This window comes from Nocardioides panzhihuensis, assembly GCF_013408335.1.
Classification (GTDB): Bacteria; Actinomycetota; Actinomycetes; order Propionibacteriales; family Nocardioidaceae; genus Nocardioides; species Nocardioides panzhihuensis.
The window spans coordinates 3,612,263-3,727,093 of the sequence record NZ_JACBZR010000001.1 but is presented as its reverse complement, the minus strand read 5'-3'; the positions used below and the strand labels follow the sequence as shown (position 1 = coordinate 3,727,093).

At 70.2% G+C, this 114,831-nt stretch carries 101 protein-coding genes, 1 pseudogene and 3 riboswitches (2 of these 105 only partly in view); of the genes and pseudogenes, 58 read left to right on the top strand and 44 right to left on the bottom strand.

Features of this window, described 5'->3' with window-relative positions; genetic code table 11:
• From glyA to BJ988_RS17615, 9 genes are all read left to right on the top strand, one after another.
• Positions 1-1,001, top strand: partial view of a serine hydroxymethyltransferase gene (glyA, locus tag BJ988_RS17655; protein WP_343051667.1) — the 3' portion only. Its footprint begins 298 nt before the window's first position; 1,001 of the gene's 1,299 nt are visible here — the last part of the coding sequence; the start codon falls outside the window, past its left edge; the stop codon is at positions 999-1,001.
• Positions 1,001-2,218, top strand: coding sequence for a sarcosine oxidase subunit beta family protein (locus tag BJ988_RS17650; protein WP_179659189.1), 1,218 nt, complete (start codon positions 1,001-1,003; stop codon positions 2,216-2,218). The genes glyA and BJ988_RS17650 overlap by 1 nt, the downstream gene beginning before the upstream one ends.
• Positions 2,219-2,230: 12 nt before the next feature.
• Positions 2,231-2,521: a sarcosine oxidase subunit delta gene (locus BJ988_RS17645; protein WP_179659188.1), complete on the top strand. Its 291-nt coding sequence runs from the start codon at positions 2,231-2,233 to the stop codon at positions 2,519-2,521.
• Positions 2,518-5,427: a 2Fe-2S iron-sulfur cluster-binding protein gene (locus BJ988_RS17640; RefSeq protein ID WP_179659187.1), complete on the top strand. Its 2,910-nt coding sequence runs from the start codon at positions 2,518-2,520 to the stop codon at positions 5,425-5,427. Before BJ988_RS17645 ends, BJ988_RS17640 begins: the two co-directional genes overlap by 4 nt.
• Positions 5,420-6,100: a sarcosine oxidase subunit gamma gene (locus BJ988_RS17635; RefSeq protein WP_179659186.1), complete on the top strand. Its 681-nt coding sequence runs from the start codon at positions 5,420-5,422 to the stop codon at positions 6,098-6,100. The genes BJ988_RS17640 and BJ988_RS17635 overlap by 8 nt, the downstream gene beginning before the upstream one ends.
• The gene (locus tag BJ988_RS17630) at positions 6,100-7,473 is read left to right on the top strand and encodes an L-serine ammonia-lyase (RefSeq protein WP_179659185.1); all 1,374 of its coding nucleotides are present in this window, start codon (positions 6,100-6,102) and stop codon (positions 7,471-7,473) included. Before BJ988_RS17635 ends, BJ988_RS17630 begins: the two co-directional genes overlap by 1 nt.
• Before the next feature lie 182 nt (positions 7,474-7,655).
• Positions 7,656-8,540 carry a bifunctional methylenetetrahydrofolate dehydrogenase/methenyltetrahydrofolate cyclohydrolase gene (locus BJ988_RS17625; protein WP_179659184.1) on the top strand — a complete coding sequence of 295 codons (885 nt, stop codon included), beginning with the start codon at positions 7,656-7,658 and terminating at the stop codon, positions 8,538-8,540.
• The gene (gene folP / locus BJ988_RS17620; protein ID WP_179659183.1) at positions 8,537-9,421 is read left to right on the top strand and encodes a dihydropteroate synthase; all 885 of its coding nucleotides are present in this window, start codon (positions 8,537-8,539) and stop codon (positions 9,419-9,421) included. Before BJ988_RS17625 ends, folP begins: the two co-directional genes overlap by 4 nt.
• The gene (locus tag BJ988_RS17615) at positions 9,418-10,770 is read left to right on the top strand and encodes a glutamate ligase domain-containing protein (protein ID WP_179659182.1); all 1,353 of its coding nucleotides are present in this window, start codon (positions 9,418-9,420) and stop codon (positions 10,768-10,770) included. Before folP ends, BJ988_RS17615 begins: the two co-directional genes overlap by 4 nt.
• A 104-nt stretch (positions 10,771-10,874) precedes the next feature.
• On the opposite strand, the gene fdhA is transcribed toward BJ988_RS17615, so the two are convergent.
• Complete coding sequence (gene fdhA / locus BJ988_RS17610) at positions 10,875-12,086, bottom strand: formaldehyde dehydrogenase, glutathione-independent (RefSeq protein ID WP_179659181.1); 1,212 nt, start codon at positions 12,084-12,086, stop codon at positions 10,875-10,877.
• 193 nt (positions 12,087-12,279) lie between these two features.
• Between fdhA and BJ988_RS17605 the strand changes: the two genes are divergently transcribed.
• The 3 genes from BJ988_RS17605 to BJ988_RS17595 all read left to right on the top strand — a co-directional run bounded on the left by BJ988_RS17605 (position 12,280) and on the right by BJ988_RS17595 (position 15,808).
• Positions 12,280-13,062, top strand: a complete 783-nt coding sequence (locus BJ988_RS17605) for an IclR family transcriptional regulator (RefSeq protein WP_179659180.1) — start codon at positions 12,280-12,282, stop codon at positions 13,060-13,062.
• Between the two features lie 284 nt (positions 13,063-13,346).
• Positions 13,347-14,597 (top strand): aromatic ring-hydroxylating oxygenase subunit alpha, encoded by a 1,251-nt coding sequence (locus tag BJ988_RS17600; RefSeq protein WP_179659179.1) that lies wholly within the window; start codon positions 13,347-13,349, stop codon positions 14,595-14,597.
• Between the two features lie 20 nt (positions 14,598-14,617).
• Complete coding sequence (locus BJ988_RS17595) at positions 14,618-15,808, top strand: FAD-binding oxidoreductase (RefSeq protein ID WP_179659178.1); 1,191 nt, start codon at positions 14,618-14,620, stop codon at positions 15,806-15,808.
• Here the strand turns inward: BJ988_RS17595 and BJ988_RS17590 are convergent, their stop codons facing one another.
• A complete protein-coding gene (locus BJ988_RS17590; RefSeq protein WP_179659177.1) occupies positions 15,809-16,483 on the bottom strand; it encodes a GntR family transcriptional regulator in 675 nt (224 codons plus the stop codon).
• A gap of 288 nt (positions 16,484-16,771) precedes the next feature.
• Here BJ988_RS17590 and BJ988_RS17585 point away from each other — a divergent pair, with 288 nt between their 5' ends.
• The 3 genes from BJ988_RS17585 (at position 16,772) to BJ988_RS17575 (ending at position 22,376) form a co-directional block, all read left to right on the top strand.
• A complete protein-coding gene (locus BJ988_RS17585) occupies positions 16,772-18,574 on the top strand; it encodes a BCCT family transporter (RefSeq protein ID WP_246321516.1) in 1,803 nt (600 codons plus the stop codon).
• Between the two features lie 27 nt (positions 18,575-18,601).
• Positions 18,602-20,893 carry an FdhF/YdeP family oxidoreductase gene (locus tag BJ988_RS17580; protein ID WP_179659175.1) on the top strand — a complete coding sequence of 764 codons (2,292 nt, stop codon included), beginning with the start codon at positions 18,602-18,604 and terminating at the stop codon, positions 20,891-20,893.
• 190 nt (positions 20,894-21,083) lie between these two features.
• Complete coding sequence (locus tag BJ988_RS17575; protein WP_179659174.1) at positions 21,084-22,376, top strand: hemolysin family protein; 1,293 nt, start codon at positions 21,084-21,086, stop codon at positions 22,374-22,376.
• 37 nt (positions 22,377-22,413) lie between these two features.
• Here BJ988_RS17575 and BJ988_RS17570 read toward each other — a convergent pair whose 3' ends face one another.
• From BJ988_RS17570 to BJ988_RS17495, 16 genes are all read right to left on the bottom strand, one after another.
• Positions 22,414-23,061: a response regulator transcription factor gene (locus BJ988_RS17570; RefSeq protein WP_179659173.1), complete on the bottom strand. Its 648-nt coding sequence runs from the start codon at positions 23,059-23,061 to the stop codon at positions 22,414-22,416.
• Entirely contained in the window at positions 23,058-24,257 is a 1,200-nt protein-coding gene (locus tag BJ988_RS17565; protein WP_218860940.1) for a sensor histidine kinase, read from the bottom strand. The genes BJ988_RS17570 and BJ988_RS17565 overlap by 4 nt, the downstream gene beginning before the upstream one ends.
• A gap of 5 nt (positions 24,258-24,262) precedes the next feature.
• Positions 24,263-24,853, bottom strand: coding sequence for a hypothetical protein (locus BJ988_RS17560; RefSeq protein WP_179659171.1), 591 nt, complete (start codon positions 24,851-24,853; stop codon positions 24,263-24,265).
• A 103-nt stretch (positions 24,854-24,956) separates the two neighbouring features.
• Positions 24,957-25,904, bottom strand: a complete 948-nt coding sequence (locus BJ988_RS17555; protein WP_179659170.1) for an NAD(P)-dependent oxidoreductase — start codon at positions 25,902-25,904, stop codon at positions 24,957-24,959.
• A 16-nt stretch (positions 25,905-25,920) separates the two neighbouring features.
• Positions 25,921-26,835, bottom strand: a complete 915-nt coding sequence (gene kdgD, locus BJ988_RS17550; protein ID WP_179659169.1) for a 5-dehydro-4-deoxyglucarate dehydratase — start codon at positions 26,833-26,835, stop codon at positions 25,921-25,923.
• A gap of 245 nt (positions 26,836-27,080) precedes the next feature.
• Positions 27,081-28,406, bottom strand: a complete 1,326-nt coding sequence (locus tag BJ988_RS17545; RefSeq protein WP_218860938.1) for an MFS transporter — start codon at positions 28,404-28,406, stop codon at positions 27,081-27,083.
• Between the two features lie 207 nt (positions 28,407-28,613).
• Entirely contained in the window at positions 28,614-29,066 is a 453-nt protein-coding gene (locus tag BJ988_RS17540; RefSeq protein WP_179659168.1) for a MaoC family dehydratase, read from the bottom strand.
• Positions 29,066-30,289 (bottom strand): acetyl-CoA C-acetyltransferase, encoded by a 1,224-nt coding sequence (locus BJ988_RS17535; RefSeq protein WP_179659167.1) that lies wholly within the window; start codon positions 30,287-30,289, stop codon positions 29,066-29,068. The genes BJ988_RS17540 and BJ988_RS17535 overlap by 1 nt, the downstream gene beginning before the upstream one ends.
• 13 nt (positions 30,290-30,302) lie before the next feature.
• Entirely contained in the window at positions 30,303-31,184 is an 882-nt protein-coding gene (locus tag BJ988_RS17530; protein ID WP_179659166.1) for an FAS1-like dehydratase domain-containing protein, read from the bottom strand.
• Positions 31,181-31,918: a 3-oxoacyl-ACP reductase FabG gene (gene fabG, locus BJ988_RS17525; RefSeq protein ID WP_179659165.1), complete on the bottom strand. Its 738-nt coding sequence runs from the start codon at positions 31,916-31,918 to the stop codon at positions 31,181-31,183. Before fabG ends, BJ988_RS17530 begins: the two co-directional genes overlap by 4 nt.
• Position 31,919: 1 nt before the next feature.
• A complete protein-coding gene (locus BJ988_RS17520; RefSeq protein WP_179659164.1) occupies positions 31,920-33,080 on the bottom strand; it encodes an acyl-CoA dehydrogenase family protein in 1,161 nt (386 codons plus the stop codon).
• Positions 33,077-33,919, bottom strand: a complete 843-nt coding sequence (locus tag BJ988_RS17515) for an HpcH/HpaI aldolase/citrate lyase family protein (protein ID WP_179659163.1) — start codon at positions 33,917-33,919, stop codon at positions 33,077-33,079. The genes BJ988_RS17520 and BJ988_RS17515 overlap by 4 nt, the downstream gene beginning before the upstream one ends.
• The gene (locus tag BJ988_RS17510; protein ID WP_179659162.1) at positions 33,916-35,163 is read right to left on the bottom strand and encodes a CoA transferase; all 1,248 of its coding nucleotides are present in this window, start codon (positions 35,161-35,163) and stop codon (positions 33,916-33,918) included. Before BJ988_RS17510 ends, BJ988_RS17515 begins: the two co-directional genes overlap by 4 nt.
• On the bottom strand, positions 35,150-36,526 hold the full coding sequence (locus BJ988_RS17505; RefSeq protein WP_179659161.1) for an MFS transporter: 1,377 nt from the start codon (positions 36,524-36,526) through the stop codon (positions 35,150-35,152). The genes BJ988_RS17510 and BJ988_RS17505 overlap by 14 nt, the downstream gene beginning before the upstream one ends.
• Positions 36,523-37,308: a CoA-transferase subunit beta gene (locus BJ988_RS17500; RefSeq protein WP_179659160.1), complete on the bottom strand. Its 786-nt coding sequence runs from the start codon at positions 37,306-37,308 to the stop codon at positions 36,523-36,525. The genes BJ988_RS17505 and BJ988_RS17500 overlap by 4 nt, the downstream gene beginning before the upstream one ends.
• The gene (locus BJ988_RS17495; protein WP_179659159.1) at positions 37,305-38,252 is read right to left on the bottom strand and encodes a CoA transferase subunit A; all 948 of its coding nucleotides are present in this window, start codon (positions 38,250-38,252) and stop codon (positions 37,305-37,307) included. Before BJ988_RS17495 ends, BJ988_RS17500 begins: the two co-directional genes overlap by 4 nt.
• Before the next feature lie 154 nt (positions 38,253-38,406).
• On the opposite strand from BJ988_RS17495, the gene BJ988_RS17490 reads away from it, so the two are divergent.
• Positions 38,407-39,324 carry an acyl-CoA thioesterase gene (locus BJ988_RS17490; RefSeq protein WP_179659158.1) on the top strand — a complete coding sequence of 306 codons (918 nt, stop codon included), beginning with the start codon at positions 38,407-38,409 and terminating at the stop codon, positions 39,322-39,324.
• A 7-nt stretch (positions 39,325-39,331) separates the two neighbouring features.
• On the opposite strand, the gene BJ988_RS17485 is transcribed toward BJ988_RS17490, so the two are convergent.
• Entirely contained in the window at positions 39,332-40,249 is a 918-nt protein-coding gene (locus BJ988_RS17485; RefSeq protein ID WP_179659157.1) for a LysR family transcriptional regulator, read from the bottom strand.
• A gap of 83 nt (positions 40,250-40,332) precedes the next feature.
• Between BJ988_RS17485 and BJ988_RS17480 the strand changes: the two genes are divergently transcribed.
• The 11 genes from BJ988_RS17480 to BJ988_RS17430 all read left to right on the top strand — a co-directional run bounded on the left by BJ988_RS17480 (position 40,333) and on the right by BJ988_RS17430 (position 52,643).
• Positions 40,333-41,553: a CaiB/BaiF CoA transferase family protein gene (locus BJ988_RS17480; RefSeq protein WP_179659156.1), complete on the top strand. Its 1,221-nt coding sequence runs from the start codon at positions 40,333-40,335 to the stop codon at positions 41,551-41,553.
• Between the two features lie 37 nt (positions 41,554-41,590).
• Positions 41,591-42,739: an acyl-CoA dehydrogenase family protein gene (locus tag BJ988_RS17475; RefSeq protein WP_179659155.1), complete on the top strand. Its 1,149-nt coding sequence runs from the start codon at positions 41,591-41,593 to the stop codon at positions 42,737-42,739.
• On the top strand, positions 42,736-43,515 hold the full coding sequence (locus BJ988_RS17470) for an enoyl-CoA hydratase/isomerase family protein (RefSeq protein WP_179659154.1): 780 nt from the start codon (positions 42,736-42,738) through the stop codon (positions 43,513-43,515). The genes BJ988_RS17475 and BJ988_RS17470 overlap by 4 nt, the downstream gene beginning before the upstream one ends.
• A 203-nt stretch (positions 43,516-43,718) precedes the next feature.
• A complete protein-coding gene (locus BJ988_RS17465) occupies positions 43,719-45,023 on the top strand; it encodes an MFS transporter (protein ID WP_179659153.1) in 1,305 nt (434 codons plus the stop codon).
• Positions 45,023-46,027, top strand: a complete 1,005-nt coding sequence (locus tag BJ988_RS17460) for an NAD(P)H-dependent flavin oxidoreductase (RefSeq protein ID WP_179659152.1) — start codon at positions 45,023-45,025, stop codon at positions 46,025-46,027. Before BJ988_RS17465 ends, BJ988_RS17460 begins: the two co-directional genes overlap by 1 nt.
• 13 nt (positions 46,028-46,040) lie before the next feature.
• Entirely contained in the window at positions 46,041-47,192 is a 1,152-nt protein-coding gene (locus tag BJ988_RS17455; protein ID WP_179659151.1) for an acyl-CoA dehydrogenase family protein, read from the top strand.
• A 19-nt stretch (positions 47,193-47,211) separates the two neighbouring features.
• Positions 47,212-48,000, top strand: coding sequence for a crotonase/enoyl-CoA hydratase family protein (locus BJ988_RS17450; RefSeq protein WP_179659150.1), 789 nt, complete (start codon positions 47,212-47,214; stop codon positions 47,998-48,000).
• Positions 47,997-49,721, top strand: a complete 1,725-nt coding sequence (locus BJ988_RS17445) for a class I adenylate-forming enzyme family protein (RefSeq protein WP_179659149.1) — start codon at positions 47,997-47,999, stop codon at positions 49,719-49,721. The genes BJ988_RS17450 and BJ988_RS17445 overlap by 4 nt, the downstream gene beginning before the upstream one ends.
• Complete coding sequence (locus tag BJ988_RS17440) at positions 49,714-50,844, top strand: thiolase family protein (RefSeq protein WP_179659148.1); 1,131 nt, start codon at positions 49,714-49,716, stop codon at positions 50,842-50,844. The genes BJ988_RS17445 and BJ988_RS17440 overlap by 8 nt, the downstream gene beginning before the upstream one ends.
• Before the next feature lie 22 nt (positions 50,845-50,866).
• Positions 50,867-51,631: an SDR family NAD(P)-dependent oxidoreductase gene (locus tag BJ988_RS17435; protein ID WP_179659147.1), complete on the top strand. Its 765-nt coding sequence runs from the start codon at positions 50,867-50,869 to the stop codon at positions 51,629-51,631.
• A 46-nt stretch (positions 51,632-51,677) separates the two neighbouring features.
• Positions 51,678-52,643 carry a LysR family transcriptional regulator gene (locus BJ988_RS17430; RefSeq protein WP_179659146.1) on the top strand — a complete coding sequence of 322 codons (966 nt, stop codon included), beginning with the start codon at positions 51,678-51,680 and terminating at the stop codon, positions 52,641-52,643.
• Here the strand turns inward: BJ988_RS17430 and BJ988_RS17425 are convergent.
• Entirely contained in the window at positions 52,574-53,455 is an 882-nt protein-coding gene (locus BJ988_RS17425) for a LysR substrate-binding domain-containing protein (RefSeq protein ID WP_179659145.1), read from the bottom strand. The genes BJ988_RS17430 and BJ988_RS17425 overlap by 70 nt on opposite strands.
• A 66-nt stretch (positions 53,456-53,521) precedes the next feature.
• On the opposite strand from BJ988_RS17425, the gene BJ988_RS17420 reads away from it, so the two are divergent.
• The 6 genes from BJ988_RS17420 to araA all read left to right on the top strand — a co-directional run bounded on the left by BJ988_RS17420 (position 53,522) and on the right by araA (position 60,297).
• Positions 53,522-54,838 (top strand): TIGR01777 family oxidoreductase, encoded by a 1,317-nt coding sequence (locus BJ988_RS17420; protein ID WP_179659144.1) that lies wholly within the window; start codon positions 53,522-53,524, stop codon positions 54,836-54,838.
• 126 nt (positions 54,839-54,964) lie between these two features.
• Positions 54,965-55,156, top strand: coding sequence for a hypothetical protein (locus BJ988_RS17415; RefSeq protein ID WP_218860936.1), 192 nt, complete (start codon positions 54,965-54,967; stop codon positions 55,154-55,156).
• Between the two features lie 43 nt (positions 55,157-55,199).
• Entirely contained in the window at positions 55,200-56,231 is a 1,032-nt protein-coding gene (locus BJ988_RS17410) for a LacI family DNA-binding transcriptional regulator (protein ID WP_179659143.1), read from the top strand.
• 164 nt (positions 56,232-56,395) lie between these two features.
• Complete coding sequence (locus BJ988_RS17405) at positions 56,396-58,039, top strand: xylulokinase (protein WP_179659142.1); 1,644 nt, start codon at positions 56,396-56,398, stop codon at positions 58,037-58,039.
• Positions 58,039-58,728: an L-ribulose-5-phosphate 4-epimerase gene (locus tag BJ988_RS17400; RefSeq protein ID WP_179659141.1), complete on the top strand. Its 690-nt coding sequence runs from the start codon at positions 58,039-58,041 to the stop codon at positions 58,726-58,728. The genes BJ988_RS17405 and BJ988_RS17400 overlap by 1 nt, the downstream gene beginning before the upstream one ends.
• Before the next feature lie 42 nt (positions 58,729-58,770).
• Positions 58,771-60,297, top strand: coding sequence for an L-arabinose isomerase (araA, locus tag BJ988_RS17395; RefSeq protein WP_179659140.1), 1,527 nt, complete (start codon positions 58,771-58,773; stop codon positions 60,295-60,297).
• A gap of 109 nt (positions 60,298-60,406) precedes the next feature.
• Here the strand turns inward: araA and BJ988_RS17390 are convergent, their stop codons facing one another.
• Complete coding sequence (locus BJ988_RS17390; RefSeq protein WP_218860934.1) at positions 60,407-62,656, bottom strand: MMPL family transporter; 2,250 nt, start codon at positions 62,654-62,656, stop codon at positions 60,407-60,409.
• A gap of 29 nt (positions 62,657-62,685) precedes the next feature.
• Between BJ988_RS17390 and BJ988_RS17385 the strand changes: the two genes are divergently transcribed.
• Positions 62,686-63,306 carry a TetR/AcrR family transcriptional regulator gene (locus tag BJ988_RS17385; protein WP_179659139.1) on the top strand — a complete coding sequence of 207 codons (621 nt, stop codon included), beginning with the start codon at positions 62,686-62,688 and terminating at the stop codon, positions 63,304-63,306.
• On the opposite strand, the gene BJ988_RS17380 is transcribed toward BJ988_RS17385, so the two are convergent.
• Positions 63,303-64,709, bottom strand: coding sequence for an FAD-binding oxidoreductase (locus BJ988_RS17380; protein WP_179659138.1), 1,407 nt, complete (start codon positions 64,707-64,709; stop codon positions 63,303-63,305). The genes BJ988_RS17385 and BJ988_RS17380 overlap by 4 nt on opposite strands.
• 32 nt (positions 64,710-64,741) lie before the next feature.
• A complete protein-coding gene (locus BJ988_RS17375; protein WP_343051665.1) occupies positions 64,742-65,947 on the bottom strand; it encodes an alpha-hydroxy acid oxidase in 1,206 nt (401 codons plus the stop codon).
• A gap of 104 nt (positions 65,948-66,051) precedes the next feature.
• Here BJ988_RS17375 and BJ988_RS17370 point away from each other — a divergent pair, with 104 nt between their 5' ends.
• The 3 genes from BJ988_RS17370 (at position 66,052) to BJ988_RS17360 (ending at position 69,786) form a co-directional block, all read left to right on the top strand.
• Positions 66,052-67,173: an L-talarate/galactarate dehydratase gene (locus tag BJ988_RS17370; RefSeq protein ID WP_179659136.1), complete on the top strand. Its 1,122-nt coding sequence runs from the start codon at positions 66,052-66,054 to the stop codon at positions 67,171-67,173.
• Positions 67,170-67,853 carry a FadR/GntR family transcriptional regulator gene (locus tag BJ988_RS17365; protein ID WP_179659135.1) on the top strand — a complete coding sequence of 228 codons (684 nt, stop codon included), beginning with the start codon at positions 67,170-67,172 and terminating at the stop codon, positions 67,851-67,853. The genes BJ988_RS17370 and BJ988_RS17365 overlap by 4 nt, the downstream gene beginning before the upstream one ends.
• A 103-nt stretch (positions 67,854-67,956) precedes the next feature.
• Positions 67,957-69,786: a pectate lyase gene (locus BJ988_RS17360; RefSeq protein WP_179659134.1), complete on the top strand. Its 1,830-nt coding sequence runs from the start codon at positions 67,957-67,959 to the stop codon at positions 69,784-69,786.
• A 78-nt stretch (positions 69,787-69,864) separates the two neighbouring features.
• On the opposite strand, the gene BJ988_RS17355 is transcribed toward BJ988_RS17360, so the two are convergent.
• From BJ988_RS17355 to BJ988_RS17310, 10 genes are all read right to left on the bottom strand, one after another.
• Positions 69,865-70,701 carry an NAD-dependent epimerase/dehydratase family protein gene (locus tag BJ988_RS17355; protein ID WP_179659133.1) on the bottom strand — a complete coding sequence of 279 codons (837 nt, stop codon included), beginning with the start codon at positions 70,699-70,701 and terminating at the stop codon, positions 69,865-69,867.
• 32 nt (positions 70,702-70,733) lie between these two features.
• Positions 70,734-71,786, bottom strand: a complete 1,053-nt coding sequence (locus tag BJ988_RS17350; protein ID WP_179659132.1) for a TRAP transporter substrate-binding protein — start codon at positions 71,784-71,786, stop codon at positions 70,734-70,736.
• 49 nt (positions 71,787-71,835) lie between these two features.
• Positions 71,836-73,131, bottom strand: a complete 1,296-nt coding sequence (locus BJ988_RS17345; protein ID WP_179659131.1) for a TRAP transporter large permease — start codon at positions 73,129-73,131, stop codon at positions 71,836-71,838.
• A gap of 17 nt (positions 73,132-73,148) precedes the next feature.
• Positions 73,149-73,664, bottom strand: a complete 516-nt coding sequence (locus BJ988_RS17340; protein ID WP_179659130.1) for a TRAP transporter small permease — start codon at positions 73,662-73,664, stop codon at positions 73,149-73,151.
• On the bottom strand, positions 73,661-74,869 hold the full coding sequence (locus BJ988_RS17335) for a hypothetical protein (protein WP_179659129.1): 1,209 nt from the start codon (positions 74,867-74,869) through the stop codon (positions 73,661-73,663). The genes BJ988_RS17340 and BJ988_RS17335 overlap by 4 nt, the downstream gene beginning before the upstream one ends.
• 138 nt (positions 74,870-75,007) lie before the next feature.
• Positions 75,008-76,267: a glucarate dehydratase family protein gene (locus BJ988_RS17330; protein WP_179659128.1), complete on the bottom strand. Its 1,260-nt coding sequence runs from the start codon at positions 76,265-76,267 to the stop codon at positions 75,008-75,010.
• Positions 76,264-76,659 carry a universal stress protein gene (locus BJ988_RS17325; protein ID WP_179659127.1) on the bottom strand — a complete coding sequence of 132 codons (396 nt, stop codon included), beginning with the start codon at positions 76,657-76,659 and terminating at the stop codon, positions 76,264-76,266. Before BJ988_RS17325 ends, BJ988_RS17330 begins: the two co-directional genes overlap by 4 nt.
• A 12-nt stretch (positions 76,660-76,671) precedes the next feature.
• Complete coding sequence (locus BJ988_RS17320) at positions 76,672-78,210, bottom strand: tripartite tricarboxylate transporter permease (protein ID WP_179659126.1); 1,539 nt, start codon at positions 78,208-78,210, stop codon at positions 76,672-76,674.
• 12 nt (positions 78,211-78,222) lie between these two features.
• On the bottom strand, positions 78,223-78,753 hold the full coding sequence (locus BJ988_RS17315) for a tripartite tricarboxylate transporter TctB family protein (protein ID WP_246321515.1): 531 nt from the start codon (positions 78,751-78,753) through the stop codon (positions 78,223-78,225).
• Between the two features lie 41 nt (positions 78,754-78,794).
• Positions 78,795-79,790 (bottom strand): tripartite tricarboxylate transporter substrate binding protein, encoded by a 996-nt coding sequence (locus BJ988_RS17310; RefSeq protein ID WP_179659124.1) that lies wholly within the window; start codon positions 79,788-79,790, stop codon positions 78,795-78,797.
• 154 nt (positions 79,791-79,944) lie between these two features.
• On the opposite strand from BJ988_RS17310, the gene BJ988_RS17305 reads away from it, so the two are divergent.
• Positions 79,945-80,856 (top strand): LysR family transcriptional regulator, encoded by a 912-nt coding sequence (locus tag BJ988_RS17305; RefSeq protein WP_179659123.1) that lies wholly within the window; start codon positions 79,945-79,947, stop codon positions 80,854-80,856.
• A gap of 432 nt (positions 80,857-81,288) precedes the next feature.
• On the opposite strand, the gene BJ988_RS17300 is transcribed toward BJ988_RS17305, so the two are convergent.
• Positions 81,289-82,551 (bottom strand): HNH endonuclease signature motif containing protein, encoded by a 1,263-nt coding sequence (locus BJ988_RS17300; RefSeq protein ID WP_179659122.1) that lies wholly within the window; start codon positions 82,549-82,551, stop codon positions 81,289-81,291.
• 563 nt (positions 82,552-83,114) lie between these two features.
• Between BJ988_RS17300 and kdgD (BJ988_RS17295) the strand changes: the two genes are divergently transcribed.
• The 4 genes from kdgD (BJ988_RS17295) to BJ988_RS17280 are packed head-to-tail and all read left to right on the top strand — an operon-like array spanning position 83,115 to position 87,739.
• Complete coding sequence (kdgD, locus tag BJ988_RS17295; RefSeq protein WP_179659121.1) at positions 83,115-84,029, top strand: 5-dehydro-4-deoxyglucarate dehydratase; 915 nt, start codon at positions 83,115-83,117, stop codon at positions 84,027-84,029.
• A gap of 38 nt (positions 84,030-84,067) precedes the next feature.
• Positions 84,068-85,561 carry an aldehyde dehydrogenase (NADP(+)) gene (locus tag BJ988_RS17290; RefSeq protein WP_179659120.1) on the top strand — a complete coding sequence of 498 codons (1,494 nt, stop codon included), beginning with the start codon at positions 84,068-84,070 and terminating at the stop codon, positions 85,559-85,561.
• Positions 85,558-86,898: an enolase C-terminal domain-like protein gene (locus tag BJ988_RS17285; RefSeq protein ID WP_179659119.1), complete on the top strand. Its 1,341-nt coding sequence runs from the start codon at positions 85,558-85,560 to the stop codon at positions 86,896-86,898. Before BJ988_RS17290 ends, BJ988_RS17285 begins: the two co-directional genes overlap by 4 nt.
• Positions 86,899-86,938: 40 nt before the next feature.
• Positions 86,939-87,739 (top strand): TSUP family transporter, encoded by an 801-nt coding sequence (locus tag BJ988_RS17280; protein WP_179659118.1) that lies wholly within the window; start codon positions 86,939-86,941, stop codon positions 87,737-87,739.
• A 39-nt stretch (positions 87,740-87,778) separates the two neighbouring features.
• On the opposite strand, the gene BJ988_RS17275 is transcribed toward BJ988_RS17280, so the two are convergent.
• Positions 87,779-88,945, bottom strand: coding sequence for an ABC transporter substrate-binding protein (locus BJ988_RS17275; RefSeq protein WP_179659117.1), 1,167 nt, complete (start codon positions 88,943-88,945; stop codon positions 87,779-87,781).
• Between the two features lie 104 nt (positions 88,946-89,049).
• A riboswitch (cobalamin riboswitch) is annotated at positions 89,050-89,251 on the top strand.
• A 56-nt stretch (positions 89,252-89,307) separates the two neighbouring features.
• Here BJ988_RS17275 and BJ988_RS30550 point away from each other — a divergent pair.
• The 6 genes and pseudogenes from BJ988_RS30550 to BJ988_RS17245 all read left to right on the top strand — a co-directional run.
• Positions 89,308-89,496 (top strand): annotated as a pseudogene (locus BJ988_RS30550) (nitrite reductase); the annotation flags it as partial.
• Positions 89,497-90,195: 699 nt separating this feature from the next.
• The gene (locus tag BJ988_RS17265) at positions 90,196-90,804 is read left to right on the top strand and encodes a precorrin-8X methylmutase (protein ID WP_425490921.1); all 609 of its coding nucleotides are present in this window, start codon (positions 90,196-90,198) and stop codon (positions 90,802-90,804) included.
• Positions 90,801-92,543, top strand: coding sequence for a precorrin-3B C(17)-methyltransferase (gene cobJ, locus BJ988_RS17260; protein ID WP_179659116.1), 1,743 nt, complete (start codon positions 90,801-90,803; stop codon positions 92,541-92,543). Before BJ988_RS17265 ends, cobJ begins: the two co-directional genes overlap by 4 nt.
• Complete coding sequence (gene cobM, locus BJ988_RS17255) at positions 92,540-93,289, top strand: precorrin-4 C(11)-methyltransferase (RefSeq protein ID WP_343051662.1); 750 nt, start codon at positions 92,540-92,542, stop codon at positions 93,287-93,289. Before cobJ ends, cobM begins: the two co-directional genes overlap by 4 nt.
• Positions 93,289-93,906, top strand: coding sequence for a 5,6-dimethylbenzimidazole synthase (gene bluB, locus BJ988_RS17250; protein WP_179659115.1), 618 nt, complete (start codon positions 93,289-93,291; stop codon positions 93,904-93,906). The genes cobM and bluB overlap by 1 nt, the downstream gene beginning before the upstream one ends.
• Before the next feature lie 143 nt (positions 93,907-94,049).
• Entirely contained in the window at positions 94,050-94,319 is a 270-nt protein-coding gene (locus tag BJ988_RS17245; RefSeq protein ID WP_246321514.1) for an HAD family hydrolase, read from the top strand.
• Between the two features lie 112 nt (positions 94,320-94,431).
• Here BJ988_RS17245 and BJ988_RS17240 read toward each other — a convergent pair whose 3' ends face one another.
• The 5 genes from BJ988_RS17240 to BJ988_RS17220 all read right to left on the bottom strand — a co-directional run bounded on the left by BJ988_RS17240 (position 94,432) and on the right by BJ988_RS17220 (position 98,835).
• Positions 94,432-95,052 carry a hypothetical protein gene (locus BJ988_RS17240; RefSeq protein ID WP_179659113.1) on the bottom strand — a complete coding sequence of 207 codons (621 nt, stop codon included), beginning with the start codon at positions 95,050-95,052 and terminating at the stop codon, positions 94,432-94,434.
• 292 nt (positions 95,053-95,344) lie between these two features.
• Entirely contained in the window at positions 95,345-96,565 is a 1,221-nt protein-coding gene (locus BJ988_RS17235; protein ID WP_179659112.1) for a hypothetical protein, read from the bottom strand.
• Between the two features lie 165 nt (positions 96,566-96,730).
• Positions 96,731-97,351 carry a hypothetical protein gene (locus BJ988_RS17230; RefSeq protein ID WP_179659111.1) on the bottom strand — a complete coding sequence of 207 codons (621 nt, stop codon included), beginning with the start codon at positions 97,349-97,351 and terminating at the stop codon, positions 96,731-96,733.
• A 108-nt stretch (positions 97,352-97,459) separates the two neighbouring features.
• Entirely contained in the window at positions 97,460-98,080 is a 621-nt protein-coding gene (locus tag BJ988_RS17225; RefSeq protein WP_179659110.1) for a hypothetical protein, read from the bottom strand.
• A gap of 41 nt (positions 98,081-98,121) precedes the next feature.
• Positions 98,122-98,835: a hypothetical protein gene (locus BJ988_RS17220; protein ID WP_179659109.1), complete on the bottom strand. Its 714-nt coding sequence runs from the start codon at positions 98,833-98,835 to the stop codon at positions 98,122-98,124.
• Positions 98,836-99,170: 335 nt separating this feature from the next.
• On the opposite strand from BJ988_RS17220, the gene BJ988_RS31395 reads away from it, so the two are divergent.
• Positions 99,171-100,412, top strand: coding sequence for a PucR-like N-terminal domain-containing protein (locus tag BJ988_RS31395; protein WP_179659108.1), 1,242 nt, complete (start codon positions 99,171-99,173; stop codon positions 100,410-100,412).
• Positions 100,413-100,414: 2 nt separating this feature from the next.
• On the opposite strand, the gene cbiE is transcribed toward BJ988_RS31395, so the two are convergent.
• A complete protein-coding gene (cbiE, locus tag BJ988_RS30540) occupies positions 100,415-101,779 on the bottom strand; it encodes a precorrin-6y C5,15-methyltransferase (decarboxylating) subunit CbiE (RefSeq protein WP_179659107.1) in 1,365 nt (454 codons plus the stop codon).
• 54 nt (positions 101,780-101,833) lie between these two features.
• A riboswitch (cobalamin riboswitch) is annotated at positions 101,834-101,967 on the top strand.
• 95 nt (positions 101,968-102,062) lie between these two features.
• Between cbiE and BJ988_RS17205 the strand changes: the two genes are divergently transcribed.
• From BJ988_RS17205 to BJ988_RS17165, 9 genes are all read left to right on the top strand, one after another.
• Positions 102,063-104,156 carry a VWA domain-containing protein gene (locus tag BJ988_RS17205; RefSeq protein ID WP_179659106.1) on the top strand — a complete coding sequence of 698 codons (2,094 nt, stop codon included), beginning with the start codon at positions 102,063-102,065 and terminating at the stop codon, positions 104,154-104,156.
• Positions 104,156-104,770, top strand: coding sequence for a cob(I)yrinic acid a,c-diamide adenosyltransferase (cobO, locus tag BJ988_RS17200; RefSeq protein ID WP_179659105.1), 615 nt, complete (start codon positions 104,156-104,158; stop codon positions 104,768-104,770). The genes BJ988_RS17205 and cobO overlap by 1 nt, the downstream gene beginning before the upstream one ends.
• Positions 104,764-107,469, top strand: a complete 2,706-nt coding sequence (gene cobBC, locus BJ988_RS17195) for a bifunctional hydrogenobyrinic acid a,c-diamide synthase/histidinol phosphate aminotransferase CobBC (protein WP_179659104.1) — start codon at positions 104,764-104,766, stop codon at positions 107,467-107,469. The genes cobO and cobBC overlap by 7 nt, the downstream gene beginning before the upstream one ends.
• Entirely contained in the window at positions 107,466-108,497 is a 1,032-nt protein-coding gene (locus BJ988_RS17190; RefSeq protein WP_179659103.1) for a cobalamin biosynthesis protein, read from the top strand. The genes cobBC and BJ988_RS17190 overlap by 4 nt, the downstream gene beginning before the upstream one ends.
• Complete coding sequence (locus tag BJ988_RS17185) at positions 108,494-109,543, top strand: FecCD family ABC transporter permease (protein WP_179659102.1); 1,050 nt, start codon at positions 108,494-108,496, stop codon at positions 109,541-109,543. Before BJ988_RS17190 ends, BJ988_RS17185 begins: the two co-directional genes overlap by 4 nt.
• Positions 109,540-110,385, top strand: coding sequence for an ABC transporter ATP-binding protein (locus BJ988_RS31025; protein WP_218860932.1), 846 nt, complete (start codon positions 109,540-109,542; stop codon positions 110,383-110,385). Before BJ988_RS17185 ends, BJ988_RS31025 begins: the two co-directional genes overlap by 4 nt.
• Positions 110,382-111,455: an ABC transporter substrate-binding protein gene (locus BJ988_RS17175; protein ID WP_179659101.1), complete on the top strand. Its 1,074-nt coding sequence runs from the start codon at positions 110,382-110,384 to the stop codon at positions 111,453-111,455. The genes BJ988_RS31025 and BJ988_RS17175 overlap by 4 nt, the downstream gene beginning before the upstream one ends.
• Positions 111,456-111,463: 8 nt before the next feature.
• Positions 111,464-111,606: riboswitch (adenosylcobalamin (AdoCbl) riboswitch) on the top strand.
• 1 nt (position 111,607) lies between these two features.
• Entirely contained in the window at positions 111,608-111,823 is a 216-nt protein-coding gene (locus BJ988_RS17170) for a CbtB domain-containing protein (protein WP_179659100.1), read from the top strand.
• Positions 111,823-112,608, top strand: coding sequence for a CbtA family protein (locus BJ988_RS17165; RefSeq protein ID WP_179659099.1), 786 nt, complete (start codon positions 111,823-111,825; stop codon positions 112,606-112,608). The genes BJ988_RS17170 and BJ988_RS17165 overlap by 1 nt, the downstream gene beginning before the upstream one ends.
• Before the next feature lie 40 nt (positions 112,609-112,648).
• Here the strand turns inward: BJ988_RS17165 and BJ988_RS17160 are convergent, their stop codons facing one another.
• The 3 genes in view from BJ988_RS17160 to BJ988_RS17150 are tightly spaced (each overlapping or abutting the next) and all read right to left on the bottom strand, a layout consistent with a single transcriptional unit that may run on beyond the window.
• Positions 112,649-113,326, bottom strand: a complete 678-nt coding sequence (locus BJ988_RS17160; protein WP_343051661.1) for a (2Fe-2S) ferredoxin domain-containing protein — start codon at positions 113,324-113,326, stop codon at positions 112,649-112,651.
• On the bottom strand, positions 113,323-114,048 hold the full coding sequence (locus BJ988_RS17155; protein ID WP_179659098.1) for a cobalt-precorrin-6A reductase: 726 nt from the start codon (positions 114,046-114,048) through the stop codon (positions 113,323-113,325). Before BJ988_RS17155 ends, BJ988_RS17160 begins: the two co-directional genes overlap by 4 nt.
• Positions 114,045-114,831, bottom strand: partial view of a cobyric acid synthase gene (locus tag BJ988_RS17150; protein ID WP_179659097.1) — the final stretch only. Its footprint extends 809 nt past the window's final position; 787 of the gene's 1,596 nt are visible here — the last part of the coding sequence; the start codon falls outside the window, past its right edge — the gene reads right to left on this strand; the stop codon is at positions 114,045-114,047. Before BJ988_RS17150 ends, BJ988_RS17155 begins: the two co-directional genes overlap by 4 nt.

The following is a 114,831-nucleotide window of genomic DNA, read 5'->3' as shown; positions in this document are numbered from 1 at the left end:
CCCAGGCCAACGCCGCGGCGATGTTCGCCCTCCTCGAGCCCGGCGACACCATCCTCGGCCTCTCGCTCGCCCACGGCGGTCACCTCACCCACGGCATGAAGATCAACTTCTCCGGACGCCTCTACCAGGTCGTTCCGTACGAGGTCAGCCGCGAGGACTTCATGATCGACATGGCCGAGGTCGAGCGCCTGGCTCTCGAGCACCGGCCAAAGCTGATCGTCGCGGGCTGGTCCGCCTACCCCCGCCAGCTCGACTTCGCGGAGTTCCGCCGGATCGCGGATCTGGTCGGCGCCCGCCTCATGGTCGACATGGCTCACTTCGCCGGCCTGGTCGCGACCGGCCTGCACCCGAACCCGGTGCCCTTCGCCGACGTCGTCACCTCGACGACGCACAAGACCCTCGGCGGCCCTCGCGGTGGCGTCATCCTGACCAACGACCCCGGGATCGCGAAGAAGATCAACTCCGCGGTCTTCCCCGGCCAGCAGGGCGGGCCGCTCGAGCACGTCATCGCCGGCAAGGCGGTCGCGTTCAAGGTCGCCGCGGAGCCCGAGTTCCGCGAGCGCCAGGAGCGTACGCTGCGGGGCGCCCGCATCATCGCCGAGCGTCTGCTCGCCGACGACGTCGCGGCCGCGGGAGTCTCGGTGGTCAGCGGCGGCACGGACGTACATCTCGTGCTGGTCGACCTGCGCGACTCCGAGCTCAACGGCCAAGACGGCGAGGACCGGCTCCACCGGATCGGCATCACCGTCAACCGCAACGCGGTCCCGTTCGACCCGCGCCCGCCGATGGTCTCCTCCGGCCTGCGGATCGGCACGCCGGCCCTGGCCACGCGCGGGTTCGGCGACACCGACTTCTCCGAGGTGGCCGACATCATCGCGGCAGCGTTGAAGGAGGACGACTTCACCGAGGAGACGGCCGACGCGCTGCGCAGCCGGGTCACGAACCTCGCCGAGAAGCACCCGCTCTACCCCCACCTCATCGAGTCGAACGGAGCCGTGTGATGGCGGACCTCCTGCCCGAGCACCCCGACTTCCTCTGGCGCAACCCGGAGCCCAAGTCCTCCTACGACGTCGTCATCATCGGCGGCGGCGGACACGGTCTCGCGACGGCGTACTACCTGGCGAAGAACCACGGCATCACGAACGTCGCCGTGCTCGAGCGTGGTTGGCTCGCGGGCGGCAACATGGCCCGGAACACGACGATCATCCGGTCCAACTACCTGTGGGACGAGTCCGCGGCGATCTACGAGCACTCCCTCAAGCAGTGGGAGGTGCTCCCCGACGAGCTCGACTACGACTTCCTCTTCAGCCAGCGCGGCGTGCTCAACCTCGCCCACACGCTGCAGGACGTCCGCGACTCGGTGCGTCGCTGCGAGGCCAACCGCCTCAACGGGGTCGACGCCGAGTGGCTCGACCCCGACCAGGTGAAGGAGGTCTGCCCGATCATCAACACCAGCGACAACATCCGCTACCCGGTCATGGGCGCGACCTACCAGCCGCGCGCGGGCATCGCCAAGCACGACCACGTCGCGTGGGCGTTCGCCCGGAAGGCCGACGAGCTCGGCGTCGACCTGATCCAGGACTGCGAGGTCACCGGCATCGTCAAGGACGGCAACCGGGTGACCGGGGTCCGGACGAGCCGCGGCACGATCGCGGCCGGCAAGGTCGCGCTGTGCGCCGCCGGACACTCCAGCGTGCTCGCCGAGATGGCCGGCTTCGACCTGCCGATCCAGTCGCACCCGCTCCAGGCGCTCGTCTCCGAGCTCCACCAGCCCGTCCACCCCACGGTGGTCATGTCGAACCACGTCCATGTCTACGTCTCCCAGGCCCACAAGGGCGAGCTGGTCATGGGCGCCGGCGTCGACTCCTACAACGGCTACGGCCAGCGTGGCGGGTTCCACGTGATCGAGGAACAGATGGCAGCGGCCGTCGAGCTGTTCCCGATCTTCGCCCGAGCCCACCTGCTGCGCACCTGGGGCGGCATCGTCGATGTCACCCCGGACGCCTCCCCAGTCGTGAGCAAGACGCCGATCGACCAGCTCTACGTGAACTGCGGCTGGGGGACCGGAGGCTTCAAGGGCACCCCAGGCGCCGGTTGGACGATGGCGCACACGATCGCCCACGACGAGCCGCACGAGTACAACGCACCGTTCGCGCTGGAGCGGTTCAGCACCGGTGCCCTCATCGACGAGCACGGCGCAGCCGCCGTGGCCCACTGAAAGGAGCTGACGATGATCCTCATCAGCTGCCCCAACTGCGGGTCCCGTGACGAGACCGAGTTCCACTACGGCGGACAGGCCCACGTCGCGTACCCGGAGGACCCGAACACGCTCAGCGACGAGGAGTGGGGTCGCTACCTGTTCTACCGCGAGAACACCAAGGGCATCTTCGCCGAGCGCTGGGTCCACAGCTCCGGATGCCGCAAGTGGTTCAACGTCCTTCGCGACACCGTCACCTACCGCATCGCCGCCGTCTACCGCACCGGCGAACCGCGCCCCACCCTGGATGGAGACCCGCAGTGAGCACGACGTCGCACCGCCTCCCAGATGGCGGCCGGATCGACCGATCCACCCGCCTCACCTTCAGCCTCGACGGCCAGGAGTACGCCGGCCACGCCGGTGACACCCTCGCCTCGGCGTTGATCGCCAACGGCGTGCTCGAGTGCGGGCCGTCGCTGTATCGGCAGCGCCCCCGCGGCGTCATCGCCGCCGGGGTCGAGGAGCCCAACGCGCTGGTCAAGCTGAGGCGTCCCGGTGACTCGGTCACCGAGTCGATGCTCCCCGCCACGACCGTCGAGCTCGTCGACGGGCTCGAGGCCCACTACCTCAGCGGCCTCGGCGAGCTCGACCCCGCCGACGACACCGCGATCTATGACAAGAAGTACGTCCACACCGATGTGCTCGTCATCGGTGCCGGCCTCACCGGGCTCGCCGCCGCGAGCACCGCCGCCGCCTCCGGTGCCCGCGTCATCCTCATCGACGACCAGCCCGAGCTCGGCGGCTCCCTGCTCTCCACCCGCGCCCTCAGCGTCGACGGCGTCGACAGCGACACCTGGCTGCGTGGCGTCACCGAGGAGCTCGCGGCCGCGCCCGAGGTCACGGTCCTCACCCGGACCAACGCCTTCGGCAGCTACGACTCCAACTACGTGATCGCGCTCGAGAGCCGGCTCGACCATCTCGAGGCCCCCGCCAAGGAGGAGCTCGCGGGTCTGTCGCGACAGCGCCTCTGGCACATCCGTGCCCAGCAGGTCATCGTCGCGACCGGCGCTCACGAGCGTCCCCTCGTCTTCGCCAACAACGACCGCCCCGGGGTCATGCTCGCCTCCGCCGTCCGCACCTACCTCAACAGGTACGGCGTCGCCGCAGGGGACAGGATCCTGCTCGCGACCACGAACGACAGCGCCTACGACGTCGCCGCAGACCTGACGGCCGCCGGAGTCTCCGTGGCGGCCGTCGTCGACTCCCGCGCCGAGCAGTCCGAAGCCGCCCAACGAGCCGGGGCCGCCGGTATCGAGGTCCTCCTCGGCTCCGCCGTCCTCGACACCGACGGCGACCCCCAGGTCACCACCGCGACGGTGTCGGCCATCGACGACAACGGCCTCGCGGTCGGCGAGCGGCGAGACATCGCCTGCGACGTGGTCGCAGTCGCCGGAGGCTGGAGCCCAGTGGTGCACCTGCACAGCCAGCGGCAGGGAAAGGTCCGCTGGGACGAGGACCTGGCTGGGTTCGTCCCCACAGGGGAGGTCGCCGGCCAGCAGATCGTGGGCTCGGCCCGCGGCAGCTACACCCTCGAGGCGTGCCTCGCCGAGGGCCGGCATTCGGCCTCGACGGCTCTGCTCGCCGCCGGATTCGTCGGTGAGCTCGAGGCTCCGATCGAGCCCCTTCCCGCAGCGACGGGCAGCGGTACGACCCGCAGCCTGTGGCTCGCGGCCGAGGACGGCGTCCCGCTCGATGACCTGGTCGACCACTTCGTCGACCTCCAGCGCGACCAGACGGTGCACGACGTGCTGCGTGCGACCGGCGCCGGCATGCGCAGCGTCGAGCACATCAAGCGCTACACCTCCATCAGCACCGCCAACGACCAGGGCAAGACCTCCGGCGTCAACGCGATCGGGGTCATCGCGGCCGCGCTCAACGACGGCCGCAGCCCAGGCGAGATCGGTACGACCACGTACCGGGCCCCGTACGCTCCGGTCCCGTTCGTCGCGCTCGCCGGCCGCGAGCGCGGAGATCTCTTCGACCCCGCCCGGCTGACGTCGATCCACCCCTGGCACGTGGTGCAGGGGGCGGAGATGGAGATCGTGGGGCAGTGGCTTCGGCCGTGGTACTACCCGCGGAACGGCGAGTCGCTGGACGAGGCCGTGCTCCGTGAGTGCGCCGCGGTCCGTGAGTCCGTCGGCATGATGGACGCGACCACCCTGGGCAAGATCGAGGTGTGGGGGAGCGACGCCGGTGAGTTCCTCAACCGGATCTACACCAACGGCTTCAAGAAGCTCGCCCCCGGCTCCGCGCGCTACGGCGTCATGTGCACGCCCGACGGGATGATCTTCGACGACGGCGTCACGCTCCGCCTCGACGAGGGCCGCTACTTCATGACCACGACCACCGGAGGTGCCGCCAAGGTCCTCGACTGGCTCGAGGAATGGCATCAGACCGAGTGGCCGGCCCTGGACGTCAGCTTCACCTCGGTGACCGAGCAGTGGGCCACCGTCGCCGTCGTCGGTCCGAAGTCGCGCGAGGTGATCGCCAAGATCGCGCCGGAGCTCGATGTCAGCAACGAGGCGTTCCCGTTCATGAGCTTCCGGGAGACGACGCTCGCCTCGGGCGTCCCGGCGCGGGTGTGCCGGATCTCGTTCTCCGGAGAGCTCGCCTTCGAGGTCAACGTCGAGACCTGGTTCGGTCAGCGGGTGTGGGAGGAGATCCACGCCGCCGGCCAGGAGTGGGCGATCACCCCGTACGGCACCGAGACCATGCACGTTCTCCGCGCGGAGAAGGGCTACCCGATCGTCGGCCAGGACACCGACGGCACGGTCACTCCGCAGGACGCAGGCATGGAGTGGATCGTCTCCAAGGTGAAGGACTTCGTCGGAAAGCGGTCCTACAGCCGCGACGACACCGCCCGCACCGACCGAAAACACCTCGTCTCGGTGCTGCCTGTCGACAAGACCTTCCGGCTGCCCGAGGGCACCCAGCTGGTCGCGGCCGGTACGCCGATCACTCCTGCCGACGGCCCGGTGCCGATGCTCGGGCACGTGACCTCGAGCTACCACAGCGCCGCGCTCGGGCGCTCGTTCGCCCTGGCGCTCATCAAGGATGGCCGCAACCGCATCGGCCAGACCCTCGTCGCGCCGGTCGGAGACCGAATGGTCGACGTCGTCGTCGCTGAAACCGTCCTCTACGACCCGGAAGGAAGCCGCCGCGATGGTTGAGACCACGATCGAGCCGCTCGACAAGACGATCAATGATCTACGTGTCAGCCCCGCCCAACACCTGCACGGCGACTTCATCGACGCCGGCGTCGCGGGAGCCCGGGGGGTGCGGGTGCGCGAGGAGCAGTTCCTCACCATGGTGGGTCTGCGCGTGCCGATCGGCTCGCCGGACCGGGATCGCCTGGCCCCGGTCCTCGGCACCGAGCTTCCAGCCCGTTGCGGGGAGGTCGCCATCGGCCACGACGTGGCCGTCCTGTGGCTCTCGCCCGACGAGTATCTGGTCATCTCCCAGAGCGTGGGCGGCTCCACCCTGGTGTCCTACCTGCGCGCGGGGGCAGCAGCCGGTGATTCCGCGGTCCTCGACCTCTCGGCCAACCGCACCACGATCCGGCTCGAGGGCCCGTCGGCTCGGGCGGTGCTCGAGAAGGGCTGCCCGCTCGACCTCCATCCTCGGGCCTTCTCGCCCGGAACCGCCGTCGCCACCAGCATCGGACGTGTCCCGGTGCTGCTCTGGAAGGTCGAGAACGAGTCCTATCGGATCCTTCCGCGCGCCTCGTACGCCGACTTCCTGGGCCGCTGGCTGATCGACGCCATGGCCGAGTTCAAGGTCATCTCGACAGGCTCGATACATCGCGTCTCGACAAGCTCGATGCATCGCTTGGGATCCGGCTGATGGCGCTGAGCGTGTTCGACATGTTCTCCGTCGGCATCGGGCCGTCGTCGTCCCATACGGTCGGCCCGATGCGTGCGGCGGTGCAGTTCACCGACGCCCTGAAGGAAGGCTCGCTGCTCGACGGCGTCGCCCGGGTCCAGGTGGAGCTGTTCGGGTCGCTCGGCGCCACCGGCCACGGCCACGGCTCCGACAAGGCCGTCGTCCTCGGTCTCGAGGGCAACCGCCCCGAGACCGTCGACACCGACAACGCCGACGCCCGCGTGGCCGAGGTGCGTGCCGCTCGTCACCTGCGGCTCGGGGGTGGGCGGGACATCGAGTTCGATGCCGACGATGTCGTCATGCATCGCACCAAGACCCTTCCCGCGCACCCGAACGGCATGATCTTCCGCGCGTTCGACGCCACCGGGGCGACGCTCCTGGAGCGCACCTACTACTCGGTCGGCGGCGGCTTCGTCGTGGACGAGGCCGCGGCCGGCGCCGATCGGATCGTCGCGGACGCGACCCCGATCCCGTACCCCTTCACCACCGGAGCGGAGCTGCTCGCGACCTGCGCCAGGTCAGGCAAGCGGATCAGCGACGTGATGATGGCCAACGAGATGGCGTGGCGCACCGAGGGCGAGGTGCGCGCCGAGCTGCTGCACATCTGGTCGGTGATGCAGGAGTGCGTGCACAACGGCTGCACCCGCACCGAGCCCACGCTGCCCGGCGGGCTGAAGGTCCCCCGACGCGCCCCGGGTCTCTACACCCACCTCCACGCCGTCACCGACGACACCGACCCGCTCAGGGCGATGGACTGGGTCAACCTCTTCGCCCTCGCCGTCAACGAGGAGAACGCGTCCGGCGGGCGGATCGTGACCGCGCCGACCAACGGCGCGGCGGGCATCGTCCCGGCGGTCCTTCACTACTACGAGAAGTTCGTGCCCAGCGCGGACGAGGACGGGATCGTGAGGTTCCTCCTCGCCGCCGCCGCGGTCGGGATCCTGTTCAAGATCAACGCATCCATCTCCGGTGCCGAGGTCGGCTGTCAGGGCGAGGTCGGCTCGGCTTGCGCGATGGCGGCCGGCGCTCTGTGCGAGGTGCTCGGCGGTACGCCGGAGCAGGTGGAGAACGCCGCCGAGATCGGGATCGAGCACAACCTCGGCCTCACCTGCGATCCCGTCGGCGGGCTGGTGCAGATCCCGTGCATCGAGCGCAACGCCATCGCCAGCAACAAAGCCATCAACGCCGCCCGCATCGCCGCCCGCGGCGACGGCAGCCACCGTGTCTCTCTCGACGCCGCGATCAAGACCATGCGCGAGACCGGGGCCGACATGAAGATCAAGTACAAGGAGACCTCCCGCGGAGGCCTCGCTGTCAACGTCATCGAATGCTGACGTCGGGCTCCGTGGTCATCGCCTCAATTTCGTCCCCGGTCCGCCGCCATGGCACGCACTGGGCGGCGTTGCCCCCGCTCGAAAGACCCCGGTATGCCTTCGCGGGGGCGCCTTGCCCAGCACGCACCCTGACGACGGACCAGGGACGAACTATCGGCTCAGACCACGATAAGGAGAAGCGCATGAGCATCGCAGCAAAGATCGACGGCAAGCGCGTCGCCGCTGATCTGAAGGCCGGCCTCGCCGAGCGGGTGAAGGCGCTGCACGAGGCCGGTATCGACCCCGGCCTCGGCACCATCCTCGTCGGGGACGACCCGGGCTCCCGGTCGTACGTCGCCGGCAAGCACCGCGACTGCGCCGAGGTGGGGATCGCCTCGATCCGGATCGAGCTTCCCGCCTCCGCATCGCAGGCGGAGATCGAGGCCGCGGTGCAACAGCTCAACGATGACCCGACCTGCACCGGCTTCATCGTCCAGCTGCCGCTGCCTCCGCACGTCGACACCTACCGGGTCCTGGAGCTCATCGACCCGGCCAAGGACGCCGACGGGCTCCACCCGACGAACCTCGGCAAGCTGGTGCTCGGGACCCCGGCGCCGCTGCCGTGCACGCCGCGCGGGATCATCGAGCTCCTGCGGCAGCACGACGTGCCGATCACCGGACAGCGGTTCTGCGTCATCGGCTGCGGCCTGACCGTCGGCAGGCCTCTCGGGCTCATGCTCACCCGCCCTACGGAGCACGCCACCGTGACCCTGTGCAACATCGAGACCCGCGACGTCGCCGCTCACGCCCGGGCCTCGGACGTCATCGTCGCCGCCGCGGGCGTCGCTCACCTGGTCAAGCCCGACTGGGTCAGCCCCGGCGCCACCGTCCTGTCTGTCGGCATCACCCGCACCATCGAGGGCATCCTGGGCGACGTCGACCCGAACGTGGACGTCGTCGCCGGCAAGATGACCGGTGCCACCGGCGGCGTCGGACCCATGACCCGCGCCATGCTGCTGACCAACATCGTCGAGATCGCCGAACAGCATCAGGCTGCCCGGGAGGCGATCGCCGGGGCATTGGCATGAGTGTCACACAGCTGGCGAGCGCGGCAGCCCAGCGCTGTCAGGTGATGGGCATCATCAACGTCACGCCCGACTCGTTCTCCGACGGCGGCAGGTTCCTCGACGTCGAGGCCGCCGTCAGCCGAGGCGCCGAGCTGATGCGAGACGGCGCCGACATCCTCGACGTCGGCGGCGAGTCCACCAGGCCCGGTGCCCGCCGCGTCAGCGAGAGCGAAGAGCTCGCCCGCGTGGTCCCGGTGGTCGAGGCCCTGGCCGGGGGCGGGTTCCCGGTCTCGGTCGACACCATGCGGGCATCGGTCGCCCGGCAGGCGGTCCGAGCCGGTGCCGTCATCGTGAACGACGTCTCCGGTGGCCTCGCCGACCCCGAGATGCTGCCGTTCCTCGCCGAGGCCGACGTCACCTGCGTACTCATGCACTGGCGGGCCCACTCCGTGCGGATGGACGACTTCTCCTACTACGACTCGGTCGTCGACGACGTGTGCGCCGAGCTTCGTGGCCGCCTCGACTCGGCTCTCTCCGCAGGCGTACGCGCCGAGCGCATCATCCTCGACCCCGGCCTCGGGTTCGCAAAGAACGCCGCCCAGTCCTGGGAGCTGCTCTCGGCCCTGCCTGTGCTGAGAGAGCTCGGCTGCCCCGTCCTCGTCGGAGCCTCCCGCAAACGGTTCCTCGCCGAGGTGGCGACGTACGGACGACGTGAATCCGACGTTCCTGCCGACCGTGACGAGGCCTCAGACGCCGTGGCTGCCATCGCCGCGTACGGAGGCGCCTGGGGAGTGCGCGTGCACTCGGTCTCGGGTGCCGCTGCCGCCTCCAGGGTCGCCGCGCGCCTGCATGGCCGCACCGTCGGAGCCGAGCTGGTCGGCGCCCGGGCAGGGGAGCGGTGAGTCGGCGGCCGGGCGCCGCGGCGGTTCCGGCCGCCGACCTCGACGTCACCGAGGTGGAACGCCAGCTCCTCGCCCGCTGGCCCGAGACCAGGATCGCGCCGTCCCTGGAGCGCATCCGGGCGGTGATGGACACGCTCGACCAGCCGCAACACAGCTTCCGGTCGATCCACATCACCGGTACGAACGGCAAGACGAGCACCGCGCGGATGGTCGAGGCGATCCTGCTCGAGCTGGGCACTACGGTCGGCAGGTTCACCAGTCCCCATCTCACCGACATCCGGGAACGGATCAGCCTCGGCGGCCGGCCGATCTCGCACGACGGGTTCGTCCAGGCCTATCGGAACGTCCTGCCCGCGGCCGAGGCACTCGACGGCGAGAGTCGCACTCCGCTGTCGTTCTTCGAGATGACGGTCGCCATGGCGTACCAGGCGTTCGCCAGCGCCGACATCGACGTCGCGGCGGTCGAGGTCGGCATGGGTGGCAGATGGGATGCGACCAACGTCATTGACGCCCCGGTCGCGGCGATCCTCCCCATCGGCCTCGACCATGTCGACTATCTGGGCCCGACCGTGCTCGACATCGCGGCGGAGAAGGCCGGGATCATCAAGCCTGGTGCGCTGGCTGTCTCAGCTCGGCAGACACCCGAGGTCGAGCAGCTCCTCCGGGCTCACGCCTACACGTCTCTCGCGAGACTCATGGTCGAGGGCCTCGACTTCCGTCTGAGCGGCCGACGAGCGCTCGGCGACGGCCAGATCATCTCGGTCGATGGCCTCGCGGGACACTATCCCGAGCTCCCGCTGTCGCTTCACGGGCGTCATCAGGCGCACAACGCCGTGCTCGCCATCGCGAGCGTCGAAGCTCTCCTCGGCGAGGTGATCCCCGTGGAGCCGCTGCGTCGGGCACTGGGCTCGGCCAGGTCGCCCGGACGGCTGGAGGTGCTGCCCGGAACCCCTGAGGTGATCCTCGACGCCGCCCACAATCCCGGCGGCGCCAGAGCCCTGGCAGCCGGCCTCTCCGACCTGGGCGGGCAGCCGACCGTCGCCGTGGTCGCCGCGATGGGCGACAAGGACCTCGCGGGCATGCTCGCCGAGCTCGAGCCCGTCGTGACGACGATGATCTGCACCCGGAACGGCAGTCCGAGGTCGCTGTCCGCTCGCGTCACCGCTGCCGCGGCTCGACGTCTCCTCGGCGCGGACCGGGTCGTGGAGATCGATGACCTCGGCGACGCGCTCCTCGAGGCGACCAGCGTCGCCTCGACTCTCTCCGCGGGCGACGGAGGTCCGGCTCGGGTTCTGGTCACGGGCTCTGTCGTCACCGTGGGAGAGGCGCGCCTCCTGTTGGGTCTGTGAAACCGTTGGGGCTGTGAAGTTGGAGCGGTGAGGTTGGGGCGGTGAAACGGTCCTGCCCCTGGCCGACGTGGCCAGGGGCAGGACCGTTGCGCTGTCCGCTGGGGTCAGCTCACCATGCCGTGCGGGTCGATCACGTACTTGGTGGCCGCGCCCTGGTCGAACGCGGCGTAGCTCTCCGGAGCCTCGTCGAGACTGATGGCCTTCGCGTTGACGGCGTCGGCGATGTGGGCCTTGTCGGCGAGGATCAGGTTCATCAGCTGGCGGTTGTACTGCTTGACCGGGCACTGACCCGTCACGAAGGTGTGGGACTTGGCCCAGCCCAGGCCGAGCCTGACGCCGATCTGCCCCTGCTTGGCGGCATCGTCGACGGCACCCGGGTCGCCGGTCACGTACAGGCCGGGGATGCCGAGCGAGGCGCCCGCGCGGGACACCTCCATGATGTCGTTGAGGACGGTGGCAGGCTGCTCGGCGGCGTCGCGGCCGTGACCGCGGGCCTCGAAGCCGACCGCGTCGACGGCCGCATCGACCACCGGCTCGCCGAGGATGTCCGCGATGATGTCCGCCAGGGCGTCACCGGAGGACAGGTCCGCGGTCGCGCAGCCGAAGCTGGCGGCCTGCTCGAGCCGGGCCGCGTTCATGTCGCCGACGATGACGGTCGCGGCCCCGAGCAGCTGCGCCGAGTACGCCGCGGCGAGCCCGACCGGGCCGGCGCCCGCCACGTACACGGTCGAACCGGTGGTGACACCGGCGGTATAGGCGCCGTGGTAGCCGGTCGGGAAGATGTCGGAGAGCATCGTCAGGTCGAGGATCTTCTCCAGGGCCTGGTCTCGGTCGGGGAACTTCAGCAGGTTGAAGTCGGCGAACGGGACCATGACGTACTCCGCCTGACCGCCGATCCAGCCGCCCATGTCCACGTAGCCGTACGCCGCGCCGGCCCGCGCCGGGTTGACGTTGAGGCAGATGCCGGTCTTGCCCTCGTTGCACATCCGACAGCGACCGCACGCGATGTTGAACGGGACCGAGCAGATGTCGCCCACCTCGTGGAAGAGGACGTCGTCCCCGATCTCGACGATCTCGCCGGTGATCTCGTGGCCGAGGGTCTGGCCCACAGGCGCCGTCGTCCGGCCACGCACCATGTGCTGGTCGCTGCCGCAGATGTTGCTGGTCACGAGCTTGAGGATCACTGCATGCGGCGCGGCGCGCTTGATGCCCAGGCCGCTGACGACGTCCTCGGGGAGCTCCAGCTTCGGGTACTCGATGGTCTCGACGGCCACCTCGCCCGGCCCCTTGTAGACGACGACTCTGTTGTCTGCCATGGCGTCTCTTCTTCCTGCCCCGGGATGGGGCGTCTGGCGTACTCAGGTTTCACGGTTGTTTCTTTCTGCGAAACAAGAGCGCTATGTGAAACAACCGTTGACCCAAACTAGACCGTTCGTCACGTGCACATCAAGACCCATCTCGTACGGGGGCCCCTGGGGTGGATCTGTCCAGAGTGCATACTGTTTCGCCATGAGCAACACGAGCGAAACGCGGAGTACGACCGTTCACTCAGTCGACCGAGCAATCTCGATCCTCCAGGTGCTCGCCAGGCGGGGGGCGGTCGGCGTCACGCCGATCTCGGAGGAGCTGGGGGTGCACAAGTCGACGATCTTCCGGTTGTTGGCGACGCTCGAGGCGAGGGGGCTGGTGGAACAGAACTCCAGCCGTGGGCAGTACCAGCTCGGTTACGGCGTCATCCAGCTGGCTGCCGGCGCGACCCGTAAGCACGACATCTCGGTCACCAGCCGACCGATCTCCATGGCGCTGGCCGACGAGGTCGGGGAGACCGTCAACATCGTCATCAACGACGGCGCGGAGACCATCACGATCGACCAGGTGATCGGGAGTGCCGAGGTCACCTCGGTGAACTGGGTCGGGCAGCGGAGCCCCTTGCACACCACCGCTTCCGGGAAGGTCTTCCTGGCGACCATGAGGCCGGAGGAGCGTCGGCACATCTTGGATCGTGGGCTCGAGCGCTACACCGAGGAGACCGTCGTCGACCCGGAGCAGCTCGAGGAGCAGCTCGCCGAGATCCGGGAGCTGGGATATGCCTACTCGGTCGATGAGCACGAGATCGGGCTCGCCGGAGTGGCGGCGCCGATCCGCTCCATCGGTGGCGGGGTGATCGCTGCCGTGGTGGTCTCCGGGCCGTCGTTCCGCATCACCGCCGAGAATGCGGCCGAGCTGGCCGAGCACGTTCTCGCGGCCGCTGCGTCCATCTCCGAGCGAAACGGCTTCCCCAAGGCCGAGTGATTGGCAGAGTGATCTGTGCCCTGCCGGGGGCGCTGAACCGGCACGCAAGAGCGGCCCGCATGCCCTGTGCATGCGGGCCGCGTCGCGTACATCGGCGGGCGCGCGTAAATCCTGTGACCGAATCGACATCGATCCGTTGACAGCGTCACATTTGGCGCGGCAGAATCGTTTCACGGTACGCAGTAGTTGTGCAGAGCGAAACAACTGTTCACTGACGGGCCGCTGTCATCTTGAACCCCGGTACCTGCCCGGATCTGAGCGTGGGAGACATGAGCGTGACGCGAATGAGCATCGAAACGACGCCTGCGGACCTGGCGTCCTTGGCGGACAGGCGAGCATCCGGCTACAGCCTGGAGGCGCCGTTCTACACAAGCTCGGAGATCTACGAGCAGGATCTCGACATCGTCTTCGGGCAGCACTGGATCTTCGCCGTGGCCGAGGCCGAGATCCCGGACCCCGGTGACTACGTCACCATCGATGTGGGCGCGCACTCCGTGATCGTCGTCCGCGATGACGACGAGAACGTCCGCGCCTTCCGGAACGTGTGCCGGCACCGCGGATCACGGCTGCTCGAGTCCGCATGTGGCTCGATCGGCAACATCGTGTGCCCCTATCACCAGTGGACCTACCGGGTCGACGGCAGCCTGATCTTCGCCGAGTCCCAGCAGGACTCGTTCGAGTACGACAAGTTCGGGCTCAAGCCGGTGAACGTCCGCGCCGTGGGCGGGCTGGTCTTCCTCTGCCTGGCCGAGGAGCCGCCGGCCGACTTCGACGAGGTCAGCGAGTTCCTGGAGCCCTACCTGAAGCCCTACTCGCTCGCCTCGGCCAAGGTCGCCCACCAGACCGACATCGTGGAGGAGGGCAACTGGAAGCTGGTGATGGAGAACAACCGTGAGTGCCACCACTGCGACGCCTCCCACCCCGAGCTGGTGACGGCCTACTTCCCGATCAGCCGGTACGAGGCCAAGGACGTGCCGCCGCGTATGCAGTCGACCTTCGAGCGCTACCAGGCGGCGCAGGCCGATCTGGAGAAGGCCTGCGCGGCCATCGGCTTTCCCATCGGCGAGCGCTGCGAGCTCGAGGGGCGCGCGACGGCGTTCCAGATCTCGCACCTCCCGCTCGACGGCGCGGGGGCCTCGTTCGGCCCCGACGGACAGCAGCTCTGCGCCAAGCTGATGGGGTCCATCGAGGACCCGAGGTTCGGAGATCTCTCGCTGCACATGCAGCCCAACTCGTGGTTCCACTTCCTCGGTGACCACGCCGTCGTCTTCTCGGTGATCCCGCTGGCGGTCGACCGGACGCTGGTTCGGACGACCTGGCTGGTGAACCCGGAGGCCGTCGAAGGGGTGGACTACTCGGTCGAGTCGCTCACCTCTGTCTGGCGGGCCACCAACGACCAGGACCGCGTCCTGGTGGAGGGCACGCAGCGAGGAGTCGCGGACCCGGGCTACGTACCCGGCCCGTACTCGATCGTCGAGGGCGAGGTCGACGCCTTCGTCACCTGGTACGTCCAACGCGTCCAAGCCAACGCCTAGCAGGATTCGGGAGCACACACATGAGCATCATGGAGACGGACATCCCCAAGGTGTCGGAGCCGAACTCGTTCGGCCTGCAGAACGGCCGCCCGGCGGTCGTCCGTAGCAAGCGGATGCTGGAGCCCTGCTGGGCCGAGAGCGACGTGATGGACCTGGTGTGCAGCCAGGTTCTGGCGGTCACCCATGATGTGAAGACCTTCGTCTTCACGACACCCGAGCGGCGCCCCTTCGACTTCGAGGCGGGCCAGTTCATCACGATGCGGGTCGAGATCGACGGCGAGATGATGACTCGCTGCTACACGATCGCCTCCCCGCCGACCCGGCCCGACCGCCTGGCGATCACGATCAAGCGGGTCCCCGGCGGCGTGGTGTCGAACTGGCTGCACGACAATCTCGAACCCGGCAACTGGATCTCGATGCACGCTCCGGCGGGCGCCTTCGTGCTGCCGGAGGAGGACGCGCCGAAGTATCTGTTCCTCTCGGCAGGGAGCGGCATCACGCCGGTGCTCTCGATGACACGGACCCTGTACGACCTCGGCTCCGAGGCGGACATCCTCTTCGTGCACAGCGCGCGCACGCCGGCCGACATCATCTACCGCGGCGAGCTCGAGGCGATGGCTCGCCTGATGCCCAACCTGCGAGTGGTGGAGATCTGCGAGGGCGATGCCCCCACCGAGCGCTGGATGGGGCTGCAGGGACGCATCTCCAAGCCGGTGCTCGAGATCCTGGCCCCCGACCTCAACGAGCGTGAGACGTTCATCTGCGGACCCGAGGGCTACATGGCGGCGGCGAAGTCGCTGCTCGAAGAGCTCGACTACGACATGTCGAAGTATCACGAGGAGAGCTTCGACCTCAGTGCGCCCGCGGCGCCTGTCCTGCCGGCCGGTCCACCGACCGAGCAGGAAGCCGAGCAGGACGCCGCGGATAAAGCCGCGGAGGAGGCCGCGATCGGGTTCTCGGTCGAGTTCGCGCGCAGCGGCCGCATGATCACCTGTGGTCCGGACGAGACGCTGCTGGAGGCGGCGGTGGCCGCCGGCATGCGGCCGTTGGCCGCCTGTGGTCAGGGCATGTGCGGGACCTGCAAGGTGTCGATGCTCTCCGGAGAGGTCGACATGCAGCACAACGGCGGGATCCGGCCGAAGGAGATCGCCAACCAGAAGGTGTTGATCTGCTGCTCCAAGCCGCTGGGAGACATCCAGCTGGACTGCTGATCAGAGGACCTGACGGATCTCTCGCTCGAAGCCGCCGATGTGCTCGAGGGTGAGCTTCTCGGCCTGGTCGCCGTCACCCGCGGCGACCACGCTGAGGAGCTGCGCCTGCTCGACGACGTGGTGGGCCAGGTCGGGAAGGCGGTCGATGACCATCCACCAGATCCGGATGGCGAGGTTGTCGTACCTGATCAGAATGTCCTCGAGGTGAGCGTTGCCGCTGGATTGGTAGATCAGGCCGTGGGCGGCCTTGTCGACCTGCATCAGCGCGGTGCGGTCGCCGTCGCCCAGCTTGCCCTTGCCGATCTGGGCAGCGAGGGCGCGCATCTGCTCGCGCTGCTGCTCGGTCGCGCGCTCTGCGGCGGCGCGGGACGCGTGCGGCGCCAGCTGGCGCCGGATCTCGGCGATCGCGCTGAGCTCGGTCGCGTCGATGGTCGTCGCGAACGTGCCGCGGCGGGGGAAGGAGTGAACCAGGTGGTCGGCCTCGAGGCGCTTGATCGCCTCCCGCACGGGGGTGCGGCCCATGCCGATGGCGGCGGCGATCTGAGCGTCGTTGATCGGCGCCCCCGGCCGGATGTCGAGCATCACCAGGCGGTCGCGGATGTAGAGGTAGGCCTGCTCGGCAAGCGAGGTGGCGGGGGGATTCGCCGTCGTTGCCAGGATCTCGTCAACCGTCATGAATCCATGCCCTACTCGTCCGTTCCTGCCTGTGCACTTTTAACCATCTTAGGCTGATACATCAGTCAGCGGGCAATGACGTGCCGAACGCCGCGCGCCCGCCGCGGCCGTCCCGAGTCGAACGGCTCGTCATCGCGATCCGGTCCTTGCTCGTGTGATGCATCACATATATGATAACTAGTATATCAGCATCTGCCCGGGATAGCGCCCCGCTGAAGTGCCGCGCCCGGAGCCTCGATGGCACCGACAGATGCTGCTCATCCCCAAAGCCCTCGATCGGAGCGCGTCATGAGTTCATCTGCAGGCAGCGGAGACATTTCCCCGGAGGCGTCACGCCCAGCCGCCGGCCAGAACGGGGCCCCGACCCATCCGGCCCTCGACTGTCCTCCCGAGGAGCCTGCGAAGGACACCGGGGGGCTCGACCGCGTCGTCTTCGGGGTGTCGGCAGTCATCGCGGTCGGCTTCCTGGTCTGGGGATTCGTCAGCACCGAGTCGCTGGCGTCGGTCTCGGGGCGCTCGCTGTCGTGGGTGATGGCCAACCTGGGCTGGCTCTTCGTCACTACGGCGTCGACCTTCGTCGGGTTCGTGCTGTGGCTGGCGTTCGGCAAGTTCGGGAACATCCCGCTCGGTAGGGACGGTGAGGAGCCCGAGTTCCGCACGGTCTCGTGGATCACGATGATGTTCAGCGCCGGCATGGGGATCGGCCTGATCTTCTACGGCGTCAGCGAGCCGATCAGCCACTACGTCTCGCCTCCGCCGGGCACAGCCGGCGACGGCCAGTCCGAGCAGATCCAGACCGCCATGGCCACGACTCTCTTCCACTGGGGGATCCACCCGTGGGCGATCTACGCCCTGGTCGGGCTCGCGATCGCGTACAGCGTCTTCCGCAAAGGGCGCGGTCTGCTCATCAGCTCGGTGTTCGAGCCCCTCCTCGGGCGCCACGCGCACGGTGCCGGCGGGAAGATCATCGACATGCTCGCGATCTTCGCGACGCTCTTCGGGTCGGCGGCGTCGCTGGGGCTGGGGGCGCTCCAGATCCGCAGCGGCCTCGAGATCGTCGGCGGGATCGGCTCGACGGGCAACGGCATCCTGGTCGTGATCATCGCGGTGCTCACGGTCGGGTTCGTCGTCTCGGCGGTCTCCGGTGTGGCCAAGGGGATCCAGTGGCTCTCGAACATCAACATGGTGCTCGCCGTCTCGCTCGCCCTGTTCGTCTTCCTGGCCGGGCCGACCGTCTTCATCCTCAGCCTGATCCCGACGACCGTAGGGAGCTACTTCCAGGAGGTGGCGATGATGTCGGCGCGTACGTCGGCAGAGGGTTCCGAGACCGCGACGTGGCTGTCGAGCTGGACGGTCTTCTACTGGGCGTGGTGGCTCTCGTGGACGCCGTTCGTCGGCATGTTCATCGCGCGGATCTCCCGCGGTCGGACGATTCGCCAGTTCGTGACCGGCGTGCTGCTCGTTCCCTCGCTGGTGAGCCTGGCCTGGTTCGCGATCTTCGGTGGCGCGGCGCTCAACCTGCAGCAGAACGGCGTGGACATCGCCGGCGCGGGTGGTGTGGAGACCCAGCTGTTCACGACCCTCGAGTCCTTCCCGCTCGCGACGGTGGCCAGCGTCGTCGTCATGATCCTGGTCGCGCTCTTCTTCGTCTCGGGGGCGGATGCGGCCTCGATCGTCATGGCTACCCTCTCCGAGCGCGGCTCCATCGAGCCGGGAAAGCCGACGGTGATCTTCTGGGGCGTCGCCACCGGTGCCGTCGCTGCGGTGATGCTCCTGGTCGGTGGTACCGACGCGCTGAGCGGCCTGCAGACGCTCACCATCGTCGCCGCCGTGCCGTTCGTGCTGGTCATGATCGCGTTGTGCGTGTCCCTGGTGAAGGACCTCCGGGCGGACCCGCTGGTGGTCCGCGCCGAGTACGCCTCCAGGGCCGTCGAGCAGGCCGTGGTCTACGGGGTCTCCGAACACGGCGACGACTTCGTCATCCGGGTCTCCCGCGACCCGGATGCGCCTGCTGAGGCGGTGGAACTGGTCGAGATGGCTGACGAGCCGGTGGTCGAGCTGGCCGACGAGCTGCCCAGGTCGGCCAGCTAGCACGAGTCGCGAGAAGGAGCGGTTGTGGTGAAGCGAGACGCGAACGGTGCGTACCCGGTGGGCGATCCGGTGGACGCGCTTGGTGTCAGCGAGCCGAAGACGTGGGCCGCCGGTGTCCCGGCGGTGCGCAAGGCGATCGAGTACTCGTTGAAGCAGACGTCGGTGCGGCGTACGGCCTTGACGTTGTTGAACCTCAACCAGGCCGACGGGATGGACTGTCCCGGATGTGCCTGGCCCGACCCGGGGCACCGGGCGAAGAACGAGTACTGCGAGAACGGCGCGAAGCACATCGCCGACGAGGCGACCTCGCGTCGGGTGACGCGCGAGTTCTTCGCCCGGCACTCGGTCGCGGAGCTCGACGGGAAGTCGGACTACTGGCTCAACCAGCAGGGCCGGCTGACCGAGCCGATGGTCAAGCGGCCAGGTGCGACCCACTACGAGCCGATCAGCTGGGAGGAGGCGTTCGAGACCATCGGCACAGAGCTCAACGGTCTCGACTCTCCCGACGAGGCGCTGTTCTACGTCTCGGGCAGGCTGAACAACGAGGCCGCGTTCCTGGTGCAGCTCTTCGCCCGGGCCTTCGGTACGAACAACCTGCCTGACTGCTCGAACATGTGCCACGAGTCCAGCGGCTCGGCGCTCAACGAGACACTTGGGATCGGCAAGGGCAGCGTCCAGCTCGAGGACATCTACAACGCGGACCTGGTGTTCGTCGTCGGCCAGAACCCGGGTACGAACCACCCGCGGATGCTGTCGGCGCTGGAGGAGACCAAGCAGCGCGGCGGCAAGGTGCTCGCGGTCAACACGCTGCCCGAGGCGGGACTGATGCGGTTCAAGAACCCGCAGAAGGCTCGTGGCGTGGTGGGCCGGGGCACCCAGATCGCGGACCAGTTCCTGCAGATCCGGCCCGGCGGCGATCTCGCCCTGTTCCAGATGCTCAACCGCCTTCTGCTCGAGGCCGACCGGGACGCAGGGGGAGGGGTGCTGGACTGGGAGTACATCGCGGAGTACACGACCGGGTTCTATGCCTTCGCCGAGCATGCCCGCGCGATCAGCTGGGAGTCCGCGCTCGAGGCCACCGGGCTGACGCGGGAGGAGATCGAGGCGGTCCACGAGCAGGTGCTGGCGAGCCGGTCGGTCATCGTCTGCTGGGCGATGGGGTTGACCCAGCACAAGCACGGTGTTCCGACGATCCGCGAGGTGGTCAACTTCCTCATGCTGCGGGGCAACATCGGCAAGCCTGGTGCGGGCGTGTGCCCGGTCCGGGGCCACTCCAACGTCCAGGGCGACCGGACGATGGGTATCTGGGAGAAGATGCCCGACTCCTTCCTGGACGCGCTCGGTGCCGAGTTCGGCTTCGACCCGCCACGCAAGCACGGATACGACTCTGTGGACGCGGTCCGGGCGATGCGGGACGGCAAGGCGAAGGTCTTCATGGGCGTCGCCGGCAACTTCGTCCGGGCGATCTCGGACAGCGACGTCGCCGAGGCGGCGCTGAGGAGATGCAGCCTGACGGTCCAGATCTCCACCAAGCTCAATCGCTCGCACACCGTTGTCGGGCAGACGGCGCTGATCCTGCCCACGCTGGGCCGCAGCGACATCGACGTCCAGGCGAGCGGCGAGCAGTTCGTGACCGTCGAAGACTCGATGAGCTCGGTGCACGCGACCCGCGGCAAGCTCGAGCCCGCCTCGAAGAGCCTGCTCAGCGAGGTCGCGATCGTCTCGCGCATCGCGCGAGCCACGATCGGTCGCCGCTACGGCATCGCGTGGGCGGACTTCGAGGCGGACTACAGCCGGATCCGCGGTCGCATCGCTCGGGTGGTGCCGGGGTTCGAGGACTTCAACGAGCGGATCAAGGAGCCCAACGGCTTCGTCCTCCCGAACCCGGTCAACTCCGGCGTCTACCGCACGCCGAGCGGCAAGGCCGTCTTCACGCGCAACGACCTGACCTGGCTGCAGGCGCCACCGGGCCACCTGATCCTGCAGACGCTGCGCTCGCACGACCAGTGGAACACCATCCCGTACGCGATGGACGACCGTTACCGCGGCATCCACCAGGCCCGCCGAGTGGTGATGGTCAACCCGGACGACATCGCCGAGCTTGGGCTCGCCGACGGCGACCGTGTCGACATCGTCGGGGTCTGGAAGGACGGTGTCGAGCGGCGGGCACCCGGATTCACCCTGGTCGCCTACCCGGCGAGCCGGGGCTCGGCGGCGGCGTACTATCCGGAGACGAACGTCCTCGTGCCGCTCGACAGCGTCGCCGAGGGCAGCAACACCCCGACCTCGAAGGGGGTCGTGGTTCGCTTGGAGGGCTGACGAGCGAGGTCGGGCGGTGAGCTTGCTCATCCGCTCGCGCCGAGCGAGGAAGTCCCGCCGCCGAAGGCGGCCGGTCGCCGCGCCGGAACCGGGCTGACGTGCATCGGAGCTGTAGATTCTTGTGCGTGAAGAAGAAGCCTCGAAGTTCCTACCGCTCACCTGGGATCGACACGACGGGTGAGCGGGCATGATGGACACGCAGACATTCCTCAGCCTCGGGCTGGTCCTGGTGTTCGTACTGGTCGGCGGTGTCTTCGCGGCGACCGAGCTGGCGCTGGTGTCGTTGCGGGAGAGCCAGCTGGCCGCTCTGGAGCGTCAGGGGCCTCGCGGGGCCCGAGTGGCGCAGGTCGCCCGTGATCCCAACCGATTCCTGGCCGCGGTGCAGATCGGCGTGACCGTCGCGGGCTTCCTCTCCGCGGCCTACGGTGGGTCGGCGATCGCTCCGGACGTCGCGCCCTACCTCGAGCGTCTCGGCATGGGTGAGGCGCTCGCCGAGACCACGGCGCTGATCGTGCTGACCCTGTTCATCGCCTATCTCTCCCTGGTGCTGGGCGAGCTGGTGCCCAAGCGGCTGGCGCTGCAGAAGTCCGCCGGCATCTCGCTCGCCGTCGCGCCCGTCCTGGACCGCTTCGCCAACGTGATGCGGCCGGTCATCTGGCTGCTCTCGATCTCGACCAACGCCGTGGTGCGTCTGCTCGGCGGCGATCCCAAGGCCGCGACCGAACAGGTCTCGGAGGAGGAGCTGCGGCAGATGGTCTCCACGAACCAGGATCTCGAGGAGGAGGAGCGCCGGATCCTCCGTGACGTGTTCGCCACCACCGAGACGACCTTGCGGGAGGTGATGCGCCCACGCGGCGACGTCACCTTCCTGCCCGCCTCGATGCCGCTTCCCGCGGCCGCCGAGAAGGTGCGCGACCTGCCCTACTCCCGCTACCCGGTGACCGGGAAGGGCTTCGACGACATCCTCGGGTTCCTGCACGTACGCGACCTGCTCGGTGTCACCGCGACCGATCAGCGCACGATCCGGGACGTGTGCCGTCCGGTGCTGGCGCTGCCGGGGACCAAGCGGGTCATCCCGTCGGTCGCCACGATGCGGGAGGGCGGCACCCATCTGGCGATGGTGGTGGACGAGTACGGCGGCACCGACGGCATCGTGACCCTCGAGGATCTCGTCGAGGAGATGATCGGCGACATCCGAGACGAGTACGACCACGGCGAGACCCGCATCCGCGACCACGGCGATCTGTCCCGGATCGACGGCGCGATGACGCTCGAGGACTTCGCGGACACCACCGGCATCGAGCTCGAGGACGGCGGCTACGAGACCGTCGCGGGCTACCTGATCTCCCGGCTGGGGCACATCCCGCAGGTCGGAGAGGTGCTGGCCGCCCCCGGCGGCACCCTGGAGGTGGCCGCCCGCAACGGCAACCGGATCACCGAGATCACGGTGCACCCCGAGGCGTCACCTCCGCCGGCGGAGTGAGAAACACGAGACGGCGGTGATGAGGTTCCGGGGCGCTCTACCGGCGCCCCGGACCGACGTACCCGGACTCGTAGGCGACGATCACCGCCTGGGTTCGGTCCCGTGCCCCGAGCTTGGCCAGCACTCCGGCCACGTGCGTCTTCACGGTCTCGATCGTGACCACGAGATCGGCGGCGATCTCGGCGTTGGACATCCCTCGCGCCATCAGCCGTAGGACCGTCCCCTCGCGCTCGGTCAGGCGCCGTACCGGTCCCGGATCGCTCGTCCCCGCGAACCGCTGGGCCAACGAGCGGATGGCGGCGGGGAAGAGCAACGACTCGCCGCCGGCGACGACATGCACGGCACGGATGATGTCTTCAGGAAGCGCACGCTTCAGCAGGAACCCACTCGCACCGGCGCGGAGCGCGTCGTAGACGTGCTCGTCGTTCTCGAAGGTCGTGATCACCAGGACCTTCGGTGCCCCCGGCTCGCTCAGGAGCAGCTTGGTGGCCGCGATCCCGTCGAGGCGGGGCATCCGCACATCCATCAGTACGACATCCGGCCGGCTCCGGCGAACTTCGGCGACCGCCTCCGACCCGTCACCCACGGAGCCGACGATCTGCAGGTCGGGCTCGGCGCCTAGGATCGCCTGCAGGCCACTGCGGACCAGCGGCTCGTCGTCGACGATCACCACCTTGGTGCTCATCGGGTCGATCCTTTCGGCACGGTCACTCGTACGGCCCAGCCGCCCTCGTGTCCAGGCCCTGCCCGGAGCTGACCGCCGAGGAGCTCGACCCGCTCGCGGACTCCTGCGAGCCCGTGGCCGCCTCGATCCGCGGATGCCACGGGTCCGGCTTGGCCCGCCTGGTTCTCCACCGACGCGGTCAGCTCGCTCGCTCCGATCTCGAGCCCGACCGTCGTCGGCACGGAGCCGGCGTGCCGGTGCACGTTCGTCAGACTCTCCTGGACGATGCGGAACACCTCGCGAGAGATCACCGCCGCCACGCACCGGACATCGCCGTCGACCCGCAAGGTGACCGGAAGGCCAGCCCTGCGGTGTTCGACCACGAGCTCGTCGAGGTCGGCCAGAGTGGGTTGCGGCGATCGGGGCGATGTCTCCTCGCGCAGCAGCCCGAGGAAGTCGTCGAGGTCGGCGACGGCCAGCCGGCCGGTCTGCTCGATGGCTGAGAGCGCTTCCTCGGCGAAGTCCGGGTCGGAGCGGACGAGCCGCCGCGCGGCAGTGGCCTGGAGGGTGGTCACGGTGAGCGCATGTCCGATCGAGTCGTGCAGCTCGCGCGCCAGCCGAGCGCGTTCGGTGAGCTCCCGGCTCCGCGCCTCGAGCTCGGCGAGCCGGGTCTCCGGGTCCGGCCCCAGCATTCGGGGCGCAGCCCACCCCATGAGGGAGGTCGCAGCCCACACCACCAGCAGCGTGCCTGCAATGAGGCCGACCGCGACCGGCGCCGCCCAGCCTCGGCCGAGGTCGAGCACCGAGCCGATCTCGCCCGCGATCGTTCCGTCGGTGACCGCGGCGAGGATCAGGCCGAGCGCGGCCGGCGGGGCGATGACCGAGAGCAGCGATGTCACCATGCCGAGCGTCAGGTGCAGGACGAACCACAGTGCGCCGAGCCAGCGGTCGCGACCTGTTCGAACCTCTGCGACGGTCAGCCCCGGTGAGACCAGGTGCGGGACGAGGGCGGCCTCGAGCGTACGGACGACGGGCAGGAAGGCTGTCGCCGCGAGCACGGTTCCCCCGGCCAGGGAGCCGAGCGCCACCGTCGGCGTGCCGGGGTTCGCGACGAGGCCGGGAAAGGCGAGCGGCACCGCGACGACGACGAGGAGCAGGTAGGGGGCGCAGAGCGCCCCTCCCAGCACGAGGTACACCCACCGTCGCACAAGGACCATGTCGGTCATCCTCCCAGAAGGACTGTTCGTCCGGCGGTGTCCCGAGCACGCCGACGCCGTACGAAGTCGGCGGTGACGATGAGTACCGTGGGACCCCAGAGAAGGAGCGGCGCGTAGCAGGCAGTCATCAGCCACGACCGTGCCGTCCAGTCGCCAAGGGTGCCCATCTCTGTGGTCCAGCCCCGTGCGACCAGCACCGCGAGGTAGGTGGCGGCCAGCCCACCGGAGATCCCGAGCGAGGCCGCGAACCAGGTGGGCACCCTCTGCCCGCCGACCAGTGGTATCCACCCGGGAAAGGTCTCGCCCCACCAGCGCACCAGGCCCAAGGTGAGGTACGCAAGGCCGTCGCTCAAGACACCCAGGCCGATCAGGTAGAGGGCCCGCAGCCACAACGGCACCCCCATGAGGTCGTCCATCATCGCTGGACTCAGTCCCATCGACACCCCGACGATCAGCGGGAGTCGCCACAGGGACGATGGCACCGGCGTCAGTGCGGAGAGGGCCGCCACTCGGCGCACCCACCGTGGGGCCTCGGGTGTGCCGGTCGGGGGTCGCTCGGTCGTCTGGGCTGCGCTGGTTGTCGTCTCGGGGTTCATGTCGACGACGCTAGAAGCCGGCGCGCTCGTCCACCTCCCGCCTGCGGACGAACCTGCTCCCTCGCAAGGGGGAATCGGCTAGCTGGTGGGCACCCTCCGCCGCTTACGACACCTCGGGGACGGGGGTCAGCACGGTTCCGTCGGCGAGCCAACGGTCGAGGTTGTCGAGGGCCAGCTGCTCCATGGCGGCGCGGGTCTCGACGGTGCCGCTGGCCAGGTGGGGGAGGAGCACGACGTTGTCGAGGGCCATCAGCTCCGCGGGGACCGTTGGCTCATCGGTGTAGACGTCGAGCCCGGCGCCGGCGATTCCGCCGGTGAGGAGCAGGTCGACCAGGGCGTCCTGGTCGACCACGGAGCCGCGCGCGATGTTGATCAGGTAGCCGTCGGGGCCGAGTGCCTCGAGCACCTGGCGGTCGACGAGGTGCTGCGTACCGCTGCCGCCGGAGGTGGCGAGAACCAGGATGTCGACGTCGGCGGCGAGGTCGGCGGGGGAGGCGGCGTAGGCGTAGGGGGAGCCGGGCACCTCGCGGCGGGAGTGGTAGGAGATCGGGCAGCCGAAAGCCTCGAAGCGGGTCGCGATCGCCTGGCCGATCCGGCCCAGGCCCACGATGCCGACCCGTTTGCCCGAGACCTTGCGGGTCAGGGGGTAGGAGGCCCCGGACCAGTCGCCGCGGCGTACGAACCGGTCGGCTGCGCTGAGCCGGCGCAGGGTGTCGATGGCGAGGCCGATCGCGGTGTCGGCCACGCAGTCGGTCAGGACGTCGGGGGTGTTGGAGATCAGCACCCCGCGTGCGGCGGCGGCCTCGACGTCGGTGGTGTCGTAGCCGACCCCGAAGTTGACGATGGCGCCGAGCGCGGGCAGCTGCGCCATCAGGTCAGCCGGTACGCCGGTGCGCCCGGTGGTCACCACGGCGCCGATCGAGGCGCCGTGCTCGGCGAGGAACGCGGCCCGGGTGTCGTCGTCGGGCAGCACGAGCGCGTCGTACCGCTCGGTGAGGGTGGCGGCCAGGGACGGTTTCAGCGGTCCCACCTGGAGGATGCGGCGGCTCACGGGCTTCTCCTGTCGGTCAGACGACGGTCTTGACGAGGGCGGTCAGCTCCGCCAGCTCCTGCTCGGTGAGGTCGGTCAGCGGGGGACGTACCGGACCGGCCGGGCGTCCGGCGGCGGTGAGGCCGGCCTTGACGATGGAGACACCGTAACCGGCCCCGCGGTCACGGATCGCGATGTAGGGGACGACGAAGTCGCGGAGCCGGGTGAGCACCTCGTCGCGGTCGTGATTTCGTACGGCCGTGTAGAACTCGACCGCCCATCGCGGGGCGAAGTTGAAGATCGCCGAGGAGTAGGTGCTGGCGCCCAGCTCCAGGTAGGGCAGCGCGTAGGTCTCGGCGGTGGGGAGGCCACCGATGTAGACCAGGCGGTCGCCGAGGCGGGCGTTCAGCGTGGCCATCAGGTCGATGTCGCAGATGCCGTCCTTGAAGCCGATGAGGTTCGGGAACTCCGCGGCGAGACCGAGGATCGTGTCGGCGTCGTAGCGGGCGTTGGCGCGGTGGTAGACGACCACGCCGAGCGAGGTGGCGGAGCAGACGCGGGCGACGTGCTCGTACAGGCCACGGCTCGACAGCTCGGTGAGGTAGGGCGGCAGCAGCAGGATGCCGTCGGCACCGTCCGCCTCGGCACGCTGCGCCATCGCGACGGCCTGGGAGGTCCCGTAGCCGGCCGCTCCGAGCACAGGGGTGCCGTCCTTGACCTCCTCGACGGTCGCCTTGAGGACCCTGGACACCTCGTCGTGCGTCAGCGAGAAGAACTCGCCGGTGCCGCCGGCCGCGAACAGGCCGGCGACGTCGAAGCCGTTGAGGTGCTGCAGGTGTGCGCGGTAGGCCTCCTCGTCGAAGGCGTAGTCGGCGGTCGCATGCGTCACCGGGAACGACAGCAGCCCGGTGCCGAGGGCGTCACGGAGCTCGGTGGGGGTATAGCGGCCCATGGGATCTCCTCAGGGGTTCGACGACGTCGGATCCTGAGGCTAGGGAGCGGAAGCGATACGCGTCCAACATCGCGACGGCATCGCGCGATGCCCTAAGGGCATTGCCTGACCTGCTGGGTCTGCCGTCGATCCGGCTCCTGCCCAGGCACGGTGCCCGGCGACGTCCATCCTGATCGACGTGAGTCGATGGATTGGGATGGACGTCGTCGGGCACGGGCCCTCATTGCCGCCGGCGGTCCAGGGGCTCAGCGCGTCGAGGAGACCGTCGCTGGCCCATCCGCGGCCTCCGTCTCGGCGGGGGTCCGGCCGAGCAACGCGCGGGAGCAGAACAGGGAGATCACCGTCGTCACGACGCCGAAGGCGACCGGCACCGCGATGCCGCCCGTGGTGTCGAGGAGCCACTGCAGGATCATCGGAGTGGTTCCGCAGAGAGCCCCGGAAAGGCCGTACGTGACCGAGATGCCCGTGTAACGGACCCGGGCAGGGAAGGCCTGGGCGAGCATGCCGGCCATGATCGCGTAGAACATCACGTCGGGGATCGTGGCGATCACCGCGCCGATCATCGCGAGCGTCCAGTTGCCGGTGCCGATCAGCACGAACATCAGCGCGAGCGCAGGCACCTCCAGGGCGAGTAGAACGGTGACAAGGGTGCGCGGGTTCCAGCGCGTGGCGAGCACCGCCCCGAACGGCTGCACGAAGAACTGCACGACGCTGGCGATCAAGATGATCGTGAGGAAGGAGTCCTTGGCGAAGCCGAGGTAGGTCGTTGCCCAGGAGAGCGCGAAGGTGTCGCGTGCGTAGACCACGACGAAGACGCACAGGATGCCGAAGACGCCGAGGGTCAGCTCCCGGGAGTTGTTGCGGAACAGCTCGATCACCGGAACACGGACGATCTGGTCGCTCTCCTGGAGGTCCTTCATCGCCGGGGACTCCTCGAGACTGAGCCTGATCACGAGCCCGACCACCACCAGCGCGGCGGAGGCCAGGAACGGCAGTCGCCAGGCCCACTCGAGAAGGGCTTCGTCGGGAAGCAGGCCGGTCACGGCGAGGAAGCTGAGGGTGGCCAGGATCCGGCCGGCAGGAGAGCCTTGCTGGGCGAACGCCCCGAACAGGAAGCCGCGGTCGGCTCTGGTGTGCTCGGTCGCGATCAGCACCGCGCCGCCCCACTCGCCACCGACAGCGAGACCCTGCAGCAGTCGAAATACGATCAGCAGAACCGGCGCGGCGGCGCCGATGGCCGCGTGCGTCGGGAGCAGACCGACACCTACCGTGGTGACGCCCATGAGAAGCAGAGTCAGGATCAGGGAGCGCTTGCGGCCGATCCGGTCACCGAGGTGACCGAAGACCACGCCGCCGAGGGGCCGGGTGAGGAACCCGACGGCGAAGGTCGCGAACGAGAGCAGGGTGGCGACGGCGGGCTCGGCGTTGCTGAAGAACAGCGGTCCGAAGACCAGGGCGGACGCGGTGCCGTAGATGTAGAAGTCGTACCACTCGATCGTGGTGCCGACGAAGGCGGCGATGCCCGCCTTGCGGGCCATCCGTTCGTCGGGGACGCGCGTTGACTGGGTCATGGGGACTGCTCCTCCGGGGATTGTGTGTCGTCACGCACCGGCATGCGGTGTGACCGCGTTCACACTAAGAACCCGGGCCATTGCACGTCCAACACCAAATGTTGATGGCATTGATATCGAAAATGAGCCAAATGAAGTCGCGGGCATGCCGAAGCCGCCGATCACCCGATGCAGGATCGGCGGCGGATCGGCGGCGTTCGTGAGGGATCAGGGAAGGATCAGCGTGATGGTCTCCGCGACACAGACCGGGCGCTCGGCGCCCTCGGCCTCGACCGTCCAGGCGACCAAGAGCTGGGTGCCGGCCTCGACCGTCCGGACTTCCTTGATCCGCGGCGTGGCCCGGATCTTCGAGCCGACCCTGAGCGGCGCGGGGAACCGCGCCTTCTCGAGGCCGTAGTTGAGCCGTGCGGAGCCGGTATCGATCGTGTAGAGCTCGGCGGCGAAGGCAGGGAGCATCGACAGGGTGAGATAGCCGTGGGCGATGGTCCCGCCGAAGGACGAGGCTGCGGCACGCTCGACGTCGACATGGATCCACTGGTGGTCGCCGGTGATCTCCGCGAAGCGGTCCACGCGATCCTGAGTGATCGGAACCCAGTCGGTGGTGCCGAGGTCCTCGCCGACAACGGCCTCGATCGCCGTGATCGAGGTGAACGTACGCATCAGACCACCCGCTCGAAGACCGCGGCGAGGCCCTGGCCGCCGCCGATGCACATGGTCTCGAGCCCGTAGCGGGCCTCTCGGCGGTGCAGCTCGCGGGCGAGCGTGCCGAGCATCCGTACGCCGGTGGCGCCGACCGGATGGCCGAGGGAGATGCCGGAGCCGTGGACGTTGATGCGCTCGAGGTCCTCGTCGGTGACCTTCCACTCGCGCATCACCGCGAGCGCCTGGGCGGCGAAGGCTTCGTTGAGCTCGATGACGTCGATGTCGGCCAGGGACAGGCCGGCCTTGGCGAGGGCGGCCTCAGTGGCAGGTACCGGGCCGATGCCCATCACGTCAGGACGTACGCCCGCGGCGGCCCAGGAAACGAGCCGGACCAACGGCCGAAGGCCGAGGCGTTCGGCCAGGTCGGCGGTGGTGACCAGGCACATGGCGGCGGCGTCGTTCTGGCCGCTGGCGTTGCCGGCCGTGACGGTCGCCTCGCGGTCGGAGGTGCCGAGGATCGGCCGGAGCTTCGCGAGCGACTCGAGCGTGGTGTCGGCGCGGGGATGCTCGTCGGTGTCGACCACGACATCGCCCTTCCGGGAGGGCACGGTGACCGGCACGATCTCCTCGGCGAAGACACCGCTCTGCTGGGCGGCGACGGCGCGCTGATGGGAGCTGACGGCGAGCCGATCCTGCTCCTCGCGGCCGATGGCGTACTCCCGGCGCAGGTTCTCGGCGGTCTCGAGCATGCCGCCGGGCACCGGGTGGAACCGACCGCCCGGGGTCTGCCGCCCGCGGGTGAGGCCGTCGTGGATCTGGACGCCGGAGCGCGCCCCTCCCCAGCGCATGTCGAGGGAGTAGAAGGCGACGTTGCTCATCGACTCCGCGCCGCCCGCCACCACGATCTCGCTGGCGCCGGACGCGACCTGCATCACGGCGTTGGCGACGGCCTGCAGCCCGGAGCCGCAGCGACGGTCGACCTGCTGTCCGCCGACGGTGACCGGGAGCCCGGCGTCGAGCCCGACCACCCGGCCGATCGCCGGTGCCTCGGCGTTGGGGTAGCAGTGGCCGAGGATGACGTCGTCGATCCTCTCCGGGTCGATGCCGGTGCGAGCGAGCAGGCCTTGGAGCGCGGTGACGCCGAGGTCGACCGGGCTCAGGTCCTTGAAGACGCCGCCGTAGCGGCCGATCGGGGTGCGGACGGGTTCGCAGATGACCACGTCGCGGGCGGTGTCACTCATGGTTGGGTGCCTTTCAGGGGTGGGTGGACAGCTCGGCCGTCAGGCCGGCCAGAGCGGTGCCGTCGGGGCGCCGCAGCGCGACCTCGGCAGTGTCATGGGCGGTGTCGGGAGCGGGGTGGTCGACGGCCACGTGGGCACGGTCTCCGCAGAACAGCGGCGCGGTGTTGCGGTGCCGCAGGCGGCGTACGACGCGATCGGGGTGGGCCAGGCGAAGGGCCTCGGCGAGCACCAGGGTCGAGAGCGGGCCGTGCACGACCAGCCCGGGATAGCCCTCGACCCGGGTGGCGTAGGGCCAGTCGTAGTGGATCCGGTGCGGGTTGGCGGTCGCCGCGCTGAACCGCATGAGCAGGGTCGGGTCGGTGACGAACCGCCAGCCGTCGTCCTCGGCCACGAGCGGCGGGCCTGTCGGTGCGGTCGCCGAGGCGGGCTCGGGGTCCGGGAACGATGCCGGCGTCGGCGCGGCATCGCGGTAGATCAGGTCCTGCCGCTCCATCACGAGCAGCTCGTCCCGGTCGGCGTCGACGAGCCGGGTGTGGACCGTCACGACCGCCAGCCGGCCGCTGCGGCCCTCCTTCTCCTCGACCGAGACCACCTCGGACTCGCGGACGACCTCGGTGCCGACCCGGAGGTCGCTGTGGAAGGTCACCTCACCACCGGCGAACATCCGCCGGGGCAGGTCGATAGGTGGCAGGAAGTCGCCGCGGCGCGGGTGGCCGTCGACGCCGACGACCGACGACACCGGCCAGCGCGGCAGCGCCACCCAGTGCCACAGCGGCGGGAGCACGTCCCCGGCAGCGGGCACCGGAGCGCCGCTGTCGAGGAGAGCGCCGAGCGCGGCGACCGGCCCCGCGTCGAGGGCCTCGACCGACGTCACCCGCCGCGGCCGCCAGGTCACATGAACCTTCCGCCGGTCACCTCGGCGACCGTCCCGGTCATGTACGAGGAGAGCGAGGAGGCGTAGAAGAGTGCGACGTTCGCGACCTCGGCCGGCTCACCGGCGCGACCCATCGGGATCTCGGCCAACTTCTCGTCCCAGATCCGCTGCGGCATCGCCTCGGTCATGGCGGAGCGGATCAGCCCGGGCTGGATCGCGTTGACCCGGACCCCGTGGTGGGCCATCTCCTTGGCCGCGGCCTTGGTGAGGCCGACGATGCCGGCCTTCGCAGCCGAGTAGTTGGTCTGCCCGACCATGCCGACCTTGCCGGAGATCGAGGAGATGTTCACGATCGCGCCGGACTTCTGCTCACGCATCCGGGCGGCGGCCAGCCGGGTGCCGTGCCAGCAGCCCTTGAGGTGCACGGCGATCACCTGGTCGAACTGGTCCTCGGTCATCTTCCGCATCGTCGCGTCACGGGTGATGCCGGCGTTGTTGACGACGATGTCGAGCGAGCCGTACGTCGCGACCGCGGTCTCCAGAGCGCGCTCGACGTCCTCGGCGCTGACCACGTCACAGGCCACGCCTGTGGCCATGTCCTGGCCCAGCTTCTTCGCCGCGGCCTCGGCTGCGGCGCCGTCGAGATCGGCGATCACGACCCGGGCACCCTCCGCCACGAAGCGCTCGGCGACGGCGAATCCGATGCCCTGCGCTCCACCGGTGATGACCGCGGTCCGGTTCTCGAGAAGTGCCATGTCAGTTCTTTCCCTTCTGGTCGCGCGCCACCAGCTGGGCGGCGATCACGTTGCGCTGGATCTCGTTGGTGCCCTCGCCGACGATCATCAGCGGGGCGTCGCGGAAGTAGCGCTCCACGTCGTACTCCTTCGAGTAGCCGTAGCCGCCGTGCACCCGCACCGCGTCGAGGGCGACCTGCATCGCCGCCTCCGAGGCGAAGAGCTTGGCCATCCCGGCCTCCATGTCGGCGCGGTCGCCGGCGTCGAGCCGCTCGGCCGCGTCGAGGGTCATCAGCCGGGCGGCGCGCATCTTGGTGCCCATGTCGGCGAGCAGGTTGCCGACCGACTGGTGCTTCCAGATCGGCTTGCCGAAGCTCTCCCGGGTCTGGGCGTAGGAGACCGCGTCATCGAGCGCGGCCTGGCCGACGCCGACGGCGCGAGCCGCCACCTGGATCCGGCCGACCTCGAGGCCGCGCATCATGTGGCCCCAGCCGAGGTGCGGTGTGCCGCCGAGCACCGCGGTCGCGGGCACCCGCATCTTGTCGAAGGTGAGCTCGCAGGCCTCGACGCCGCGGTAGCCGAGCTTGGGGATCTTGCCCGAGACGGTGAGCCCGTCGCCGGGCTCGACCAGTACCACGCTCATGCCCCGGTGCGCGGGCGAGGCGGAGCGGTCGGTGACGCAGAGCAGCCCGATCAGGCAGGCGTGCTGGGCGTTGGAGATCCAGGTCTTCGAGCCGGTGATGACCAGCTCGTCGCCATCGTTGTCCGCGAACGTACGCATGCCCTGCAGGTCGCTGCCGCCGGACGGCTCGGTCAGCGCCATCGTGGCGCGCAGGCTGCCGTCGGCCATCCGGGGCAGGTAGGACTCCTGCTGCTCCGGCGTCCCGAAGTGGCGGATCAGATAGCTGATCACGGAGTGTCCGCCGATCGCGCCGGCCAGGCTCATCCAGCCACGGGCGAGCTCCTCGGTCACCCGTGCGAAGCAGGCTGTGCTCACGTCGACGCCGCCGCGCTCGGCGGGCACCAGGAGACCGAAGAAGCCGAGCTTCTTCATCTCCTCGATGAGCTCCTCGGGGTAGATGTCGTCGGCCTCGAACTCGCGCACCCGGGGGCGTACGCGCTCGTCGACGAAGTCGGCCACGAGCCGGACCATGTCCTGCTCGTCGGGTGTCAGACTGGTCATCTGGGTGCTCCTGGAATGGGTCGGTTGAGGGAGATGATGCGGCGGGCGCGGGCGACGACGGGGGCGTCGACCATCCGGCCGTCGACGAGGGCGACGCCGTCCTCGGTCGCGGCGGCCAGGACGCGCTCGGCCCAGGCGACCTCGTCGGGGGTGGGGGCCAAGGCCACGGCGGCCGGAGCCACCTGGCCGGGGTGGATGCAGAGCTTGCCGGCGAACCCGAGAGCCGCGGCCGCGGTGACGTCTTCGGCCAGCCGCTCGTGATCGCGTACGTCGCCGGTGACGCCGTCGATCGGGCCGGCCAGCTCGCCGACGGCCGAGGCGAGCACCAGTTTCCCGCGCGCCGGCGCGAGGGCGGGTGCGTGGTCGGGATCGACGCCGAGCTCGGCGGCCAGGTCGAAGCTCCCAAAGGCGAGGCGTACGACTCCGGGGGAACGGGCCAGGTCGATGGCTCCCGCGACGCCGAGAGCGGTCTCGACCAGTGCGACGACGGCGGAGCCGTCGGGGAGGGCGGCCAGGACGGCCGCCACGGTCTCGGGGCTGTCGGCCTTCGGCAGCATCACCAGCGACGGTCCGTCGAGTGCGGCGAGCGCGGCGAGGTCGGCATCGTGCCAGATGGTGGCGGCGGCGTTGATCCGCACGGCGACGGTGACGTCTGCCTGCGGGAGCCAGTCGGTGACGTGGGCGCGGGCCGCGTCCTTGTGAGCCGGGGCGACGGCGTCCTCGAGGTCGAGGACCACCACGTCGGGGCCGGCGGCGGCAGCCTTGTCGAACCGCTCCGGCCGGTTCCCGGGAACGAACAGCCAGGTGCGCGCCGTCCCGGCGATCTCGGCGGTGCTCATCGCGTCGCCACCTCCCGGGCGCCGATGACACCGCGGGCGAGCAGGTCGTCCAGCCTCTCGGTGGCCAGCCCGAGCGCGCCGGCGAGCACCTCGCCGGTGTCCTGCCCGACGGCAGGCGCCGGCCGTGGTGCGCTCCGGTGGCCGTCGACGGTGATGGGCGCGCCCGGGGCGAGCAGGTCGCCGACGCCGGGCTGGGTGATCGTCGAGAACAACGGGTGCTCGCGCAGCATCCGGGCATCGTCGGCGGCGAGATCGCGGAAGCTGCGGTAGGGCGACCACAGGATCCGGGTCCGCGTCAGCGCCCGCGTCACGTACGCCGTGTCGTGCTGCTCGAACCAGGCGGCGATCAGACCGCCGAGCACGGTGCGGTGCCGGAACCGCGCGCCCTCGTCGGAGAAGTCGGCACCGAGCGCGCGAGCGAGCGCTGCCACCGCCTCGGCGAGGCCGGTCATGCCCAGCAGGTCCGACCACTGCCGTGGGGTGAGGGCCACCAGCATGAAACGGTCGCCGTCCGTGGTGACGAAGTCGCGACCGAACGTGCCATAGACGTGGTTTCCGGTCGAGCCCCGCTCGCTCGCCGGCCGCAGCTGCGCCTCGGCGAGGTAGCCGAGGTTGCCGGCGACGGCGAGGGCGACGTCCTCCAGGGCGACTCGCACCTCGGCGCCCTCGCCGGTGACCCCGCGCCGGCGCTCGGCGGCGAGCAGGCCGGTCGCGAGGTGGAGTCCCGCCGCGAGGTCCCACGCCGGCACCACGCCGTTCACCGGTGCAGCATGCTCCTCCGGGCCGGTCACGAGGGGGAAGCCGGTGCCGGCCTGCACGGTGTAGTCGACGGCCGTCCCGCCGTCGTGGCGTCCGGTGAGGAGCACGTGGATGACGTCGTCGCGGCGGGCGCGCAGCGCGGCGTACCCAAGGTCCGACCAGCGTTCGGTGTTCGTGACCACGATGCCGCCGGAGGGGCCGCCCGAGACCACGAGGTCCGAGACCAGCTGTCGGCCCTCCGGGTGGGTGCAGTCGACCGCGATGGCCTTCTTGCCGGGGTTGAGTCCGTTCCAGTACAGGCTGGCACCGTTGTCGCTGAGTGGCCAGCGAGATCGGTCCGGCGCACCCTCGAGCGGCTCGACGCGGATCACCTCCGCACCGAGCTGTGCCAAGGTCGTGCCGCACAGCGGCGTGGCGACGAAGCTGGACACCTCGACCACGCGCAGGCCGGCTAGTGGTCCGGAAGTGGGGTCAGCGGTGGTCATGGAGCACCCTTTCTGTGGCGAGGCGAGGGGTGGCGGAGGGTCCGGCCATCGCCCAGGTCAGGGCCACCGCGATGACGGGGACGCCGTAGACGAGGAAGAGGCTCCCGGTCGGGTAGGCGATCGCGACCCAGGAGTAGCCCACGGCGAGGCCGGTGAAGCGGAGCATGTTGTGGATCCCGAGCGCGACGCCGTCGGCTGCCGCCGGCGACGTCATCAGCCCGAGCGCCGAGGTCGCCTGCACGACCCCGATCGCCGAGCCGGTCAGTGCGAGCGCGGCCACGGTGAGCGCGACGACCGTGCCGGATCCGGAGACGGTCGCGGCCAAGGGAAGCGCGAGCAGGCCGAGCGCGAGCAGCACCAGCCCGCCGCGCAGGGTGCGCCGCGCGGTGAAGCGTTCGGTGGCCTTTGAGGAGAGCGGGGCCGCAAGCGTCATCGCGAGGGCCAGCGCGAGCATCGTGATGCCGATGTGTCCGGGCCCCAGCCCGAGGTCGCGGCCCAGGTGCAGGGGAGTCGCGACGATCGCCACTCCCAGACAGCCCATCACCGTCGCGGCGGCCGTGGTGCTCGCGACGAACCTCCGCTCGGTGAGGAGGCCGGGCGGGACGAACGGTCCAACGCTGGTGCGGCCGAGCTGGGTGTGGCCGATCAGGGCGAGCACGCCCACCGCCGCCATCGCCACCGCGACCGCGACCCCGCCGTGCTGTCCGAGCCAGCTCACCGCACCGACGAGCGCGCCGACCCCGATGAGGAGGGTCACCATGCCGCTGACGTGGAGCGGTGCGTCCGTGGCGGGCACAACGGGCACCACGGTCAGACACAGCACCAGCAGCACGGCGCTGAGCGAGGCGTGGGTGAGGAACACCCAGCGCCAGCCGAGCGTGTCGGCGACCAGGCCACCCAGTGGTGGACCGAGTGCCTGACCGACTCCGATCGCCGCTGCCCAGCCCGCCATCACCCGGGCTCGGTCGCCGGCCCAATGCTGGCCGAGCACCTGCTGGATCGCGGGCGGCACCGCCGAGCACGCGATCCCCTGCAGAGCACGCATCACGACCAGGAAGGCGAGCCCTTGGCTGAAGGCCGCACCAGCCTGCGCGGCCACCATCAGGAGCAGCGATCCGGCGAGCACCGGCCGGGAGCCGAACCGCTGGCACATCCAGCCCGAGACGGGTGCGAAGACGACCATCGCCAGGGTGAAGGCGCTGACCGCGAAGACGATCCCGCGCGGAGAGGCCCCTATCGCGTGGGCGATCACGTTGATCGGCGCACTGATGATCGTGCTCGACAAGGTGCCGAGAGTCGAGCACGCCAGCAGGGCGATGTACGCCGACCGGCGCGGTTCGTACGTGATGGTGGACGGGCTCATCGGAGGTAGAGCCGCACCGTGTCGATCTCGTCGCGGAGCAGCCGGACCTCCTCGACGGTGGGCCGGCCGGTCTCACGTACGTCATCGGCGACCCGGATGTCCCACCCGGTTGCGGCGCGGACCTGGTCGACGGTGAGGCCGGGGTGGACCTCGCTGATCTCGAGCTCGCCGAGCTTGTCGGGGCGACGCAGCACCGCCATCGGGGTGATCACGGTGGAGACCCCGTGGCCGCGAGGCACCATCCGGGGGTCCTCCTCGTGCGCGCGCACCGGGCTGGGCGAGGTGCAGAAGTCGAGCTGCGCCGGAAGGGCGCCGGGGTCGTGGCGGCGCAGCACGACGATGCACTCGCCCGCGTTCGGCATGATCTCCGCGGCGCCGCCGGCACCGGGGAGGCGTACGGCGGGCTTGTCCCAGGCGCCGATGAAGCTGGTGTTGAGGCTGCCCCAGCGGTCGATCTGGGCGGCGCCGAGGAACCCGACATCGACATGGCCGCGCTGCAGGACGTAGCCGAACAGCGCGGGCATGCTCAGCACCGCCGCGGCACCGGAGACCAGCACCGAGTCGGCGATGCCCTCCGCCAGGCCCTCCGGCTGTGCGCCGCAGACACCGGACTCGTAGACCAGCTCGACGTCGGGGTTCACGGTGCGGCGCGCCAGGTCGACGGCGAGCGTCGGCAGCCCGACGCCCGCGAAGACCCGGTGCTTGCCGACGAGCTGTCGGGCGGCGACCGCGGCGAGGAACTCGGTGCTGGACGGAGCCACATCCGAGAGCGGCGTACTCATGAGGCCACCTCCTGGGCGGCCACCCGGCGGCGGCCGAAGTCGACGGGCTGCGAGGGCCGAGGAGCGACACCGAGCCCGCGCCAGCGCTCCGCTCCGAGCTTGTCGAGGTACGCAGCGCGGTCGGGCACCTGGTGCACCCACTCCTCCAGCCAGCCCAGCACCGCCTCGCGGTCGCGGCTGATCGGCGTCCACTCGCGGTAGAAGGCGTTGTCCCGGTCGTAGTGGCCCTGCGTGTAGGACGGGTGCGCGCCGCCGGGGCACTCCACCACGGCGGTGACCGCGTGGGACGGCAGCACGGTGCGGTTCGGGTCGGAGCGGACGACGTCCTCCTCGACGATCTCCTCGACGGTCGCGATCACGGTCTCAGCCGCGTACGCCGCTTCCTGCTGGGCTCCGACGATGCCCCACATCTGGACGTTGCCGGAGCGGTCGGCGCGCTGGGCGTGGACGATCGTCACGTCCGGGCGCAGCGGCGGCACGACGTAGATGTCGGGTCCGCCGTAGGGATCGGAGACCTTGCGGATCAGCGGGTTGAGCTTCGGGAGGTCGCTGCCGGCGTACGAGCGGAGCGGGAAGAACGGCAGTCCGGCGGCGCCGGCCTGGTAGCGGCAGACCATGCCGTAGTGGCTGTACTCCTCGACCTCGAGCGGTTGCGGGTCGGCGTTCTCCACCCGCCGCCGGACCTCGTGCAGGGAGCCCGCCGAGCCGCTGGCGAAGAACGAGGCGACGAGCTTCGAGACGCAGCCGGCGGCGATCATCTGGTCGGCCAGCAGATCGGGGGTCATCCGGCAGAACGTCAGGTCCCGTCGGCCCTGGCGGATGATCTCGTGGCCCGCGGCGAACGGGATCAGATGGCCGAAGCCCTCGAGCGCGACCGTCATGCCGTCCCGTACGTGGGCGGCCACCGCCGAGCTGAGATCGGTGACCTTGTCGGGCGCGGCCATTGGGTGCTCCTCGGGGCGGGCAGGGGGTGGTCAGTGGTCCCAGCCTGCCGCCAGCCGCCTGCCGAACTCCAATACTTCTTCCGCCGATCACTGTTGACGGATGGGTATGAATAGTTCGAGACAGATATCGAAAGTGACGACAAACGACGGCACAATGAGCCGAGTGGACCCTGCCTCTCCTGCCGCTGACACCCGTGCTGCCGTGACCCTCGACGAGCTGCTCGACCTCCTCGACCTGACCTGTGTCGACGAGCCGACCGGCCGGGTCAGCCACTGGGTCGGGCAACCTCAGCAGCATCCCGCGGGCAGGCTCTTCGGTGGCCTCCTCCTGGCTCAGGCGCTGGTCGCCGCCGGGCGCGGGGTCGGGGCCGACCAGCGGATCATCAGCCTGCAGGCCGACTTCGTCGGCGGCGTGCCGACGGACCGGCCGCTGCACTGGGAGGTCACGGTCGTCTCGGACGCGCCGTCGCTGGCGACCCGGCGCAGCCGTCTGCTCGACGACGCGGGGGAGGAGCTCTTCGGAGCAGTCACCCGATGGGCGACGGTCCGTGCCGACCTGCCGTCCCACAGCTCGCTACGGCCGCGGCCCGCTCCTGACCCCGAGACGCTGCCGGACCTGGCCGACCGGTTCGGCTCAGACGAGCGGATCCCGCCTTGGTGGCGGTTGAACCGACCGGTCCACTTCCGCCATGCGGTGGCCCCGCCGTACTTCACCGTCGCCGATCCGAACGACCGACAGACCAGCTTCTTCCGGGCGACCGGCCCGCTGCCCGAGGAGCCGGTCCTGCGGTCGGCGGTGCTCGCCTACGTGAGCGACATGAGCATCCTCGAGGCGTCGTTCCTGGCGCTCGGGTCGGCTCGGCACAAACCCGGCGCCCGGATCCTCAGCCTGACCCATGCTCTGACTTTCCATGCCGCCTCCGACCTGACCGGCTGGCACCAGTTCGACTGCCGCGTGGAGGCGATCGCCCACGGGCGGGCCCACGGCGTCGGTGAGCTGTTCGACGAGACCGGTCGCCACGTCGCCACCGCGTCGCAGGTCGGCCTGGTGAAGGTCTCGACCGACCGCTGACCGGTGGTCAGGCGGGCGGCGCCGACGGCAGGTCCGGCGTCGGCAGGGCCTCCTCCGAGGCACGCAGCACCGCATGCAGCGCTGGGCTCCGGTCTTCCTGGCGCCAGGCGAGCTGCTGGAACGTGGGGCGGTCGCACTCGCTGATCCTGACCACCTCGATGCCGGTCTGCACGACGTTGGCGATCGCGGTGTCGAGCGTGAACGTCATGCCGACGCCGGCAGCGACCAGCGCGACCGCGGTCCAGCTGTCCGGTGCGGTCTGCACGATGTTGGGCACGAACCCGACCTGGGAGGACGTCTCGATGAAGGCGTCACGCACGCTGGAGCCGGGGTCCGCCGGCAGGGCCACGAACGGCTCGTCCCGGCACTCCGCCATGCTGACCTCCCCGCGGCCGGCGAGCCGGTGACCGGCGGGCACGGCGATCACGTAGTGCTCGACCGCGATCACGCGGTGCGCCAGGCCCTGCGGCTCGATCCGCCACCGCGCGATCGCCAGGTCGAGCTCGCCGTCCTGCAACGAGCGCAGCGCCTCGTAGTTGTACGTCGTGCTCTGCAGCATGAGCTCGATCCCGGGATGCTGCTCGCGGACGATCCGGCCGAGCTGGCCGACGAGCACGTGGGAGGAAGGCCCTGCGAACCCGATCCGGACCCGGCCGGTCTCTCCGCGGCCGGCGGAGCGGACCGCTCGGCGCGCGGTGCGCAGGCCCTCGAGCACCTCCTGGGCGGGCCGGACCAGTGCCTCGCCGGCCGACGTCAGTCGGACGCTCCGGGTGGTGCGGTCGAACAGCTGGGCGCCGAGGTCGCGCTCGAGCTGCTTGATGGTGCGACTCAGCGGAGGCTGGGCGATGTGCAGCCGCTCGGCCGCGCGGCCGAAGTGGAGCTCTTCGGCGACGGCCAGGAAGGCCTCGAGATGGTGCAGGTCCATACGTACAACTATTGCATCAGTGGGAACAATCCTCCAAGGATTAGGTATTGGACGCGCATAAGAAGTCGCGGGATGCTTGCTGCATGACCAACGACCTGCTGCCGCTGGAGGGCATCACCGTGGTCGCCCTCGAGCAGGCCGTCGCGGCCCCGCTCGCCACCCGTCACCTCGCGGACCTCGGTGCCCGCGTGATCAAGCTGGAGCGGGTGGGCGAGGGTGACTTCGCCCGCAACTACGACCATGCGGTGCACGGCCTCGCCTCGCACTTCGTCTGGCTCAACCGCGGCAAGGAGTCGGTGGCGCTCGACCTCAAGTCCGCCGACGGCGCCGAGCTCGCGCGCCGGCTGGTCGCCCGCGCCGACGTGTTCCTGCAGAACGCCGCGCCCGGCGCCGCCGAGCGGCTCGGGCTCGGCGCGGAGGAGCTCGCCGAACGGCACCCGGGGCTCGTCGTCGCCGGCATCTCCGGCTACGGCACCGGCGGCCCGCTGCGCGACCGCAAGGCGTACGACATGCTGATCCAGGCGGAATCCGGGCTGATCTCGGTCACCGGCACCCCGGAGACGGCGACCAAGACCGGCGTCCCCAGCTCCGACATCGCCGCGGGCCTCTACACGAGCCAGGCGATCGTCGCGGCCCTCTTCCGCCGTGAGCGCACCGGCAAGGGCGGCATCGTCGATGTGTCGATGTTCGACGCGACCGTCGAGTGGCTCGGGCACCCGATGTACATGCAGATGTACGGTGGCCGCCAGGTGCCCAGGATGGGGCTCAGCCACGCCTCGATCGCGCCGTATGACGCCTACCCGACCGCCGACGGGGAGATCCTGATCGGCGTCCAGAACGACCGCGGCTGGCGGGCGCTGGTGACCGACGTCTTCGATCGGCCCGATCTCGTCGACCATCCCCGGTTGGCCACCAACCCGTTGCGGGTCGCCCACCGAGAGGAGTGCGACGCGGTCGTCGCCGAGCACACCCGCGGCTTCGCCACCGCCGACCTCGATGCCCGGCTCGCCGCCGCCGGTGTTCCGGCTGCCCAGATCAACGACATGTCCGGCCTGGTCGAGCACCCGCAGCTCGCCGGCCGTGACCGGTGGCGCGCGGTCGACACTCCTGCCGGGCCGGTCCGCGGCGTACTGCCTCCGATGACGTTCCGTGACGTCGAGCTGCCGATGGGCGCGATCCCGGAGCTCGGCGCCCACACCGATGCCGTGCTCGCGGAGCTCGGCCTGGACGCCGGCGAGATCGACCGGCTGGCTGCCGGTGGCGTGGTCGGCCGGCCCACCGACGTACCCGTTCCCACGCTTTGACCCGGTCTTGATCGTCCCGCACGAAGGAGCAGCACCCATGGAGCCCGACGAGTTCGCCTCGATCCTCGACGCAGTCCGCGCGTTCGTCCGCAAGGAGGTCGTCTCAGCCGAGGACGAGATCGAGGAGACCGACCAGATCCCCGACCGGCTCCGGCAGCAGGCCGCGGCCATGGGGCTGTTCGGCTATGCCATCCCCGAGGAGTACGGCGGTCTCGGATTCACCATGTCGGAGGAGGTCCGGCTGGCGATGGAGCTCGGCTGGACCACGCCGTCGTTCCGCTCGGTGTTCGGCACCAACAACGGCATCGCCGGTCAGGTGCTGGTCAACTGCGGCACCGATCGGCAGAAGCAGCAGTATCTGCCCCGGCTGGCCAGTGGTGAGCTGGTGGCCTCGTTCGCGCTCACCGAGCCGGAGGCCGGCTCCGACCCGAGCGGCCTGCGCACCCGAGCCGTCCGCGAGGGCGACGAGTACGTCATCAACGGACAGAAGCGCTTCATCACCAACGCGAACTGGGCAGATCTGCTCATGGTGTTCGCCCGCACCGGCGACCTCAGTGAGGGCGCGAAGAACATCTCGGTGTTCGTGGTGCCGACCGACACCCCAGGCGTCACCGTCGGTCCGCGAGACCACAAGATGGGTCAGCGCGGCACCTCGACGTCCGAGATCTTCCTCGACGGCGTCCGGGTGCCCGCCGAGAACCTGGTCGGCGAGGTCGAGGGCGAGGGCTTCTCCGCGGCGATGCGATCGCTGGCCAAGGGCCGGCTGCACATCGCGGCGCTGACCGTCGGCCTGGCCGACCGCCTGATCGAGGAGAGCCTCCGTCACGCCACGACCAACGGCCAGGGCGGCCAGAAGCTGGCCGAGTTCCAGCTGATCCAGGCGATGCTCGCCGAGAGCCGGACCGAGGCGTACGCCGGTCGCGCGATGGTCCTCGAGGCGGCCCGCAGCTGGGACGACGGCAGCGACCGGCGTACGGCACCCTCGATGTGCAAGCTGTTCTGCACCGAGGCGGTCGACCGGATCGCCGACCGGGCGGTCCAGATCCACGGCGGCCTCGGCTACATGCGTGAGGTGCCGGTCGAGCGGTTCTACCGCGACGCGCGGCTGTTCCGGCTCTACGAGGGCACCAGCGAGATCCAGAAGCTGATCATCGCCAAGCAGATGGTCAAGGAGTTCCAGGGATGAGCGAGGAGCCGCGGACCAGGGCGGTCCGGGTCGAGGACCGTGGCCATGTCCGCATCCTCACCCTCGACCGCCCCGAGCGCCGCAACGCGCTCGACCTCGCCGACCGGCTGGACCTCCTCGCCGCACTCCGGACCGCCGACCAGGAGGCGCGTGCAGTCGTTCTGACCGGTGCGGGCTCGGTGTTCTCCGCGGGTGGCGACATCCGGTCGATGTCGCAGGACCAGGACGTCGCCCGGCAGCGGCTCGAGGTCGTCAACGCCGTCGTGCGCCAGCTGGTGACCGGGGCCCGGCCGGTCGTCGCCGCGGTCGAGGGCGGCGCGTACGGGCTCGGGCTCGCGCTGGCCGCCGCCTGCGACCTGGTGGTCGCCGGCCGCTCGGCGACCTTCTCGACGTCCTTCGGGAAGATCGCGCTCGGCCCCGACACCGGTCTCGCCTACACGCTCCCACGGCGCGTCGGGCAGGGCAGGGCACGTGAGCTGCTCCTGACCGTACGCACCTTCGACGCAGCCGAGGCCGAGCGGATCGGAGCGGTCGAGAGCGTCGTCGACGACGGCACGGCCCTCGACCAAGCGGTCGAGCTGGCCTCGCGCCTTGCCGAGCTCTCGGGGCCGATGGTGACCGGCACCCGACGCATCCTCACCCAACCCGACCAAAGTCTCGACGGCGTACTCGCGGCCGAGGCCGACCTCCAGGTCGAGCTGCTCGGCGGCCGACAGTTCGCCGAGGGCCGGGCGGCCTTCCTCGAGCGCCGACGGCCCGACTTCATCAGCGCCTGAGGGCCGCCGCCGGCGTCTTTCGCGCTTCGATGCAGCCGTAGAGAAGTGTGACGATCGTCATAGGAAGAGCCTATCGATCGGTTAGCCGAAGAGTCTTTGCGGTCCGGGGCCCGGCGCCACAACCATGGTGATGCCGCCCGATGACGTCCTGAGCACCGGTCAGCCGGGGCAGCGATCCCAGTGGTTCTGCGAAGGAGACAACCGTGTCCGCAACCAATCTCACTGCCCCGTCCGGGGCCGAGGCGCAAGCAGGTGAGTCACGCGCCAAGGCGTGGGGCTTCACCAGCCTGCTGGTCTCGCTCTACGTCGTGAACTGGGCCGACAAGGCCGTGTTCGGTCTCGCTGCCCAACCGCTCGCGAAGGAGCTCGGGCTGAGCGCCTCCCAGATCGGCCTGGTCGGGAGCGCGTTCTTCCTGGCCTTCACGGTCGGTGGCTTCTTCGCCGGCCCGCTGAACCGCTGGATGACGTTGAAGTCGGCGCTCGTGCTCCTCGCCATCGGCTGGTCCGTGGCGATGCTGCCGCTGGTGCTCTCCGCGACATTCACGGTGCTACTGCTCAGCAGGATGCTCCTCGGGTTCCTCGAGGGTCCGTCGAGCGCACTCGTGCACACCTCGGTGTTCTCCTGGCACCCGCGCGAGAAGCGCGGCCTGCCCGCCGCATGCATCACCGCCTCCGCGTCGATCGCCAAGATCGCGATCGCGCCGGCTCTCGCGATCTTGATGGCGACTCAGGGCTGGCGGGCCGCGTTCCTGGTCCTCGCCGTCGCCGGAGTGGTGTGGGCAGCGTTCTGGCTCCCGACGTGGAGGGTCGGCCCGTACGGCACCGACAAGGCGAGCGCTGCGGCGGATGAAGACGAGCCGGTCTCGCCGTGGCGGGCGGTGCTTACCACGCCGACCTTCGTCGGAGGCGCCCTCGCGGTGATGTCCATGTACGCGCTCGTCACCGTCGTCCTGACCTTCCTGCCGTCGTACTTCGAGCTCGGGCTGGGCTACAGCCAGGTCCAGGCGGGCACGATGTTCGCGTTCCCGAGCATCGCCAGCCTGGTGGTGATGCTCCTGCTCTCCGGCATCGGTGACCGGCTGCTCGCCAGGGGCGCGACCTCACGGATGCTCCGCGGCATCGTGCCCGCGATCGGTCTGCTCGTGTGTGGTCTCTCGATGACGGTGGTGCCCTACCTGGGCGCGCCCGTCGTGGCCGTGGTCGTCGTCTCGGTCGGCTACGCGTTCGGCGCCAGCGTCTTCCCGCTGTTCAACTCCGCGATCTCCGAGATCGTCCGGCCGCGCCAGATGGCCAACACGCTCGGGATCTTCCTCGCCCTGATGGCCATCGGTGGCCTGGTGGCGCCCTACGTCACCGGCGTGATCGTCGATGCCGCGGCCAGCCCGGCCGACGGGTTCGCCAGAGCGTTCCAGATCTTCGGAGCCTTCGCGATCGTCGGCGCGATCGCGGCCATGCTGATGGTGAACCCGGAGCGCGACAAGGCCCGGCTGCTGGAGGAGGCGCGCTGATGTCGAACACGACCACGGGATCGGTGCTCCGCACCCGCTTCACCGAGACGTTCGGTGTCGAGCACCCCATCGTCCAGGGCGGCATGCAGTGGGTCGGCCGCGCCGAGCTCGTCGCCGCCGTCGCCAACGCCGGCGCGCTGGGCTGCCTCACCATGCTCACCCAGCCGACTCCGGAGGCGCTGGTCAAGGAGATCGCCCGCACCCGGGACCTCACCGATCAGCCGTTCGGCGTGAACTTCACGATCCTGCCGAGCATCAGCCCGCCACCGTACGCCGAGTACCGCGACGCGATCATCGAGTCCGGCATCACGATCGTGGAGACCGCCGGGAACGCGCCGACCGAGCACGTCGAGGTGTTCAAGCCTGCCGGGGTCAAGATCATCCACAAGTGCACGTCGGTGCGGCACGCGATCAAGGCCCAGACGCTCGGAGTCGACGCGGTGAGCATCGACGGCTTCGAGTGCGCCGGCCACCCCGGCGAGGACGATGTCACCGGGCTGGTGCTGATCCCGCTCACCACCGAGCGGCTCGACATCCCGGTCATCGCCTCCGGTGGCATCGCCGACGCCCGTGGCCTCGTCGCCGCGCTCGCCCTCGGCGCGGACGCGGTCAACATGGGCACCCGGTTCCTGTGCACGGTTGAGTCGCCGGTGCACCAGCAGGTCAAGGAGGCAATCGTCGCCGCCAGCGAGCTCGACACCGAGCTGATCTTCCGGCCGCTGCGCAACACCACCCGGGTCGCCAGCAACGCGGTCAGCCGCGAGGTGGTCGCTCGGCTCGAGGAGGGCGCAGTCTTCGAGGACGTACGTCATCTCGTGGCCGGCACCCGCGGCAAGCAGGTCTACGACGTCGGCGACACCGAGCTCGGCATCTGGAGCGTCGGCCAGTCCCAGGGACTGGTCCACGACATCCCCACCGTCGGCGAACTCGTCGACCGGATCGTCGGTGAGGCCGGCGACATCATCTCCGGCCGGCTGGCCGCCATGACACGTACGTCTCTCTGACCCAGGAGCAACCATGCAGCGAACGATCTTCGGCGAGGACCACGAGGCCTTCCGGGGCACGGTCCGACAGTTCTTCGAGAAGCAGGTCGCCCCCGGGTTCTCCGCCTGGGAGCGGGCGGGCCACCCACCGCGGGACTTCTACCGTCAGGCTGCCGAGCTCGGGATCGTCGGGATCCAGGTGCCGGAGGAGTACGGCGGCGCCGGGGTGGCGTCGTACAAGTTCAACGCGATCGTCACCGAGGAGTCGGTGCGGTCCGACATCAACCTCGGACCGCTCCGCGTGCACATGGACCTGGTGCTGCCCTACCTTCTCTCGTACGCCACCGAGGAGCAGAAGCAGCGATGGCTGCCAGGGTTCGCGGCCGGTGAGCTGATGACCGCGATCGCGATGACCGAACCCGGCACCGGCTCCGACCTCGCCGGGATCCGCACCACCGCCCGTCTTGACGGCGACTGCTACGTCCTGAACGGGGCGAAGACGTTCATCACCGGCGGCTACAACGCCGACCGGGTGTTGGTGGTCGCCCGGACCTCCGCGCCCGACCCCACCAACCGGCGCACCGGGCTCAGCATCCTGGTCGTCGACACCAAGAGCCCGGGCTACGAGGTCGGCCGGATGCTCGACAAGTTGGGGCTGAAGGCGCAGGACACCTGCGAGCTGTCCTTCGACGACGTACGGGTGCCGTTCGAGGATCTGCTAGGCGAGGAGGGTCAGGCGTTCGCCTATCTCAGCAACAATCTGCCGCAGGAGCGGCTCACGATCGCGGTCGGCGCGTGGTCGGCCGCCGCTCACGCCGTTGACCTGGCGCGTGACTACACGGGTGAGAGGCAGGTGTTCGGCAAGGCGGTCGCCGAGTTCCAGAACACCAAGTTCGTGCTCGCCGAGTGCGCCGTCGACGTCGCGGCCGGCCAGGCGTTCCTCGACCAGGCGCTCGAGGCGCACGACCGCGGCGAGCTCTCGGGCCCCGACGCGGCTGCCGTCAAGCTCTGGATGACGGAGATGCAGGCGCGGGTCGTCGACAAGTGCCTGCAGCTGCACGGCGGCTACGGCTACATGAACGAGTACCCGATCGCGCGGCTCTACGCCGATGCCCGGGTCAGCCGCATCTACGGCGGCACCAGCGAGGTCATGAAGACCATCGTCGCCAAGTCGCTCGGTCTGTGACCCCGAGGAGGAGGATCCGATGAGCACCGAAGTCAGTCCTGAGACCGCCAGAGCGGTCCGCGTCGAGGAACGCCCCGGCGTCCTCGTCATCACCCTCGACCGCCCCGAGGCCAGGAACGCCGTCGACCGCGCGGTCTCCGAAGCCGTCGCCGCGGCGCTCGACACGCTCGACGCCCGGCCCGACCTGTCCGTCGGCGTCATCACCGGAGCGGGCGGAACGTTCTGCGCGGGGATGGACCTGAAGGCCTTCCTGCGCGGCGAGCGCCCGAGCGTCCCGGGCCGCGGCTTCGCGGGCATCACCGAGACCCCACCGGCCAAGCCGATCATCGCCGCCGTCGAGGGGTACGCGCTCGCCGGAGGCTGCGAGATCGTGCTCGCGTGCGACATGGTCGTCGCCGCACGCGGCGCCCGGTTCGGCGTCCCCGAGGTCAAACGCGGCCTGGTCGCGGCGGGCGGCGGCCTGCTCCGGCTGCCCGAGCGGATCCCGCCCGCGGTCGCGATGGAGCTTGTGCTCACCGGGGACTTCCTGGAGGCTCAGCGGGCCTACGACGTCGGCCTGGTCAATCAGATCGTCGACGACGGGTCCGCGCTCGAAGCCGCGCTCGCCCTCGCCGACCGGATCGCGGCAAACGGCCCGCTCGCGGTCGCGGCGAGCAAGCGCGTGATGGTCCAGTCGCGCGGCTGGCCGGTCGAGGAGCGCTACCACCGGCAGCGGGAGATCGTCGAGGGGGTCTTCGCCTCCGCGGACGCCGAGGAGGGCGCCCGCGCCTTCGCCGAGAAGCGCACGCCCGTCTGGGAAGGACGATGACCACCGTGACCGAGTCCACGACGCCCGTTGTCGAGCAGGGCTACTGGCCGCACCAGCTGCCGCGCCATCTCGAGTACCCCGCGCTGACCGTCGGCGACCTCAACGAGTACGCCGCCCGCGCCTACTCCGACCGGGTCGGCGTCCGGGATGGCGACGCGACCTTGACCTTCGCCGAGATCCACGCGCACGCCTGCCAGGTGGCGCACGGCCTCCGCTCTGCCGGGGTGCGCGAGCGCGACGTCGTCGTGCTGCACCAGCCGAACTCGCTGTGGTTCCTGCCCTGCTACTACGGGATCCTGCTGGCCGGTGCGACCGTGGCCCCGACGAACCCCCTTCACCCGGTGGCGGGGTTGCGAGCCCAGATCGAGGAGACCGGCGCCGTGGCGGCGTTGTCACATCCCCAGCACCTGGCGCTCCTCGAGGAGGCCCGGCAGGGCACCGCGCTGCGGACCCTGGTCGTCGCGCCCGGGACGGATGTGGCTCCGGCCTCCGAGGACCTGCCCGCGGACGCGGTGACGCTGGCGGGTCTGATGGCGGGTCAGCCGACGACCCGGCCGGAGACCACCACCGGGCCTGACGACCTCGCCCACCTCGCGTACACGGGCGGGACCACCGGCGTCCCGAAGGCGGTCCGGGTACTGCACCGCAACGTCGTGTCGAACGTCGCCCAGATGGCGGGCTGGCGGGCTGGCCACATCCTTGGCCAGGACGACCACGGGGCCACCCTGCGCCCCCTCCCGGACGCCGCCGAGGCCGGAGTGGTGCCTGGGGACTCGGTGACGGTCGTCGTCTCGCCGATGTTCCATGCGCACGCGCTGATCAATGCGAGCTTCCTCCACCTGTGCGGCACACGGCAGGTGCTGTCGGGCCGTTTCGACCCACAGCGGATGCTGGGACTGATCGAGCGTGAGCGGGCGACCTACATCACGGGTAGCCCGACCATGTGGCACGCCTTGGTCGGCGCCGGCGAGAACGCCGGAGCCCGCGAGTTCACCTCGCTGCGGGTCGTGTCGTCCGGTGCTGCGCCGATCGACCTGCCGACGATGGAGGCGCTGCAGGAGCTCTTCCCGTCCACAGTGATCCTCGAGGGGTACGGCCTCACCGAGGGGACCTGCCTGGTGTCCGTCGGTCCGATCTTCCGTGACGGACGGACCAAGCCCGGTGCGGTCGGTGTACCGATCTTCGACACCGAGGTCGAGATCCGGGCGGGTCTCACCGGTGAACCGCTCGGCCCGGGGGAGCGCGGTGAGCTGTGGGTGCGTGGCCCGCAGGTGACCGACGGCTACTTCGAGCGTCCCGAGGCCACCGCGCAGCAGTTCGTCGACGGCTGGCTCGACACCGGCGACATCGCCTACGTCGACGAGGACGGCTTCCTCTTCATCTGCGACCGGGCCAAGGACATGCTCATCTACAAGGGCTACAACGTCTACCCGCGCGAGCTCGAGGACCTGCTCGTCACCCACCCCGACGTCGACGGCGCCGCGGTCGTCGGCCGCGACCTCACCGCGGTCGGCCAGGAGCCGGTGGCCTTCGTGGTTCCCGCTGCAGGCGGCCAGGTCGACGCGGCCGAGCTGATGGCGTACGTCGCGGAGCGGGTGCTGCCCTACAAGAAGGTCCGGGCCGTGCACTTCGTCGACAGGCTGCCCAGCAACCCCGCCGGAAAGATCCTCAAGACCGAGCTCAGGGCCATCGCCAACGAACCAGGAGACACCCATGCGTGATGCAGTGATCGTCGACGCCGTCCGCACCCCGATCGGCAAGCGCAACGGCGCGTACGCCGGTATCCACCCGGGGAATCTGAGCGCGCACGTGCTCACTGCGCTGGCGGCACGCAACGACCTCGACCCGGCTACCGTCGACGACGTCGTCTGGGGCTGCGTGAGCCAGGTCGGTGACCAGTCCGGCAGCATCGGACGGGTCGGCGTGCTCGCGGCCGGGTGGCCCGAGTCGGTGCCGAGCACCGTGGTCGACCGCCGCTGTGGCTCGAGCCAGCAGGCTGTCAGCTTCGCCGCCGCCGGCGTGATCGCGGGCCACTACGACATCGCCGTGGCCGGCGGCGTCGAGTCGATGACCCGGGTGCCGATGGGCAGCGCCGCGGCCGGCGGTGCGCCGTATCCGCTGTCCGTCCTCGCGCGTTATGGCGTCGACGGGTTCAACCAGGGCATCGGCGCCGAGATGGTCGCCGACAAGTGGGGGTTGTCCCGGACGCGGCTCGATGAGTACTCCGCGAGGTCGCACGAGCGCACCGCGGCGGCCACCGATGCCGGTGCCTTCGCCGGCCAGTTGGCACCGCTCGCCGGCCTCGAGGTGGACGAGGGGCTGCGCCGTGGCACCTCGGTGGAGTCGCTCGCCGGGCTGCGTACCGTGTTCCGGGAGGACGGAGTGGTCACCGCGGGCAACTCCTCGCAGATCTCCGACGGTGCCGCGGCGCTGCTGGTGACGTCGAGCGAGACCGCTGCGGCCCGGGGGTGGCGGCCGATCGCGCGGGTGCACACCTCGGCCCTCGCGGGCGATGACCCGGTGATGATGTTGACCGCCCCTCTCGCCGCTACCGCCAAGGCGCTGCGGCGTGCCGGGCTCGGCATCGACGACATCGGCACCTACGAGGTCAACGAGGCGTTCGCGCCGGTGCCGTTGGCCTGGCAGGCGGAGACCGGAGGCCTCGACGAGCGGCTCAACCCACTCGGGGGCGCGATCTCCGTTGGCCACCCGCTGGGCGGCTCCGGCGCGATCCTGATGACCCGGCTGGTCCATCACATGCGCGACAACGGCATCCGCTACGGCCTGCAGACGATGTGCGAGGCGGGCGGCCTCGCGAACGCCACGATCCTCGAGCTCCTCTGACACTTCTCTGAAAGGACCACCCATGCGCCTCGAAGGCCTCACCACCGCCGTCACCGGAGGAGCCTCCGGTCTCGGCCTTGCCGCCGCGCGCCGACTGCTGAAGGAGGGCGGCCGGGTCACCCTGATCGACCTGCCGGAATCCGACGGCGAGCGGGTCGCGGCCGACCTCGGGGTGAACGCCACGTTCGTCCCGGCGGACGTCACCGACGCCGACCAGTTCGCCGCCGCTCTCGACATCGCCGACGCCCAGGGCGGGCTACGCGGGCTGGTGCACTGCGCCGGTGCCGGTCGCCGGATGCGGATCCTCGACAAGGACGGCACCCCGGGGTCGCTGGAGGACTTCGAGTTCGTGATCCGGCTGAACCTGATCGGCTCGTTCAACGCCTTGCGGCTCGGCGCGGAGCGGATGGCGCGGCTCGACGTCGTCGACGGCGAGCGCGGCGCCATCGTGCTCACCGCATCGGTCGCGGCGTACGAAGGGCAGATCGGGCAGATCAACTACACCGCGTCGAAGGCCGGCGTCGTCGGGATGACCCTGACCGCCGCGCGCGACCTGGCGAGCCGTCACATCCGTGTCTGCACCATCGCGCCGGGCATCATGGACACTCCGCTGCTCGCCCGGCTGCGCGACGACGTACGCGCCTCGTTGGAGGCCACCGTCCCCAACCCGGCCCGGCTCGGTCACGTCGACGAGTTCGCCCACCTTGCGGGCACCATCCTCGAGAACGGCTATCTCAACGGCGAGACGATCCGGCTGGACGGCGCGATCCGGATGACGCCGCGCTGAGCCGACTGTTCCGGGCACGGCACGGCGTACGGCCTAGGTTGGGACCATGGACGTGCACCACCTGCGCTACTTCCTAGCCGTCGTCGACCACGACAGCGTTCACGCGGCCGCGACGGCGCTCGGCGTCGCGCAGCCGACGGTCTCGCAGGCGCTCCGCTCGCTCGAACGTGAGCTCGGCACCGCCCTCTTCCACCGGATCGGGCGGGGGATGGTGCCGACCTCCGCGGGGCTGACCATGGTCGGCTCGGCTCGGCGGATTCTGCGCGGCGTCGCTGCGGCCGAAGGTGCCGTACGCGACCGGGAAGGTCAGCTCCACGGCCGTCTCGACCTCTCCACGATCCCCGCGTTGGGTACGGGGCTGGTGCCTGCGCTCGTCGCAGAGTACCGCCGCCGCTATCCGAAGGTGCTGATCAGCATCGGCAAGCAGAGCGATGACGACCCGGCCGTCGCTTTGCGCAGCGGTCGTTGCGAGATCGTGGTGACCCATCTTCCCTACGCCGACGGCGCGCGACCGACGTCCAGAGAGCAGCAGCTCGATGTGCTCGAGCTCGGCACGCAGGAGTTCTGGATCGCGTTCCCCGGGGGGAGCGACATCCCTGCGCACGACCCGATCCGGTGGGAGGAGCTGCCTGAGATCCCGCTCGTCATCGTGCCGCCAGGAGGGTCGCACGCCGAGGAGATCGTACGCACCATGGCGGCCGCTGGACGGCTGCGGCCGCCGGCCGCCGTGCTCCAGAACCGCGAGGCTCGGTTGTCCTTCGCCTTGGCGGGCGTCGGCGGCACCTTCATCGAGCGCTCGCTGGCCGGCTTCGCCCGGGCACGTGGTGCCGAGGTCCGTTCGTTCACGCCGGCTCTGAGCCGACGCTACGGGCTGGTGTTCGAGCCGGCGCGGCTTTCACCGGCGGCCGAGGCATTCGTCGAGCTGGCCCGGGAGCACGCAGCTCAGGACGATGCAGACCCCGCCGTCTCCCGAGTCAGGTCGACGAAGGCGCGGGCGGCCGGCGAGAGCTGATCGGCTCGGTAGACGACCCCCACCCGCCGGCGTACCTCCGGCTCGATCGCGCGCAGCACGACCTTGCGCAGGACGCGCTCGGCCAGCCGCTCCGGCAGGAACGTCGCCCCGGCTCCCATCGCCACCAGCTCCCAGATCGCCTGTCGGTGGGCGCAGCGGACCGCCACCTGCCCGATCGCGTCGCGCAGCTCCGGGTCCGCGATGACGCTGCTGAGCCGGTCATCGACCTCCAGCACCAGCGGGATCTCCCGGACGAGCTCCAACGGCACCGGGTCGGGCAGATCGGCCGCGAGCTCCGGCGCCATGGCCAGCATCACCCGCTCGGTCCACAGCTCGTCGACGGCGAGGGTGTCGGGTCGGGCGGAGAACTGGGTCAACCCCACCTCGGCCCGCCCCTGCCGCACCGCGGCGACCACGCCGGCAGGACTGCCCGGATCGTCGACGTGCACCTGGATCCCCGGATACCGGCTGCGCAGCTCGCTCACGAGCTCGGAGAGCGGCGTGATCGTGAGGTTCGCCAGCGCGGCGACAGTGAGCCGGCCTCCTCGAAGGTCCCGGACCGCGCCGACCTTGCGCCGGGCCTCCTGCGCCTCACGGAGCACCCGCCGCGCCGGCTCGACGAAGGCCGCTCCGGCCGCGTTGAGCTCGAGGGTGCGGTTGCTGCGGTCGAAGAGCGGGGCGCCGACCTCCCGCTCGAGGTTGCGGATCGCCTGCGACAGGGACGGCTGCGAGATGTAGAGCGTGTTGGCGGCCTTGGTCACGCCGCCATGGTCGACCACAGCCACGAAGTACTCCAGCAGCCGCAGGTCCACAGCCCGACCTTACGCCTGGCCGACCCGGTGGTTGTCCGCCCGGCGGATCCGCGCGAGGCTACTGGTATGACGTCACCGCTGGTCCGGGTCCATTCGCTGACGACGCGCATCGACGCGCCGGTCGAGGAGGTCTTCGAGTGGCATCGGCGCCCCGGGGCGATCCACCGGTTGATGCCGCCGTGGATGCCGGGTGAGGCGCGGGTGGAGGCGACCGACCTGGCCGACGGCACCGCGGTGATCTCGCTCGGTCGCGGCGTGGACTGGGTGGCCCGCCACGACCCAGCCGCCTACGAGGCGCCGCACCTGTTCACCGACCGGCTCGCCTCGCTGCGGCCGCTGTCGTGGACCCACCGGCACGAGTTCGCCGCCGACGGCGCCGCGACGCTGGTCACCGACCGGATCGAGACGAACGTGCTCGGGCGGATGGTGGACCGGATGATCGCCTACCGCCATGCTCAGCTGGGCGCCGACCTCGCAGCCCACCACAGGACGTACGCCGCGGGCAGGTCCCTCACCATCGCGGTCACCGGATCGAGCGGGACCGTCGGTCAGGCGCTGGTGCCGTTTCTGACCACGGGTGGCCATCGGGTGATCAGGCTGGTCAGAGGCGCCCCGGAGGGCGCGGACCAGCGCCGCTGGGATCCATCGGCGCCGGCGCCGGACCTCCTCGACGGTGTCGACGCGGTCGTCCATCTCGCCGGGGCGTCCATCGCCGGCCGCTTCACCGCGGCGCACAAGGCGGCGATCCGCGACTCCAGGATCGAGCCGACCCGGCGGCTCGCGGAGGCGGCGGCACGCAGCGGCGTACACACGTTCGTCGGCGCCTCCGCTATCGGGATCTACGGTGCGAACAGGAGAAACGAGGTGCTCACCGAGTCCTCGGCGCCGGGCACCGGCTTCCTCGCCGACGTGGTCGCCGACTGGGAGGCGGCCGGCCGGGTGGACGGGCCGCGGAACGTCGCGGTGAGGACCGGCATCGTCCAGACGCCGGCCGGGGGAGCGTTGCGGCTTCAGCGGCCGCTCTTCGCTGCCGGACTGGGTGGCCGGCTCGGCAGCGGCGAGCAGTGGCTGAGCTGGATCGGCATCGACGACCTCGTCGACGTCTACCACCGGGTGATCCTCGACGAGTCGCTGACCGGCCCGGTCAACGCGGTCGCGCCCGAACCGGTCACCAGCCGGGACTACGCGCAGACGCTCGCGCACGTTCTCCACAGGCCCGCGCTGCTGCCCACGCCGGCCCTCGGCCCTCGGCTCCTGCTCGGCAAGGAGGGCGCCGAGGAGGTGGCGCTGGCGAGCCAGCGGGTCGAGCCGGTCGCGCTCGCAGACCACGAGTTCCGCCACCCCACGCTGGGGGCGGCACTGCGCCACGTACTGGGCCGATGAGAAGGCATCGTTGGGAGAGTCTCGGACCGAGTAGGTCTCGGGCGAACGAAAATTCGTTCGCGCATCCGAATCTGAGTCCAGCGGCGGCGGCTCGAGGTCGGCGACGAACGAATTTTCGTTCGCTCAGTGAAGCTCAGCCCTCGCCCGCCCAACAACAGCTCCGCCACCGCGGTCAGGATGCCGGGGAGCGCGCGTGACCTCGGTCTGCCCGAGGACCCGGACGAGCTCGCCTCGTTGGCACCCGGTGGACGCTGTGCCCCGCTCGCCGCAGCCCTCACCAGAGCGCGTCACGGGCTTCCCGGTCTCGAGGAGAGCTGAGGCTCTTCCCTCCGCGCGGAGGGAACCCGCTTAGGATCACCGCATGGTCAACGGGGAGTCGAAGAACGCGCCGAGCATGGCAGATGTCGCGGCGCTGGCCGGGGTCTCCCACCAGACCGTGTCCCGGGTGGTCAACGGCTCCGATGCCGTCCGCGGTGACACCCGTGAGCGGGTGCAGGCCGCCATCGACGAGCTGGGCTACCGGCGCAACAAGTCGGCGCGAGCGTTGGTGACGCGGCGGTCGGGTCGGTTGGGCCTGCTCTACTCGCAGCCGCACCTCTACGGGCCGAGCACGCTGGCCGCCTCGGTGCACCAAGCCGGACAGCGGGCCGGCTACGACATCATCCTCAGTCCGGTCCCTCATCTGGAGGCGACCTCGACGGAGCGTGCGATCGAGGCTCTGCTCGACGACGCGGTCGAGGCCGTGCTCCTCGGCGTCTCGCACCAGTCCTTCGAGGACCTCGTCGCCCAGCTCGCCACCACCGTCGAGGTGGTGATGATCCACAGCGACCCGCCCGAGGGAGTGCGCTCGGTGGGGATCGACCAGCACGCCGGCGCAGTGCTGGCGACCCAGTACCTGCTGGACCTCGGCCATCGCAACATCGCCCATGTGGCCGGTCCGGTCGGCTGGATCGACGCCAGGCAGCGCCGGGAGGGGTGGCTCGCCGCGCTCCGGGACGGCGGCGCGCAACCGGGGCCCGAGATCTTCGGCGACTGGTCGAGCAGGAGCGGGTACGAGGCCGGCGCCGTGATCGCCCGGGACGCCTCGGTCACCGCCGTCTTCGCGGCCAACGACTCGATGGCGCTCGGCGTGATCCGGGCGCTGCACGAGGCGGGCCGCCGGGTTCCTCAGGACGTGAGCGTCGTGGGCTTCGACGACGTCCCGGACGCCGCGTACCTGTGGCCGCCCCTGACCACCGTCCGGCAGGACTTCGCATCGCTGGGCGAGCTCGCGGTCGAGGTGGCCACGAAGGCCATCGCCGAGGGATCCGTCGAGGTGCCCCCGCTGATCGCTCCGGAGCTGGTCGTCCGAGACTCGGCAGCCCCGCTGACCCCCGGTCGAGACGTCAGTTAGGTCGGTCGAGACGTCAGGTACGTCGGTCGAGTGGGCACAACGTTGCCCACTCGGCCGACCGGGGTGACGCTTCGACCGACCGGGGTGACGCTTCGACCGGTTCATGTTAGCGTTCACATCGCCTCGAACCCCATCCCGAGCCGTCGGGCAGAAACGGAGCCGTGATGACGCAGCGAGCAGGCGTGCTGCCTGACCTCGAAGAGACCTCGCTCGGCATCGAGCTGGGCTCCACCAACATCAAGGCGTGCCTGATCGGGCCCGACCACGCGCCCCTCGCCACCGGCTCCCACCTGTGGGAGAACGAGCTCGTCGACGGGCTGTGGACCTACTCGCTCGAGGCGGTCTGGGCAGGCGTGCAGGGCGCCGTCGCCGCCCTCGGCGACGAGGTCGAGCGCCGCTACGGCACCCGGCCGATGACCTTCGGGTCGATCGGGGTCTCGGCGATGATGCACGGCTACCTCGCCTTCGACGACGCCGGCGAGCTGCTGGTGCCCTTCCGCACCTGGCGCAACACCAACACCGCCGTCGCCGCCGCCGAGCTGTCGGAGATCCTCGGCACCAACATCCCGCTGCGTTGGTCGGTCGCCCACCTCTACCAGGCGATCCTCGACGACGAGCCCCACCTGCCTCGGATCGCCTCGCTGACCACCCTCGCGGGCTACGTCCATCGAGCGCTGACCGGTGAGCACGTGCTCGGCGTCGGCGACGCCTCCGGAGTGTTCCCCATCGACCCCGCCACCGGGAGCTACGACCAGCGGATGCTGGAGCAGCTCGGTCACCTGGCCGCCGCCAAGCGCCCCGGCCTGCGGGTCGAAGGGCTGCTCCCGCAGGTCCTCCCGGCAGGCGCCGACGCCGGCCGGCTCACCCCCGCGGGCGCCGCGCTGCTCGATCCCACCGGACTCCTCCGGCCCGGCATCCCGCTGTGCCCGCCCGAGGGCGACGCCGGCACCGGGATGGTCGCCACCAACTCGGTCGCCAAGCGCACCGGAAACGTCAGCGCCGGCACCTCGATCTTCGCGATGGTCGTGCTCGAGGCACCGTTGGCCACCGTCCACCACGCCATCGACATCGTCACCACTCCGGCCGGCGACCCGGTCGCGATGGTGCACTGCAACAACGGTGCCAGCGAGCTCGACGCGTGGGCCGGGGTCTTCGGCGAGTTCGCTGCCGCGCTCGGTCACCCCTGCGAACCCGACGCGGTCTTCAGCGCCCTGCTCACCGCAGCACTGAAGGGCTCGCCCGACGGTGGCGGGCTGGTGGCCTACAACTACCTGGCCGGCGAGCCGATCGCCGGCCTCGACGAGGGCCGCCCGCTCTTCGTACGCACCCCCGGCAGCCGCCTCGACCTCGCCGGGTTCGCGCGCGCCCAGGTCTACGGCGTCTTCGGCACCCTCGCCCTCGGCATGCGTGTGCTCGCCGACCAGGGTGTCGAGATCGACGCGATGTTCGCCCACGGCGGCCTGTTCCGCACCGCGGGCGTCGCCCAGCGGCTGCTCGCCGCGGCGATCGGCGCCCCGGTCGCCGTCGGCCGCACCGCCGGCGAAGGCGGCGCTTGGGGGATCGCGGTGCTGGCCGCGTACGCCCGGGCGGCCGCGGCCGAGCGCGACCTGACGCTGAGCGACTATCTCGCCGAGCGCGTCTTCGGTGACATCGATCTCGAGGTCGTCGAGCCGGACGCCGCCGACCTCGCCGGGTTCCGGACCTACCTCGAGCGCTACGAGGCCGGCCTGCAGATCGAGCGCGCTGCCGTGGCCTCCCTCGTCTCCGGCGCCGACAACCCGAAGAACGCAGCAGAAGGAGACCAGTGATGACGGGCGTACCTGCCACTCTTCGCGCCGCCGTCGACGCCGCCAAGGAGCGCGTCGCCGCGCTGCACGCCGAGCTGCCCCGCTGGGAGCTGGTCGTGTGGACCGCCGGGAACGTCTCCGAGCGGGTCAGCAACCCCGACGGCGAGGACCTGCTGGTCATCAAGCCCTCCGGCGTCGCCTACGAGGACATCACCGCCGAGGCGATGGTCGTGTGCGACCTCGCCGGCAACCTCGTCGAGGGAGAGCGGTCGCCGTCCTCGGACACCGCCGCCCATGCCTACGTCTACGCCAACATGCCCGAGGTCGGGGGAGTGGTGCACACCCACTCCACGTACGCCACGGCCTGGGCCGCCCGCGGGGAGGAGATCCCCTGCGTGCTCACCATGATGGCCGACGAGTTCGGCGGCCCGGTCCCGGTCGGGCCGTTCGCGATCATCGGTGACGACTCCATCGGTCGCGGCATCGTGGAGACGCTGCGGGAGTCACGCAGCCCGGCGGTGCTGATGCAGAACCACGGGCCGTTCACCATCGGCAAGGACGGCCGCTCCGCGGTCAAGGCCGCCGTGATGTGCGAAGAGGTCGCCCGCACCGTGCACATCGCGCGCCAGCTCGGCCAGCCGCTGCCGATCGACCCCCACCACATCGACTCGCTCTACGACCGCTACCAGAACGTCTACGGCCAGCACTGAGCTGCGCCGCGAACAACAACGTCAGCTTTGGAAGGACCCCACATGAGCAAGCCCACAGCGCCGAAGCCCTATGGCGACCGCGAGGTCTGGTTCTTCACCGGCAGCCAGGACCTCTACGGCGAGGAGACCCTGCGTCAGGTGGCCGAGCAGTCCCAGGAGGTCGCCCGCGCGCTCGACGCCTCCTCCGACGTCCCGGCGAAGGTCGTGTGGAAGCCCGTCCTGAAGGACTCCGCGTCCATCCGCCGCGCGATGCTCGAGGCGAGCTCCGACGACAACGTCCTCGGCGTGATCACCTGGATGCACACCTTCAGCCCGGCCAAGATGTGGATCGCCGGCCTGGACGCACTCCAGAAGCCGCTCCTGCACCTGCACACCCAGGCCAACGTCGAGCTCCCCTGGTCGGAGATCGACATGGACTTCATGAACCTCAACCAGGCCGCCCACGGCGATCGTGAGTACGCCTACATCGCCACCCGCCTCGGCGTCGCCCGCACCACCGTCGTCGGTCACGTCTCCAACCCCGCGGTCACTCGCCGCGTCGGCACCTGGATCCGCGGCGCTGCCGGCTGGGCTGCGACCCACGGGCTCAACCTGGTCCGCTTCGGCGACAACATGCGCAACGTCGCGGTCACCGAGGGCGACAAGACCGAGGCCGAGCTGCGCTTCGGCGTCTCGGTCAACACCTGGGGCGTCAACGACCTGGTCGCGGCCGTCGAGGCCGTCGACGAGGCCGCCGTGGACGCGCTCGTCACCGAGTACGAGGACCTCTACGACGTGACCCCCGAGCTCCGCAAGGGCGGCGAGCGCCACGAGTCGCTGCGCTACGCCGCCCGCCAGGAGATCGCCATGGAGGCGTTCCTGGTCGAGCGCGACGCGATGGCGTTCACCACCAACTTCGAGGACCTCGGCGGCCTGCGCCAGCTCCCCGGCATCGCGGTGCAGCGGCTGATGAGCAAGGGCTACGGCTTCGGCGCCGAGGGCGATTGGAAGACCGCGGTCCTGGTCCGCGCCGCGAAGGTGATGGGGGAGGGGCTGCCCGGCGGTGCCTCCCTGATGGAGGACTACACCTACGACCTGACCCCTGGCGCGGTGGTGATCCTCGGCGCCCACATGCTCGAGGTCTGCCCCTCGCTGACCACGTCGAAGCCGAAGGTCGAGATCCACCCGCTCGGGATCGGCGGCCGCGAGGACCCGGTCCGGATGGTCTTCGACGCCGACGCTCGCGAGGGTGCCGTCGTCGTCTCGCTCGCCGACATGCGTGACCGCTTCCGGATGACCGCCAACGTGGTCGACGTGGTCCCGCCGGCCCAGGCGCTGCCGAAGCTGCCGGTCGCCCGGGCCGTCTGGGCCCCGCGTCCCGACTTCACCACCTCGGCCGAGGCCTGGCTGACCGCCGGCGGCGCGCACCACACGGTGATGTCGACCGCCGCCGGGATCGAGGCCTTCGAGGTCTTCGCCGACATCGCCCGCACCGAGCTGCTGGTCATCGACGAGTCCACCACCCGGCGCGGCTTCGCCGACCAGGTGCGCTGGAACCAGGTGTTCTACCGCGTCGCCCAGGGGCTGTGAACCGGGGCGCGCTCAACCACTGATCACTGACCCTAGGAGTGCCAGTCACCGATGACGTGACTCGCACTCCTAGGGTCCGGCTCAGCCCGGCACCGATCGTGCCGCCGGCCTATTCGGCTTCGCGGATGCGGAGTCTCCCGAAGGCCCGCTGCAGCGGGCCCGGGAGCCACCAGTTCGCGTCGCCGGCCAGCTGCATGAACGCCGGGACCAGGATCCCGCGGATCACGGTGGCGTCGAGGAGGATGGCGACGGCGGTGCCGATCCCGACCATCTGCAGATACATCACCTCGCCGGTGGCGTAGACACCGAACGAGACCGCAAGCGTGAACGCGGCAGCGGTGATCAGCGGGGCGCTGCGCTGCAGACCTGTGAGCACCGCTGCCTGGTTGTCGCCGGTCTGGTCGTAGGCCTCGCGGATGCGGGAGATCATGAACACCTCGTAGTCCATCGAGAGCCCGTAGACGACGCAGAACATGAGCAGCGGGAACGCCGGGTCCAACGTGCCGACCGGGGTGAACCCGAGCACATCGGCGAAGAGCCCGTTCTGGAAGATGATGATGAGCACTCCGAACATCACCCCGACCGAGAGCAGGTTCAGCAGCGTGGCCTTCAGCGGGATGAGCAGGCTGCCGCTGCACAGGAACAGCAGGACGAAGGTCACCACCAGCAACAGCGCCCCGATGAGCGGCAGCGGTTCGACCAGAGCCACTCGGAGGTCGACCAGCTGGGCCGGGTAGCCCCCGACCAGATGTTCCCCGAAGGGCGAGGGGAGGGACCGTACGTCGCCGGTGAGATCGTCGGCGACGCGGTCCTGCAGCGCGGCATGGGTCGGCACCGCCTCGATCCGCTGCTCGCCCGATGCGGAGGTCAGACGCGGATCTGCCGGTCCGATCCGAGAGCCGTCGGCGAAGGTCCCCGCCGGCGAGCCGACCTGGGCGATGCCGTCGACGAGCGAGAGGTCCGCGGCGTACGTGGCCAGCTCGTCAGGGTCGGCGGTGGTGCCGGCCTCGGCCGGCACGATCTGCAGCGCGTCCTGTGGCTCGGCCGCGAAGTCGGCGCGAAGCTGGTCGTAGGCGTCGCGCACGGAGTGACCGGGCGGCAGCACGCGGTCGTCGGGTACGCCGATCCGCACTCCAGCCACGGGCGCGGCCAGCGCGATCAGGACGATCAGGGCGATCCCGCCCCAGGCGAGAGGCCGTCGCATGACCTGCGAGCCGAGCCGATACCAACGGCCCTGCTCCACCGGGCGCTGCGCCGGGACGGTGATGCCACGGCGAGCCCAGCGCTCGCCGAGGACGGCGAGGGCAGCGGGCAGGATGACGAGCGCACCGATGCCCGCGGTGATGACCGTGAGGATGCCCGCCCAGGCGAAGGAACGCAGGAAGTCGAAGGGGAGGATGAGCAGCACCGCCATCGCGGCCGCGACAGTGGCACCGCTGAACAGGACCGTACGTCCCGAGGTACGCAGCGTCTCCCGCAACGCCTCCTCGACGCCTGCGCCGCGGCCGAGGGCCTCGCGGAAACGGGAGATGACGAACAGGCTGTAGTCGACGCCGAGACCGATGCCCATCACCAGCGTGATGTTGGCGGCGAAGCTCGCGATCTCGACCATGCCGGTGAGCGCCCGGAGCCCGGCGAGGGTGGCGAGGACCGAGAAGAGTCCGACGCCGAGGGTCAGCAGCGCGGACGAGAGGCGACGGTAGATCACGATCAGCAGGATCAGCATCAGCGGGATGATGACCATCTCGGCGCGGACGAAGTCGGCGGTGGCCTGCTCGCCGATCTGGGTCGAGGCGGCTTCGGAGCCGGCGATGCGCACCTCGATCGGCCCCGCGGACCCGTCCCGGGTGTAGTCGGGGAGGTAGCCGCGGATCGCCTCTCGGGCGCTGGTCGCGTCACCGGTGACGTGCGCGAGGATCACTCCGGAGGAGCGGTCCTCGCTGCGCATGGTGGCGTCGGGCGCCGGACCGGACCAGTAGGACCAGACCTCGGCGACCGCCTCCTCGTCGGCGAGCTCGTCGCCGAGCTGCTCTGCGGCACGGGCCACCGTCGGGTCGTCGACCGACCCGCTGGTCGCGGTCACGACGAGGATGAGGTTGGCGTTGCCGGTCCCGAACCGGTCGGCGAGCTCGTCCTGGGCACGCACGGACTCGGTCCCGGCCGCCTCCCAACGGCTCAGCACGAACGTCGACATCGCCCCTGCGGCAACGACCAGCAGGCCGAGGGACACCACGATCGCGGCGATGATGACAACGAGGCGGCGGCGGTAGACGAGACCGGCGAGCGCTTCCAGGCGAGAGGAGCGCCGGGTGGTTTCAGGCGGAGTAGGGGCGGGGTATGTTTGCGAGTGAATGCTCACAATTCGAAAATACGAGAGGTGACTCGTAAATGCAAGAGGGGACGGCTCGGCCGGTCCGAAAGCGGCAGGCCAGGGGCGAGCGGCGGATTCAGCAGATCCTGCATGCCGCGGCGGCGGTGATCGCCGAGAAGGGCTACGACGCGGCCTCGACGAACGCGATCGCGACCGAGGCAGGCATCTCCCCGGGCTCGCTCTACCAGTTCTTCGGCAACAAGGAGGAGATCGCCAGAGCGCTGGCGGAGTACTACGCCGGTGAGCTCACCCGGCTGCGTACGCAGACCATCGACCCGGCCGCGCAGGCCGACGTCGGTCTCGACGAGCTCGTCGAGACGGTTCTCGCCTCGCTGCTGGAGTTCAACCTCGCCCACCCCGGGTTCAAGGCTCTCTTCGCTCGCACGGACATGCCGCCGGCGCTGCGTGAGGCCGTGGCGCCGGCCCATCAGGTCGTCCATGCCGGGATCGCCGACCTGGTCGCCTCCCGTTTCCCCGACCGTGGCCGCGACGAGGTCGACCTGATGAGCACCGTCGCCATCCAGATCGTCCGCGGCATGACGCCGCTCCTCGTCGACGCGCCCGACGAGGCGACCCGCTCCGCGCTGTCGGAGCAGCTACGCGTGGCGCTGCTCGCCTATCTGCGCACATACGCCTAGCCGGGGACCACTTTTCGGGGGTTCATGACCCCGTCGGGGTCGATCGCCTGCTTGACGGCTCGCAGGAGGTCGACCTCGACCCCCGTCTTGTACGCCGCAGCGGCATCCCGCTTGAGCGCACCGATCCCGTGCTCGGCGGAGATGCTGCCGCCGAGCGCGGTGACGGCGTCGTAGACGATCCGGGTCAGGGCGGGCGCCTCCCGCTTCAGCGCCGCATCGTCGCCGACCGGCGCGGAGATGTTGTAGTGCAGGTTGCCGTCCCCGATGTGGCCGTACGTCACCAGCCGCAGCCCCGGCAGCGCTGTCAGCAGCCTTGGCCCGACCTCGGCGACGAACCGGGACAGGGCGGTGATCGGCAGGGTGACGTCGTGCTTGAGGGTCGCGCCCTCGCTCTTCTGTGCCTCGGAGACCCCTTCGCGCAGAGCCCACAGCGACTCGCGCTGAGCGGGGCTGCCGGCGAGGACCGCGTCGACGAGCAGGCCCTGCTCGGAGGCGTCCGCGAGGGCCTCCTCGAGCCGCTCGTCGACGTCGGCGGAGGTGCCGGCGAGCTCGACGAGTCCGTACCACGCGTGCCGTTCCGGGAACGGGTCACGGGCGCCAGGCAGGTGGGCGAGGACGAGGTCGACGGCCTGGCGCCCGAGCAGCTCCCAGGTGGTCAGCTGTCCGCCGCCGTGCTCGCGGAGCAGCGGGAGGAGCGCGGTCGCCGCCTCGACCGACTCGAGCGCCACGAACGCCGTCGCCCGGCGCGGTGTCGCCGGCAGCAGCCGCAGCACCGCAGCGGTGACCACGCCGAGCGTGCCCTCCGACCCGATGAACAGCTGCTTGAGGTCGTAGCCGGTGTTGTCCTTGCGCAGCGGCCGCAGCCCGTCCCAGACCCGGCCGTCGGGGAGGACGACCTCGAGGCCCAGCACCAGCTCGCGCATCATCCCGTAGCGCAGCACCGCGGTGCCGCCGGCGTTGGTCGCGATCGTGCCGCCGATGGTGCACGAGCCCTCCGAGCCGAGCGAGAGCGGGAACAGCCGACCGGCGGCCGCGGCGGCCTCCTGGACGGTCGCGAGCGGTGTGCCGGCCTCGACGGTGAGGGTGTCGGCGACCGGGTCGACCTCCCGGACGCGGCGCATCCGGCCGAGCGAGATCACGATCTGGTCGCCACCGGAGTCGGGCACGCCGCCGCCGACCAGACCGGTGTTGCCGCCCTGGGGGACGACCCCGACGCCGGCGGCCGCACACAGCCTCACCGCGGTGGCGACCTCGGCGGTCGAGGCCGGGCGCACCACCGCGAGGGCGGTGCCGGTGAAGCTGCCGGTCCAGTCGGTGACGTATGCCGCCATGTCGGCAGGATCGGTCACCACGGCGCTCTCGCCGAGAGCGGTACGCAGGTCGTGGACGAGGTTGGCGGTCATGGTTCTCCTTCGGGTGGGGGTGCTGCTCGCGGTCACGCCGAGCGCAGCCGGACGTGCTCGGGGCCGATCGCGGCGATGTCGGGGGTGCCGAGCAGGCACATCGCCCGCCGCAGCTCCTCGACCAGCAGGGTCAGGCCGGCGTCGACCCCCTGCCGGCCGGCGACCATGAGGCCGTAGAGGTAGGGCCGCCCGATCATCACGCCGCGAGCGCCGAGACCGAGGGCGGCCGCGATGTCGCCACCGGAGCGCACGCCGGAGTCGAGGTACACCTCGGCCCGGTCGCCCACCGCGTCGACCACCGCCGACAGCAGCTCCAGCGGGACCGGTGCGCGGTCGAGCTGGCGGCCACCGTGGTTGGAGAGCACCAGCGCGTCGGCCCCGGCCTCGACGGCGGCCGCCGCATCGGCGACCGAGAGCACGCCCTTGACCACCACCGGGCCGTTCCAGTGCTCCTTGAGCCAGCCGATGTCCGCGGGCCGGATCGCCTGCTCGCGCAGCTCGTTGGACATGCCCCAGCGGCCGTAGTGCGACCCCTCGGGGAACGTCGCGAACCGCAGCGGCTCGGTGGTCAGGATGTTGGCGACCCAGCCGGGGTGGCGCGCCATGTCCGCGAACGTACGCAGGCTGAGCTGAGGCGGGATCGCGAAGCCGTTGAGCTTGTCCTTGCGTTTCATGCCGGTCACGGTCGTGTCGATGGTCAGCATCAGCGCCTCATAGCCCTGCGAGGCCGCCTCGGCGATGTGGTCGAGGGTCACCGCCCGGTCCTTCATCAGGTAGACCTGGAACCAGTTTCGCCCCTGCGGGGCCGCGCGGGCCGCGTCGGTGATCGAGGTGGTCGCGTAGGTCGAGAGCGTGTAGGGCAGCCCGGCCGCGGCGGCCGCCGCGGCGACCGCCCGCTCGCCGGTGTGGTGACTGAGCCGGGTGTAGCCGGTCGGAGCCAGCACGACGGGTGCTGCTGCGGGCTGCCCGAGGATCGTCGTACGCACGTCGGGCTCGCCCACCTGACCGAAGGCCGTGGGCCGCAGCTCGACACGGTCGAAGGCCTCCCGGTTCCGGCGCATCGCGTGCTCGCCGTCCGAGCCGCCGTAGACGTAGTCCCAGACCGCGGTCGGGACCCGCCGCCGAGCGGCGTGCTCCAGGTCGTCGACGCTGAGGCAGCGGGCCAGCCGGCGGTCGGCGGCTCGCCAGTGGAACGGGCGCGGCTGCAGGAACGGCGCGAGATCGCGCCATCGGGGCACTTGTCTGACGGTCGGGGAATACTGCACGCTCTGGACTCCTCGTCACTCATCGGATAAGTTCTGAACTTGTAATACAACTTAGCCCATCGAGGAGCACCCCCGCCATGGCCGCCGACCGCATCAAGTCACTGAACCTCTCCCACGTCGTCCTCCCTCTCGACAACCCGGTCAGCGACGCCAAGGTGCTCACCGGGCGGCAGAAGCCGCTCACCGAGACCGTGCTGCTCTTCGTCGAGGTGACCACCGAGCAGGGCTTCGAGGGGATGGGCTTCAGCTACTCGAAGCGCGCCGGTGGTCCGGCGCAGTTCGCTCACCTCAAGGAGATCGCCCAGGTCGCGATCGGCCAGGACCCCTCCGACATCGCGAAGATCTACGAGTCGCTGATGTGGGCCGGCGCCTCCGTCGGCCGCAGCGGAGTGGCGACCCAGGCCGTGGCCGCCCTCGACGTGGCGCTCTACGACCTCAAGGCCCGCCGTGCCGGCCTGCCTCTGGCCAAGCTGCTCGGTGCCCACCGCGACTCCTGCCGCGTCTACAACACCTCCGGCGGCTTCCTCCAAGCGGGCGTGGAGGAGATCAAGGAGAAGGCGACCGCTTCGCTCGAGGCCGGCATCGGCGGCATCAAGATCAAGGTCGGCCAGCCCGACTGGGCCGAGGACCTGCGCCGGGTCGCCGCGATCCGCGAGCACCTCGGTGACACGCCGCTCATGGTCGACGCCAACCAGCAGTGGGACCGTGCCCGTGCCCGCCGGATGTGCCGCGAGCTCGAGCAGTTCGACCTGATCTGGATCGAGGAGCCGCTCGACGCCTGGGACGCGGTCGGCCACGCCGATCTCTCGCGCGTCTTCGACACCCCGATCGCGACCGGCGAGATGCTGACCTCGGTGCCCGAGCACATGGCGCTGATCGACGCGGGCTACCGCGGCATCGTGCAGCCGGACGCGCCTCGCATCGGTGGCATCACCCCGTTCCTGAAGTTCGCCACCCTCGCCGCCCACGCCGGTCTCGCGCTCGCGCCGCACTACGCGATGGAGATCCACCTGCACCTGGCCGCGGCCTACCCGACCGAGCCGTGGGTCGAGCACTTCGAGTGGCTCAACCCGCTCTTCGAGGAGCGCATCGACATCCACGACGGCCGGATGTGGGTGCCGGACCGTCCGGGTCTCGGCTTCACGCTCAGCGACCAGATGCGCAAGCTCACCGTGGAGACGGCTAAGTTCTCGGTATGACTGTTAGTGCGGGGCTCGCCGACCGCGTCGTCTCCGGGATCAAGGACCAGATCCTGGCCGGAGACCTCCCTCCGGGGGCGAAGCTGCCCTCGGAGTCCGACCTGGTCGCGGCGTACGGGGTGTCGCGGACGGTGGCGCGCGAGGCGGTCACCCGCCTGCGCGCGGAGGGCCTGGTCGAGACCTTCCAGGGGCGCGGGTCCTTCGTGCTGGCGGTGCCGGCGCCGTCGCCGTTCGCGCTGGAGTCCTCTGCGATCCGTACGCAGCACGACGTGCTCGACATGGTCGACTTCCGGCTCGGGGTGGAGTGCGAGGCGGCCGCCCTGGCAGCCGCCCACCACGACGAGCAGAGCGCGCGCTCGATCGAGGAGGCGCTCTCCGCCCTGGCGACCGCGGGACCCGACGGGGCGGTGGAGGCCGACTTCGCCTTCCACCGCGCGGTCGCCGCCGCGACCGGCAACCGCTTCTACCTCGACCTGATGGACTCGCTGGGTCCGATGATGATCATGCTGCCGCGCACCCGCCTCGGTGACGCCTACTCGCCCAGCGACACAGTCCACGTCGAGCGGGTGCAGCGCGAGCACGACAACATCGCCACGGCGATCCTCACCGGTGACGCCGACACGGCCCGGGCCGCGATGCGGGTGCATCTGGGCAGCACCCGCCGGCGCCTGCGTCAGTGAGCCGGCGCCGTTGATTCAGCGGCGGTAGACGTTGCCCTGGTGGGCATCGCGTGAGTCGGCATCGGTATTGGCCGTGGACTGTGACTGTCGTCACGATGGAGGGATGAACTCACCTGCGAAGAAGTCCCCACCGAGCTCGACGCTGAGCCGTCGTCGGCTCGTTCAAGCAGCAACGGCCGCACCGCTCGTCGGTGCCGCGAGCGGTCTCACCACCGCCGGCCTCACCTCGTCCGCCGCGGCCGCGACGGCGACCTCCGCGGAGGGTGTCCGCGACGCGATGCTCCGCGCGGCCACGTACATGGACGAGACGGTCTCCTACGAGGGTGCCTACGTCTGGAGCTACCGCCCCGACATGTCGCTGACCTGGGGTGAGATGGAGGCTCGGCGCACCATGTGCTGGGTCCAGCCCCCAGGCACGCCGACCGTCGGTCACGCCCTGCTCGACGCGTACGCATCGACGGGGGAGAAGCGGTTCCTGGACGCCGCCCGCCGCACCGGCCGGGCTCTCGTCCGCGCCCAGCGTCCCGAAGGCGGCTGGAACTACATCCACGACTTCGCCGGCCCGAAGTCGCTGAAGCGCTGGTACGAGTCGATCGGGATCAACGGCTGGCGCCTGGAGGAGTTCCAGCACCTCTACGACAACTCCACCTTCGACGACGCGGCCACCTCGACCGCCGGTCAGCTGATCCTGCGTCTCCACCTGCTCGACCCGCGCGACCGGGGCTTCAAGCGGTCGCTGAACAAGGTGATCGCCTTCATCACCGACGCCCAGATCCGCGGGGGCGTCGGCGACGGCGGCTGGCCGCAGCGCTGGCCGGTCGACCCGAAGGCGACGACCGAGATGCCGTGGCCGAAGAAGCGGCCGTCCTGGCTCTCTGCCGACGCCAAGCCCGGGATGGTCGACGGTGACTACACCCAGCACGTCACGTTCAACGACAACGTCCTCGGCGAGAACATCAAGCTCATGCTGATGTGCGTCGTCTCGCTCGGCCGTGACGACCTGGTCGAGCCCGTGCGCCGGGCCATGGAGTGCGTACGCCGCATGCAGCAGCCCGCGCCCCAGGCCGGCTGGGGTCTCCAGCACCTCGCCGAGGACCTGGACGGGCGACCGGCCGGCGCGGTCGCCGCAGGCCGCTCCTACGAGCCGCGTGCGCTGGCCACCCACACCACGCAGACCAACGTCGAGCAGCTGTTCACCTACTTCCAGCTCACCGGTGACCGCTCCTTCCTCGACGGCGTCCCGGCTGCGCTGGACTGGCTGGCGGGCTGCCGGCTGACCGAGCAGCAGCGCGCGGAGAACCCGCTGATCGCCAGCCGCACCCACCCGACGTTCGTCGAGCCCGGGACCAACCGGGCGCTGTTCGTGCACCGGTTCGGCTCCAACATCGTCAACGGCGCCTACTACTACGACTACGACCACCGCGACACGCTCAGCCACTACTCCGGCGGTCGCTCGGTGCCGGAGGCGCGGCTGCGTGCCGAGTACGACCGGCTGCGGGCGCTGTCCGATGCCGAGGTCGCCGACCTGGTGGCCCGCTCGCCGCTCACTCCGGGGGACTCCTACGAGCTGCCGCCGTTCTTCTCGCTGCACGACCTGGGTCTGCTCGAGCTCCTGCGCGGCACGTCCCACGAGGTCTCCCGGCCGGGCGATGCCGAGGTCGCGCGAGTCGTCACCGATCTCGGTGAGAAGGGCTACTGGCTCTCCGCGGCGGATGCGATCACCAACCCGTTCCGGGGTCCGGGGAGCAAGCATCCCTATGACGGGAAGGCCTACATGAGCAAGCACGTCGGTGACACCTTCGACACCTCGCCCTACCCGGCGAACAACCCGCCGGCGGTGCCGCCGTACCAGCCGGCCGAGCCGCCCCAGCTGATCAACACCTCGACGTTCGTCGAGAACCTCGGCACGCTGATCCGCGCGTCCGCTTCCTGACACCGCTGAGCAAAGAGAACGGGTGGCCCGGCGATCGCCGGGCCACCCGTTCCCCATGGGGCCTGTTGTCTCTTACTGCTACTTCTGCTGGTGCTCCCCGAGCGGCGTGAAGCAGAACTTGCCGCCCGCCAGCCGCTCCTCGGGCCCCTGCGGGCCGTCGTCGATCGCGTCACCGAGCAGCTCCGCGGCGAAGACCTCGGAGTCGTCCTGCGGGTGGTAGCCGATCGCCTTGCCGGCCTCCAGCGACCACCAGTTGCGGGTGTTGCGGGAGATGCCCCACACCACCCGGTAGCCGGGCTCGGGAGTGGACAGGCACGCCTCGAGGAGGCGGGCGCCGTCGTCGGGGGACATCCAGGTCCACAGCGAGCGGCGGTCCCACGGCTTCTCGAAGCAGGAGCCGATCCGCAGCGCGGTCACGTCGATGCCGTAGCGGTCGTGGAAGAGGCTCCCGAGGGCCTCGATCGCGACCTTGCTGACCCCGTAGTAGGTGTCGGGCCGGGGGAAGACATCTGCCGGGAGCCCACCCTCCGGCCCCTCCGACTGCACGGTTTCGAGGTCGTAGAAGCCGGTCGCATGGTTGCTCGAGGCCAGGACCACGCGACGGACCCCGGCGTCCCGGGCGGCCTCGAGGACCACCCGGGTGCCGTCGATGTTGGCCGCGAGGATGTCGGCCCAGGGGGCCTCGACGCTGATGCCACCCAGGTGGATGATCGCGTCCGCGCCCTCGCAAGCGGCGCGCATCGCCGCTTCGTCGGTCACCGACGCCTCGATGACCTCGACGGCCTCGCCCTCAGCGGCGGGCTCGGGACGTACGATGTCGAGGAGGCGAAGCACCCGGCCCTCGCGGGCGAGGCGCGGGCGCATGAGCCGCCCGACGACGCCGTTGGCGCCGGTGATGAGTACGGTCTCGGACATGGTTCCTTCCGGTTGGGTGGGGAGATGCGGGATCAGGCGGTGCGGAGCTCTTCGACGGCGTCGAGGTACTCGCCGAGCTTGGCACCGTGCTTGTCGATGACCGACTTGGTCGCCTCGCGCCAGGGGGCGAGGTCGCTGATCTCGTTGATCGTGACCCCTTCGCCGCGCAGCTTCTCGAGGTCGGTCTCGACCTGGGCATCCCACTTCTCGCGCTGGAACGGGGCGGCCTCGTCGGCAGCCTTCTGCAGGGCCTCCTGGTCCTTGGTGTCGAGCCCGGCCCAGGTGTCCTTGTTGATGAGCAGCACCTCGGCGACGCGCATGTGCCGGTCGAGGGTGTAGTTCTTCGCGACCTCGTAGTGGGAGGCGGAGAGGTAGGACGGCTCGTTGTTCTCGGCACCGTCCAGCAGCCCGCTCTGCAGCGAGCTGTAGACCTCGCCGTAGTCCATCGGGGTGGGGGAGCCGCCGAGCGCCTTGATGAAGTCGATCTGCACCTGCGACTCCTGGACCCGGATCTTGAGCCCCTTGACGTCCGTCGGTGCCTTGATGGGCTTCTTGGAGGTGTAGAAGCTGCGGGCACCGGGGTCGAAGTAGCCCAGACCCTTGAAGCCGGCACCGTCGACCTCGCCGAGCAGCTTCTTGCCGCTCTCGCTCTCCAGGAAGCGCCACAGGTGGTCGGCGTCGTCGAAGAGGTACGGCAGGCTGAAGAGCCCCATCGCGGGCACGAACTCGCCCATCGGGGCCGAGCTGATCCGGGTCATCTCGATCGAGCCCATCTGCACCTGCTCGATGGCGTCGGACTCCTCGCCGAGCTGGGCGTTGGGGTAGACCTGGATCTTGATCCGGCCGTCGCTGTACTTCTCGGCCAGCTCGGCGAACTTCTTGTCGCCCAGGGTGGTCGGGTAGTCGTCGGGGTGGGTCTCGGCGAGCTTGAACGTCTTCGACTCTCCGCCGCCACCGCCGCTGCCGGCGAGAGACCCGCCGCCACACGCGCTGAGGGCGAGACCGCCGGCGACGGCCGCGGCGCCGAAGGCCCCGGCTTTGAACAGGGAGCGCCGGGCGACCGGTCTGGGGGATGCGGTGTTCATGGTTGGTTCCTTTCGATGGTGACTACTTGACCGAGCTCATTGACCCGACTCATTGACCGAGTGCATCGGGAAGGGCGAGGGAGAAGAACGGGACGTACGTGATCAGCATCAGGACGATGAGCATCGGGATCAGGAAGAGGCAGACCGTCTTGATGACGTTCTCGATGGTCGTCCGTCCGATCGCGCAGCCGACGAAGAGGACGTTGCCGACCGGCGGTGTGATCAGGCCGATGGCCAGGTTGAGGACCAGCATGATCCCGAACTGGACCGGGTCCATGCCGAGCCCGGTGGCGACCGGCAGCAGGATCGGCGTCATGATCACGATCAGTGGCGCCATGTCCATGATCGCGCCGAGCGCGAGCAGGAGCAGGTTGATCAGCAGCAGCACCACGACGACGTTGTCGGAGACGCCGAGCAGTGCGTCGGTGGCCAGCGCCGGCACCTGCAGGAAGGCCAGGAAGTAGCCGAAGGCGCCCGCCGCCGCGATGATGAACAGCACCACGCCGAGGGTGCGCAGGGCGCTCTGCAGGATCGGGACCATCGCCTTGAGCGGAATGTCGCGGTAGACGAAGAAGGTCAGGATGAAGGCGTACAGGCAGGCGATCGCCGCCGACTCGGTTGCGGTGAAGAGGCCGCTGAGGATGCCGCCCAGGATGATCACCGGCATCAGCAGGCTGAGCAGCCCGTCGCTGACGATCTTGGGGATGTCCTTGAGCGGGACCAGTTCCTCCTTCGGGTAGCCCCGCTTGACCGCCAGGATGTACGCCAGGGTCATCAGCGATGCGCCTAGGAGGATGCCCGGGATGATGCCGGCGGTGAACAGGGCGCCGATGGAGACGCCGCCCGCGGCCATGGAGTAGATGATCAGGTTGTGGCTCGGCGGGATCATGACCGCCTGGGTGGCGCCCGAGACGGTGACCGCGACCGCGTAGTCGGTGTCGTAGCCGCGCTTCTTCATCATCGGGATGGTCACCGAGCCGATCGCGGAGACGTCCGCGACCGAGGAGCCGGACAGGGCCCCGAAGAAGGTGCTGGCGCCGATGTTGACCATCCCGAGACCGCCGCGCACCCAGCCGACGAGCAGGCCGGCCAGTGCGATCAGGCGGCGGGAGATGCCGCCGGCGCCCATGATCTCGCCGCCGAGGATGAAGAACGGGATGGCGAGCAGCGCGAAGGTGTCGAGGCCGGCGACCATCCGCTGGCCCACGATGGTCAGCGGCAGGCCGATGTAGAGGGCTTCGAAGATGGCGGCGAGGGCGAGGGCGAGGGCCACCGGGATGCGGAGCAGGATCAGGACGGCGAAGCTGCCCAGAAGGATCGTGATGGCAAGCGGGTCGATAGGCATTGTGAGGGACTCCCGGCTCAGTCGATCTCGGCGGACTCGGCGTACCGCTGGGTGCTGATGCCGAAGGCCTGGAGGACGGTGTAGAGGATGAGCATGGCGCCGGCGACCGGCATCATGATGTAGAGGACGCTGCGGGGGAGGCCGGTGCCGGGCAGGGTCGCCGCCTGGGCGTCGACGACGAACTGGCTGCCCTGGACGATCAGGAAGAGCCCGAACGCCAGCAGCAGCCCCTGCACGACACGGTCGATCACCGCCTGGAGCGTCGCCGGGAACCTGTCCACCAGGAAGGTCACCGCGATGTGGGCGCCCTCGCGGAAGCCGATCGTGGCGCCGAGGAAGCCGATCCAGACCAGCAGGATGCGGGCGCTCTCCTCGCTCCAGCTGGGGGAGTTGCTCAGCAGTTCTCGGCTGAACACCTGCCAGAGCACGATCAGCAGCGTGGCGATCAGGCACAGGATGCTGAAGATCTCGAAGACCGTGTCGACAGCGCGCCAGGTGCGCCTGAAGGTTCCGTTCTCGTTGTGTGCGTTCATTCCGAAAGTCCGTCCTCGTCGCGGCGGTGGTGGGGGACCTCGGTCGCCTCGGCGAGCAGGTGCTGCCTGTCCGCGCCTGCCAGACCGAGGTGGTAGAGGTGGATCTGGTCGATCCCGGCATCGACCAGTGCCCGCACATGTCCACCGAAGGTGTCCTCGGTGGTGGGCGGGAGAACGGTGACGTACGCAGCGGCGACCGCCTTACCGTCGACGGCCTCGGCCAGCCGGCGCGCGGTCTGCACCGAGGCCTCGGTGGTCGGCCAGCAGGCGGCGATGACGACGTCGACGTCGTCGGCGGCGGTCGGGGTCAGGCCCGGGTTGGCGCCGGTGGCCCAGGGGTCGGGCTGGGCGTGCAGGGCGACCTCGACGACATCGGGGGCGGCTTCGCGTACGGCCGCGATGACGCGGTGGCGGAGCTCGTCGGCAGCGGCGTGGCGGGAGGCGAGGATCGTGTCCAGGGCCTCGGCGTCCACTGTCGCGTCGGCGGCGTCCGCGCCGGTCGCGGCACGCAGCGCCGCGACGGTCGCGTCGGCGTCCAGCCCACGGCCTGCCCAGTCCTCACGGCAGCCGGCGCAACAGCAGATCGAGAGCAGCTGCTGGGTCGCGGCGTCGTAGGCACCGTCGGTCTTCTCGTGGTGTCCGCCGTGGCCGAAGCCGAGCTGACCGCACGCCTCCAGGATGACCGTGGAGGTGGGAGTGTCCCGGACTGCCTCGGCGGCCAGGGTCTCCGCGTAGCGGCGGACGTCCTCGTGGCGGGCGCACAGGGCGTAGGGGTAGGGCTCGCCCCAGCAGTTGACGACCGCGAGGTCGGGGTTGGCCTCGCCGAGGCGGCTGGAGTGGGTCAGCACGATCCAGGCGGCGACCTCGAACCCGGCGTCGGTCAGGATGGCGGTCGCCTCGCCGTAGGGGTCCTCCGTGGCGACCCAGGTCGCCGCGGGCGGCACCAGCCGGGCGCCGTCCCACGCCTCGGCGCGCACCGGGCGGTAGAGCGCCGCGCTGCGGGCCTCGACGATCCGGTGCTCGGGGTGGAGCGGGGTCGCGGCGCGGGTGGTGTGGTAGGCGGCGGCGAGGGCGACCCTGGAGACGCCGAGGGCCCGGGCGCGAGCTGCGAAGGTGGGATCGCCGACTACGTCCCAGGGATAGGCGTAACCGACGACCGGAACCGGCGGTATCGCCTCGGTCTCGCCTGCATCGATCTGTGTCACCGGTGGTTGCTCCTGGCTCGTCGTTCTGTGACCGGGCCCACTTGTGGCCCTGGTCACAGGAGACTGTCAGGATTGGCGATTCATGTCCAAGCCACATATCGCATTAGACGATACTGTGAAGGTATCGTCACCCGGGGGTCACCAGCGTGACGTGTTCGGGGTGAATCCTGGCTCGATGGAACGCATGTAGACGGTGTCCTCCCGGCGGCGTACGCCGCAGCCGAGGTACTGCTCGTGCAGCTCGCCGAGCAGGTCACGGTCCAGCTCCACACCCAGCCCCGGGCCGGTCGGCACCGTGATCGCGCCGTCGTCGAAGTCAAGCACGCCGGAGCGTACGACGTCCTGGGTCTTCCATGGGTAGTGGGTGTCGCAGGCGTAGGTCAGGTTGGGGGTCGCGGCGGCCAGCTGGACCATCGCGGCCAGCGAGACGCCGAGATGGGAGTTGCTGTGCATCGACAGGCCCATCCCGAAGGTGTCGGTGATGCCGCCCAGCAACGCCGAGCGGCGTAGCCCACCCCACAGATGGTGGTCGGAGAGCACGATCTGGACCGCGTCGGCCGCGATCGCCGGTCTGAGGTGCTCGAAGGCGATCACGCACATGTTGGTGGCCAGGGGTACGTCGGTGCGGGCCGCGACCTGTGCCATGCCCTCGATGCCGGGGGTGGGGTCCTCGAGATACTCCACGACGCCCGCCAGCCGCTCAGCGACCCTCACCGACGTCTCCGGGGTCCAGGCGCCGTTGGGATCCAGGCGCAGCGGGAGGTTCGGGAAGGCGTCGCGCAGCGCCTCGATCGCGGCGCACTCCTGGTCGGGATCGAAAACCCCACCCTTGAGCTTGAGCGAGCCGAAGCCCCAGCCGTCGACCATCCGTCGTGCCTGGGCGACGATCTGGTCGGGACTCAGGGCCTCGCCCCACTCGTCGTCGGGCTCGCCGGGGTGGCCGGCCCACTTGTAGAAGAGGTAGCCGCTGAACGGCACGCGGTCGCGCACCGCGCCGCCGAGCAGATCGCTCACCGGGCGACCGGCCTCGCGGGCGACCAGGTCGAGGCAGGCGACCTCGAAGGGGGAGTAGACGGTGTCGACCGCGGAGGAGACGTCGAGCATGCCTCCGAAGGAGGCACCGGCGCCGCCGGTCTCCTTGCCGAGCACGTCGACGACGAGCCGACGCAGGGCGTTGGTGTCGTAGGGATCGGAGCCGGGGAGCGCCTGGGCGACGGCGTCGAGCCGGGCGAGGTGGGTCTCGTCGGCGTACGTCTCCCCGAGACCGAGCAGGCCGGTGTCGGTGTGGAGCTCGACGATCGCGCGCAGCGCCCACGGCTGGTGGACGCCGACCACGTTGAGCAGCGGCGGGTCGGCGAACGCGACCGGCGTGATGACGACCTTGGAGATACGACTCATGCGGTGGGCTTGACCGCGAGGACCGGTACGCCGGCGTCGAGCAGGATGCGCTGGGCGTCGCTGCCCATCAGGGCCTTGCCGACCGGGGAGCGGCGGCGCAGGCCGATCACGATCAGCCGGGCGCCGGTCGAGGCGACCAGCGCGTCGAAGGTCTCCACGATGTCGGCGCCGTGCGTGGTGTGGTCGACGCGGGCGCTCACCCCGGCCTCGGCGGCGCGGGCGACGAGCTCCGCATCAGCGTCGTCGTCGACGAGACGGGCATCGACGGGGGCGCCGCGGCGCGGGCTGTTGACGATCACGACGTCGTCGCCGCGTGCGGCCGCCTCGGCCAGGCCGGCCTCGAGTGCTGCCTCACCTACCGGGGTGGGTACGTAGCCGATCAGGATGGTCATGGTGTGCCTCTCTCAGCGGGTCGGGGTGTCGACGTCGTCCCGCTCGGACGGAGCCGGGGCGGCGGTGGCGGCCTTGCGCCGGGTCAGGATCGCCTTCGCGACCGGCCAGAGCGCGACCAGGACGAAGGCCGCCAGGATGGTGCCCGAGATCGGCCGGGTGAAGAAGCCGGTCGGGTCGCCGTCGAAGATCAGCATCGAGCGGCGGAAGCCGTCCTCCACGATCGAGCCGAGGACGAAGGCGAGCACCATCGGGCCGGGCTCGAAGCCGACCTTCTTCATCAGGTAGCCGATCAGGCCGAAGACGATCATCACGAAGATGTCGAAGGTGGAGTTGTTGATCGTGTAGACGCCCAGGATCGTGATGAGCGCGGTGATCGGGGCCAGGATCGCCGGGCGCACCCGCAGGATGCGGACGAAGATGCCCACCAGCGGGATGCTCAGGATCAGCAGGATCAGGTTGCCGATGTACATCGAGTTGATGACGCCCCAGAACAGGTCCGGGCGCTCCTCGACCAGCTGCGGACCGGGCGAGATGCCGAGGATCAGCAGGGCACCGAAGAGCATCGCCATCGAGGCGTTGGCCGGGATGCCGAGGGTCAGCAGCGGGATGAACGAGGAGGTCGCGGCAGCATTGTTGGCGGTCTCGGGGGCCGCGACGCCCTCGATGGCGCCACGGCCGAAGCGCTCGGGGTGCTTGGAGATGCGCTTCTCCGTGGCGTACGCGGCAAGGGAGGACATCACGGCGCCGCCACCGGGCAGCACGCCCAGGACGAAGCCGATCAGCGAGCCGCGGCCGATGGCGCCGGAGGACTGCTTGATGTCCTTGCGGGAGGGCCAGATGTTGGTGACGACGGCGGGGACGTGGGGCTTCCCGTGCCGCTCCTCGAGGTTGTAGAGGATCTCGCCGACACCGAAGAGACCCATCGCGACGACCACGAAGTCGATGCCCTCGGTCAGCTGCAGGCTGCCGAAGGTGAAACGCTCGGCGCCGCTGAAGCTGTCGCGGCCGACAGTGGCCAGCAGCAGGCCGAGCGCGGCGGCGATCATCGCCTTGAGCTTGTTGCCGTTGCCGATGGTGGCGACCAGCAGGACGCCCAGCAGGGCAAGTGCGGCGTACTCCGGGTCACCGAAGTTGAGCGCCCAGCCGGCGATCAGCGGAGCCACCAGGGTCAGGCCGAGGATCGAGACGGTCGCGCCGACGAAGGAGCCGATCGCGGCGATGCCGAGGGCCGTCCCGGCCTTGCCCTGCTTGGCGAGGGCGAAGCCGTCGAAGACGGTGACGACCGACGAGGCCTCGCCCGGCAGCCGGAGCAGGACCGAGGTGATCGTGCCGCCGTACTGGGCGCCGTAGTAGATGCCGGCCAGCATGATGATCGCGGAGACCGGGTCGATGCTGTACGTGATCGGCAGCAGGATGGCGATCGTGGCCGCCGGCCCGAGGCCGGGGAGTACGCCGATGAGCATGCCGATGAGCACGCCGACCAGGCAGTAGAGCAGGTTCTGCGGTTCGGTGACGAGCGCGAAGCCGTCGAGGAATGCATTGACGTCCACTGGGGGCTCCGCTCAGAACAGGTGGGGCAGCGGGATGCGCAGCCCATAGAGGAACAGGAAGTAGAACGCGGCGACCGTGAGGACCGAGGTGATGATCGTGCTGCGCCAGGTCTCGCCGCCGAGGAACCTCAGCCAGACGACGCACAGCAGCAGCGACGGGATCTCGAAGCCGATCACGGGCATCAGCATGGCCAGCACGATGAAGGTGACCAGGCCGACCGCGGGAAGCACGCTGGAGCGGGTGAACTTCTCGCTGTCGCTCAGCCCGCGGCCGACGACGAGCAGCGCCGCCGCCATCAGGGCGATCGCGATGCTGACCACGAACGGCCACATGCCGGGGCCTGGCTGGCGCAGCGATCCCATGCCGTAGCCGTAGGAGAGGACCGCGCCGCCGATGCCGACGACGAGAGCGACGAGCGCACCGATCACCTGGTAGGCCGGTCCGCCCGCAGGAGGTCGCTCCTCCTCCAGGTCGTGGGCCACCTCGGCCTGGATCTCGGCCAGGATGTCCTGGTCAGGAGCTGGGGTACGTTCGTCGCTCATTCTCATGCCTTCGTCGTGTTTTCCGCCGTGCCGGGTGCTGCTCAGCCCTGGCCGAGGTCGAGACCGTACTGCTCGACCAGGTCGGCGAACCGCTTCTTGTCCTCCTCGAGCTGGGTCACCACCTCGTCGCCGGAGATCTCCATCGGGGTGAGGCTGTTCTGCTTGTTGAAGGCCTGGTACTCCTCGGTCTTGAACGTCGCCTGCATCGCCTCGGCGATGGCGTCCTTGACGTTGTCCGGGGTGCCCTTCGGGACGGTCATGAAGCGGTACTGCGCGACCTCGACGTCGAGGCCCTGCTCCTTGGCGGTCGGGACCTCAGGAAGGTACTCGACCCGCTCGGGGCCGAAGACGCTGAGCGGGGTCAGCTTGCCGGACTCGATGTTCTCGATCGCCTCGCCGACCTGGATGCAGGCGGTGTCGACCTGGTTGCCGAGCACCGCGGTCAGTGCCGGGGCGCCACCGTCGAAGGGCACGGCCTCGGCCTCGACGTCGGCGGAGGCGTAGGTCAGGCCGCAGGAGAGCTGCGCGCCGGTGCCGACACCGGTGGTGCCGTAGGTGACCTTCTTTTTCGCGGCCTTGATGTCGTCGAGCGTCTTGAAGCCGCTCTTCGGGCCGGTGACCATGACGTAGTCGTCGCGGGAGACGCCCTGGACCACGTCGAAGTCGGCGAGATCCGTGGCCTCGTCCTCGCTGACCGCCAGCGGCGTGATGGCGAAGAGGGAGGCGTTCTGGATGGCGATGGTCTGACCGTCGGCCTTGGCCTTCGCCACCTTGTTGGCGGCGAGCGCGCCGTTGGCGCCTTCCTGGTTGATCACCGGGAAGGAGGCACCGAGCTCGTCGGAGAGGCCCTTGGAGACGGCCCGGCTGATCAGGTCGCTGGACCCACCGGCCGACGCACCGACGTACATCTCGACGTTGCCGGCGGGATACTCCTCGCCGTCACCGCTACCACCGGTCGTGTTCGAGACACCACAGGCGGAGAGGGCCAGGGCCGCGACGCCGGCAGTCGCGGCGAGAAGGTGGTTGGTCGTGCGCATCGTTGCTCCTAGATCCAGGTGGTCGGGCGGGTTTGTGGCAATGGGGTGGCCCGACGTCGTGTGATCACCGACACTAAGAGTCTCAGCGATACCGGTCCAAGCCCGTTTCGGCATTGAGTGTTCCACCTGACGCATCGTGGTCTACCCTGGCGAAATGATCACCCTCGACCAGGTGCGTTCTTTCGTCGCGGTCGCCGAGGAACTCCACTTCGGTAGGGCGGCCGAGCGGCTCCGGATGACCCAGCCACCGCTGTCGCGACAGATCCAGAAGCTGGAGAAGGCGGTCGGCGCGCAGCTGCTCGAGCGCGACAACCGCCGGGTCGCCCTGACCGGCGCCGGAGCCGCCTTCCTCGACGAGGCCTACCGGATGCTCAACCTGGTCGAGAGCGCCGGTGACCTGGCCCGTCGGGTCGACGCGGGCGCCGCCGGTGTGGTCCGGCTCGGTTTCACCGCGGTCTCGGCCATCTCGATCCTGGGCCCCCTGCTGCGCCGCCTCACCGTGGAGGTCCCGGATGTCGAGGTGCGACTCTCCGAGCGGGTCACGCTCGCCCAGGTAGACGGCATCCGCCACGGCGAGATCGACATCGGCCTGGCCCGCCCGCCCTTCGACACCGAGCTGCTCTCCTCGCGAGTCATCTCCCGCGAGCCCCTGATGGCCGTGCTGCCGCAGGGACACCGGCTCGCCGAGCTGGACCGGCCGCTGACCCCGCAGGACTTCGAGGGCGAGCCCGTCATCGGCTACCACCCCCAGCAGTCGCGCTACTTCCACGAGCTCTCCGTACGCTTCCTCGCCAACGCCCACCCCCGCATCGAGCAGCGAGTCCACCAGGTCCTCACCGCCATGCTCCTGGTCTCCGCCGATCGTGGCGTCGGCTTCGTCCCGGTCTCGGCCAGCTCGCTGCACGTCGAAGGCGTCGTCTTCCGTCCCATCGAGCACGGTGGCGGGGACACCCGCCTGGACAAGGACCCCGAGCGGCCGGTCGAGCTGCATGCGATCTGGGCGCGGGGGTCTGTGAGTCCGGTTGTACGGCGGGTGCTTGATGCGATCATCGAGATGAATCGGTAGGGGCTGTGGGCCCTCTGTGAGGGCTTCGTGTGCTGGCCGTCTTCGTTGGGTTGGGCCGCCGACCCGTTGTGGATGGTGTTCTCGCCGTATCCCGGAGTCAAGGACGGCCTTCGGCCGCCGGCTTCGCCGGCCGCTGTCGCGGTCCTTGACACCGTGATCCGGCGAGAAATTTGGCTGGCTATCGGGTCGGCGGCGGGGTGTGGCGCAGCGGATTTCGGGTTGGGTACGGGATTGGGATCGGGGGCCGGCCGGTTCTGCCAGGGGAGGTTTGCGGGGCGCTGTACTAGACGATGACACCTTGTGAATCGTTCGCAAGGGGGCGCTCCCGTGTCTTGCTGGAGGTCGCCGGGTCGTCGGCTAGGACAGAGGGCCCGACCTTGTGAATGTTTCACAAGGTCGGACCGGCAGACAGGGGCAGGCCCGGGCGCGCGCTCAGACGCGACGACTGAACCGGATCCGCCCATCCGGGAGGCGTTCATAGTCGTAGTTGGGGTCGTGGATCCGGCGATGATCGCTCGGACACAACAACACCATGTTCGCGAGATCGGTTCCGCCGCCTTGAGACCACGGTTTCAGATGATGGGCCTCGGTCCAGGCCGCTGGTGCATCACAGTCCTCAGCCTGGCAGCACTTGTCCCGTAGCCGGAGTGCTCGGTGTTGGACCGGGGGCGCCAGGCGGGTGGTGCGACCGAAGTCGAGGATCTCGGAGTCTGTGCCGAGGACGACGGGGATGAGGTCGGCGTTGCAGGCCATCCGGCGGGCCTCGGCGGCGGTGATCTTGTCGCCGTCGAACCCGAACGCAGCGGTGCCGAGATCCTTGCGGAGGTCCTCGACGTCCATGGTGATGAACACCGTGGTCGCGTGGCCACCATGGCGGGGGAGCTGGTCGACGTCGTAGGTCTCAACGATCCGAGCGAAGGCCTGGCCCAGCAGCCGGTCATACGGTGCTTTGCGGCCCCGGTCCTCGGCAGAGAGCTTCCTCGGCTGAGCCAGGGAGTCCAGGACGGTGCGCAGCCTCATCCCGACCGCGTAGGAGACCCGGGCGTGGATATCGACGGTGCCGTCGCCGTTGGCGCGGGATTGAAAGAAGGTGCGCCGTTGGGCGTGTTCTTCCTCCCGGTGGAGGGCTTTGGCTTCGGCGGCCTCGAACCGTTCGGGGTCGACCTCGACCAGGATCCGTTTCCCGATGTTCTTGAGGTCGTCGGCGGTCAGCTCGGTGGCGTAGTCGACCAACAGCTTCTCCGCGTAGGCCAGGTCATCAGCAGTGGCGGTCGGGTCTGCTTCGACCGCCTCGAGGGCCTTGGTGATCACCCGGGCCTTGTCCTGGGACACGACACCCTCGGCGAGGCTGGCAGCGACGAGCTCGTACTTCGCGACACCGGCAGCCAGTTTCACCTCAGCGCGGCCGATCTTCTTGTCGACGAGGAGCTCGGTCAGCATCCACCCCGAGGCATCTTTCGCGCCGGTCTCTTCGGCGATATCACCGGCAGTAGCGAGGATCCGGAGCTTCAGCGCGGCCTGCTTGGCCTGGATGATCTCCAGGCGCTTCAGCCGGTTCTTCTTTTCGCCGGTGCGCCAGTAGGCGGGGTCCCTAGCGAGCAGGTTGTCGAGGGAGGATTCGAGGGCAGCGAGCTCTGCGTCGATGGGGTCCACGGGGTTGGTGCCCCAGTGGTTGATCTCGTGCTCGAGACTCATCGCCGCCCTCCTCTCCCGTGTGTTCAGAGGCGTGTCGTGGTGGGTCTGATTCTACTCCTTTCGACCGCTCGATTCTACTTATATCCGCAGGTCAACCGCTGTTTTCGCGGTGAGCGAACGGCCTCGGTCCTGTGGATGGTAAGTGGCCCGGAGGACCACCCTCCCACCCCACGAACAGCACCGTTCCGAAGCGAGACTTCGCTGCGCCACACCCGGGTCGGCGGCCCTGTCCGGCCTTCGGGTGGGACGTTCCGGCAGGGAACTGTGTTGGTCTCGACACGCCTCCGCCTAGCGGCTCCGGCGGCTCGACCAGCGGGGCGAGAGAGATCTCGACAAGCTCGACCAGCGGGGCGAGGGGGTCTCGACCAGCTCGACCACCGGGGCGAGGGGGTCTCGACAAGCTCGACCACCGGGCCGTGCTGTCTCAACGAACTCACGCCTAGACCCCCCGCGATGCCCCACACGCATCACGAGATTCAAATTCGGGCTTGGACAGGCATCGCCGAACGTTCATAACGTGATGGGCACCACTTCTGCCTCACAACACCTGAAGGACGTGACTCGTGACCGAGTACAGCCCGACCGACCTGGCCGCCCAGCTCAAGAGCGGGCTTCTCTCGTTCCCGGTCACTCACTTCACCGATGACCTGCAGTTCGACGAAGCGAACTATCGCAAGCACTTGAGCTGGCTGGCCGAGTACCCCGTCGCAGGCCTCTTCGCGGCCGGCGGGACAGGCGAGGGCTTCTCGCTGACCTTGGAGGAGACCGACCGGGTCGTGCGCGCGGCCGTCGACGAGGTGGCCGGCGCGGTTCCCGTCCTGGCGCCGGCGACGGGCAGCACCTCCAACGCCATCGCACAGGCGAAGGCGGCGGAGGCCGCCGGTGCCGATGGTCTGCTGCTGATGCCGCCCTACCTCACCGAGGCGGGTCAGGACGGCCTGGTCGAGCATGCCAGCCGCGTCTGTGAGGCCACCGGTCTCGGCGTGATCGTCTACAGCCGCGCCAACGCGGTCCTGCACGACAAGGCCGTCGCGCAGCTCGCCGACCGCAACCCCACGCTGATCGGCTTCAAGGACGGCGTCGGCAACATCGAGCAGATGACCCGCACCTACGCCCGCGTCGGCGACCGGCTCACCTACATCGGCGGTCTGCCGACGGCCGAGACCTTCGCGCTGCCGCTGCTCCAGCTCGGCGTGAGCACCTACTCCTCGGCGCTGTTCAACTTCGCGCCGAAGTGGGCGATCGAGTTCTACGATGCCGTGCGGGCCCAGGACCGCGACGAGGTCTACCGTCGTCTCAACGAGTTCGTGATCCCGTACCTCGACATCCGTGACCGCACGTCAGGCTATGCCGTGTCGATCGTCAAGGGTGGGCTGGCCGCGACCGGTCGACCGGCCGGCCCGGTCCGACCGCCGCTGACCGACCTGCGCGAGGACGAGGTCGCCGAGCTGCGCGACCTCGTCGCCCGAATCTCCTGACGCCGACCTCCCTAGAACCAACCCGATAGGAAGGGACCATGAGCTACCGCTCGATCATCGCCGGAGCCGACTCCGAGCAGCCCGACGTCACCACCGCCACCACCGCCGCAGCCGAGGCGTTCGCCGGCTACCGCGCGACGACCCCCGAGGCACGCGCTGACTTCCTCGAAGCCGTCGCCGACGAGATCGAGGCGTCCCGTCCCGAGATCGTCGAGGCAGCCGTCGCCGAGTCACACCTGCCCGAGGGCCGGATCAGCGGCGAGGTCGGCCGCACCACCGGCCAGCTCCGGATGTTCGCCGGCGTCGTGCGACGCGGTGACCACCTCGGCGTACGCATCGACCCGGCGCTTCCCGACCGGACCCCGCTCCCGCGGGCCGACATCCGTCAGCGCCAGATCCCGCTGGGCCCGGTGGCGGTCTTCGGCGCCAGCAACTTCCCGCTCGCCTTCTCGACCGCCGGCGGCGACACCGCCTCGGCGCTCGCCGCGGGCTGCCCGGTGGTCGTGAAGGGCCACCCGGCGCACCCGCTCACCGGCTACCTGGTCGCCCAGGCCGTCACCCGCGCCGTCCAGAATGCCGGGCTGCCCGTCGGCACCTTCTCCTACCTCCTCTCCACCGACTTCAAGGCCGGCATCGAGCTCGGCCAGACCCTGGTCGTCGACCCGCGGATCAAGGCCGTCGGCTTCACCGGCTCCCGTGGTGGCGGGCTCGCGATCGCCGCGGCCGCCGCTGCCCGGCCCGAGCCGATCCCGGTCTACGCCGAGATGTCCTCGATCAACCCGGTCGTCGTCCTCTCGGGCGCTCTTGACGGTGACGTCGACGCGCTCGCCACGGCGTACGTCGGCTCGCTCACCCTCGGCGCCGGCCAGTTCTGCACCAACCCCGGCCTGCTCTTCCTCCCGAAGAGCGAGGCCGGCGATGCCTTCTTGGCCGCAGCCGGCCGCGCCACCGCCGAGGCCGTCGGCGGGACCATGCTGACCTCCGGCATCGCCAGCGCCTACGAGAAGGGCATCGCGACGCTCCGCGCCACCGACGGCGTCACCGTCGTCGGCGAGGGCAAGGCAGGCACTGAGGACGCCCCCGCACCCCAGATCGTCGAGGCCGCCCGCCTCGACGGCGTGACCGACGAGATCTTCGGCGCCTCCGGCGTCGTGATCCGCTACGACTCCGTCGAGGAGCTGCTGCCCAGCCTGAGCTCCCTCGAGGGCCAGCTGACCGCGACGGTCCACGCCACCGACGCCGACGACGAGGCCGCCGCTCAGGTCGTCTCCGCGCTCGAGCTGAAGGTCGGCCGGATCCTCTTCAACGGCTGGCCCACCGGCGTCGAGGTCGGCCACGCGATGGTCCACGGCGGCCCGTTCCCGGCCACCTCAGACTCCCGCACCACCTCGGTCGGCAGCCTCGCGATCGAGCGCTTCCAGCGTCCGGTCGCCTACCAGGACGTCCCCACGGCGCTCCTCCCGGAGGCCGTACGCGACGACAACCCGTGGCACCTCGCCCGCCGGATCGACGGCGAGCTCCAGCTGCCATGACCGCCAGCACCACCACTGTGCCCACCATTGGCAAGATCGAGGTCGTCCCCGTCGCGGGCCACGACTCGATGCTGCTCAACCTCAGCGGCGCCCACGCGCCGTTCTTCACCCGCAACATCGCGATCCTCACCGACTCCGAGGGCCGCGAGGGCGTCGGCGAGGTCCCCGGCGGCGAGCCGATCCGACGCACCATCGAGGAGGCCGCCGAGCTGCTCGTCGGCCAGCCCGTCACCCGCTACCGCAGCCTGCTTCGGCAGGTGGCGGAGCGGTTCGCCGACCGCGACGCCGGCGGCCGCGGAGCCCAGACGTTCGACCTGCGTACGACCGTCCACGCCGTCACCGCGCTGGAGTCCGCGCTCCTCGATCTCGCAGGTCAGGCGCAGGGTGCGCCGGTCGCCGAGCTGCTCGGCGACGGTCAGCAGCGCGACAGCGTACCGATGCTCGGCTACCTCTTCTACGTCGGCGACCCCGACAAGACCGACCTGCCCTACCTGCGTGAGACCGAGGCTGCCGACGACTGGGACCGCGTCAGGAGAGAGGTCGCACTGACCCCCGAAGCGGTCGTACGCCTCGCCGAGGCCGCCCAGGCCCGCTACGGCTTCACCGACTTCAAGCTCAAGGGCGGCGTCCTCCCCGGTGAGGAGGAGGTCGCGGCGGTGACAGCCCTCCACGAGCGCTTCCCCGACGCCCGGATCACCCTCGACCCCAACGGCGGCTGGCTGCTCGCCGACGCGGTCCGGCTGCTGAAGGGCAAGGACGACGTGCTCGCGTACGCCGAGGACCCCTGCGGCGCCGAGGGCGGCTACTCCGGGCGCGAGATCATGGCCGAGTTCAAGCGCGCCACCGGGCTGCGTACGGCGACCAACATGATCGCCACCGACTGGCGCCAGATGGCGCACGCGATCCGCACCGACGCCGTCGACATCCCGCTGGCCGACCCGCACTTCTGGACCATGTCCGGCTCCGTCCGCGTCGCCCAGCTGTGCCACGACTTCGGACTGACCTGGGGCTCCCACTCCAACAACCACTTCGACGTCTCGCTGGCGATGTTCACCCACGTCGGCGCCGCGGCGCCGGGGGAGATCACCGCGCTGGACACCCACTGGATCTGGCAGGACGGCCAGGGGCTGACCGAGTCACCGCTGCAGATCCGCGACGGTGCCATCGAGGTCCCGACCGCCCCCGGCCTCGGGATCCGGCTCGACCGCGAGCGGGTCGCGGCCGCCCACGAGCTCTACCTCGAGCACGGCCTCGGCGTACGCGACGACGGCGTCGCCATGCAGTACCTGGTGTCGGGGTGGACCTTCGACCCCAAGCGCCCGTGCCTGGTCCGTTGAGCGCTGAGCTCTGGGCTGGGGCTCCGCGGACGTCGGCCCGGTGAACGCCGAGCTCGCCTGGCTCCTGCTCGCCGGCATCGGCGCCGGACTGACCGGCTCGGTGGCCGGTCTGGCCTCGCTGGTCAGCTACCCCTCCCTGCTGGCCGCGGGCCTGCCGCCGGTCGTCGCCAACGTCACCAACACCGTGGCGATGTTCGGCGTCACCGGCGGCACCATCGCCGGGTCGCGCCGCGAGCTCCGCGGCCAGGGCAGGAGGATCGCCTGGCTGGGTCTGGCCTCGTTCCTCGGCGGCGCGGTCGGCGCGGCTCTGCTGCTCACCACGCCGGCGGAGGCGTTCGAGGCGATCGTGCCCTGGCTCGTCGGCAGCGGCGCCGTCCTCCTGCTGCTCCGTGACCGGATCAGGGGGTGGGCTGCTGCAAGGGGGTCTCGACAAGCTCGACCACCGATCGACGCCCTACCGCCAGACGGCGCAGGCAGGCGTACGTTGGCGCGCGGCTTCGGGTGGGGCGTGATCGTCTTCGTGCTCGGCATCTACGGCGGCTACTTCGGCGCGGGTGTCGGCATCATCGCGCTGGCCGTTCTCGTGCTCGAGCGCGCCGAGGCGCTCGCGATCACCAACGCCGTCAAGAACGTCGCGACCGGCGTCGCCAACGGCACCGCGGCGATCGCGTACGTCTTCTTCGCTCCTGTCGACTGGCCTGCCGCGATCGCCTTGGGGCTGGGGGCGGTGATCGGCGGCTTCCTCGGCCCCGGGATCGTCCGGGTCGCGCCCGAGCGTCCGCTGCGCTGGCTGGTCGGGCTCGCCGGGCTCGGTCTCGCGCTGCACCTGGCGACCAGCTAGCGACCAGCTAGCGACCAGCTAGCGCGCAGCTAGCCGAGCTCAATCGCTGGTCGAGCCGATCTTGCGCAGCACCACGTTGCGGTGGCCGTCGGGGCCGCCCTTGACCACGCGCAGGAAGTAGGGCTGGTCCGGGTTGTTCTTGGGGTCGAAGGACCAGTTCCCACGCGGGCTGGCGATGGTGCCGACCGACCCGAGGGAGTCGGCGATCTCGTTGCGGTCGACGTCGTCGGAGAGCGCGAGAGCCTTGTCGAGTGCAGCCGCCGCGTCGTAGGCCTGCACCGCGTAGACCGTCGGAGCGGCGTCGTACGCCTCGCGGTAGTCCAGCACGAAGGCGGCGTTGGCCAGCGAGTCCGTCGCGGCGCTGTAGTGCAGCGCGGTCCGCACCCCGGTGGCGGCGCCGGCCAACGTGGTCAGGACGTCGCCCTCGGTGAGGAAGCCGGGACCGTAGAGCGGGATCTTCCGAGCCGTGCGGGACCCGCGGTAGGCCCGCACGAACGCCTCCGCCTGCTTGCCGGCATAGGCGGCGTAGATGGCGTCCGCGCCCGACTTCGCGGCCTCGTCGAAGAGGCCGGACCACTCCCGGGACGTGCCGGACGACGTGTATCCCTGGCCCGAGATGGTCCCGCCCGACGCCTCGACGGCGATCATGAAGCTGTCGGCGAGCTCGTGCCCGGTGGCGTCGTCGGAGGCGATGACGTACGCCGAGCCCCGGTCGGTGTCGACGGCGACCGCCTTCCCGAGCGAGCCGCCCAGGCCCGAGTTGGTCGAGGACGTCCGCCACAGATAGTCGGAGCCGTCGGCGAACCGGTCGGCCCCGGCGCCGGTGACGATCAGCGGCGTCTCGTTGGCGGTCGCGACGGACTTGGCCGCGAGCGCCGTCTCCGAGCCGACCAGCCCGACGACCGCATGGACCTCGTCCTCCTCGATCAGCTTGGCGACCGCGGCGACCCCGGTCTGCACGTGGTTGCCCTCGTCGGCCTCGACGACGTCCACAAGCCTGCCGCCGAGCCTCCCGTCGTGCTGGTCGAGGTAGAGGTCGAAGCCACGGGTCATGTCGGTGCCGATCGACTCGTGCACCCCGGAGGCCGGGACCACCAGGCCGATCGAGACCTTCGACTCCGAGCTCGAGGCGCACCCGGCGAGGCCGAACGTGAGCGATGAGACGGTCACGAGAACGAACAGCTGCCGGTTGGCCGATCCGGTCACGGGAGACTCCATCTGTGGGAGGACGCGGAGCAGATTCCGAGTAGCCGAAGATTGCCACAGACCCCGGCCTGACAGCGAGCAATTCGTCGCGATGTCCCCAAGTGGGTAGTCTCGCCCTGCCAGTCGTACTCCATGCCTGATGGGGTCAGGGAACCCGGTGCAAGTCCGGGACTGACGCGCAGCGGTGAGGATGACGGGCGGGGCACGCTCTTCTTCGGGGGAGCAGTCACTGGAGCCTGGCTCCGGGAAGGCGCTCCGCTCCGATCGATTCCGAGTCCGAAGACCTGCTGGCTCTGGCGGCGCCCGCCGCCAGGTCACCACGTGCCCCGCGCAAGGGCACATGACGCAGAGCAGGTGTCCCGATGACGCGAGTCCGAACCGACCGGTGCCCGGGAGTCGGCCGTCCGTGGCCGGCAGAGGACGGCCTGCTGGTGCGGCTGCGCCTGATCGGCGGGTCCGTCTCCTCGTCGGCGCTGCTCTCGCTCGTCTCCGTCGCCGAGCGCCACGGCGACGGCAAGGTCTATCTCACCGGCCGCGCGAACCTGCAGGTCCGCGGCCTCCCCTCGGTCGACGGAGCCCTCCCGGGTGAGGTGCTCACCGCGCTGAAGGCGACCGGCCTGGTGCCGGCGCAGACCCACGAGCTCGTACGCAACGTGATGGTCTCCCCGCAGACCGGGATCGCCGGGGGCCGGGCCGACCTGCGCGGCGTCGCCGCGTCGCTGGACCGGCTGCTGTGCGGCTCGTCCCGCCTGGCCGCGCTCCCGGGACGGTTCCTCTTCGTGCTCGACGACGGTCGCGGCGACCTGGTCTCGCGCGAGTGCGACCTCGGCCTGGTCGCGCTGTCCGCCACCGAGGCTCAGCTCCGGGTCGGCGAGGCGTGGGGGCCCGTCGTACCGATCACCGAGGCCGCGCCCCGGCTGGTCGCGCTCGCCTCGCGCTTCCTGGACGTACGCGGTGAGGGCCCCTCGGCGCCCTGGCACGTCGCCGAGCTCCAGCAAGCGGAGGTCGAGCTTGTCGAGACCTCTGAACCCGACCCGCGAGTCCCGCCGCCCATCGATCCACTCGCCTTCGGGTTCGTGCCCGGCGGCGAGCACATCCCTGCCCCTGACGGAGCCCTGGACCGAGCCGCGATCGAGGCGCTGGCGGAGCAGGCCCCGGCCGTCGTGGTGACACCGTGGCACGGCGTGCTCGTACCCTCACCGCGGCTGCGCCCGACCCGGCGTTACGACTACATCGACCAGGGCCCGGCGATCTACGTCGACTCCTTCGCGACCATTCGGCGAGAGGCCGACCTCTCCGCGGTGCCGGCCGACGCCGAGCGGCTCGCGGTGCGGATGATCCACGGCAGCGGGCAGGTCGATCTCGCCTCCGACCTGGTCATCCACCCCGACCTGGTGAAGGCCGCGCGGGGTGCGCTGGAGGCCGGTGCCCCGATCCTGTGCGACGCGACGATGGTCGCGACCGGGGTCACCCGCAGCCGGCTACCGCGCGACAACGAGGTGCTCTGCATGCTCGGCGACGACCGGGTCCCGGCGCTCGCCCGGGAGTGGGGGACCACCCGCACCGCGGCCGCGCTGTCGCTGTGGGAGTCCTACCTGGAAGGTGCCGTGGTCGCCATCGGCAACGCCCCGACGGCGCTCTTCCACCTGCTCGAGATGATCCTCGACGGCGGTCCGCGGCCGGCCGCGATCGTCGGCTGCCCGGTCGGCTTCATCGGCGCCGCCGAGTCCAAGGAGGCGCTGGCCGCCTTCGCCGACGAGCACGGGATCGACATCCCCTTCGTCACCGTCCGCGGCCGCCGCGGCGGCTCCGCGATGACCTCGTCCGCCCTCAACGCACTCGCCCAGGAGCAGGAATGACCACCGAGGTACGCGGCCGGTTCAGCGTCGTCGGCATCGGCCCGGGCGACCCCGAGCTGATCACCCTCAAGGCCGCCCGGCTGATCGGCGTGGCGCCGGTCGTCGCCTACCACGCGGGCGTGCGCAAGCAGTCCCACGCCCGCCGGATCGCGTCCTCGCTGATCCCCGCCGACGCGATCGAGGAGGAGCTGCGCTACCCGGTCACGACCGGGACCACCTCGCACCCGGGCGGTTACGTCGGAGCGATGGCCGAGTTCTACGAGTCCTGCGCGGTCCGGCTCTCGGCCCACCTCGACGCCGGCCGCGACGTGGTCCTGCTCGCCGAGGGCGACCCGCTCTTCTACGGCTCCTCGATGTATCTCCACGACCGGTTCAAGGAGATCTACCCGACCGAGGTGGTGCCGGGCGTACCCGCCTTCGCGGCCGCCACCGCCGCCGTCTCGACGCCGCTCGTGCGTCAGACCGACGTCCTCACCGTCCTGCCCGGTACACTGCCCGAGCCCGAGCTCGCCCGACGCCTCGCCGACACCGAGGCCGCCATCATCATGAAGCTCGGCCGCACCTTCCCCGCGGTCCGCTCCGCGCTCGCGGCTGCCGGACGGCTGGACGGCGCCTGGTACGTCGAGCGTGCCTCGCAGCCCGAGGAGCGCTGGCTCCCGGTGGCCGACGTCGACCCGTCCTCGGTGCCCTACTTCTCCCTCATCGTCGTCCCCGGCGACACCGCCCCGACCTCCGCCGGCCGGACCTCCGCCGCCCCCGCCGCCACCGCCTCCGCCGTCCCCGCCGCCACCGTCGGTCGAGCCACCGCCACCACCGCTGGTCGAGCCGCGAGCGCCAGCGAGCGTGTCGAGACCAACACAGTCCCCTCTGCGCTCGATTCGACCCTGTTGGTCTCGACACGCCTCCGCCTAGCGGCTCCGGCGGCTCGACCGACGGGGGCCTGGGCGGCGGCTGAGTCTGCCGAGTCTGTCGAGGCGACGCGCGGGGGCGTCTCGACAGACCCGGTCTCCGGGGAGGTGCTCGTCGTCGGACTTGGGCCGGGACCGGATGGATGGCTCACCCCCGAGGTCTCAGCCGCCCTGGCCGAGGTCGGCCACGTCGTCGGCTACGCGCCCTACGTCAACCGGGTGCCCCAGCGCGAGGGCCTGCAGCGACACGCTTCGGGCAACACGGTCGAGGTAGACCGGGCCCGGCACGCCCTGGACCTGGCGAAGGCGGGGGAGAAGGTGGCCGTCGTCTCCGGCGGTGACGCCGGGGTCTTCGGGATGGCGTCGGCCGTCTTCGAGGCCGCCGAGGACGCGGCCTATGCCGACGTACGCATCCGGGTGCTGCCCGGGGTCAGCGCCGTCCAGGCGGTGGCCGCGCGGGCGGGCGCGCCGGTCGGTGCCGACTTCGCGGTGATGTCGCTCTCTGACCGGCTCAAGCCGTGGCCGGTCGTCGAGGAGCGGCTGCGCGCGGTGGCCGCCGCCGACCTCGTACTGGCCATCTACAACCCGGCCTCGCGCTCGCGCACCGAGCAGATCGGCACCGCCCGCGACGTACTCCTGGAGCACCGCGAGCCCGACACCGTCGTGGTCGTCGGCCGCGACGTCGGGCGGGCCGAGGAGTCGCTGACCGTGACCACCCTCGGCGAGCTCGACCCGGCCTCGATCGACATGAAGTGCCTGGTCATCGTGGGCGCGAGCTCGACGCGGGTGACCGCGGCCGGACAGGTCTGGACGCCGAGGTACGTCAGGTGACCGACCAGACCGTCCACTTCGTCGGAGCCGGCCCCGGCGCGGCCGACCTGCTCACCGTCCGCGCGACGAGGATGCTCGCCGCCGCTGACGTGGTGCTCTATCCGGGCACCTACCTGGACCCCGAGGTGCTGGCGCACTGCAGCCCCGAGGCCGAGCTGGTCGACACCCAGAAGCTGGACCTGGACCAGATCGTCGCCGCGATCGTCGCCGCACACCGCGGCGGCAAGCAGGTCGTCCGTCTGGTCTCCGGCGACCCGTCGGTCTACTCGGCCGTCGCCGAGCAGACCCGGCGGCTCGATGCTGCCGAGGTGCCGTGGGACGTGACTCCCGGTGTACCGGCCTACGCGGCGGCCGCCGCACTGGTGGGTCGGGAGCTGACCGTGCCGTTGGTGGCCCAGTCGGTGGTGCTCACCCGCACCCAGGCCCGGTCGACGGCGATGCCGGAAGGGGAGTCGCTGGCCGCGTACGCCGCGACCGGTGCCACCCTCGTGCTCCACCTCGCGATCCGGCGCACCCGCGAGCTGATGGCCGAGCTGCTGCCCTACTACGGACCACAGTGCCCGGTCGTGGTCGTCTACCGCGCCAGCCAGCCCGACGAGCTGGTGTTGCGCGGGACGGTGGCGACGATCGCCGAGGCGGTCGAGGACGCGGGCCTGCGGCAGGCCGCAGTCATCCTGGCCGGGCCCGCGCTGGCCCGCGACGGGGGCGAGTCGTTCCTCTACGACGCGGCCCGGGAGCGTGCCTGATGGACCTGTACGACGCGATCAACCGCCGCCGCGACACCCGTGCGGAGTTCACCGGCGGACCGGTCGACCCCGAGGTGCTCCAGCGGGTGCTGTCGGCCGCGCACGCGGCGCCGAGCGTCGGGATGACCCAGCCGTGGGACTTCGTGCTGGTGCGCTCGGCCGAGACCCTGCGTACGTTCCGTGAGCACGTCGCCACCGAGCGAGAGGTCTTCGCGTCCTCACTGGCGGGGGAGCGGTCCGAGACGTTCTCGAAGATCAAGATCGAGGGGATCTGCGAGTCGGGCCTGGGTGTGGTCGTCGGTTACGACCCGACCCGCGGCGGCTCCCACGTCCTCGGCCGCCACGCGATCGCCGACGCCGGCCTCTACTCGACCGTCCTCGCCATCCAGAACCTCTGGCTCGCCGCCACCGCCGAAGGTCTCGGCGTCGGCTGGGTCAGCTTCTACCGCGAGGAGTTCCTGCGCGACCTGGTCGGCCTGCCCGACCACGTACGTCCCGTCGCCTGGCTCTGCGTCGGCCCCGTCGCTGACCTCCCCGACGTCCCCGACCTGGAGCGCTTCGGCTGGCGCCACCGCTCCGCGCTCTCGACGGTGGTGCACGAGGAGAGATTCAAGTAGGCGGTCGGATCAAGGCGGGAAGGCCAGTCTTACGCCACTTTCGGCCAGAAAGTGGCGTAAGGGCGGACGGTGAGCCACGGTCTCCTGCGCACGGAATAGTCGACGCGATCGCCGAGCCGTCGCGGTACGCCCGGATGGCGATCATGACGACGGCGAAGCGGGCCGACTTCGACATCATCCATCCCAAGCCGCACCCGGAGCCCTACCTGGCCGGGCTGAAGCGGTTCGGTGCGGCCCAGGACGAGACGCTCGTCGTCGAGGACTCGTCCCGAGGTCTCGCGTCGGCAGTTGCCGCGGGCATCGACTGTGCGGTCGTACGCAACAGCTTCACCGCGCCCCAGGATCTCTCGCGGGCAACTCATCGGATCGACGCCTTGACCGAACTCGCGAGCATTGTCCGTGGGTGCGGGTAGCGCTCTCGCGCCCCCTGTGATCGAGGAAAGGTTGGGCCTGGAGCCGAGCGAAAACATGTCATGCGCGTGACAAGTTTTCGCTCGGCTCGTGGGTGGTGCCTGTGACGGTCGATCACGGATTCGTGATCGTCAGACCGGTGATGGTCCAACTGCCGCTCATGCTGACGGTGTGACCCTGCTCGAAGCCGAGGATCGGGCAGATGAAGCCCGTCGGGGTGTCGGTGACGACCAGGGAGGACCCGGTTGACGTGAACACCCCGGTCGCGTCATCGAAGACGCCGCTCACGTCACCGGCGATGTTGAACGCGCAGTCGGCGGCCTGGACGAACAGCGCCACGTTGGTGAATGCGGCGGGCGAGACCGAGCCGACCTCGGGTCCTGTGATGGCGAACTGCCAGGCACCGATGGGGTCGAAGGTGGAATCGCCGATGATCGGGTTGGTGCAGCCGCCATGGACGACTTGGCCCCACGTCGTAGCGGGTGCCCCGAAGAACCTGCTCGCACCCGCATTGGGGATGGTCCCGGACATGTCGAAGTTCCCGCAGTTGAACGTCTGGCCGGCCTCATTGAAGGTGAAGTCGACGTAATCGCCGGTGAGGCCGACCATGGGTCCGCCGTGAGGTGTGTACGCGTCGACATCGGCCTGCGCCGGCGAGGACGTCGCTACGACGGTTGCTATTGCAAGTGCCCCGGCCGCAAGTGCGGTGAGCAGCCGACTGATGAAGTTTTTCATGGTTCTCCCTGGAGGTGTGGGGGGAATCCGAGAGGTTCACGCAGCGGCCGCGTGAGTAACGGCGACGTGCAGACCGAGGGCGTCGTCGGCTGGGTCAGCAGCTACCGTGAGAAGGCCCTGCGCTCCCGCGTCGGCTTGCCTGAGCACGTACGTCCCGTCGCATGACTCTGCGTCGGTCAGGTCGCCGGTCTGCCCGAGGCCCCCGATCTGGAGCACTTCGGCTGGAGCCACCGCTCCGCCTTCTCCTCGGTGATCCACGAGGAGAGGTATGCAGCGGCGGTGCCCTGATCGGTCACTCGCCCTCGCCGTCCGGGAGGGGCGGCCTTTCCGGAACCTCTGGCGCCGGAAGCGGGCACTGGGGTCGAGTTGGCGTTCCGCCGCACGTGCTGAGGTCCTCCAACGGGATTCTATTGATGGCGACCAGAGTTTTTTGCATAGCGCGCACGGGGTTGTTCGGGCCAGAAGCCATGGCGCTGACCAACGGGCTGAGATCGTCACCGTTGGTGCCGCAGTTGGCGAAGGGAGGAACCTCGATGCCCGAGGACGGGGGGATGATGCGACCGTTGTCCTTGACGTAGTAGGGGTCGTTCAACGGTCCCCGTGAACCAGGATGCAGTCCGTCGTACGCCCCCAACGGGCCACCGCCGTTAGGAGAGTAGGTCCCAGACGTGGTGTCCCCCCAGAGGTAGAGATCAGCTGGCCTCTTCGTCTGGCACCTCGGGCCGAGATCGACCGGAACTCCGTCCACTTCGAGATCGCTGAGTTGGATGTTGATCTTCCCCTCTACCAGCGAGGACGCTCCTGCAATGTCGCTGGGTACCGGGACACATCCTCTAGTCCTGCGGCGGCTCCACACGTGGGCCATCAATGGCTGGACCGCTCGGTCGAGGCGCGGGACAGATATCGTCAGCGTCGCGGTGGCCGGAATGGTTCCGAAGGCGATCAGATTGATCTTGTCCTGAACGAGGATGCCCACCTTGGCCCCACCTCCTTCGAGAGGTTTGATCGGGTAGATCGGGCTGCGAAAATAGCCAGTCATCCACTGCGTGCTCGGATCGGCTGTTGCACACGACGGCTGATAGAAGGGATCAGGGACGCAGCGAATCGCAGCCGTACAGGTGGCCACGTACTTCGTCGGGTTCTCAAGTGGCTCGTTGAGTTCGGCAAAGTACAGGGCGCCCCAGATCGGACGGGAAGTGATGGACATCTTTGAGCGGCGCACGACTGCGTGCTGTGAAGTGGTGACAGTGCCCTCAGTGAGGCTGATCGACAGGTTCGCGGGAAGGTCGTCGAACCCAGGTTGGCCCTCGGCTGGGTTGGCCGCCAACAACGCCTTCAGTTCCGGTGTCGGAACCTTCACGCTGCTTTGGGAGGCGCTCTGTGGATCGACCTCGGGATCACCCTTGGCTGGGCCGGTAGGGAGGACCAGCAAGGTCCCTGCCAGCACGAGGACGCCGATGGCAGCTCGGCCGGTGCGTGCTCCGGCGCGAAGTCCAGGGTGGGGGATGCGCATGAAGAGTTCCTCACGGTGGTCGGTCCGGTGAGGACCGAACGGGTGTCCGCACTCAGTTAAGTCATCGGTTGTGGCGAGTGCCACAGGTTCGCTGAAGGTCTGGTTTGGAATCGGCGAAACTTGTCACGCGCGTGACAAGTTTCGCTCGACTGGTCGATCGGATTATCAGGGGTTGGTGATCGTCAGGCCGGCGATCGTCCAGGTGCCGCTCACGCTGATGTCATCGCCCTTCACGAAGCCGAGGAGCGGACAGGTGAACCCGGCTGGATCGTCAGCGATCGTCAGGGTCGACTCAGTGGGCGTGAAAACGCCAGTGGCGTCGTCAAACGTGCCGGAGACTTCCCCAGCGACGTTGAACGAGCAACCGGCGGCCGTGAGGAGGAATCCCGCATTGGTGAGCCTGGCGGGGGAGACCGAGCCGACCTCGGGCCCAGTGATCGCAAATCCCGAAATGCTGGTTGGATCGAAACTGGTTTCACCGAAGATCGGGTTGGTGCAACCGCTGTAGTCGAGCTGGTCCAATGTGGTGGCCGTCGTCCCGAACGGTCTACTGAGACCGGTGCTGATCAGTGTGCCGTGCATGTCGAACTGCTCGCAGCTGAACGTCTGATCGGCAAAGACGTCGGTGAAGGCGATGTCGTTGCCGATGAAGGCGACGGTGGGGCCGCCGTGTGGTGTGTACGTGTCGGCGGCGGCCTGGGCAGGCGAGGACATCGCCACGACGGTGGCGATGGCGAGCGTGCAAGCGGCGAGACCGGTGATGACGCGGTTGATCAGGTTCTTCATCACTTTTCTCCTTTGGTCGTGGGATGGCGATTAACCGGAAGGGGGTCTGTGTCGATGGCGATGGCCATCGACACAGACCCCCTTGATGGATGGGTCAGCGCTGATCGATCACGGGTTGGTGATCGTCAGACCCGCGGCCGTCCAACTCCCGTCCACGGAGACGCTCTGCCCCTGGGCGAGGCCGAGGATCGAGCAGACGAAACCGACCGGGTTGTCGGAGATGACCAGGCTCGAACCGGTGGGGGTGAAGAGCCCCGTGGAGTCGTCGAAGTTGCCGGTGACCGCGCCCGCGACGTTGAAGTCGCAGTTGGCCGCCGACACGAACGCGGTCACGTTCCGGAGCACGGCAGGCGAGACCGAGCCGACCTCGGCTCCGGTGATCGCGACGTCCCAGGCGCCGGTCGGCTGGACAGTGGTGTCCCCGGCGATCGGGTTGGTGCAGCCGCTGGAGTCGAGGTTGTCGAGCGTTCCGGCGGATGCCCCGAAGGCCCGGCTCGTACCCGAGTTCGAGATGCTGCCCTCCAGGTTGAACACCTCGCAGGTCAGCGTCTGGCCGGCGTCGTCCGCGGTGAAGGACACGTTGCTGCCGACGAATACGACCGGGTTCGGGCCGGTGGGGGTGTAGTCGGCGGCAGCGGCCTGGGCCGGCGCGGACATGGCCGCGACGGTCCCGACAGCGAGGGCTCCGGCAGCGAGACCGGTGAGCACGCGGCTGGTGATCTTCTTCATGATGTTTCTCCTTGTGTGGTGTTGTGTTGAACCCGAGAGGCTCACGCGGTGCCCGCGCGAGGATTGGCGATCTGCAGCTCGAGGGTGTTGTCGGTGCCCGGCACCAGGGCGTTGATCGGGATGGAGCCGAACCAGGGGAAGAAGCCGGGGATGTCGAAGAAGTTCAGGGCGGCACACCCGGTGAAGCTCCCGATCGTGTAGGTCGAGGTGACCCGGCCGCCGCCGTTGACGGTGAAGAACTCACCCTCAGGAGTGCTGGCGGTGATGTCGACCGGTTCGGCGGTGTGGCAGCGGCTGCCGACCGCCAGCGGCCACCAGACCCCGAACACCTTGGCCTTGACGTCGCTCAGCTTGATGTCGTAGGCGACCGTCGAGCTGAGCCTCGACTTGCCGAGCTGGTCGGTGGGCACGATGGCGCCGGTCAGTGGCCCGACCTGGGTCATGGTGACCTTCGCCTGAGCCGGGATCCCGAAGATGTCGAAGTTCATCGTCTGTGCCGGGATGGCGAGGGAGCCGCCGACGATGTGGCCGTTGGTGAGGTCGAGGGTCGACTCGAGCACCGAGGGCCCGATGGCCATCGATGAGTCGACCTGCGCACCGATGTGGGTCGTACCGACGGCGTCGTAGTCGATCTCGAGCGTCGGGTTCTGGTTCGCTTGTGCAGCGGGTGCCCCGACGAGCAGCGCGGTGGCCACGAGGGCGGCGAATGCCGTGGCGACCAAGGTGCGGCGACGGGGTGGAGGCTTGGTTCTCACGTGTTCCCCTTACGGTGTGGGAGGGGTGATCGAGCCGGGTGGGAGATCGACCACAACTGCGATGACGGCACCATTGAGGGGGTCGCGGACGGTGGCTGGCTACCGTCGCGACATCGAAAGTCACCAGATCCAGCCAAAATTGTCAGGTCGGTGACAATTTCGCCTCAGCGGTGAAAATTTGTGAGGCCCATCACAAGTTTTCGAGGTTCTGACGCCTCATGCCTCGGTGGCTCTGGACGTGGAGGTCTCCCGCCACTTCACTGCATTCCGGGACACGTCCTTTGCGCGGCTCCCCAGGTCGCAGAGAGCGAGGGACGGAAGTGGAGGAGAGCTGCGTGACTTCGACGACACGACCGGACACGGACATGTTCACGGGCCTGATCCCGAGAAGGCCCCACCCGACGCTGCGAATCGACCTGTCGCCGCCACCCAACCTGATCGCGCGCCAGATCGTGGTGGCCTACCGGCCCCGTGCCCGCCACCTGTCTCGCCGTATCGCCAGACGCATCTGCGCCGAGGTGGCCGCGTTCAGCGACCCGCGGCTGCACGGCGTCATCGAGAAGGCGCTGGACGAGGCGGTCGCGCTCTTCGTCGATGCGATGGCCGGTGCGCCCGTGCGCGGTGCGACCGTCGCCCACATCTACCGACGACTGGGCAGTCTGGAGGGCAGGGCCGGCCACAACCTCGATGCGATGCGAGCCGCACACCAGATTGCGACGCAGGAAGCCTGGCGAGAGATCTCGAAGATCGCCGGTGACCTGAAGCTGTCGCCGACGGTGGTGAGCCACCTCGCCGAAGCATTCATGGACTATCAGCATCAGCTGCTGGAGCACGCGATGCGCGGCTTCGCCGAGCCCACGCCGCCGATCGACCCCCGGGTGCCGCTCTTCGCGGCGCTCGTCGGCGACGTACGGACCGGCGACCTGTGTGCCCTGGCCGGACGCGCCGGCTGGAAGGTCACCGACCGGGTGGCCGTGGCGGTGGTTCCGGGCGGACCGGTCCCGGCGGAGCTCAGCACGCCCGCGCCGCGACTGCTCACGGGTCCGAGCGAGGGGGCCATGGTCGTGATCGGGGCCTCAGGCGCGGTGCACGTGAGGGCCAGGGCGGTCGTCGCCGCGACGAGCCGCCCGGTCGCCGTCACCTGGGAGGTGCGGCTCGACGAGACCCGCCACGCCGTACGTTGGGGCCTGCGGGCCGTGGATCTGGTCGCCGAGCAGGTCCTCCACCCCTCCGCGGACGGCATCGTCTGGTGCGCCGATCACCAGTCGGAGCTGTGCCTGCACGCCGACCCGACGCTGCGCCGCTTCGCGGACGAGCAGCTGCTCGCGCCCCTCTTGGAGGAGACCCCGAAACGGCGCCTGGCGCTCGCCGAGACCATGCTGGTCTGGCTGCGGGCCCGGCCCAGCGCTCCTGTCGTCGCCGAGCAGCTGAGGGTCCATGATCAGACCGTGCGCCACCGGCTCAAGCGGATCAAGGAGCTCTTCGGCGACCGCCTCAGCGACCCGGCAGAGACCGTCGGACTGCTGACCGCCCTGGAGTCGACGACCCCGCGCTGGCGGCGCGACCTCGCCTCCTGACCTCACCCGACGGTGAGAGTCCATTGGGTGACCGACCGGGCCGGGGTCCAGCCGGTGAAGGTGCCGATCGGGGCTGAGGTCTCGACGGAGATTCGGGTGAGCTCGCCGCCGTGCTCCTGGTAGGCAGCGGCCAGGAGCTGCTCGGTCTCGAGGGTGACTCCGTGGACGACGATCCGACCGCCGGGCCGCAGCGCCGCGAGGCAGGTGTCGAGCACGCCCGGACGGGTCGCGCCGCCGCCGATGAAGATCGCGTCCGGGGCGGGGAGGTCGGCCAGGGCGTCGGGGGCGCGGCCCTCGACGACGCTCAGGTTGGGTACGCCGAGGCGGGCTGCGTTGCGGGCGATCCGGGCCGCCCGCTCGGGGCTTGCCTCGATCGCGGTCGTGCTGCACGTCGGGTGTGCCCGCATCCACTCGATCCCGACCGACCCGGCTCCGGCGCCGACGTCCCAGAGGTGCTGCCCCGGGGCCGGGGAGAGACGGGACAGCGCCGAGGCCCGTAGGTCGCGCTTGGTCAGCTGGCCGTCGTGCTCGAAGGCTTCGTCGGGGAGGCCTGGGGACCAGGTAGCGGGGAACGACTGTGTTGGTCTCGACACGCCTCCGCCCAGGGGCTCCGGCGGCTCGACCAGCGGAAGGTGGCCTCCGTCGGTCGACACGCCTCCACCTTGCGGCTCCGGCGGCGCGACCGACGGGCGGCCCCCGCTGGTTGAGCCGGACCCGCGAGGAACGAGCGGGTCCGTGTCGAAACCAACAGAGTCGCCGACGCACTCGATCGCCACGATGTTGAGCCGCGGCGACTCGCCGACCCAGGTCGACGCGGTCGCCGTCCGAGCAGACTCCGTCTCCGCCCCCAGGTCACCCAGGACGGTCATGGTCGAGGCGCCGAAACCGGCCCTGACCAGGAGGTCAGCGACCGACACGGGAGTGGATCCGTCCGAGGAGAGTGCCAGGATGCGGCGGCCGGGGGCGAGCTCGCGGGCGATCAGCGCGACGTCGCGGCCGACGAGGCTGACGGCCACGCACGACTCGGCCGGCCAGCCCATCCGGGCGCGGGCGAGGGCTACGGAGGAGACGGCCGGCTCGATGCGTACGTTCTCCGGGCCGAGCAGGTCGATCAGGGTCGTGCCGATACCGGAGACGAGCGGGTCGCCGGAGGCCAGAGCGACGGCGTCGCCGACGGAGCCGAGCAGGGCCGGGAGCCCGTCGCGGAGCGGCGAGGGCCAGGGCTCGCGGCGCTGACCGGGGACGTCCGGGACCAGGTCGAGATGGCGCTTGCCACCGAGGAGCACCGAGGCGCCCCGGATCAGCTGCTGGTGACGTACGGGGACCTCGTCCCAACCACCGGCACCGATGCCCACCACGACGATCATGGGGCCAGACGCTACAGTGACCGCAGAGTCACGAGGTGCCCCGACTGCCCAGCCATCGGAAACGGTGAGGAAGGCAGGACGGGAGAATCTGGGAAGCCGGTGAGAGTCCGGCGCAGGCCCGCTGCGGTGATCCGAGCCCCATCAGGGGACTCGGTAAGTCCGAAGACCGGCCCCGTGACCATCCAATCAACGCGATAGGGAGCGGGAGCCTCTCATGCCGGTGCACTATCCATTTTCTGCCGTCCTCGGATGCGAGGCGGACTCAGCCACAGGGCTCGACGACATGGGCCTCGCGCTCGTGCTCACCACGATCTCCCCGGAGATCGGCGGCGTCCTGGTCCGTGGCGAGAAGGGGACCGCGAAGTCGACGGCCGTACGCGGCCTGGCGGCCGTGCTGCCCTCGATCTCGGTCTATGCAGGGGATCGGTTCTCGATCGATCCCGACGACCCGTCCGCGGAGTCGCCGGACGGCCCGTTCGGGCCCGACGCCGTCGTGGAGAGCCGTCCGGTGCGGCTGATCGAGCTCCCGGTGGGAGCCACCGAGGACCGGGTCGTCGGCTCGCTCCACCTGGAGAGCGCGCTCTCGCGCGGTGCGGTCGAGTTCGAGCCGGGGCTGCTCGCCCGGGCACACCGCGGTCTGCTCTACGTCGACGAGGTCAACCTGCTCCACGACCACCTGGTCGACCTGCTGCTGGACGCGGCGGCGATGGGGCGCGTCTCGGTCGAGCGCGACGGCGTCTCGGTCTCGCACGCCGCGCGCTTCGTCCTGATCGGCACCATGAACCCCGAGGAGGGCGAGCTGCGTCCGCAGCTGCTGGACCGCTTCGGGCTCACGGTCGAGGTCGCCGCGCCGCGGGATCCCGCGCTTCGCGTCGAGGTCGTACGCCGCCGGATGTCCTTCGACCTCGACGCCGCTGCGTTCGCCGAGCGCTTCGGCGGAGCCGATCGTGCGCTGACCTCCCGGATCGCCGCCGCTCGTGAGCTGGTCGGGAAGGTCCGGCTCACCGAGCCGGGGCTGCTCAAGATCGCCGAGGTCTGCGCGGTGTTCGAGGTCGACGGGCTGCGTGCCGACATCGTCACCGCCCGCACCGCGGTCGCGCACGCTGCCTGGGCCGGCCGGTCGGAGGTCACTCGGGCCGACATCCGTCGGGCTGCGCTGCTCGCGCTGCCGCACCGGCGTCGGCGCAACCCGTTCGATGCTCCGGGGATCGACGAGGATCTGCTCGACCGCATCCTCGGGGACGAGGAGCTGCCGCCTGAGCCGCCGGAGGGTCCGGGCGACTCGGGGGACGACTCGGGTCCCGAAGACGACTCTGTTGGTCTCGACACGCCTCCGCCTAGCGGCTCCGGCGGCTCGACCGACGGGGGAGAGGACGGCTCGACCGACGGGGGAGAGGACGGCTCGACCGACGGGGGAGAGCCCCCGCTGGTTGAGCCCGGTGAGCGCCAGCGAGCCGGTGTCGAAACCAACACAGACGACTCCGCGGACGACCAGCCCCAAGGCGCCGCCGCACCCGAGTCCGTCACCGGTGCCGCCCCCGCGTACCGCCCCCGCCTCCTGACCGTGACCGGCCTGGGCACGGGCCGCACGGGCGGCCGGAGCAAGGCGATCGGCAGCAGTGGTCGCCGGATCGGCGCACGGGAGAGCAGCCGAGGCTCGCTGCACCTGGTCGAGACGCTCAAGGCGGCGGCGGGAAAGCAGGCCACCCGGGGACGTACGTCCGGACGAGTCGAGCTGCGGGTCGAGGACCTGCGCACCGCGGTCCGCGAGGGGCGCGAGGCCAACCTGGTGCTCTTCTGTGTGGACGCGTCCGGGTCGATGGCCGCGCGCAAACGGATGGCCCAGGTGAAGGCGGCGGTCCTCTCGCTGCTCCTCGACGCCTACCGGCGCCGCGACAAGGTCGGGATGATCACGTTCCGCGGCGAGGGCGCCGAGCTGGTGCTGCCGCCGACCGGGTCGGTCGACCTCGCCGCGGCCCGCCTCGACGAGATCCCCGCCGGAGGGCGTACGCCGCTGGCCGAAGGCCTTCTCGAGGCCGCCCGGGTGCTCCAGCGCGAGCGTCTGCGTGACCGTGATCTGCGGCCGCTGCTGGTGGTCGTGACCGACGGCCGGGCCAACTTCCCCAAGAAAGATGGACAGGCCCACGGGAAGGACGCGGTCCGGCGCTCGCAGCAGGCCGCCGCGTACGTCGCCGGTTTGGGGGTCACCACCGTCGTCATCGACTCCGAGAGCGGACCGATGCGGCTCGGGCTGGCGCGCCAGCTGGCCGCGCACCTGGAGGCGGAGCACGTGCCCGTCGCCGAGGTGAGCGCCGAGGCGCTGACCTCCGCTGTCCACGGCTTCACCGGATCCACCACCGGAAGGGGCGTTGCCTGATGCCGAAGGGACAGCCGCTCAACGTACCCGACGACGGGCTCACCACCCGTCAGCGTCGCAACCGTCCGCTGGTGATGGTCCACACCGGGCCCGGCAAGGGGAAGTCGACCGCCGCCTTCGGGCTCGCGCTGCGCGGCTGGAACCAGGGCTGGCGGATCGGGGTCTTCCAGTTCGTGAAGTCGGCCAAGTGGCGCATCGGCGAGCAGACCGTGCTCGAGCGTCTCGGTGCGCTGCACGAGGAGACCGGCGAAGGTGGTCCGGTCGACTGGCACAAGATGGGCTCGGGGTGGTCCTGGTCGCGCAAGCAGGGCGACGCCGAGGACCACGCCGCGGACGCCGCCGAGGGCTGGGCCGAGATCAAGCGGTGCCTGGCCGCGGAGACGTACGACCTGCTCGTCCTCGACGAGTTCACCTATCCGATCAAGTGGGGCTGGGTCGATGCCGCCGAGGTGGCCACTGTGCTCGCCGAGCGACCGGGGCGTCAGCACGTCGTCATCACCGGCCGCGACGCCGACCCGGCGCTGCTCGAGGTCGCCGACCTGGTCACCGAGATGACCAAGATCAAGCACCCGATGGACGCGGGTCAGAAGGGCCAGCGGGGCATCGAATGGTGAGCCTGCCCCGGCTGGTGGTCGCTGCTCCTTCGACCGGCTCGGGCAAGACGACGATCGCCACCGGGTTGATGGCGGCGCTGCGCTCGGCCGGGCATGTGGTCAGCGGTCACAAGATCGGACCGGACTACATCGACCCGGGCTACCACGCGCTCGCCACCGGGCGCCCGGGCCGCAACCTCGACCCGCACCTGGTGGGGGAGTCGCGGGTCGTGCCGCTGCTGCTCCACGGCGCTGCCGGGGCCGACGTGGCGGTCGTCGAGGGCGTCATGGGGCTCTATGACGGCCGGCTCGGCACCGACGGGTTCGCCTCCACCGCCCACGTGTCCTCGTTGACCTCGTCGCCGGTCGTCCTGGTGCTCGACGTCGCCCGGATGTCCCGCTCCGCTGCCGCGATCGCTGCCGGCATGGCCGGTTTCGACCCGTCCGTACGCATCGGGGGAGTCGTCCTCAACCGGTGCTCTCCTGGGCGCAACGCCGACGAGATCCGGCGTGCGTTGGACGGTCTCGGGCTGCCGGTGCTCGGCATGCTCCCGCCGGATCCTTCGCTGGCGACGCCCTCGCGTCATCTCGGTCTCGTCCCGGTCGACGAGCGGGACGAGTCGGTCGCGCTGATCGAGCGGCTGGGGGAGCAGGTCGCGGCTCATCTGGACCTGTCCGCTTTGCTGGAGGTTGCGCGGTCGGCACCTGAGCTGGACGGGGATCCTTGGGATGCGGCGATGGCGTTGCGCGAAGGCGACCGTGTTGGTTTCGACACGGCGTCGTTCGTTCCTCACGACGCCGGCTCAACCAGCGAGGCGGCCGTTGGTCGAGCCGCCGGAGCCGCCAGGCGGAGGCGTGTCGAGACCAACACAGTCGACGACGCGAATGCTCGCCCGGTGATAGCTGTCGCGGGCGGACGGGCGTTCACCTTCCGCTACCCCGAGACGGAGGAGCTCCTGGAGGCGGCAGGCTGCGACGTACGCTCCTTCGACCCGCTCGCCGATCCTGCGCTGCCCGAGGGAACGCGCGGGATCTATCTCGGCGGCGGATTCCCGGAGATGTACGCCGCCGAGCTCGCCGCCAACACTAGCCTTCTCCGCGACCTCCGCGTCGCCGTCGAAGCGGGGGTCCCGACCGTCGCCGAGTGCGCCGGGCTGCTCTATCTCGCGGAGTCCCTCGACGGCGTCCCGATGGCCGGCGCCCTCCCTGCCCGCGCTGCGATGAGCGAGCGCCTCACTCTGCGCTACCCGGTGGCCACGGCCGCCTCCGACTCCCTGCTCACCCGGGCCGGGGAGCAGGTCACCGGCCATGAGTTCCACCGCACCACCACCTCACCTCCTGCCGGAACGCAGGCAGCTTGGAGCGTCGATGGTGCCGAGACCGGCTTCAGCAGTGACACGGTGCACGCGTCGTACCTCCACGTGCACTGGGCCGGTCATCCGCACCTGGCCCGCCGGTTCGCCGATGCCGCTCACGCGTTCGCCGGTCGAACGGCCGCCACCGCTGGTCGAGCCGCGAGCGCTAGCGAGCGTGTCGAGACCAACACGGTCGATTCGAGCGCGACAGGGGACTGTGTTGGTCTCGACACGCCTCCGCCTAGCGGCTCCGGCGGCTCGACCAGCGGGGCGGACGGCTCGACGAGCGGGGCGGACGGCTCGACGAGCGGGGCGGACGGCTCGACGAGCGGGGTCGCCGATCCGTTGCGGCACCACGGGGATGTCGAGATCGGCGACGGGCTGCTCGACTTCGCGGTGAATGTCTACCCGGGCGAGCGTCCGGAGTGGCTGGAGGCGGCGCTGCGGGAGTCGCTCGCGTCGACCACCTACCCCGACGAGGAGCCGGCGCGGGCCGCGTTGGCGAAGCACCACGGCCGTGAGCGCGACGAGGTGCTCCCGACGGCGGGGGCGGCCGAGGCGTTCACGCTGGTCGCTCGGGCACGGGCCTGGCGTAAGCCGGTCGTCGTCCATCCGCAGTTCACCGAGCCCCACGCGGCGCTCGAGCAGGCCGGGCACGAGGTCACCGAGGTGCACTGCCTGGCCGAGGACGGCTTCGCCCTCGACCCGGCCGCGGTGCCCGACGACGCGGACCTGGTCGTCGTCGGCAACCCGACCAACCCCACCGGCGTACTCCATCCCGCTGCCACCCTCCGCGCCCTCCTCCGCCCCGGCCGTCTGGTCGTGGTCGACGAGGCGTTCATGGACGCGGTTCCTGGCGAGCCGGAGACCCTCACCGCCGTCCGCGCGGACGGCCTGCTGGTGATCCGCAGCCTCACCAAGCACTGGTCGATTCCCGGGGTCCGGGCCGGCTATGTCGTCGGCGACACCGCTGCGATCCGCGACCTGGAGTGGGCGCGCACCCCGTGGTCGGTCTCGGCCACCGCTGCCGCCGCGATGCTCGCCTGCGCCACCGAGCAGGCGAACCTCGAGGCGAGGAAGCGCGCCGAGCAGATCGCCACCTGGCGCGACCATCTCGAGGCTGGCCTGCGAGTCCGCGGGATCGAGTACGTCCCCTCCTCGGCCTCCTTCGTCCTGGCCCGTCCGGGTGCCGGGGTCCGGGATGCCTTGCGAGACAACGGCATCGCCGTACGCCGCGCAGACACCTTCCCCGGTCTCGGCCCCGACTGGGTGCGGATCGCCGTGCGGCCAAACGAGCCGACCGACCAGCTCCTCGCCGCACTCAGTCACCTGTCGGACCGGAACCGTTGCGGCTGTGACACATGAGGCGCATCAAACGTCACACCAGTAACGGTTCCGGTCCGCATCGAGACCGGATCGCCACCGCGGCCGGGCTGATGGCAGGGTTCGCGCTCGACCGGCTGCTGGGGGACCCACGCCGGTTCCACCCCGTCGCGGGGTTCGGCACGGTCGCGCTGCGGGCGGAGGACCGCTGGTATGCGGACTCCAGGGCTCGGGGCGTGGTCCACGTCGTCACCCTGGTCGGGGGAGCGGCGCTCGTCGGAGCCCTCGCCGAGCGAGCGGCTCCAGGACGTGCCGGGAGGATGCTCGTGACCGCTGCGGCGACCTGGGCGGTGCTGGGTGGGCGTTCTCTGGAACGCGAGGCGATGGCCGTCCACGCGCATCTCGACCGGGGCGACCTCCCCGGGGCACGAGCACAGGTCGGCCGCCTGGTCGGCCGGGACACCGACACTCTCGATGCCTCCGAGGTGACCCGTGCCGTCGTCGAGTCGGTCGCGGAGAACACCTCGGACGCGGTCGTCGCGCCGCTGGTGTGGGGAGCCGTTGCGGGGGTGCCCGGACTGCTCGGCTACCGCGCGGCCAACACCCTCGATGCCATGGTCGGTCACCACAACGACCGCTACGAGCGCTTCGGCTGGGCCGCTGCTCGCCTCGACGACCTGGCCAACCTGCCGGGTTCACGGCTCACCGGACTGCTCGTGCTCGCGGTGCGTCCGGGCCGGGCTCGGACCGCGTGGCGAGCCTGGCGCCGCGACGCGCCCAGCCACCCCAGCCCGAACGCCGGGGTCGCCGAGGCGACGTTCGCCGGCGCGCTCGACACCCGACTGGGCGGTACGAACACCTACTACGGCAGCCGCGTCGAGCATCGCGCCGTGATGGGGGACGGCCCGCCCGCCGTCCCCGGCCATATCCCCGCCGCCACCAGGCTCGCCCGCCACGTCGATCTCGGCGCCGCCCTGGTCGCCGCCGCGGTGGCGTACGCGATCCGGGAGGCCAAGCCGGGCAGGCGCGGGCCGGGCGGTGACCGGACGACGCTCGACGTCCTGCCATGAGATCCGTCTCCGGTGGGAACCGCAGAGCGCCCTTCGTACCGCTGGTCCTCGGCCTTCTGGTCGCCTCGGTCCTCAGTGCCGTGGTCTCCCTCGCCTTCGGCTCGGAGCGGATCCCGGTCGCCGACGTCGTCGCGGCGGTCGGGGACCGGATCGAGGGCAACGCCCCGGGGAAGTGGGACGTGATCGTGTGGGACCTCCGTCTTCCGCGGGCGCTGTTGGCCCTGGTCGTGGGTGCGGGCCTCGCCGTGGCCGGGGCCGGGATGCAGACCCTGGTCCGCAACCCGCTCGCCGACCCGTTCCTCCTCGGGATCAGCTCCGGGGCGTCGGTGGGGGCGACGGCGGCGATCACCACGGGCGCTCTGGCCGGCTTCGGCATCTACGCCGTCTCGACCGGCGCCCTGGTCGGGGCGATCTGCTCGGCGCTGCTGGTCTGGCTGGTGGCGACCGCGCAGGGTGGGCTGACCCCCATCCGGCTGGTGCTCTCCGGGGTGGTTCTCTCCTCGGGGCTCTCCGCGATCGCCTCGTTCCTGGTCTTCATGAGCGACGACCCTCGCGCCGCCAACTCGGTGATGTTCTGGATGCTCGGCAGCGTGGGCGGCGCCAGCTGGGAGAAGCTGTGGCTGCCCGCCGCCCTCACCGTCGTCCTGGGGCTCGGGATGCTCGCCATGCACCGCTGGCTGGACGCCCTCGCCGCCGGCCCGGAGACCGCAGCGGCGCTCGGCGTGAACGTCGCGGCTCTGCGTACGGTGCTGTTCGTCGGGCTGGCCGTGCTGGTCGGCCTCCTCGTCGCGGTCAGCGGCGGGATCGGGTTCGTCGGACTGATCGTCCCGCACGCGGCCCGCCTGCTCGTGGGCGCCAGGCACCGGGTCGTGCTGCCGGTCGCCGCCCTGGGCGGTGGGCTGTTCCTGCTGTGGGTCGACGTGCTGGCGAGGATGGTCGCACGTCCGCAGGAGATCCCGCTCGGTGTGGTCACCGGCGTCGTCGGCGCACCGCTGTTCCTCCTGCTGCTCGGCCGCGGCAGGTATCGGTTCGGAGGCGAGGGATGAGCGGGCAGGAGATCGGACCGGTGCTGCGGTTGCGCGGGGTCGGCGCCCGGCTGGGCGAGCGCGACGTGCTTCGCGACATCGACCTCGACGTGCCCGTGGGCACCAGTCTCGGGATCGTGGGAGTGAACGGGGTGGGCAAGTCGACCCTGCTGCGGATCCTCGCGGGAGTGCTGAGGCCGACCACCGGACACAGCTACCTCGCCGACTCCTCCGGCGTGCTCCGCGAGACCAGCCGGACCTCGTCGCGTGAGCGCTCCCGCAGGCTGGCGTACGTCCCCCAGGAAGAGGTCGCCTCCACCGAGCTGCTCGTCGGCGAGATGGTCGCGCTCGGCCGGGTGCCACGCACCCGTCCCTGGGCCCGCGGCGGGACGCAGGAGCGCGAGATCGTCCGCGCGGCTCTCGACGCGGTCGGGCTGGCCGACCGCATCGACGACCCCTGCGACCGTCTCTCCGGCGGGGAACGGCGGCGGGCGGTGATGGCTCGCGGTCTCGCCCAGGAGTGCCCGGTGATGCTCCTGGACGAGCCCACCAACCACCTCGACGTCGCCTGGCAGCTGCGGTTGCTGCAGACGGTCGCCGACCGGGCCGAGACCCTGGTCGCGACGATCCACGACCTCGACCTGGCGCTTCGCTCCTTCGACCGGCTGGCGGTTCTCGGCCGGCCCCAGGGCTCCGACCCCGACACCGGCCCGGCGACGGTCGTGGCCCATGGCCCGCCCGCCGAGGTCCTCGACGCCATCAGCGTCGACCTCCACTTCGGCGTCGGCTCCGTCCAGGTGACCCATCCGCACCTGGCCCAGCCCCACCTGCTCATCCACCCCCGGAAGGACCACTCGGCATGACTCCACGCCTTGCCTGCCTCGCTGCGCTCGCACTCGGCGCCACGATCCTCACCGCCTGTGGAGCGGAGGAGACGACCGCGTCCGGTGCCGCCGGCACCGACGCGATCACCGTCGAGAACTGTGGCGAGAAGGTCACGGTCGACGAGCCGCTCACCGAGCTCTACGCCTACGACGGCGGGATCATCTCGATCGCGCTCGCCGCCGGTGCACGCGACGAGCTCGTCGCAGTCACCGGTCTGGCGCGTGACAAGCAGCTGCTCGAGCTCGCCTACCCGCAGGATCGTGTCGACGAGCTCCGGGTGGTCGGGGAGGATCAGCCGACCCTGGAGACGGTGCTGGCGGTGAAGCCGCAGATGATGTTCGCGGGCTGGGGCTACGGCTTCGACGAGTCGCGCAACCTGCTGCCCGAGACGCTCCACGAGCAGGACATCGCCACCTATCTGCTCAGCGAGACCTGCCGGCAGGAGGACGGCGACCGCGGCACCATGGACGCCTGGACGGCGCTGCGTACCGACCTGCTCAACATCGGTGAGCTGACCGGCCACCGGGAGACCGCGGAGAAGGTCGTGACCGACATCGAGGAGCGACGCGAGGCCCTGGAGAGTGCCCCGAATCCTGCGAAGGAACCGACGGCGTTCCTGTTCGACTCCGGGACCGATGCCATCTTCACGTCCGGCTCCTTCGGCGGGCCGCAGGCGATCTTCGACACCGCCGGGGTGACCAACGCGACCGGCGACGTCGAGGACACCTGGACCGAGGTCGGCTGGGAGCGCATCGCCGCCGCTAACCCCGACGTCATCTACTTCGTGGACTACCCCGGCCAGTCCTACGAGGAGAAGGTCAAGGTCCTCAAGTCGAACCCCGCCTCCCGCGATCTGCCCGCCGTCAAGGAGAACAGGTTCGTCAACCTGCCCTACGCGATGTGGGTCTCCGGCCCCCTCAACATCGACGCCGCCGAGTGGGTCCGACGCTCGCTGGAGCACTTCGGGATCGTCCCCGATTCGGGGATCGAGCCGACGCTCGACATCACCGATCTCACCAATCTCGACGGCAACGAGTGGCTCCGCTGAGTTCTGGCTATAGTGCACACAACGGACATGAGGAAGCCGGTGGAACTCCGGCACAGTCGCGCTACTGTGACATCGCCTCGCGGCGGTGGAGTCAGACCCGAGTGTCCGTCCAACCCCATCGAACAGGGACGCAGAATCCCTGAGGAGGACATATGTCGCAGCATGCTGTGGCGCCCGTCGCCGGCGCCGACCTTCCCACCATCCCGCTCCGTGAGCTGGCCCCCTGGGCGCTCTTCTTCGGGCTTCTCGGGTTGCTGGTGCTCTTCTTCATCAGCGCCGACCAGGGCGCCGTCTCGATCCCGTCCGGCACGCTCGTCCACGAGTGGGTCCACGACGGTCGTCACCTGCTCGGCTACCCCTGCCACTGATGAGCGCGCGTGCATTTCTCGTACGCGGCCTGCTAGCCGGACTCCTCGCCGGTGTCGCCACCTTCCTGGTGGCGTACGCCGTCGGTGAGCCGCAGGTCGGCGCTGCCATCGCCCTGGAGACAATCTCATCAGAAGACAGCGGCGGCGACGGACACTCGCACTCGCATGCCACCGAAGGTGGGAGCGAGGAGACTGCTGAGGTCTCCCGCACCAACCAGAGCACCTGGGGGCTGCTGACCGGCGCCCTGGCGGTCGGCGTCGCGCTCGGGGGAATCATCGGGCTGGTCGCCGCCGCCACGATGGGGCGCCTCGGACGGCTCACGCCGAGCCAGTCGACGGCGCTCGTCACGCTGATCGGCTTCGTTGCGGTCGCGTTGGTGCCCTTCCTCAAGTACCCGGCCACGCCACCCGCGGTCGGCAGCGGGGACACCATCGGGCTGCGTACGTCGGTCTACTTCGGCTACCTGCTCGTCTCCGTCCTCGCAGCCGTGCTCGCCACCTACGGCGCGGTGCGGCTGCGGGAGCGGGTCGGGACCTACGCGGCCGTCGTCGGCGGCACCGCCGCCTACCTGGTGGTCGTGGTCGTCACGGGCCAGCTCTTCGTCACGGTCAACGAGATCGGCGACTTCCCGGCGGACACGCTGTGGTCCTTCCGACTCGCCTCGCTGATCACGCTCGCCACGATGTGGGGCGTGCTCGGGGTGGCGCTGACCGGGCTGGTCGGCAGGTTGTACGCGGCGGAGCGCGCCGTCGCGGAGCGGAAGGCTCTCGCCGCCACGTTGTGACCTCGACGTGGAGCTGGGTGAGGACGAGCCGACTCGGCGGTCAACGGGGGAGGCGGTAGGCCTCCACAGGGCGGCCGTCGGCCAGGTGATCACGCACGATCACCCGGGCGGCGGCCGCCTCTACATTGCCGTACCAGACGTCGTCGGGCTGCACGCTGAGCACCGGCGCCTGGTTGCACGGGAACAGGCAGCCGGTGTGGGTGATCAGCAGGTCGTCGTCGCCGAGCCCGGCCTCCATCGCACCCAGGATCACCGCCCTGGCGGTCTCCTCCGAGCCCTTTGCGGTGCAGCGTGGGCCGCGACAGATCAGGACCTGACGTACGTGGCCGGGGACTCGCTCCCAGGCGGGCGTGGTCAGCCCGGGCTCGGTGCCGGTGATCGGCCGAGTCTCCGCGAACGCGTCGGGGAGCTCGGCGCGCGTGGTCGCCAGCCCGGTTGCGACCTGGATCTCGGGGCGCTTCCCGGAGCGCTCACGCCACCAGTGGGCGGCGATCCGGCGCAGCCAGGAGTGGCCGGGGGCGAGCGGTCCGAGGCTGACGCCGGCCAGCGTGATGGTTTCGGCTCCGGAGTCGGCGAGCCGGGTCAGCTCGGCTGAGAGCGACGGGCCGCCCATCTGCAGGAACGCGAGGCTCGCGCCGAGCTCGCCGGCCCAGGCGTGCAGATCCTGGCGCCGGTCGACATCGGTCACCGACATCCCGACGAGGACGCGGACGCTCACCGGAGCCCCTTGACCCAGGCGATCGCGTCGGCGACATCGTTGACCGTCTGGACCTCGCCAGGTCCGCCGGGTCGGCGGACGACGACCACCTGCACACCCAGCTCGGCCGCCGCGTCCATCTTCGGCCTGGTGTAGGTGCCGCCGGAGTCCTTGGTGATGAGTACGTCGGTGCCGTGCTCGCGCATCAGCGCGAGCTCGCCGTCGAGGTCGTAGGGTCCGCGGCTGTTCAGTAGGGTCCACGGCTCGGGGAGGTCGAGCTCGGGAGGATCGACCACGCGGGCCAGCGCGGCGTGTTCGCCGAGGGCTGGGACGAACCGGGCGAGCTCCTGGCGCCCGACCGTGATGAAGGGCCGCTTGCCGAGGTCGGCGGCAAGCGCGGCGGCCCGGTCGTGGGTGTCGACGTAGGCCCAGGACGGGTCGGCCGGCCAGCCGGGCCGTTCCAGCCTGAGCAGCGGATGGCCGGTCTGCGCACAGGCCGCGGCGGCGTTGGCCGACATCCCGCGCGCGAACGGGTGGGTGGCGTCGACGACCGCGTCGAACTCGCCGAGCGCCGCCTTCAGTCCCTCGACACCCCCGAACCCACCGATCCGCACCGCACCCACCGGCAGCCGCGGCCGCGCCACCCGCCCAGCCAGCGAGGAGGTGACCTCCACCCCCGCCTCGAGCAGCCGCGCCGCCAGGTCCCGCGCCTCACCGGTCCCGCCCAGGATCAACACCCTCATCGCTCGACCCCGCCCCCGCTGGTCGAGCCGCCGGAGCCGCTAGGCGGAGGCGTGTCGAGACCAACACAGTCCCCTGTCGCGCTCGAGGGGACCGTGTTGGTCTCGACACGACGTCGTTCGTCCCTCACGACGTCGGCTCGACCGACGGGGGAGCGGGCGAGGTCGAGCAGCGCATCGACGTCGAGGTGCTCCTCGACGAGGTCGCCGATCAGATCCATCCGACGCTCACGAGCAGCAGCGAACGAGACGTCCGACGGCTCACGGCCCAACGTGGCCTCGAGGAAGGCACCCCGCAGCGCATCGCCCTCCAGGCTCCCGTGCCACATCGTCCCGAAGACCTGCCCAGAACGGGCACCGCCGAGAAACTCCTCCACCCCGTCACCACGGGTGATCCGGCCATGGTGGATCTCGTAGCCGCTTGCCTCGACGCCCAGCGCCGACCCGATCGGAAGGCGGAGGTTCTTGGCGGGGGAGAAGTCGGTGCGTACGTCGAGCAGGCCCAGCCCCTCGACCTCCGCGGCGCCTTCGATCCCGCTCTGCTCGACCCCTTGGGGATCGGCGATCACGCGCCCGAGCATCTGGAACCCACCGCAGATCCCGAGGAGCGGGCGGCCGCGGCGTACGTGCTCGGTGATGGCCACGTCGAGGCCCCGCGAGCGGAGCCAGGCGAGGTCGCCGATCGTGGACCGGGTGCCGGGGAGCACGACGAGATCTGCGTCGGTGAGGTCTGCCGGTGAGGCGGCGAAGACGACGTCGAGGTCCGGCTCCAGGCCGAGCGCGTCG

Coding starts and splice junctions, on each gene's coding strand:
- BJ988_RS17485 (WP_179659157.1), bottom strand. CDS start 40,249: ATGGACCTGCACCATCTCGAGGCCTTCCTGGCCGTCGCCGAAGAGCTC.
- BJ988_RS17535 (WP_179659167.1), bottom strand. CDS start 30,289: ATGAGTGACACCGCCCGCGACGTGGTCATCTGCGAACCCGTCCGCACC.
- BJ988_RS17490 (WP_179659158.1), top strand. CDS start 38,407: ATGAGCCGAGTGGACCCTGCCTCTCCTGCCGCTGACACCCGTGCTGCC.
- BJ988_RS17185 (WP_179659102.1), top strand. CDS start 108,494: ATGAGATCCGTCTCCGGTGGGAACCGCAGAGCGCCCTTCGTACCGCTG.
- fdhA (WP_179659181.1), bottom strand. CDS start 12,086: ATGGCAGACAACAGAGTCGTCGTCTACAAGGGGCCGGGCGAGGTGGCC.
- BJ988_RS17175 (WP_179659101.1), top strand. CDS start 110,382: ATGACTCCACGCCTTGCCTGCCTCGCTGCGCTCGCACTCGGCGCCACG.
- BJ988_RS17360 (WP_179659134.1), top strand. CDS start 67,957: ATGAACTCACCTGCGAAGAAGTCCCCACCGAGCTCGACGCTGAGCCGT.
- fabG (WP_179659165.1), bottom strand. CDS start 31,918: ATGGCACTTCTCGAGAACCGGACCGCGGTCATCACCGGTGGAGCGCAG.
- BJ988_RS17495 (WP_179659159.1), bottom strand. CDS start 38,252: ATGGCCGCGCCCGACAAGGTCACCGATCTCAGCTCGGCGGTGGCCGCC.
- BJ988_RS17600 (WP_179659179.1), top strand. CDS start 13,347: ATGAGCATCGAAACGACGCCTGCGGACCTGGCGTCCTTGGCGGACAGG.
- BJ988_RS17345 (WP_179659131.1), bottom strand. CDS start 73,131: ATGCCTATCGACCCGCTTGCCATCACGATCCTTCTGGGCAGCTTCGCC.
- BJ988_RS17460 (WP_179659152.1), top strand. CDS start 45,023: ATGTCGAACACGACCACGGGATCGGTGCTCCGCACCCGCTTCACCGAG.
- BJ988_RS17515 (WP_179659163.1), bottom strand. CDS start 33,919: ATGAGCACCGCCGAGATCGCCGGGACGGCGCGCACCTGGCTGTTCGTT.
- BJ988_RS17355 (WP_179659133.1), bottom strand. CDS start 70,701: ATGTCCGAGACCGTACTCATCACCGGCGCCAACGGCGTCGTCGGGCGG.
- BJ988_RS17570 (WP_179659173.1), bottom strand. CDS start 23,061: ATGAGCACCAAGGTGGTGATCGTCGACGACGAGCCGCTGGTCCGCAGT.
- cobO (WP_179659105.1), top strand. CDS start 104,156: ATGCCGAAGGGACAGCCGCTCAACGTACCCGACGACGGGCTCACCACC.
- BJ988_RS17325 (WP_179659127.1), bottom strand. CDS start 76,659: ATGACCATCCTGATCGGCTACGTACCCACCCCGGTAGGTGAGGCAGCA.
- BJ988_RS17420 (WP_179659144.1), top strand. CDS start 53,522: ATGACGTCACCGCTGGTCCGGGTCCATTCGCTGACGACGCGCATCGAC.
- BJ988_RS17310 (WP_179659124.1), bottom strand. CDS start 79,790: ATGCGCACGACCAACCACCTTCTCGCCGCGACTGCCGGCGTCGCGGCC.
- BJ988_RS17350 (WP_179659132.1), bottom strand. CDS start 71,786: ATGAACACCGCATCCCCCAGACCGGTCGCCCGGCGCTCCCTGTTCAAA.
- BJ988_RS17500 (WP_179659160.1), bottom strand. CDS start 37,308: ATGAGTACGCCGCTCTCGGATGTGGCTCCGTCCAGCACCGAGTTCCTC.
- BJ988_RS17400 (WP_179659141.1), top strand. CDS start 58,039: ATGACGGGCGTACCTGCCACTCTTCGCGCCGCCGTCGACGCCGCCAAG.
- BJ988_RS17650 (WP_179659189.1), top strand. CDS start 1,001: ATGGCGGACCTCCTGCCCGAGCACCCCGACTTCCTCTGGCGCAACCCG.
- BJ988_RS17205 (WP_179659106.1), top strand. CDS start 102,063: ATGGGCCTCGCGCTCGTGCTCACCACGATCTCCCCGGAGATCGGCGGC.
- bluB (WP_179659115.1), top strand. CDS start 93,289: ATGGACCTGTACGACGCGATCAACCGCCGCCGCGACACCCGTGCGGAG.
- BJ988_RS17190 (WP_179659103.1), top strand. CDS start 107,466: ATGAGGCGCATCAAACGTCACACCAGTAACGGTTCCGGTCCGCATCGA.
- BJ988_RS17505 (WP_179659161.1), bottom strand. CDS start 36,526: ATGAGCCCGTCCACCATCACGTACGAACCGCGCCGGTCGGCGTACATC.
- BJ988_RS17240 (WP_179659113.1), bottom strand. CDS start 95,052: ATGAAAAACTTCATCAGTCGGCTGCTCACCGCACTTGCGGCCGGGGCA.
- BJ988_RS17410 (WP_179659143.1), top strand. CDS start 55,200: ATGGTCAACGGGGAGTCGAAGAACGCGCCGAGCATGGCAGATGTCGCG.
- BJ988_RS17170 (WP_179659100.1), top strand. CDS start 111,608: ATGTCGCAGCATGCTGTGGCGCCCGTCGCCGGCGCCGACCTTCCCACC.
- BJ988_RS17245 (WP_246321514.1), top strand. CDS start 94,050: ATGACGACGGCGAAGCGGGCCGACTTCGACATCATCCATCCCAAGCCG.
- BJ988_RS17165 (WP_179659099.1), top strand. CDS start 111,823: ATGAGCGCGCGTGCATTTCTCGTACGCGGCCTGCTAGCCGGACTCCTC.
- BJ988_RS17635 (WP_179659186.1), top strand. CDS start 5,420: ATGGTTGAGACCACGATCGAGCCGCTCGACAAGACGATCAATGATCTA.
- BJ988_RS17225 (WP_179659110.1), bottom strand. CDS start 98,080: ATGAAGAAGATCACCAGCCGCGTGCTCACCGGTCTCGCTGCCGGAGCC.
- BJ988_RS17440 (WP_179659148.1), top strand. CDS start 49,714: ATGCGTGATGCAGTGATCGTCGACGCCGTCCGCACCCCGATCGGCAAG.
- BJ988_RS17480 (WP_179659156.1), top strand. CDS start 40,333: ATGACCAACGACCTGCTGCCGCTGGAGGGCATCACCGTGGTCGCCCTC.
- BJ988_RS17305 (WP_179659123.1), top strand. CDS start 79,945: ATGATCACCCTCGACCAGGTGCGTTCTTTCGTCGCGGTCGCCGAGGAA.
- BJ988_RS17450 (WP_179659150.1), top strand. CDS start 47,212: ATGAGCACCGAAGTCAGTCCTGAGACCGCCAGAGCGGTCCGCGTCGAG.
- BJ988_RS17545 (WP_218860938.1), bottom strand. CDS start 28,406: ATGACCCAGTCAACGCGCGTCCCCGACGAACGGATGGCCCGCAAGGCG.
- BJ988_RS17430 (WP_179659146.1), top strand. CDS start 51,678: ATGGACGTGCACCACCTGCGCTACTTCCTAGCCGTCGTCGACCACGAC.
- BJ988_RS17575 (WP_179659174.1), top strand. CDS start 21,084: ATGGACACGCAGACATTCCTCAGCCTCGGGCTGGTCCTGGTGTTCGTA.
- cobJ (WP_179659116.1), top strand. CDS start 90,801: ATGACCACCGAGGTACGCGGCCGGTTCAGCGTCGTCGGCATCGGCCCG.
- BJ988_RS17365 (WP_179659135.1), top strand. CDS start 67,170: ATGACTGTTAGTGCGGGGCTCGCCGACCGCGTCGTCTCCGGGATCAAG.
- BJ988_RS17445 (WP_179659149.1), top strand. CDS start 47,997: ATGACCACCGTGACCGAGTCCACGACGCCCGTTGTCGAGCAGGGCTAC.
- BJ988_RS17590 (WP_179659177.1), bottom strand. CDS start 16,483: ATGACGGTTGACGAGATCCTGGCAACGACGGCGAATCCCCCCGCCACC.
- BJ988_RS17340 (WP_179659130.1), bottom strand. CDS start 73,664: ATGAACGCACACAACGAGAACGGAACCTTCAGGCGCACCTGGCGCGCT.
- BJ988_RS17595 (WP_179659178.1), top strand. CDS start 14,618: ATGAGCATCATGGAGACGGACATCCCCAAGGTGTCGGAGCCGAACTCG.
- BJ988_RS17510 (WP_179659162.1), bottom strand. CDS start 35,163: ATGACCACCGCTGACCCCACTTCCGGACCACTAGCCGGCCTGCGCGTG.
- cbiE (WP_179659107.1), bottom strand. CDS start 101,779: ATGATCGTCGTGGTGGGCATCGGTGCCGGTGGTTGGGACGAGGTCCCC.
- BJ988_RS17235 (WP_179659112.1), bottom strand. CDS start 96,565: ATGCGCATCCCCCACCCTGGACTTCGCGCCGGAGCACGCACCGGCCGA.
- BJ988_RS17290 (WP_179659120.1), top strand. CDS start 84,068: ATGAGCTACCGCTCGATCATCGCCGGAGCCGACTCCGAGCAGCCCGAC.
- BJ988_RS17645 (WP_179659188.1), top strand. CDS start 2,231: ATGATCCTCATCAGCTGCCCCAACTGCGGGTCCCGTGACGAGACCGAG.
- BJ988_RS17565 (WP_218860940.1), bottom strand. CDS start 24,257: ATGGTCCTTGTGCGACGGTGGGTGTACCTCGTGCTGGGAGGGGCGCTC.
- BJ988_RS17370 (WP_179659136.1), top strand. CDS start 66,052: ATGGCCGCCGACCGCATCAAGTCACTGAACCTCTCCCACGTCGTCCTC.
- folP (WP_179659183.1), top strand. CDS start 8,537: ATGAGTGTCACACAGCTGGCGAGCGCGGCAGCCCAGCGCTGTCAGGTG.
- BJ988_RS17475 (WP_179659155.1), top strand. CDS start 41,591: ATGGAGCCCGACGAGTTCGCCTCGATCCTCGACGCAGTCCGCGCGTTC.
- BJ988_RS17285 (WP_179659119.1), top strand. CDS start 85,558: ATGACCGCCAGCACCACCACTGTGCCCACCATTGGCAAGATCGAGGTC.
- BJ988_RS17330 (WP_179659128.1), bottom strand. CDS start 76,267: ATGAGTCGTATCTCCAAGGTCGTCATCACGCCGGTCGCGTTCGCCGAC.
- kdgD (WP_179659169.1), bottom strand. CDS start 26,835: ATGGGCCGCTATACCCCCACCGAGCTCCGTGACGCCCTCGGCACCGGG.
- BJ988_RS17585 (WP_246321516.1), top strand. CDS start 16,772: ATGAGTTCATCTGCAGGCAGCGGAGACATTTCCCCGGAGGCGTCACGC.
- BJ988_RS17315 (WP_246321515.1), bottom strand. CDS start 78,753: ATGAGCGACGAACGTACCCCAGCTCCTGACCAGGACATCCTGGCCGAG.
- BJ988_RS17605 (WP_179659180.1), top strand. CDS start 12,280: ATGAGCAACACGAGCGAAACGCGGAGTACGACCGTTCACTCAGTCGAC.
- BJ988_RS31025 (WP_218860932.1), top strand. CDS start 109,540: ATGAGCGGGCAGGAGATCGGACCGGTGCTGCGGTTGCGCGGGGTCGGC.
- BJ988_RS17455 (WP_179659151.1), top strand. CDS start 46,041: ATGCAGCGAACGATCTTCGGCGAGGACCACGAGGCCTTCCGGGGCACG.
- BJ988_RS17300 (WP_179659122.1), bottom strand. CDS start 82,551: ATGAGTCTCGAGCACGAGATCAACCACTGGGGCACCAACCCCGTGGAC.
- BJ988_RS17630 (WP_179659185.1), top strand. CDS start 6,100: ATGGCGCTGAGCGTGTTCGACATGTTCTCCGTCGGCATCGGGCCGTCG.
- BJ988_RS17540 (WP_179659168.1), bottom strand. CDS start 29,066: ATGCGTACGTTCACCTCGATCACGGCGATCGAGGCCGTTGTCGGCGAG.
- BJ988_RS17560 (WP_179659171.1), bottom strand. CDS start 24,853: ATGAACCCCGAGACGACAACCAGCGCAGCCCAGACGACCGAGCGACCC.
- BJ988_RS17230 (WP_179659111.1), bottom strand. CDS start 97,351: ATGAAGAACCTGATCAACCGCGTCATCACCGGTCTCGCCGCTTGCACG.
- cobBC (WP_179659104.1), top strand. CDS start 104,764: ATGGTGAGCCTGCCCCGGCTGGTGGTCGCTGCTCCTTCGACCGGCTCG.
- BJ988_RS17470 (WP_179659154.1), top strand. CDS start 42,736: ATGAGCGAGGAGCCGCGGACCAGGGCGGTCCGGGTCGAGGACCGTGGC.
- BJ988_RS17435 (WP_179659147.1), top strand. CDS start 50,867: ATGCGCCTCGAAGGCCTCACCACCGCCGTCACCGGAGGAGCCTCCGGT.
- BJ988_RS17380 (WP_179659138.1), bottom strand. CDS start 64,709: ATGACCGCCAACCTCGTCCACGACCTGCGTACCGCTCTCGGCGAGAGC.
- BJ988_RS17520 (WP_179659164.1), bottom strand. CDS start 33,080: ATGACCAGTCTGACACCCGACGAGCAGGACATGGTCCGGCTCGTGGCC.
- BJ988_RS17385 (WP_179659139.1), top strand. CDS start 62,686: ATGCAAGAGGGGACGGCTCGGCCGGTCCGAAAGCGGCAGGCCAGGGGC.
- BJ988_RS17625 (WP_179659184.1), top strand. CDS start 7,656: ATGAGCATCGCAGCAAAGATCGACGGCAAGCGCGTCGCCGCTGATCTG.
- araA (WP_179659140.1), top strand. CDS start 58,771: ATGAGCAAGCCCACAGCGCCGAAGCCCTATGGCGACCGCGAGGTCTGG.
- BJ988_RS17155 (WP_179659098.1), bottom strand. CDS start 114,048: ATGAGGGTGTTGATCCTGGGCGGGACCGGTGAGGCGCGGGACCTGGCG.
- BJ988_RS17405 (WP_179659142.1), top strand. CDS start 56,396: ATGACGCAGCGAGCAGGCGTGCTGCCTGACCTCGAAGAGACCTCGCTC.